The 104,070-nt window shown below is 41.6% G+C and carries 85 protein-coding genes (1 of these 85 only partly in view); 54 read left to right on the top strand and 31 right to left on the bottom strand.

What is annotated here, in order from left to right; translation table 11 throughout:
- From tuf to AN390_RS11655, 6 genes are all read left to right on the top strand, one after another.
- Positions 1-1,185: an elongation factor Tu gene (gene tuf, locus AN390_RS11680; RefSeq protein ID WP_004589660.1), complete on the top strand. Its 1,185-nt coding sequence runs from the start codon at positions 1-3 to the stop codon at positions 1,183-1,185.
- A gap of 337 nt (positions 1,186-1,522) precedes the next feature.
- Positions 1,523-2,320: a VOC family protein gene (locus tag AN390_RS11675; RefSeq protein WP_054982956.1), complete on the top strand. Its 798-nt coding sequence runs from the start codon at positions 1,523-1,525 to the stop codon at positions 2,318-2,320.
- 118 nt (positions 2,321-2,438) lie between these two features.
- Positions 2,439-2,804, top strand: coding sequence for a hypothetical protein (locus tag AN390_RS11670; RefSeq protein ID WP_029774302.1), 366 nt, complete (start codon positions 2,439-2,441; stop codon positions 2,802-2,804).
- Positions 2,801-5,134 carry a fatty acid cis/trans isomerase gene (locus AN390_RS11665; protein WP_029774303.1) on the top strand — a complete coding sequence of 778 codons (2,334 nt, stop codon included), beginning with the start codon at positions 2,801-2,803 and terminating at the stop codon, positions 5,132-5,134. Before AN390_RS11670 ends, AN390_RS11665 begins: the two co-directional genes overlap by 4 nt.
- Positions 5,135-5,292: 158 nt before the next feature.
- Positions 5,293-7,017, top strand: a complete 1,725-nt coding sequence (locus AN390_RS11660; protein WP_055254682.1) for a response regulator — start codon at positions 5,293-5,295, stop codon at positions 7,015-7,017.
- Positions 7,018-7,094: 77 nt separating this feature from the next.
- On the top strand, positions 7,095-8,507 hold the full coding sequence (locus AN390_RS11655) for an ATP-binding cassette domain-containing protein (protein WP_055254680.1): 1,413 nt from the start codon (positions 7,095-7,097) through the stop codon (positions 8,505-8,507).
- Positions 8,508-8,543: 36 nt separating this feature from the next.
- Here the strand turns inward: AN390_RS11655 and AN390_RS11650 are convergent, their stop codons facing one another.
- Positions 8,544-9,422: a TraB/GumN family protein gene (locus AN390_RS11650; RefSeq protein WP_055254678.1), complete on the bottom strand. Its 879-nt coding sequence runs from the start codon at positions 9,420-9,422 to the stop codon at positions 8,544-8,546.
- 843 nt (positions 9,423-10,265) lie between these two features.
- Here AN390_RS11650 and ilvG point away from each other — a divergent pair.
- The 8 genes from ilvG to AN390_RS11610 all read left to right on the top strand — a co-directional run bounded on the left by ilvG (position 10,266) and on the right by AN390_RS11610 (position 19,421).
- Entirely contained in the window at positions 10,266-11,915 is a 1,650-nt protein-coding gene (gene ilvG, locus AN390_RS11645; RefSeq protein WP_055254676.1) for an acetolactate synthase 2 catalytic subunit, read from the top strand.
- The gene (gene ilvM, locus AN390_RS11640; protein WP_004589295.1) at positions 11,912-12,154 is read left to right on the top strand and encodes an acetolactate synthase 2 small subunit; all 243 of its coding nucleotides are present in this window, start codon (positions 11,912-11,914) and stop codon (positions 12,152-12,154) included. Before ilvG ends, ilvM begins: the two co-directional genes overlap by 4 nt.
- Positions 12,155-12,259: 105 nt before the next feature.
- Complete coding sequence (gene ilvD, locus AN390_RS11635; protein ID WP_024032149.1) at positions 12,260-14,116, top strand: dihydroxy-acid dehydratase; 1,857 nt, start codon at positions 12,260-12,262, stop codon at positions 14,114-14,116.
- 2 nt (positions 14,117-14,118) lie between these two features.
- Entirely contained in the window at positions 14,119-15,672 is a 1,554-nt protein-coding gene (gene ilvA / locus AN390_RS11630) for a threonine ammonia-lyase, biosynthetic (RefSeq protein ID WP_004589297.1), read from the top strand.
- Between the two features lie 144 nt (positions 15,673-15,816).
- Complete coding sequence (locus AN390_RS11625) at positions 15,817-16,803, top strand: ABC transporter substrate-binding protein (RefSeq protein WP_039972499.1); 987 nt, start codon at positions 15,817-15,819, stop codon at positions 16,801-16,803.
- Between the two features lie 62 nt (positions 16,804-16,865).
- Entirely contained in the window at positions 16,866-18,041 is a 1,176-nt protein-coding gene (locus tag AN390_RS11620; RefSeq protein WP_055254674.1) for a methyltransferase, read from the top strand.
- A 64-nt stretch (positions 18,042-18,105) separates the two neighbouring features.
- A complete protein-coding gene (gene can, locus AN390_RS11615; protein WP_024032154.1) occupies positions 18,106-18,765 on the top strand; it encodes a carbonate dehydratase in 660 nt (219 codons plus the stop codon).
- 8 nt (positions 18,766-18,773) lie between these two features.
- Complete coding sequence (locus AN390_RS11610; RefSeq protein ID WP_055254672.1) at positions 18,774-19,421, top strand: NAD(P)H-binding protein; 648 nt, start codon at positions 18,774-18,776, stop codon at positions 19,419-19,421.
- A 79-nt stretch (positions 19,422-19,500) separates the two neighbouring features.
- Here the strand turns inward: AN390_RS11610 and ubiK are convergent, their stop codons facing one another.
- Positions 19,501-19,764: a ubiquinone biosynthesis accessory factor UbiK gene (gene ubiK / locus AN390_RS11605; protein WP_004589302.1), complete on the bottom strand. Its 264-nt coding sequence runs from the start codon at positions 19,762-19,764 to the stop codon at positions 19,501-19,503.
- A 161-nt stretch (positions 19,765-19,925) separates the two neighbouring features.
- Here ubiK and rep point away from each other — a divergent pair, with 161 nt between their 5' ends.
- Entirely contained in the window at positions 19,926-21,944 is a 2,019-nt protein-coding gene (rep, locus tag AN390_RS11600) for a DNA helicase Rep (protein WP_004589303.1), read from the top strand.
- Here the strand turns inward: rep and AN390_RS11595 are convergent.
- The 3 genes from AN390_RS11595 to elbB form a co-directional block, all read right to left on the bottom strand.
- Positions 21,937-24,510, bottom strand: a complete 2,574-nt coding sequence (locus tag AN390_RS11595) for a diguanylate cyclase domain-containing protein (RefSeq protein WP_055254670.1) — start codon at positions 24,508-24,510, stop codon at positions 21,937-21,939. The two genes, rep and AN390_RS11595, sit on opposite strands and share 8 nt — an antisense overlap.
- Before the next feature lie 182 nt (positions 24,511-24,692).
- Positions 24,693-25,088, bottom strand: a complete 396-nt coding sequence (locus tag AN390_RS11590) for a cytochrome c5 family protein (protein WP_004589305.1) — start codon at positions 25,086-25,088, stop codon at positions 24,693-24,695.
- 203 nt (positions 25,089-25,291) lie between these two features.
- Positions 25,292-25,939, bottom strand: a complete 648-nt coding sequence (gene elbB / locus AN390_RS11585) for an isoprenoid biosynthesis glyoxalase ElbB (protein WP_055254667.1) — start codon at positions 25,937-25,939, stop codon at positions 25,292-25,294.
- Positions 25,940-26,463: 524 nt separating this feature from the next.
- Between elbB and polA the strand changes: the two genes are divergently transcribed.
- The 3 genes from polA to AN390_RS11570 all read left to right on the top strand — a co-directional run bounded on the left by polA (position 26,464) and on the right by AN390_RS11570 (position 31,005).
- Positions 26,464-29,193, top strand: a complete 2,730-nt coding sequence (gene polA, locus AN390_RS11580) for a DNA polymerase I (RefSeq protein ID WP_029773397.1) — start codon at positions 26,464-26,466, stop codon at positions 29,191-29,193.
- 709 nt (positions 29,194-29,902) lie between these two features.
- Positions 29,903-30,490: a YceI family protein gene (locus AN390_RS11575; protein WP_024032161.1), complete on the top strand. Its 588-nt coding sequence runs from the start codon at positions 29,903-29,905 to the stop codon at positions 30,488-30,490.
- Positions 30,487-31,005, top strand: coding sequence for a DUF1285 domain-containing protein (locus AN390_RS11570; protein WP_055254664.1), 519 nt, complete (start codon positions 30,487-30,489; stop codon positions 31,003-31,005). Before AN390_RS11575 ends, AN390_RS11570 begins: the two co-directional genes overlap by 4 nt.
- A 10-nt stretch (positions 31,006-31,015) precedes the next feature.
- Here the strand turns inward: AN390_RS11570 and yihA are convergent, their stop codons facing one another.
- A complete protein-coding gene (gene yihA, locus AN390_RS11565) occupies positions 31,016-31,672 on the bottom strand; it encodes a ribosome biogenesis GTP-binding protein YihA/YsxC (RefSeq protein WP_054982948.1) in 657 nt (218 codons plus the stop codon).
- 280 nt (positions 31,673-31,952) lie between these two features.
- Here yihA and AN390_RS11560 point away from each other — a divergent pair, with 280 nt between their 5' ends.
- The 3 genes from AN390_RS11560 (at position 31,953) to AN390_RS11550 (ending at position 34,454) form a co-directional block, all read left to right on the top strand.
- A complete protein-coding gene (locus AN390_RS11560) occupies positions 31,953-32,585 on the top strand; it encodes a cytochrome c (protein ID WP_004589311.1) in 633 nt (210 codons plus the stop codon).
- A gap of 741 nt (positions 32,586-33,326) precedes the next feature.
- On the top strand, positions 33,327-33,926 hold the full coding sequence (yihI, locus tag AN390_RS11555) for a Der GTPase-activating protein YihI (RefSeq protein ID WP_004589312.1): 600 nt from the start codon (positions 33,327-33,329) through the stop codon (positions 33,924-33,926).
- Between the two features lie 12 nt (positions 33,927-33,938).
- The gene (locus AN390_RS11550; RefSeq protein ID WP_004589313.1) at positions 33,939-34,454 is read left to right on the top strand and encodes a DUF2489 domain-containing protein; all 516 of its coding nucleotides are present in this window, start codon (positions 33,939-33,941) and stop codon (positions 34,452-34,454) included.
- Positions 34,455-34,561: 107 nt separating this feature from the next.
- On the opposite strand, the gene hemN is transcribed toward AN390_RS11550, so the two are convergent.
- Together hemN and yjgA are read right to left on the bottom strand one after the other, a co-directional pair.
- Positions 34,562-35,935, bottom strand: coding sequence for an oxygen-independent coproporphyrinogen III oxidase (gene hemN, locus AN390_RS11545; protein WP_055254662.1), 1,374 nt, complete (start codon positions 35,933-35,935; stop codon positions 34,562-34,564).
- Positions 35,936-36,047: 112 nt separating this feature from the next.
- The gene (yjgA, locus tag AN390_RS11540) at positions 36,048-36,581 is read right to left on the bottom strand and encodes a ribosome biogenesis factor YjgA (RefSeq protein WP_004589315.1); all 534 of its coding nucleotides are present in this window, start codon (positions 36,579-36,581) and stop codon (positions 36,048-36,050) included.
- A 144-nt stretch (positions 36,582-36,725) separates the two neighbouring features.
- Between yjgA and pmbA the strand changes: the two genes are divergently transcribed.
- From pmbA to AN390_RS11525, 3 genes are all read left to right on the top strand, one after another.
- Positions 36,726-38,075: a metalloprotease PmbA gene (pmbA, locus tag AN390_RS11535; RefSeq protein ID WP_055254660.1), complete on the top strand. Its 1,350-nt coding sequence runs from the start codon at positions 36,726-36,728 to the stop codon at positions 38,073-38,075.
- A 117-nt stretch (positions 38,076-38,192) separates the two neighbouring features.
- Positions 38,193-38,675 (top strand): DUF721 domain-containing protein, encoded by a 483-nt coding sequence (locus AN390_RS11530; protein ID WP_004589317.1) that lies wholly within the window; start codon positions 38,193-38,195, stop codon positions 38,673-38,675.
- 250 nt (positions 38,676-38,925) lie between these two features.
- The gene (locus AN390_RS11525) at positions 38,926-41,001 is read left to right on the top strand and encodes a M13 family metallopeptidase (protein ID WP_055254657.1); all 2,076 of its coding nucleotides are present in this window, start codon (positions 38,926-38,928) and stop codon (positions 40,999-41,001) included.
- 154 nt (positions 41,002-41,155) lie between these two features.
- Here the strand turns inward: AN390_RS11525 and AN390_RS11520 are convergent, their stop codons facing one another.
- From AN390_RS11520 to AN390_RS11505, 4 genes are all read right to left on the bottom strand, one after another.
- Complete coding sequence (locus AN390_RS11520) at positions 41,156-42,223, bottom strand: phosphotransferase enzyme family protein (protein WP_055254655.1); 1,068 nt, start codon at positions 42,221-42,223, stop codon at positions 41,156-41,158.
- 5 nt (positions 42,224-42,228) lie between these two features.
- Complete coding sequence (gene mutT / locus AN390_RS11515) at positions 42,229-42,627, bottom strand: 8-oxo-dGTP diphosphatase MutT (protein WP_029773387.1); 399 nt, start codon at positions 42,625-42,627, stop codon at positions 42,229-42,231.
- A gap of 61 nt (positions 42,628-42,688) precedes the next feature.
- A complete protein-coding gene (gene secA, locus AN390_RS11510) occupies positions 42,689-45,397 on the bottom strand; it encodes a preprotein translocase subunit SecA (protein WP_055254653.1) in 2,709 nt (902 codons plus the stop codon).
- Between the two features lie 431 nt (positions 45,398-45,828).
- Positions 45,829-47,856: a methyl-accepting chemotaxis protein gene (locus tag AN390_RS11505; protein WP_029773386.1), complete on the bottom strand. Its 2,028-nt coding sequence runs from the start codon at positions 47,854-47,856 to the stop codon at positions 45,829-45,831.
- Positions 47,857-47,972: 116 nt separating this feature from the next.
- Between AN390_RS11505 and AN390_RS11500 the strand changes: the two genes are divergently transcribed.
- Positions 47,973-48,743, top strand: a complete 771-nt coding sequence (locus AN390_RS11500; RefSeq protein WP_055254697.1) for an NADP-binding protein — start codon at positions 47,973-47,975, stop codon at positions 48,741-48,743.
- Here the strand turns inward: AN390_RS11500 and hutH are convergent.
- The 3 genes from hutH to hutC form a co-directional block, all read right to left on the bottom strand.
- Entirely contained in the window at positions 48,721-50,274 is a 1,554-nt protein-coding gene (hutH, locus tag AN390_RS11495) for a histidine ammonia-lyase (protein ID WP_055254651.1), read from the bottom strand. The genes AN390_RS11500 and hutH overlap by 23 nt on opposite strands.
- 2 nt (positions 50,275-50,276) lie before the next feature.
- The gene (gene hutU / locus AN390_RS11490) at positions 50,277-51,950 is read right to left on the bottom strand and encodes a urocanate hydratase (RefSeq protein ID WP_055254649.1); all 1,674 of its coding nucleotides are present in this window, start codon (positions 51,948-51,950) and stop codon (positions 50,277-50,279) included.
- Positions 51,951-52,017: 67 nt separating this feature from the next.
- Positions 52,018-52,725, bottom strand: coding sequence for a histidine utilization repressor (hutC, locus tag AN390_RS11485; RefSeq protein ID WP_054982938.1), 708 nt, complete (start codon positions 52,723-52,725; stop codon positions 52,018-52,020).
- 111 nt (positions 52,726-52,836) lie between these two features.
- Between hutC and hutI the strand changes: the two genes are divergently transcribed.
- Together hutI and AN390_RS11475 are read left to right on the top strand one after the other, a co-directional pair.
- Complete coding sequence (gene hutI / locus AN390_RS11480) at positions 52,837-54,084, top strand: imidazolonepropionase (RefSeq protein WP_055254647.1); 1,248 nt, start codon at positions 52,837-52,839, stop codon at positions 54,082-54,084.
- A 122-nt stretch (positions 54,085-54,206) separates the two neighbouring features.
- The gene (locus tag AN390_RS11475; protein ID WP_029771746.1) at positions 54,207-55,871 is read left to right on the top strand and encodes a GGDEF domain-containing phosphodiesterase; all 1,665 of its coding nucleotides are present in this window, start codon (positions 54,207-54,209) and stop codon (positions 55,869-55,871) included.
- A 138-nt stretch (positions 55,872-56,009) separates the two neighbouring features.
- Here the strand turns inward: AN390_RS11475 and AN390_RS11470 are convergent, their stop codons facing one another.
- The gene (locus AN390_RS11470) at positions 56,010-57,056 is read right to left on the bottom strand and encodes a formimidoylglutamase (RefSeq protein ID WP_055254645.1); all 1,047 of its coding nucleotides are present in this window, start codon (positions 57,054-57,056) and stop codon (positions 56,010-56,012) included.
- Positions 57,057-57,133: 77 nt separating this feature from the next.
- On the bottom strand, positions 57,134-57,631 hold the full coding sequence (gene rraA / locus AN390_RS11465; RefSeq protein WP_004589330.1) for a ribonuclease E activity regulator RraA: 498 nt from the start codon (positions 57,629-57,631) through the stop codon (positions 57,134-57,136).
- Between the two features lie 202 nt (positions 57,632-57,833).
- On the opposite strand from rraA, the gene AN390_RS11460 reads away from it, so the two are divergent.
- From AN390_RS11460 to AN390_RS11450, 3 genes are all read left to right on the top strand, one after another.
- Positions 57,834-58,373 (top strand): phosphatase PAP2 family protein, encoded by a 540-nt coding sequence (locus AN390_RS11460; RefSeq protein ID WP_029771744.1) that lies wholly within the window; start codon positions 57,834-57,836, stop codon positions 58,371-58,373.
- Entirely contained in the window at positions 58,370-59,407 is a 1,038-nt protein-coding gene (locus AN390_RS11455) for an MJ1255/VC2487 family glycosyltransferase (protein ID WP_024031313.1), read from the top strand. Before AN390_RS11460 ends, AN390_RS11455 begins: the two co-directional genes overlap by 4 nt.
- 89 nt (positions 59,408-59,496) lie before the next feature.
- Complete coding sequence (locus tag AN390_RS11450) at positions 59,497-61,377, top strand: methyl-accepting chemotaxis protein (RefSeq protein ID WP_004589333.1); 1,881 nt, start codon at positions 59,497-59,499, stop codon at positions 61,375-61,377.
- Positions 61,378-61,408: 31 nt separating this feature from the next.
- Here the strand turns inward: AN390_RS11450 and AN390_RS11445 are convergent, their stop codons facing one another.
- The 5 genes from AN390_RS11445 to priA all read right to left on the bottom strand — a co-directional run bounded on the left by AN390_RS11445 (position 61,409) and on the right by priA (position 66,509).
- Positions 61,409-61,783, bottom strand: a complete 375-nt coding sequence (locus tag AN390_RS11445) for a gamma-butyrobetaine hydroxylase-like domain-containing protein (RefSeq protein WP_055254643.1) — start codon at positions 61,781-61,783, stop codon at positions 61,409-61,411.
- A 62-nt stretch (positions 61,784-61,845) separates the two neighbouring features.
- Positions 61,846-63,174 (bottom strand): HslU--HslV peptidase ATPase subunit, encoded by a 1,329-nt coding sequence (gene hslU, locus AN390_RS11440; protein ID WP_004589335.1) that lies wholly within the window; start codon positions 63,172-63,174, stop codon positions 61,846-61,848.
- Positions 63,175-63,185: 11 nt separating this feature from the next.
- Positions 63,186-63,704 (bottom strand): ATP-dependent protease subunit HslV, encoded by a 519-nt coding sequence (hslV, locus tag AN390_RS11435; RefSeq protein ID WP_004589336.1) that lies wholly within the window; start codon positions 63,702-63,704, stop codon positions 63,186-63,188.
- Between the two features lie 79 nt (positions 63,705-63,783).
- Positions 63,784-64,311, bottom strand: a complete 528-nt coding sequence (locus tag AN390_RS11430) for an SPOR domain-containing protein (RefSeq protein WP_004589337.1) — start codon at positions 64,309-64,311, stop codon at positions 63,784-63,786.
- Between the two features lie 11 nt (positions 64,312-64,322).
- The gene (priA, locus tag AN390_RS11425; RefSeq protein ID WP_055254641.1) at positions 64,323-66,509 is read right to left on the bottom strand and encodes a primosomal protein N'; all 2,187 of its coding nucleotides are present in this window, start codon (positions 66,507-66,509) and stop codon (positions 64,323-64,325) included.
- Between the two features lie 232 nt (positions 66,510-66,741).
- On the opposite strand from priA, the gene rpmE reads away from it, so the two are divergent.
- Positions 66,742-66,957 carry a 50S ribosomal protein L31 gene (rpmE, locus tag AN390_RS19650; RefSeq protein WP_004589339.1) on the top strand — a complete coding sequence of 72 codons (216 nt, stop codon included), beginning with the start codon at positions 66,742-66,744 and terminating at the stop codon, positions 66,955-66,957.
- Between the two features lie 520 nt (positions 66,958-67,477).
- On the top strand, positions 67,478-68,719 hold the full coding sequence (locus tag AN390_RS11420; RefSeq protein ID WP_029771819.1) for a malic enzyme-like NAD(P)-binding protein: 1,242 nt from the start codon (positions 67,478-67,480) through the stop codon (positions 68,717-68,719).
- A 61-nt stretch (positions 68,720-68,780) separates the two neighbouring features.
- Here AN390_RS11420 and metJ read toward each other — a convergent pair whose 3' ends face one another.
- Positions 68,781-69,101 (bottom strand): met regulon transcriptional regulator MetJ, encoded by a 321-nt coding sequence (metJ, locus tag AN390_RS11415; RefSeq protein WP_004589341.1) that lies wholly within the window; start codon positions 69,099-69,101, stop codon positions 68,781-68,783.
- A 268-nt stretch (positions 69,102-69,369) separates the two neighbouring features.
- On the opposite strand from metJ, the gene metB reads away from it, so the two are divergent.
- Both metB and metL read left to right on the top strand, forming a co-directional pair.
- Positions 69,370-70,617, top strand: a complete 1,248-nt coding sequence (gene metB / locus AN390_RS11410; protein ID WP_055254639.1) for a cystathionine gamma-synthase — start codon at positions 69,370-69,372, stop codon at positions 70,615-70,617.
- A 6-nt stretch (positions 70,618-70,623) separates the two neighbouring features.
- Positions 70,624-72,969 (top strand): bifunctional aspartate kinase/homoserine dehydrogenase II, encoded by a 2,346-nt coding sequence (gene metL / locus AN390_RS11405; RefSeq protein WP_055254638.1) that lies wholly within the window; start codon positions 70,624-70,626, stop codon positions 72,967-72,969.
- A 54-nt stretch (positions 72,970-73,023) separates the two neighbouring features.
- Here the strand turns inward: metL and AN390_RS11400 are convergent, their stop codons facing one another.
- Positions 73,024-75,540, bottom strand: coding sequence for a penicillin-binding protein 1A (locus AN390_RS11400; protein WP_055254635.1), 2,517 nt, complete (start codon positions 75,538-75,540; stop codon positions 73,024-73,026).
- Positions 75,541-75,671: 131 nt separating this feature from the next.
- Between AN390_RS11400 and AN390_RS11395 the strand changes: the two genes are divergently transcribed.
- The 9 genes from AN390_RS11395 to AN390_RS11355 all read left to right on the top strand — a co-directional run bounded on the left by AN390_RS11395 (position 75,672) and on the right by AN390_RS11355 (position 84,617).
- Entirely contained in the window at positions 75,672-76,751 is a 1,080-nt protein-coding gene (locus tag AN390_RS11395) for a pilus assembly protein PilM (protein WP_004589345.1), read from the top strand.
- Positions 76,739-77,311: a PilN domain-containing protein gene (locus tag AN390_RS11390; protein ID WP_055254633.1), complete on the top strand. Its 573-nt coding sequence runs from the start codon at positions 76,739-76,741 to the stop codon at positions 77,309-77,311. Before AN390_RS11395 ends, AN390_RS11390 begins: the two co-directional genes overlap by 13 nt.
- On the top strand, positions 77,301-77,906 hold the full coding sequence (locus tag AN390_RS11385) for a type 4a pilus biogenesis protein PilO (RefSeq protein WP_004589347.1): 606 nt from the start codon (positions 77,301-77,303) through the stop codon (positions 77,904-77,906). Before AN390_RS11390 ends, AN390_RS11385 begins: the two co-directional genes overlap by 11 nt.
- Positions 77,903-78,439 carry a pilus assembly protein PilP gene (locus AN390_RS11380; protein WP_024032530.1) on the top strand — a complete coding sequence of 179 codons (537 nt, stop codon included), beginning with the start codon at positions 77,903-77,905 and terminating at the stop codon, positions 78,437-78,439. The genes AN390_RS11385 and AN390_RS11380 overlap by 4 nt, the downstream gene beginning before the upstream one ends.
- Positions 78,426-80,516 (top strand): type IV pilus secretin PilQ, encoded by a 2,091-nt coding sequence (locus tag AN390_RS11375; protein WP_024032529.1) that lies wholly within the window; start codon positions 78,426-78,428, stop codon positions 80,514-80,516. Before AN390_RS11380 ends, AN390_RS11375 begins: the two co-directional genes overlap by 14 nt.
- A 184-nt stretch (positions 80,517-80,700) precedes the next feature.
- Positions 80,701-81,219, top strand: coding sequence for a shikimate kinase AroK (aroK, locus tag AN390_RS11370; RefSeq protein WP_004589350.1), 519 nt, complete (start codon positions 80,701-80,703; stop codon positions 81,217-81,219).
- 28 nt (positions 81,220-81,247) lie between these two features.
- The gene (aroB, locus tag AN390_RS11365; RefSeq protein WP_024032528.1) at positions 81,248-82,318 is read left to right on the top strand and encodes a 3-dehydroquinate synthase; all 1,071 of its coding nucleotides are present in this window, start codon (positions 81,248-81,250) and stop codon (positions 82,316-82,318) included.
- Entirely contained in the window at positions 82,318-83,697 is a 1,380-nt protein-coding gene (locus AN390_RS11360; protein ID WP_055254631.1) for an AAA family ATPase, read from the top strand. Before aroB ends, AN390_RS11360 begins: the two co-directional genes overlap by 1 nt.
- 53 nt (positions 83,698-83,750) lie before the next feature.
- The gene (locus AN390_RS11355; protein WP_024032526.1) at positions 83,751-84,617 is read left to right on the top strand and encodes a Dam family site-specific DNA-(adenine-N6)-methyltransferase; all 867 of its coding nucleotides are present in this window, start codon (positions 83,751-83,753) and stop codon (positions 84,615-84,617) included.
- Here the strand turns inward: AN390_RS11355 and AN390_RS11350 are convergent.
- Positions 84,565-84,750, bottom strand: a complete 186-nt coding sequence (locus AN390_RS11350) for a DUF2970 domain-containing protein (RefSeq protein WP_024032525.1) — start codon at positions 84,748-84,750, stop codon at positions 84,565-84,567. The genes AN390_RS11355 and AN390_RS11350 overlap by 53 nt on opposite strands.
- Before the next feature lie 3 nt (positions 84,751-84,753).
- The gene (locus AN390_RS11345) at positions 84,754-85,050 is read right to left on the bottom strand and encodes a hypothetical protein (protein WP_029771857.1); all 297 of its coding nucleotides are present in this window, start codon (positions 85,048-85,050) and stop codon (positions 84,754-84,756) included.
- A gap of 426 nt (positions 85,051-85,476) precedes the next feature.
- Between AN390_RS11345 and rpe the strand changes: the two genes are divergently transcribed.
- Genes rpe through trpS form a run of 3 tightly spaced genes read left to right on the top strand, consistent with a single transcriptional unit; the run spans position 85,477 to position 87,863 of the window.
- On the top strand, positions 85,477-86,160 hold the full coding sequence (gene rpe, locus AN390_RS11340; RefSeq protein WP_029771856.1) for a ribulose-phosphate 3-epimerase: 684 nt from the start codon (positions 85,477-85,479) through the stop codon (positions 86,158-86,160).
- The gene (locus AN390_RS11335; RefSeq protein ID WP_055254629.1) at positions 86,160-86,825 is read left to right on the top strand and encodes a phosphoglycolate phosphatase; all 666 of its coding nucleotides are present in this window, start codon (positions 86,160-86,162) and stop codon (positions 86,823-86,825) included. Before rpe ends, AN390_RS11335 begins: the two co-directional genes overlap by 1 nt.
- 33 nt (positions 86,826-86,858) lie before the next feature.
- Positions 86,859-87,863, top strand: coding sequence for a tryptophan--tRNA ligase (trpS, locus tag AN390_RS11330; protein WP_029771853.1), 1,005 nt, complete (start codon positions 86,859-86,861; stop codon positions 87,861-87,863).
- Between the two features lie 79 nt (positions 87,864-87,942).
- Here the strand turns inward: trpS and uvrA are convergent, their stop codons facing one another.
- Positions 87,943-90,762: an excinuclease ABC subunit UvrA gene (uvrA, locus tag AN390_RS11325; RefSeq protein ID WP_055254695.1), complete on the bottom strand. Its 2,820-nt coding sequence runs from the start codon at positions 90,760-90,762 to the stop codon at positions 87,943-87,945.
- A gap of 163 nt (positions 90,763-90,925) precedes the next feature.
- Between uvrA and AN390_RS11320 the strand changes: the two genes are divergently transcribed.
- On the top strand, positions 90,926-92,293 hold the full coding sequence (locus AN390_RS11320) for an MFS transporter (protein ID WP_024032520.1): 1,368 nt from the start codon (positions 90,926-90,928) through the stop codon (positions 92,291-92,293).
- Between the two features lie 20 nt (positions 92,294-92,313).
- Positions 92,314-93,018, top strand: a complete 705-nt coding sequence (gene ssb, locus AN390_RS11315; RefSeq protein WP_024032519.1) for a single-stranded DNA-binding protein — start codon at positions 92,314-92,316, stop codon at positions 93,016-93,018.
- 120 nt (positions 93,019-93,138) lie between these two features.
- Here ssb and AN390_RS11310 read toward each other — a convergent pair whose 3' ends face one another.
- The 4 genes from AN390_RS11310 to AN390_RS11295 all read right to left on the bottom strand — a co-directional run bounded on the left by AN390_RS11310 (position 93,139) and on the right by AN390_RS11295 (position 96,539).
- Entirely contained in the window at positions 93,139-93,549 is a 411-nt protein-coding gene (locus AN390_RS11310) for a hypothetical protein (protein ID WP_055254627.1), read from the bottom strand.
- 63 nt (positions 93,550-93,612) lie between these two features.
- Positions 93,613-94,146 (bottom strand): redoxin domain-containing protein, encoded by a 534-nt coding sequence (locus AN390_RS11305; RefSeq protein WP_055254625.1) that lies wholly within the window; start codon positions 94,144-94,146, stop codon positions 93,613-93,615.
- Between the two features lie 11 nt (positions 94,147-94,157).
- Entirely contained in the window at positions 94,158-95,297 is a 1,140-nt protein-coding gene (locus AN390_RS11300) for an MFS transporter (RefSeq protein ID WP_055254624.1), read from the bottom strand.
- 69 nt (positions 95,298-95,366) lie between these two features.
- Positions 95,367-96,539 (bottom strand): MFS transporter, encoded by a 1,173-nt coding sequence (locus tag AN390_RS11295; RefSeq protein ID WP_055254622.1) that lies wholly within the window; start codon positions 96,537-96,539, stop codon positions 95,367-95,369.
- 138 nt (positions 96,540-96,677) lie between these two features.
- Here AN390_RS11295 and AN390_RS11290 point away from each other — a divergent pair, with 138 nt between their 5' ends.
- The 6 genes from AN390_RS11290 to AN390_RS11265 form a co-directional block, all read left to right on the top strand.
- Positions 96,678-97,589 (top strand): LysR family transcriptional regulator, encoded by a 912-nt coding sequence (locus AN390_RS11290; protein WP_055254619.1) that lies wholly within the window; start codon positions 96,678-96,680, stop codon positions 97,587-97,589.
- A gap of 170 nt (positions 97,590-97,759) precedes the next feature.
- Positions 97,760-100,486, top strand: coding sequence for a response regulator (locus tag AN390_RS11285; protein WP_055254617.1), 2,727 nt, complete (start codon positions 97,760-97,762; stop codon positions 100,484-100,486).
- 171 nt (positions 100,487-100,657) lie between these two features.
- Entirely contained in the window at positions 100,658-101,380 is a 723-nt protein-coding gene (gene arsH, locus AN390_RS11280) for an arsenical resistance protein ArsH (protein ID WP_024032512.1), read from the top strand.
- 9 nt (positions 101,381-101,389) lie between these two features.
- Entirely contained in the window at positions 101,390-102,406 is a 1,017-nt protein-coding gene (gene arsB, locus AN390_RS11275; protein WP_055254615.1) for an ACR3 family arsenite efflux transporter, read from the top strand.
- 9 nt (positions 102,407-102,415) lie between these two features.
- A complete protein-coding gene (gene arsC / locus AN390_RS11270; RefSeq protein WP_054982914.1) occupies positions 102,416-102,832 on the top strand; it encodes an arsenate reductase (glutaredoxin) in 417 nt (138 codons plus the stop codon).
- Between the two features lie 145 nt (positions 102,833-102,977).
- Positions 102,978-104,070 carry the 5' portion of an EAL domain-containing protein gene (locus tag AN390_RS11265; protein ID WP_055254613.1) on the top strand. It continues 581 nt past the right edge of the window, so the window shows 1,093 of its 1,674 coding nt (coding positions 1-1,093); it begins with the start codon at positions 102,978-102,980; its stop codon lies beyond the right edge, outside the window.

Raw genomic sequence — 104,070 nt, 5'->3', positions numbered from 1 at the left:
ATGGCAAAAGAAAAGTTTGAACGCGTAAAACCGCACGTAAACGTTGGTACAATCGGCCACGTTGACCACGGTAAAACTACACTAACTGCAGCAATCACTAACGTACTTGCAAAAGTATACGGCGGTGTTGCTAAAGATTTCGCATCAATCGATAACGCTCCAGAAGAGCGCGAGCGTGGTATCACAATCTCAACTTCTCACGTTGAGTACGATACACCAACTCGTCACTACGCACACGTAGATTGTCCTGGACACGCCGATTATGTTAAAAACATGATCACTGGTGCTGCTCAAATGGACGGCGCTATCTTAGTAGTAGCTGCGACTGACGGCCCTATGCCACAAACGCGTGAGCACATCCTACTTTCTCGTCAGGTTGGCGTACCTTACATCGTTGTATTCATGAACAAATGTGACATGGTTGACGACGAAGAGCTACTTGAACTAGTAGAAATGGAAGTTCGTGAACTTCTTTCTGAATACGACTTCCCAGGTGATGACTTACCACTAATTCAAGGTTCTGCTCTTAAAGCACTTGAAGGCGAAAAGCAGTGGGAAGACAAGATCGTTGAGCTTGCAGAAGCACTAGATTCTTACATCCCAGAGCCAGAGCGTGACATCGATAAGCCATTCATCATGCCTATCGAAGACGTTTTCTCAATCCAAGGCCGTGGTACAGTAGTAACTGGTCGTGTTGAAGCTGGTATCATCAACGTGAACGACGAAGTTGAAATCGTTGGTATCAAAGAGACTACTAAGTCTACTTGTACTGGTGTTGAAATGTTCCGTAAGCTTCTTGACGAAGGTCGTGCTGGTGAGAACATTGGTGCACTTCTACGTGGTACTAAGCGTGAAGACGTTGAACGTGGTCAAGTACTAGCTAAGCCTGGTTCAATCAACCCACACACTACATTCACTTCAGAAGTATACGTACTTTCTAAAGATGAAGGTGGCCGTCATACTCCTTTCTTCAAAGGTTACCGTCCACAGTTCTACTTCCGTACAACTGACGTAACAGGTGACGTACAGTTACCAGAAGGCGTAGAAATGGTAATGCCTGGTGATAACGTTAAGATGACAGTAACTCTAATCGCGCCAATCGCGATGGACGAAGGTCTTCGTTTCGCTATCCGTGAAGGTGGCCGTACTGTAGGTGCTGGTGTTGTAGCAACTATCGTAGAGTAATAATTNGTTTCGCTATCCGTGAAGGTGGCCGTACTGTAGGTGCTGGTGTTGTAGCAACTATCGTAGAGTAATAGTTAACTTTTAAGTTAATTAATACTATAAAAACCCGAGCTTAGCCTCGGGTTTTTTAATGCCTGAAGAAAAGTGATTAGTGTTTAGCTATCAGCTTTTAGCTGCTTTGCGTTAATGTAAATAATGCTGTTTGGGCTGGCTTTACAAAGCCCGAGTAGAAGTGGTCACTGATGTATAAGGAGGTTTATTGAGTGAATAACTATCGACACTTACAGGGTATTAGCCTAAGCTAAAAATGGCTTAAATTTACAACAGGAAATGGGCGATGAATAATAAAAATAATTATCCGCAAGGTATATTTTGCTGGGCTGAACTGTGTACTCATAATTGGCAAGACGGGAAAGCTTTTTATACCTCGTTGTTTGAGTGGGGAAATGACGATCAGCCCATTGGCGATGATGAGTATTACACTATGCTACAAAAGCAAGGTGACGATATTGCTGCCATGTATCAAATGCCTAAAGAGCAAGTGGCCTCTACGCCTAGCTACTGGCTTACCTATATTGCCGTAGATGATGTTGATGCATGTGCAATTAAGGCGCAAGAGCTCGGTGCGCAAATTATAGCAGGCCCTCACAATGTTATGGATGCAGGGCGTATGTTAATGCTTAAAGACCCCGCGGGTGCCACGGTGGCATTGTGGCAAGGTAAAGAGCATATAGGATGTAAGCGTCCTTGTGAGCTCAACACGCCTTATTGGCATGAAATGGCAACGCGCGATAGTGAAACAAGCCGTGATTTTTACTGTGAACTACTGGGGTGGAAAAGTGAAACAAAGCCTATGGAAGGTATGGATTACACCTTGTTTTTAGTTGCAGGTAAGCCGGTAGCAGGCATGCTACAAATGACTGATGAATGGCCACAAGACGTACCCCCCCATTGGATGATTTACTTCGCCGTGGATAACTGCGATAGCTATGTAAAAAAAGCGGCGACTCTTGGAGGGCAAGTGTGTGTACCTGCTACAGATATTCCTGATGTAGGGCGTTTTAGTGTTATTTGCGACCCTCAAGGGGCTGTATTTTCTATTATTGAATCGGCAATGGATGATATTAAAGCTTAGTCATTAACAGCGCTTAAGGCTAAATTTTAGACTTTAGTGTGGTTATTTAGGCGCAGTAATTATGTGCTTTTTTGCTATAATGGCGGGTAATTACACCCTCAGTCAGCAAGAGAGCACAATGGAATTTGAACAAGATAGTAAATTAACCTTACCGTTATTTATTTTAAATGAGTCGCTTAGTGAGCGAGATGTAGAAAAGCCCGATTTAGACATTTCATTTGCTCTTGATGATGAGCTACTGACGCAGATATGCCAAAACCCAGCACCTGATAGCAGTATCGCTATTAGTTTAAAAGAGTATGAGCTTGCGCCGCATAGCAGCGAATTTAATGCGTTGTTAAACCAAGAGCACGATGCACAAATAACGCTGACCCACGGCCCACTGTTAAGTGTGGTGTTAAATACCCACGACAACCAGACTTTTGTCTCTCCACAAATGGATATGATGCCAACCTTCGACCTGGGTGATGAGGATGAAGAATGAAAAAAATTCTGATCAGTACATTCGTCCTTATTATCCTCAGCGGGTGTGCTTATTTAGGCAATGCTCACTACAACGACTTATTTGGTGATGAACAAACGCAGCAGCGTATAGTGCCGCATGATACAGGTGCTGGTGCCGAGTTTTTGCAAGAAGTAAAACCTGTGCTAGATACACGCTGTGTAGTATGCCATGGCTGTTATGATGCGCCATGTCAGCTAAAGCTTTCTTCCCCTGAAGGGATAGATAGAGGGCTAAGCAAAGAGCTTGTTTATGATGGTACACGGCTATTAGCCACTACACCAAGCCGGTTATTATTTGATGCAACCAGCACTGAGCAATGGCGTAAAAAGGGCTTTACTCCGGTACTTAACGAACGTGACCAAAACCCAGAAGCAAACCTTGCCGGTGGGGTGTTATTTAATTCATTAGTGCTTAAGCAAAGTGCACCCTTACCAGAGAATGAAATTCTTGATGATGAATTTGACTTTTCACTTAGCCGCTCTCAAACATGCGCCACTATGGGAGAATTCGATCGTTTAGCTGCAGAGCAGCCTCATGGCGGTATGCCTTACGGTTTACCGGGCGTGTCTAGCCAGGAATTTTATCATTTACAAAAGTGGCTTAAAGACGGTGGAAAAATGGCGCATATTAAACCGCCCACCAAAGCCGAGCTAACAAACGTTAAAAACTGGGAAGCGTTTTTAAATCAAGACAGCTTAAAATACCAATTAGCCGCACGTTATATTTACGAGCATTGGTTTTTAGCCCATATTTATTTTGGTTCTGATAAACCACAGAGCTTTTTTAAACTGGTTCGTTCAAGTACGCCGCCAGGCGAAGAAATTAAGCTAATTAATACGCGCCGACCATACGATGACCCTAAAGTAAGCCGTGTGTATTACCGTTTACTACAGGACCGCTCAACTGTTTTATCAAAAACACATTTACCGCTAAAGCTTGATGATGCAAAGCTTGCACGTATTTATGAGCAATTTATAGCTCCCGATTATACGGTTACTAAAATGCCAAGTTATAAGAGCGAGGCGGCATCTAATCCTTTTAAAACGTTTGAAGTAATTCCTATTAATTCTAAGTATCAATTTATGCTTGATGAGGCTGAGCTAATTATTATGGGCTTTATTAAGGGCCCTGTATGCCGCGGCCAAATTGCACTTAATGTGATTAACGATCATTTTTGGGTTGCCTTTGCAGACCCTGAAAAAGTCGCGACTCCAGCAGTTGAAGACATGTTACTTCAGCACGAAGAAGCCCTTGAATTACCTGCAGCAGAAGAAAGCAATGCATTGCCTATCTCTAGCTGGGTTAAATACTCAGTGCGTGAGAAAAAGTACTTACAAGCCAAAGTTGAACTGGCTAACGAGATGTTTAAAAACGGAGAGCATTTAACAACCGACCTATTGTGGAAAGGTGAAGGGCATAACAAAAATGCAGCGCTTACAATATTTCGCCATTTTGATAGTGCCACGGTAGTGAAAGGCTTTATTGGTCAAGAGCCTAAAACTATGTGGGTATTAGATTATGCGCTATTTGAGCGTATTCATTACTTACTTGTTGCAGGCTTTGATGTATACGGAAATATCGGCCACCAATTAGTGACCCGCCTATACATGGACTTTTTACGTTTAGAGGGTGAGCAAAACTTTTTGGCTTTATTACCTGAAGCGAAGCGCCATCAAATTAAAAAAAGCTGGTATAGAAAGTCTCCGCCAAGCTTATCTAAGTTTTTTAAAAACAACCGAGAGTTTAGCCAACCTAGCGGTATTGAATATAAAACGGATGATCCACAACACGAGCTGTATGGGTTAGTTAAGCAAACTTTAGCGCCAGTACTGAGTGAGCACTACGACTACACAAAAGTACCCACGCCATTAAATGCACTAAACAATATGCCGGCTAAAGCTATAAATTTATTACCGCAGTTATCGTATATTTTGGTTAAGCAAGACGATGCTTCACATAAAGCTTATACGCTTATTCATCACAACGCGCATTACAATATTTCCAGCTTATTAAATGAAGATGGGCAGCGCGCTTATGATGAAGATACCGCCACCCTAGTGCCAGGCTTTATTGGTGATTACCCTGCGGCTATTTGGTATTTAAATGATCAAAATGAAGTGGGTGAGTTTGCACAGCTATTACCTATGATGCAAATTGAAGCAGATTATGCTGCAATAAAAGTAAAATTTGGTATTCGTCGCTCACATCCAGAGTTTTGGAAATACAGCGACATAATGCACCAAGTAGCTAAAGAGTATCGTGGCGTTGAATTTGGTATGTTTGACTACAACCGATTAGAAAATCGCTAACTGGTAATTACAAAAGTGTCGCAAGTATTGCCCTTTTTGCCTCACACTTAATACATTTAGCCCAGTCATGTTACTGGGCTTTTTATTTATATAATTACTAAAGCTGATGTTGAGTTTTCTATATATAGGCTACACTTAAAATAAAAAAGCGGCCTTGTATGTTTAAAATTATTGCCAATGTAAGACAGCGTTACCGATGGGCGCTTATTGCTATTGCTCTGTTAATAAGTGGCTCAGCATTGTTGCTGCAGTATGGCTTTTCTGTACAAAAGTACGATGCCAAAATTATTAATATGGCAGGTAAGCAGCGCATGCTCTCGCAAAAAATTGCTTGGCATAGCAATGAACTTCTTTCATCACGAATCGATGTTGCTACCCATACCAATTCCCTCGAACACTCTCTCGCACAATTTAAAACAGCTCATGAGGTATTACTTACTAAGCAAGGTAGTAGTTACCGTTATTTAACGCCAGAATTAGTAAAGTTATACTTTGCTGAGCCAGCTAATCTAGATAGCGAAGTGAATGAATTTATTGCCCAAGCTAGTTGGCTGCTGTACCAAAAAGGCGAGGTAGACACACAGGTGCTCAACGTAGCACATGTAGAAAACCTGCTAGCTAAGCTTGACCGCGCGGTTACTTTATTTGAGCAACATGCAGTGAAAAAAGTTAACCGCGTGTCTAATTTAGAATTGCTGTGCTGGTTAGTCGCCATGGTGTTATTGCTCGTTGAGCTAAGATTTGTGTTTATGCCGATGGAAAAAGAGGTGGAACGCACCTTAACAGCTCTTCAAAAACAAAAGGACTTTGTAGCGCAAATGAGCCAAAACAAAGAGCACTTTATTGCCAGAGCAAGCCACGAATTTAGAACACCGTTACAGGGATTAATTACGTCGATTGATGAGCTAACCATCAATGCCGAGCAGCAAAATATTAAAACGCAAGCAAGCTACTGCGCCCTTAGACTTCTATCTATGCTTGATGAGCTACAAGACCTACAAGCACTAAGCACAGGAAAGTGGGCGCCAATTCTTAAAAACGAAAACCTTTTAGAATCCATAAACAAAGTGGTATTGGCGTATGAGTATGCAGCGCAGCAAAAAGGGTTAACATTAATCACTCATTTTGATGAGTCTCTTAATTGTTTTTGTAAGTTAGATCATCAGCGCTTACAGCATGTATTAACCGAGCTAATTAGCAATGCAATAAAGTTTACCGACAAGGGCGAGGTTGAAGTTGCTGCAAACATGCAAAACTCGCAATTACAATTAACCGTTAATGATAGTGGGTGTGGTTTTTCTAACGAAATAACAGAACTAGAGTTTGACTCATTTAAACAAACTAACCACTTTCAAGGCCTAAGAACGGGATTAACACGGGCGCAGTATGTTGTTAAAGCGCTGCATGGTTCGCTTTCATTTAAAAACAACACAGCGTGTGGCGCTCATGTTACGCTTAACTTGCCGGTTGAAATTACTAACCAGCAAACAGAAAGAGAAGTTGAAAAAAAGCTTTTTTGCCTTGTGGTTGAAGACAACGAATTAAACACCTTGTTACTCACACGTATTTTGGCAACGTTAGGTGTGGACTATGAATGCGTTGTAAATGGCCTAGAAGCCTGCGAAAAGGTAGGTAAGGCTGACTATGACGTGGTGTTTATGGATTTAAACATGCCGGTCATGGATGGCTTTGAAGCGACTAAAAAAATACGCAAAGAGCTAAATAAAACCATGCCGATAATCGTTGTTACAGCAAATACCTCAGCCGAAGACATGGACTTGATTTATGAATATGGCGCGAGTGAGCATATTCATAAACCCATAAGTAAGCAGGCAGTGGCTGATGCATTAGTAAATGTGTGCATAGCTAATGAAATAAATTAATACGCAATTAAATACGCTTGCTAAAGCAATTTACTATACGTTAAATTGTTTATTTAGCTTATGGTGAAGGCAGTATTGTGCAAAGTGTTGTATTTGAACAATTTAGTGGTTATTTAAAAGGGCAAGGTAAAAGCCGTTTCACAATTAATGACTTAAGTTGGCAAGTGAATGCTGGTGAGCACTGGCTATTATTAGGCGCTAATGGCGCAGGTAAATCGGCATTGAGCGCCGCATTAACGGGTGAAGCTAAGCAGCAAAGTGGTACTTTTAAAAGTACCTTTAATAGCACGCAGCTTGTGTCATCTGATGTGCAAAAGCAGTTAATCAAAAATGAAATTGAGCATGAACATCACAGCTTAGTAAAAGATTTTATCTTCCCTCAAAATAGTAGCTACAACCATGAGTTACGTACAAAACTAATAGATGCCTTTAATTACAGCGCCCTTTTAGAGAGGCATTTTAGAGATCTCTCTACCGGCGAAACCCGTAAACTCCTACTTATAAATGCGCTAAGTAGTCATGCTGATTTAGTGGTACTAGATGAGCCATATGATGGCTTAGATAAACATTCGTGTGAGGTGCTAAACACTTTATTAGAAACACTTAGCTCAACAATTAACTTTGTGTTTGTGTTAAATAGGCTTGATGAAATCCCACCGTTTATTACTCATTACGCTTATGTAAATCAGGGGCAGTTGCAGCATGTACTTAATAATCCAAACGCAGAGCAGCGTGCTGACTTGCTTAAACTACTGCATTTAACCCATACCGCTTTAGAAATACCTCAACCGGATGACTCCCAAGGCCGTGCAGAGTATACCGCCGTTACATTGGTTAAGCTTAGTAATACAAAGGTTAGCTACGCTGGGGTTGATGTATTTAAAAATCTCAATTGGCAAATTAATAAACATCAACATTGGCAATTGAGTGGTAAAAATGGCTCAGGTAAAACCTGCTTATTAAATTTAATAACTGGGGATAACCCTCAATGCTACAGCAATGATATTCGGGTATTTGGTTTTAAACGCGGAAGTGGTGAAAGTATTTGGGATATAAAACAGCATATTGGCTATATATCAAATGCACTGCATATGGATTATCGAGTAAGTATATCGGCATTGAATACGGTTATTTCTGGGTTTTACGACAGCATTGGCTTATATCAAAAGCCAACAGAGTCACAGGTAAATACAGCTAAGCAATGGTTAGCGTTGATTGGGTTAGGCGATAAACAAAATAGCTCATTTACGCAACTTTCATACGGCGATCAGCGCATGCTATTAATAGTACGTGCTATGGTAAAACACCCCACGTTACTTATTTTAGATGAACCTTGTTTGGGGCTTGATGAAGCAAATAGACAGCGAGTACTAATATTAATAGAGAAAATTTGTGCCGCAAATACCAGCACTGTAATTTATGTAAATCACCATGCGGCAGACAAAATTAAAGGGATTGAGCATTACTTAAAAATGGAAGATTTTAATTAAAGGCTGGGCTGATTATGCCCAACCTTTAACGCCACGTTATAGGCGAGTAATGGTAAAGCCTGCATCAGTTAACTGTTTAATTAAACCGTGTTGCTCTGGTAAGTGCAGCGCGCCTACAGCAATAAATAGCTTTTCGTTAGTTAAGCGAGGCACTAATTGCTCCACCCATTTATTATTACGATTAACTAGCATAACTTGCTCGCTTATTTCACCGTAGTTACTCTCGTCAAAACTCATGTTGTAGTATTCAGTCAGCGTATCCATATCACCATTTTTCCAGGCGTTTACTAACTTAATAAAATAAGTATTAATATCGGCAAGCTGTTCAAACGTTTCTTCAATCATTTCATTACTGAGCAAAGCCATGCCATCAAACATTTGTAGTTGCTGCTCTAGCGTTTCTAACTCTCCAATCGTGATATTTTGCTTTTTAGCGTAAGCAAGTACTTGCTTGTCTATGCCTGTTTGGTCAGAAAAACCTGCATTTTGAAATTCAATTTGCATCATGGTTACCATTACAGCCCAAGGTTTGAGGCCATTAAACATAGCTATATCAATCGATTTTTTAGCAAAGTAGTCTTTAAGCTTATTGTAGTTTTGTTTTGAGAGTTCTGTTTGTAATGTTTTGCCATCTTTAAGCATCATAAAGGGCATTGAACGCTGCTGCATTTGCAAAGGCGTGAGTTTACTAATATCTACTTCAACAACAACTTGCTCGCTTTGATCTATAGCCTTAGTTACTTTTTCTGGTAAGCCTTCCATGCTGGCGTCGCCTACGTGAACCGTGCCAAACAAGTAAGAGCTAGTACCGTTTTTTTCTACTTTAAATAATGCCGGTGCTGCGACACTATTAAAACTAGTTGCTATAAAAAGTGCCAGTATAAAAAACTGACTAATTCGAGTGAGGGCTTGCATGGTTTGTCCTTAAATCTAATTGAGTTGCCTAAATACTAGCTTAAATTAAAGCGCTTTAATAAACCTATTTGGTTATATTAAACACTTTTAAATGCGCTTATGAGTTTAGTTGCACTAGGGCACCTTGTTTAAATTGGGTGAATGTAATTGAGTGGTGCGTAATAGGGCTCGCGGAGTAAACCTGCCTAATTAGCAAAGTTTTAAGTTATTTACCGTGCTGCGCTGTTATTTGTACTACAATGTATCAAAAATTAATCAAGCCCTATATGGCTATTATGGGGCTAGTGAATTTACTTGATGCAAATTAAGGTATAAATTTTTCATTTAAGCCTTTTGTTGTGAATTTAAAATCCGTTTAAAGTCGCTTTTTGCTCTTTTGTTGAATTAAGTTTGGTGTTGACTTACTCGCCTTAGCGCGGTACAAATACATATACAGAGCGAAGAGTATTACTTCGTAACAAATGAACACATTTTGGTATTAATTACATGTTTACAAATGCACTTAACCTAGTCCTGATTATTATCGTGGTGATTATTCCCGCGAGGGCTTCGTAGTGCTATAAACTTAAGCATTAAAAAGCCCTCCGCACCTAACCGTTCGGAGGGCTTTTTAGTTTTAAGCACAAAGTTTTAAAAATTTTATACCAATTCGCTTAATTAAGTGATGTTGATAGCAAGGCAAAAAATTCGCTATTTAGTTGTTCTAAATGAGAATTTTTTAACGCAGATAGCGACACTTTTAGCCCCCTAAAAATAATTAAGTATTATTGCGGATTGGTATTAGCTATAAGTTTTTTAAGTAAGTATGTAATTGGGTTGTCACTGAGGAATGAGGATTAATTAATGACAGGCGCAGAACTAACAATCGATTTATTAGCCAAGCACGGCGTAAATGAAGTATTTGGCTACCCTGGCGGAGCTATTATGCCCATTTACGATGCGCTGTATGGCGCGCCTGTAAAGCATTACCTTACTCGCCACGAGCAAGGTGCTGGCTTTGCCGCAGTGGGTTATGCTCGCAGCACAGGCAAATTAGGCGTTTGTTTTGCTACCTCAGGCCCTGGCGCTACTAACTTAATAACAGCACTTGCCGATGCAATGATGGACTCAGTGCCATTATTAGCAATTACAGGCCAAGTACCGACTGCCGCTATTGGCTCAGATGCATTTCAAGAAGTCGATGTACTAGGTATGTCACTGTCGTGTACTAAACATAGCTACATGGTAGAGCGCCCAGAAGACTTAGCTGAAATATTACAAGAAGCCATGCATTTAGCTCAAAGTGGTCGCCCAGGCCCAGTGCTTGTAGATATTCCAAAAGATATTCAAATGGCGCAAGTGCCTTTTAAACCTTGGTTAGCTGCTGATGAATATTTACCACAGCTTGATTTAAACCAAGTGGCCATTGCAAACCAGTTATTAACTGAAGCAAAGCAGCCAGTAGCGTATGTAGGTGGTGGCGTACAAGCCGCCGATGCGCAAAATGAGTTAATGCAGTTTTTAAACAAAACACAAATGCCAGCGGTATCAACATTAAAAGCGCTAGGCAGTGTGTTACCAGATTACGAGCACTACTTAGGAATGCTAGGCATGCACGGCACACAAGCGGCTAACATAGCAGTACAAGAGTGTGATGTACTTGTATGTATAGGCGCGCGCTTTGATGACCGCGTAACGGGCAACTTAGCCAAATTTGCAGCCAAAGCAAAAGTAATTCACTTAGACATTGATTCGGCCGAAGTAGGTAAACGCAAACCTGCTAAAGCGTCCTTAATTGCTGATCTAAAAACCTCATTACCCGCACTTGAGTGTGTTGTAACACCTAAAGCATGGTGCGATACAAATAAGCTCATGAGCGAAAAACACGCATGGCGTTACGACTACCCAGGCGAAAAAGTATTTGCCCCGTATTTATTGAACCAGTTAAGCCAGCGTATGCCAAAAACAGGCGTAGTGTGCTGCGATGTAGGCCAGCACCAAATGTGGGTGGCGCAACATATGAAATTTAACCACCCAAGTAATCACTTAAGTAGTGGTGGCGCAGGCACTATGGGCTTTGGTTTACCGGCGGCTATTGGCGCACAAGTAGCACGCCCAGACGATTTTGTAATAACGGTGTCGGGTGATGGCTCAATCATGATGAACATTCAAGAGCTTGCCACTATACGTCGTAACAATTTACCAGTAAAAATACTAATATTAGATAACCAACGCTTAGGTATGGTTCGTCAATGGCAGGAACTGTTTTTTGAAGGGCGTTACTCTGAAACCAATCTTTCAGATAACCCTGACTTTGTTCAGTTAGCGGCGGTATTTGGTATTCCTGGGCAAACTATTACTAAAGCCAACGAAGTAGACGATGCAATCACTGCACTGGTAAACAGCGAAGGGCCGTATATTTTACATGCCTGTATAGATGATAAAGAAAACGTATGGCCGCTTGTACCACCAGGGGCTGCAAATGACGAAATGATTACGGAGAAAGCACAATGAAACACAGCTTAACTATTGCATTGAAAAACCAAAGTATTGCGGTGGAGCGCTTTTTACGTGTTGTGCGTCACCGTGGTTTTGACCTTACGCATTTTCAGCTTAATACCGATGAAGCTCAATATACGATAGCAATGACGGTCGATAGCGATAAGCCTATTCATCTATTAACCAGCCAGCTAAATAAGTTGGTAGACGTGAAAGAAATCAGCTTAGAAAATTTACAGCAACAAGCAGTGTAACTGCTAACGAAACACATTTACGCGTTACTGAATATAACCATCAGTAACTCAACAATTTTTAGAATGAGGAATGCCCGCTTACACAGCGGCAAAACAGAGGTAACTATGGCTAAATTAAGAAGTGCAACAACAACTGAAGGACGTAAACGCGCAGGCGCACGTGCATTATGGCGCGCAACAGGCATGACCGACACCGACTTTGGTAAACCTATTATTGCTGTAGTTAACTCGTTTACGCAATTTGTACCAGGGCATGTACACCTTAATCAGCTTAGTGAGCTAATGGCTGAAACAATCACGCAAGCGGGCGGCGTTCCAAAAGAATTTAACACCATCGCAATTGATGACGGCATCGCAATGGGCCACGGTGGTATGCTTTACTCACTGCCTTCTCGCGACTTAATTGCAGACTCTGTTGAGTACATGGTTAACGGCCACTGCGCCGATGCGATGATCTGTATTTCTAACTGTGACAAAATCACCCCAGGGATGATGCTTGCAGCGCTACGTTTAAATATACCGGTTATTTTTGTATCGGGCGGGCCAATGGAAGCGGGTAAAACCAAACTTGCTAACATCGATATTAAACTAGATTTAGTTGATGCCATGGTAAAAGGCGCTGATGAAACAGTAAGTGATGCTGATTCAGAGCAAGTAGAGCGCTCTGCGTGTCCTACCTGTGGTTCGTGTTCGGGTATGTTTACTGCCAACTCAATGAACTGTTTATTAGAGGCTATTGGCCTTGCACTACCGGGTAACGGAACAACACTTGCAACTCATAAAGATCGTAAGCAACTGTATGTAGAAGCCGGCGCTCGCATTGTTGACTTGTGCCGCGAGTACTACCAAAAAGACAACCACGACGTGTTACCGCGTGCAATTGCAAATAAAACAGCCTTTATGAACTCTATGGTGGTTGATATTGCCATGGGTGGTTCATCTAATACCGTATTGCATTTATTAGCAGCAGCACAAGAAGCCGGTGTAGATTTTGATATGTCGCACATTGACGAGCTTTCTCGTAAAACCCCATTTTTATGTAAGGTGGCCCCAGCTACACCTGAGTACCACATAGAAGATGTGCATCGCGCTGGTGGCATGATGGCAATTGTACGTGAGCTAGGTAAAGCGGGTTTAGTTGATTTATCGGTAAACCACGTAGCGGGTATGACGATGGGAGAGCTTGTTAAAAAGTGGGATGCGACTGATCCTACAAACGAAGCAGCACAAAAGTTTTACCGTGCGGGCCCTGCAGGTATTCGTACTACAAAAGCAATGAGCCAAGAGTGCCGTTGGGATGAAGGCGATAACGACCGAGAGCATGGTTGTATCCGTAGTGTTGAGCATGCCTTTAGACAAGATGGTGGCTTAGCTGTGCTTTCAGGTAACTTAGCGGTTGATGGCTGTATTGTTAAAAGTGCAGGTGTAGTTGACGAAATGCTGCATTTTGAAGGCACTGCCGTGGTGTACGAATCACAAGATGATTCAGTAGAAGGCATTTTAAACGACGAAGTAAAAGCCGGTGATGTTGTGGTTATTCGCTACGAAGGCCCTAAAGGCGGCCCAGGTATGCAAGAAATGCTTTACCCAACGAGCTACTTAAAATCAAAAGGCCTTGCTGAAAAATGTGCCTTGATCACCGATGGTCGTTTCTCGGGCGGCACTTCTGGTTTATCAATTGGCCACGTATCGCCAGAGGCGGCAAGTGGCGGTGCCATTGCGTATGTTGAAAATGGTGACAAAATTATCATTGATATTGCAACACGTGAAATCACCCTTGCATTAAGTGATGAAGAGCTAGAAGCACGTAAACAAAAGCAATTAGCGCGTGGTAAGCAAGCGTATAAGCCGCTTGATCGTGACCGCTATGTATCGTCGGCATTAAAAGCGTATGCATTACTTGCAACCAGTGCCGATAAAGGCGCAGTACGTGATTTAGCCAAACTGGAGGAGCTTAGCTAATTATGGTTTCTCAAGAGCTCGATTATTTTCGCGCTATTATTCAGGCCAATATGGAACCGCTAGCTAAAGTGACTGAGGTCAGCGAAATGCGCGACCTCAGTGATAAATTAGGCAACCATGTTTGGTTAAAGCGTGAAGATCAACAGCCCGTGTATTCGTTTAAGTTACGCGGTGCTTATAATAAATTAAACAAGTTACCAAAAGGGTCTGTTGTTATTACGGCATCTGCGGGTAACCATGCACAAGGTGTGGCGCTTAGTGCTTCACATCTTGGCCATAAAGCCACTATTGTTATGCCAGTTACCACGCCTGAAATAAAAGTAAGTGCGGTACGTGCGCTGGGCGGTGAAGTGGTTCTACATGGCCATCATTTTGATGCTGCAAAAGCACATGCACTTGAACTAACAGAGCAACGCAATGGCGTATTTGTACCGCCTTTTGATGACCCTGACGTAATAGTGGGGCAAGGCACAGTGGCTCGCGAGCTTATGCAGCAACTCAACGAGCTTGATGCGGTATTTATCCCTGTTGGCGGTGGTGGCTTACTTGCTGGTATGGCGGTTTATATCAAATCATTACGCCCCGATATAAAAGTCATTGGCGTAGAAGCTGACGAAAGTGCATGTTTACAAGCTGCGCTTAAAGCGGGCGAGCCTGTTGAACTTGACCGTGTTGGCAGTTTTGCCGATGGCGTAGCGGTTAAAATTATTGGCAGTGAAACATTTCGCTTAGCGCAAAAATTTTGCGATGAAGTTGTAACTGTCAGTGGCGATGAAATTTGTGCCGCCATGCAAGATATTTTTGTCTCTACTCGCGCAATTTCAGAGCCCTCAGGTGCACTTGCAACCGCAGGGCTTAAAAAGTGGAGCCAGCAATCGGGCTTAAAAGGGCTGCATTTAGCAGCGGTGCTTTCGGGTGCTAACTTAAACTTTGATCGCTTACGTTATGTGGCTGAGCGTACTGCGCTAGGTGAAAAAAACGAAGCGCTACTTGCGGTGACCATTAAAGAAGAAAAAGGCAGCTTTAAGCAGTTTTGCACCTCTTTAGGTGGCCGGGCTATTACTGAGTTTAACTACCGTTATGCAGGCCCAGGTGAAGCGCAAATATTTGTAGGTATTGCCCTGCGCCAGGGTGAGCAAGAACTCAACGAGCTAAAACAAGACCTAACTAACAACGACTACCAATTTTGCGATTTATCAGATAACGAACTCGCTAAATTACACGTACGTTATATGGTAGGGGGTAAAGCACCGGAGCAGTTACACGAAAGGTTATTACGGTTTGAATTTCCGGAATACCCAGGAGCCCTTGCGCGCTTTTTAGATACCCTAGGTAGCAATTGGAATATTACTTTATTTCATTATCGCAATCATGGGGGGTCTATCGGAAATGTACTGGCGGGCTTTGCTATTGAGCCAAGCCAATTTGATATGTTTAACGAGCACTTAAACCGCTTAGGTTACAGTGTACAAGATGAAACACATAACCCGTGTTTTACGCAGTTTTTAACCTCTCAGCCACAAAGCCCAAACGTTGACAATTTAGCCTCAGCTTAGGGTTTTTATAAGCAAGTATGCACGTTTGCATGCTTGCTTTATCGTGTGTTTTAAATATAGTTACAGCAAATGACTACTATTTGGAACACCCAGTTGCTTATTAAAGGATTAATATTTGTAATTTTGCTTTTTTGCAGCCAACTAATGGCTCAAGAATCAGTCACTTTACAACTAAAATGGACCCACCAGTTTCAGTTCGCCGGCTATTATATGGCTCAGCAAAAAGGCTATTACAAAGACGCCGGACTTGATGTAACCATACGCGAAGCCAATCCTAAAATGCCTGACACTTTCACGCCTGTAGCAAGTGGAGAAGCCCAATTTGGCGTAGCGCATTCGGGTATTTTACAACAAAGAGTAAACGGCCAACCGTTTGTAGCAATGGCGGCTATTTTACAGTTTTCCCCGTACTGTTGGATGGTAAAAGACAGCTCTGATATTTTTCACCCTCGCGATTTTACCGCTAAACGTATTACCGAAGTGAGTAAAAAAGACAGTACCGAGCTGCTGGTTATGCTAAAACGCAGCGGTATTGATATTGCTACCTTAGAGGTATACGAAGGCGATGAGCCCGCGCTACAAGCGTGGCAAGAAAACAAACTTGATGCAATGCAAGTGTATGTCACCACTCAGCCCTACTTTATGACTCAGCAAGGGGTATCGCACCGCCTTATATGCCCACAGCGCTATGGTATGGATGTGTATGGTGATGTGTTATTTACCAGCGAATCAATGCTTAAAAAGCACCCGCAAACGGTCGAAAAGTTTTACCAGGCGAGCTTAAAGGGTTGGCGCTATGCGATGATGAATATGGATGAAGCCATTGCAATTACGCAGCAAGTGTATGCGCCAAACAAAAGTTTTCATCAGCTAGCTTATGAAGCCGAAGTATTGAAAGACTACATAATGCCGCCTACGACCCATTTAGGGAATATGTCGATGGCTAAGTGGCGCTTAATTGCAGATTATTATGGCATTAAGCAAACGCAATTTGACGAGCACAAAGCTGGGTTTGTTTATAAATACCAAGAGCCAGAGCGATTACAACTGTCGTGGATGCTAATAGCCGCCTTTATTGTGAGTATTATTTCGATCCCCCTTTATTTGCGTTTAATACTTGGAAAAAAATAACCGCTTAATGCTGCTCTGCGCAACTGGTATAATTAAACGTCTTTTTACTATTTTAAGTTGTTATGAACCTAGCTGAGCAGTTTGCAGCACTCGATGCAGTGCTAATGAATACCCGCGAATATTGGCAATGTACAGCATTTGATTTTGATGAATTACCGTGGCCTGATCTACAAGCGGCGTTAAATAACTTATCAGATGAAGATGTCGCAAGGCTTGATAACGATCAACAACAGCTTTATCAATTTTTTAGCCCGTTTATTGCCGGGGTAGAGCAGCTACCTGAGCTGTGCAGTTTACCAAAAAGCCAGCAGCAACGCGGTGAATACCCGTTTTGGATAAGTAACGGTATTAAAGGGCGTAAGTTTGAGCAACTGCAAGACTTTGTTTCAGCATTAACGAGTAATACACAGCCTGTACTTGAATGGTGCGCAGGTAAAGGGCATTTAGGCCGAATGCTTGCTTATAACGGCGCGCAAAGCGTACACAGTGTTGAGCTACAAGGGCATCTTTGCGAGCAAGGAGAGCACAGTGCACGCAAGCAAGGTTTAGCGATGAAATTTAGCCAAGCTAATGTGCTTGAAGATGAAACACGCCATTTTTTTAATACCGACACACATGCGGTGGCACTGCATGCATGTGGCGCACTGCACCAAACATTTATGCAACAGGCCAGCGCCGCTAGGGTAAAACGTATTAGTTTTTCGCCGTGCTGTTATCACTTATTTACCGATAGTCGTTATCAGGCAATGAGTGAGCTTGCCCTTGCTAGTAAGCTTAATTTAACGCACCGCGATCTAAAACTGGCGCTGCAAGAAACAGTTACAGCCCCTTCACGTGTAGCTAAAATACGAAAAACTGAGGTGGAATGGCGTTTAGGATTTGACGCACTTCGAAAGTCACTCACTCATGAACAATATTACGTGAGTGTGCCTTCCGTTAACAAAGCCGTGTTTTCTGATACGTTTGCACAGTTTTGCGCTTGGGCGGGGGATAAAAAGTCTATAATTATCCCTCAAGATACTGATTACGATAAGTTTTTATTAATTGGTAAGGCGCGTAAAAAAGTAACAGAGCGAATCGAACTGGTTCGACATGTGTTTAGAAGAGCAATAGAAGTTTGGCTTGTGCTCGATCGTGCTTTATATTTGCAACAGCAAGGTTATCACGTTTCAGTTACCACCTTTTGTGAGAAACAATTAACTCCTCGCAATATTTTAATTCTTGCAAACACCAACTAAAAAGGCGCTCATTATTTGTCTTTTCTGGGGTGTAATTTCTATCCCGTCCTAAATAAGAGATGCAATGAGAAAGCTAAAAAATTTATTCGAAAACAACAAACGTTGGGCTGCACGTACAACCGAAGCCAACCCTGAGTTTTTTAAAATATTATCAATGCAACAAAACCCAGAGTACTTGTGGATTGGCTGTTCAGACTCGCGTGTTCCTGCCAACCAAATTGTTGATTTACTGCCGGGTGAATTATTTGTACACCGTAATGTAGCTAATGTGGTGGTACATACTGACCATAACTGTTTATCGGTAATGCAATACGCGGTAGAGGTGCTTAAAGTAAAACATATTATGGTGGTTGGCCACTACGGCTGTGGCGGTGTACAAGCGGTATTAAATAACGCCAAATTTGGTTTTATTGATAATTGGTTACGCCATGTTGGCGATGTAAAAGAAAAACACTTAGAGCAGCTTAATGCAATGGATGAGCAACAGCGTTTAAGTCGCTTAATTGAGCTAAATGTTATTGAGCAAGTACGCAACGTGTGTAGAACAAACATAGTTCAAGATGCATGGGATAAAGGCCAAGAGCTCACGATTCATGGTTGGGTATATGGATTAGAGAACGGCCACTTGCACGACTTATCATCGGTTGTAACCTGCGCCGATGAAGAAGGCGATGTGTATAAAAAAGCCGTTGCACATGTACTCGCTAAAGCCGGTTGCGAGTAATTTAAACAATGACTAAAACGGCAATAATCATAGGGGCAACAGGGGTTGTGGGGAGTGAGCTATTAACGCTTTTACTGCAAAACCCTGCGTTTGGCCATGTGATTGCTATAACTCGCCGTAAGCTGGACGTTGAACATACTAAGCTCACTAATCAGGTTATTGATTTTGATTGTTTAACTAACTACTGCGCGTTATTTAAAGGGGATGTGTTTTTTTCATGTTTGGGCACTACTAAAAAGCAGGCTGGCTCAACCGCGGCGCAGCGTAAAGTTGATTTTGATTATCAGTTTATTGCGGCGCAAATGGCGGCAAACAATGCAGTGAGCCATTATTGCTTAGTGTCATCAAGCGGCGCTAATGCGCACAGCATCAGCCCTTACTTAAAAATGAAAGGCGAGCTTGAGCAGCACATAAAAACGCTGGGCTTTGCAAAAGTAAGTATATTCCAGCCGTCTTTATTAATGGGTGAGCGAAACGATATACGAATAGCTGAGCAAATAGGCGCATTTGTGTTACCTGTTATTACTCAACTTCCTTTTTTAAAACGTTATAAACCCATTACGGGTAAGCAAGTGGCGCTAAAAATGTGCGCTGTAAGTTTGGCGCAGCAACAACCACTGCAATACTATGTTTTAGATGCACTTTTTAATACATAGTGGGTAAATGTTAAAACTAAAAGCAAAAAAGCAGCCTTAGCTGCTTTTTTTGTGGCTGAGTATACAGACGTAATACGTGCTACTCGGCGTTATTTTTAGCATTTAGTTGTTGCTCTAGTAACACAACTTTTGCTTCAAGCTCTGTGAGTTTTTCACGAGTACGAATAAGTACTTGGCTTTGCACATCAAATTCTTCGCGGCTAACAAAGTCCATTTCAGCCAGCTTATTTTGTAAAACTTGTTTGGTTTTACCTTCCAGTGTATCTGCTAGGTTTTTTACACCTTGCGGCATGTTGTTGGTGATTTGCTTAGCAATTTCTTCAAGTTTTGCTGGATTGATCATAATCGTCCCTTGCTGTTGCCCTAAAATGATAATGACTAATATTACCTTATACCTAAGGTATTTAATACATGATCACCACAATGGAATTAATTAATCTAATGGCTATGCCTGTATCTGTGGTTACGGTAAAATTAGCTGCCTTTTAAAACTCCATGGTCGTTATGAAACTCAATCCAAAACAAGATGAAGCAGTAAAATATATTAGTGGTCCGTGTTTAGTACTCGCGGGTGCAGGCTCAGGTAAAACGCGCGTAATCACTAACAAAATTGCTTATTTGGTGCAAAAGTGCGAGTACAAAGCACGTAATATTGCTGCGGTAACGTTTACGAATAAAGCGGCCAAAGAGATGCGCGAGCGTGTATTACAAACGCTTAATAAGCAAGAGGCGAAAGGGCTGTGGGTATCAACTTTTCATACCCTAGGGCTTGAAATAATTAAAAAAGAGCTCAAAACGCTTGGCTTTAAAGAAGGTTTTTCACTGTTTGATGACCAAGATACTAACCAGCTGCTAGGTGATTTAACCGAAGACGAGCTTAAAAAAGACAAAGACCTACTTAATCTATTAAAAATGCAAATAGGCAGCTGGAAAAACGAATTAATCTTGCCAGAGCAAGCCATACGCGAAGCACGTGATGCGCAAAAGGCGTTATTTGCGCAGCTTTACGCGCGTTATCAAAATCAGCTGCGAGCATATAACGCACTGGATTTTGACGATTTAATAATGATCCCCACCTTATTACTGAGTAGTAATGCCACCTCACGAGAGCGTTGGCAGCAACGATTTAGGTATTTGCTGGTGGATGAATATCAAGATACCAATACCAGCCAGTACCAGCTTGTTAAGTTATTAGTAGGCGAGCGAGCGCGTTTTACTGTGGTAGGGGATGATGACCAATCTATTTATTCATGGCGCGGAGCCCGCCCCCAAAACTTGGTACTGTTAAGTAAAGATTACCCCGGCCTTAGGCTCATAAAGCTTGAGCAAAACTACCGTAGTGCCCAGCGCATTCTAAAAGCTGCAAATATTTTAATTGCCAATAACCCGCACGATATCGAAAAAAAGCTATTTAGTGAGCTTGGTTACGGTGAGCCGATTAAAGTGATTGGCTGTAGGGATGAAGAGCATGAGTGCGAGCGAGTTGTTGCTGAAATAATTTCTCATAAATTTATGAAGCGCACCAGCTATAAAGATTACGCTATTTTGTATCGCGGTAATCACCAGGCGCGCGGTTTTGAAAAATCGTTAATGAGTAACCGCATTCCCTATAAAATTAGTGGCGGAATGTCGTTTTTTTCGCGTTCAGAAATTAAAGATATTATGGCGTATTTACGCTTGTTGGTTAACCAAGACGACGATAACGCCTTTTTACGCATAGTTAATACGCCGCGCCGTGAAATAGGCACCGTTACACTTGAAAAGCTAGGCACACTTGCAAACGAAAAACACCAAAGCTTATTTGCCACCTGTTTTGATAACGACCTAGGCTACCGCCTTAAAGGGCGTGGCTTAAATGCGCTTTCGGGGTTTGCACGTTGGGTTGTTGAGCTTTCAGATAATGCAGTGCGAAGCGATACACTCGAAGCGGTAAAAGACTTGGTACGTAATATTAACTACGAAGCGTATTTATATGAGTCATCGCCAAGTGCCAAAGCGGCAGAAATGCGCATGAAAAACGTCTCTGAGCTGTATCGTTGGATCACCGATATGCTCACCGGAGATGCCGATAACGAACCGATGACCTTACCTGAAGTGGTCAGTAAATTAACGCTTCGCGATATGCTAGAGCGTAACGAGGAAGAAGATGAGTCTGATGCGGTACAGTTACTTACTTTGCATGCATCTAAAGGCTTAGAATACCCATACGTGTTTATGGTTGGTATGGAAGAGGGGTTATTGCCACACCAAGTAAGTATTGATGAAGAAAACGTAGATGAAGAGCGCCGTTTAGCATACGTAGGGATCACCCGGGCCCAGCAAGAGCTGACACTAACGTATGCAAAAATACGTCGTCAGTTTGGCGAAACCTCACAAACAGAGCTAAGCCGCTTTGTGCAAGAGTTACCACAAGATGATCTAGCGTTTGAAAACAAAAAAGCCCCAAGCTCGCAAGCTGAGCGCATGGAAAAAGGCCAAGCACGGGTTGCTAACTTAAGGGCAATGCTTAAAAAACCTAGTTAATAGACTGCGCGGCGTTGTTATTAGCCGCTACTGACTCCGATAAGCCTTGCTGCTTAGCAACAAATAAGTTTAGTCCGTATTTATCTAGCAAGGCTCTAAAGTTGAGTATAGAAGGGCCTTTGGCAATGACTTTTATGCCTTTTAGCTGAGTGATTGCCAGTACACCTTGTAATTGTAAGTTAAAGCTTTCTTGTTGCAGTACACGTTTACTAAAGGTTGAGCTAAGTAGTACGTAATCGAAGGTAATGTCGGTCAGTGCATTTAGCTCACAGCGGTCTTTTGCAAAGTTATTTAAGCCAATGCTGTAGCCAAGCTGCGAGAGCTTTTTAAGGTTTTCTAGCTGAGTTGCACAGGCGTAACGTATTTCTTGGTCGTCAAACAATAAACACAGTTGGCTTTGCCCTTGCAGCTTACTTAATACCTCAGTAAATAAATTAAATTCAAGCGCTTCTAAAAGTAGCCCTGAGCATGGCAATAATACCATGGCTACATTTGCCGCTAAGGCGTGGGCGTAGGCGTGCTGCAATAGTTCTAATTCAACTTGGAGGTGCTGCTCTTTATCGGTTGCAAACTTTTTCAGCACTTCAAAACTGGTATAGCCTAATACAGGGTGTTCACCAAAGGCTTCAAACAGTGATTCTGATTGCTGTTGTTCATCAAGGTTTATAATATCTGCACTTCTAAAACTCATCGGGAGTGAATCAAGATGGTGCTGTGCTGGAGATTCTGCACTTGTTAGTGTTTGCGTTAATAACGGGTGGAACAGCTCATAGCGGTCGCGCCCTGCATTTTTAGCGTAATACATAGCAGCATCGGCATCGCGAATAATTTCATCGGTATGCTGATAACTTGAATTTGAGTACGTTATACCAATACTTGCACCACTTTGAATGCAGGTACCTTTACTGCAAAATGGCTTTTTCATTATATTAATAATGCGATCAGCTACATCTTCTGCTTGTTGTAGCTCTGTTAAGTGGGTAAGCAAAATTACAAATTCATCACCACCAAGGCGAGCGAGTAAATCGTGTTCGCGAATACAATGTGAAAATAAATCAGCCACACTTATTAAAAATTGATCGCCGGCATGGTGACCTAGTTGATCGTTTATATCTTTAAACTTATCTAAATCAATAAATAACACAGCAAAGTGATGATCAGGAAAACGATGGTAATGCTGCAGTGTTTTTTCTAGCTGGGTTAAAAACAAGCTGCGATTAGGGAGGCCTGTTAATGAGTCGTGATGCGCATCATGATAAAGCTGTTGCTCTACTTTTTTACGCTCATCAATTTGCATTTGTAAATGTAGGTTAGCTTGCTGCAGCGCTTTTGTTTTTTCGTTAACTCGATACTCTAACTCTTGGTGGCTAGATTTAAGTGCTTGAGTGGCTAACTTTGTTTGTAAAACCGTGGCAATTTGGTGTGATACAAAAGTAATAAGCTCGCAGTCGTCTTTGCTAAAAATATGATTATTATTATACGCTTGGCATGCAATTAAGCCAATAACCCCTTGCGATGTTTTAAGCGGCGCACCTAGCCAGCTGGTGGCCATTTGCTCCTCTGGTACTGGCTTATTTCGTTGTACATCACCACTTTCTAATAGCTCTTTGGCTCTACTAGGGTGAATAAGTTGGGTCTGCTCGCTGCTAATAACCAGTTCGCTATAACCTTTTGCAAACGGCCTCGGCTCGGTGTTGTCTTTAAATTCATCCACACAGTACGGGAAGCTAATCCAACCAGTCTCTTTGTTATAAAGTGCAATGTATAAGTTTTCTGCGTATGTAATGGTTTTTATTATTTGATGAATTTTTACATAGGCATCATCTAAGTTTTGCGCTTGCGTTGCCAGCTCCGATATTTTAAACAAAATTTGTTGGCGTTGTAGTGCGCGTTTTCGTTGTTCAATTTCTAGGTTTAACGCATCATTACTTTGCGTGAGCGCACGGGTACGAATTTTTACTTCAGATTCGAGCAGCTCTCTTTTTTTAACTCGCTCTATGGCTGTGGCTAAGTATAAAGACATTACTTCGAGTAAATGCACTTGCTGGCTGCTGTAATCTTGGTGTTTATCGTAACTTTGCGCAGCAAGTACGCCAATAATGTTTTGCTCTTGATAAATAGGAACACCAACCCAGTACTCAGCAGGTGAGCCTAGTGCTTTAAATAAGCCGTTTTGTGCAGCGCTTTGCATCTCTTGTTTGGTAAAGCAGGTGGTTTTGCCAAGCTTATAAACGTAGCCTGTAGCGCCTTCTTCAAAACTATTATCTTGATTGAGGGCGACTGATATACCATCTTTTTCATCGCAAAAATAAGAAAGCTCCAGGGCATGAGTATATTGATTAGCAAGCACCACGTAAAAGCTTTTACTAGGTAGGTATGCTTGTAAAATGTCATGGATAGCGGGGTAAAGTAAGGTTAATTCGGCAACAGAGCTTGCTTGCTCTGATAGCTGGATCAGGGCATTTTGTAAGTGGTGAGATTGCTTATACTTTTCTAATAGCGCTTTAAGACGTTTATTTTGGTGCGCTAGTTTACTCGGTGCCGCGGGCTTATCTTCCGATGACATGAATCATATTATTTTATTATTGTATGTTTATTAAACGTATAATTTCACTTTTAGTTGCGATCGTCAAGTAACTAATGCCCTAAAACAGCAACTAAAAAGATTATTTTAGGAATAAAAAAAGGCCTATTATAAAAATAGGCCTTTTTAAATTAATCACCCTAGTTATCAGGGGCTTAATTAAATTATTTAGATGTCATGAAATCAATAGCTGCGCTAATCTCATCATCAGAACAATCCATACATGTTCCTTTTGGCGGCATCGCATTAAAACCGTTGATAGCGTGATCAAGCAGTACATCTTTACCTTTAGCGATACGCGGTGCCCAGTCATCAGCTGATTTAGGTGCACCTAGTGCGCCAGTACCGTGACAGGCAAAACATGCGCCTTGGTACACTTGCTCACCAGAGCGAGGGCCAGTAGGAGCTGCGGCTGCAGCAGCTTTCTCGCCTTCAAGATAAACAGCGCCAACTGGTGCTAAACGTTTTTTAATCGCATCTTCAGTCATAGAGTTATCATATGGCTGTGCGTATGCGGTGGTTGCTAGCACTAATAATGCTGCAGCTGATAGTTTTTTCATTTTGCCTTGCTCACTTCGATTTGAACGTGATCAATCACGATTATAGATGACGGAAATTAAACCGATTATACCTTTGTGTAACAATTTATAAAACGCCCACTGGTGTTTTTATCAATAAAACTGACTAATTTTTGCGTTAACGCAATAAAATTGCATGTTTCAGTTAACAAACATTTATAATCGGTGGCTTAGTAAATCACTATTTAAGCTAATGCTAGTACGTTTTTAACCAGTTTTTCGATCCCCGCATCGGCATCTAAAATAGACTGCGCCAGCATATAAGCAGGGGTGGTAACGAGTTTATTGTCCTCATCAATCACAATATCATCAACCGCACAGGCTGCGTGTGTAGAGCCTAGCTGGGTTAAAGCGCTTGCGGTCTGTTCATCATTACCTATGGTTAAAGTAGCATTGGGATATATAAACGGAATTAAAGCCGGCGCAATACACATGTAGCCAGCGGCTTTTTGTGCATTAGCAAATTGTTTACAGGCCTCTAAGACTAGGTCGTTTATCTGCGCATCAGCGCCTTTAACGGCAAAATCACATAAGTTTTTAGCGGCGCCAAATCCCCCTGGTACTATTAACGCATCAAATTCAGATGCCTTTAATTCGCTTAATGATTTTATATCACCACGGGCAATGCGTGCTGCCTCAGTGAGTACATTACGGTTGCTTGGCATTTCTTCACCGGTGAGGTGATTAATAGTGTGAAGTTGTTCTATATCAGGAGCAAAACATTGATATGCAGCATCGTTTTTAGCTATGTGTAGCAGTGTTAATACTGCTTCGTTTATTTCACTGCCATCGTACACACCACAGCCGGCTAATATTACAGCTATCTTTTTCATGCTTTTGTGCTCCTTAAGTATTTTAAATAAGTCGTTTGGGTGAAGTTTAACACGGGCCAAAACACACACTAAAATAATTTTTTAGTTTAAAAAGTATTCGCAGTGCAAGTTGTATTGCGGTTTATGCCATTTTTGCCAGTGCGCTCGTAAAAAAAATTATAAAGGATCGCTATGATCTTTGATCCATTATGCTAGAATACTCCTCCGGTTATTTAAATGGATACAAATAACTAAAGTGACTAACAGCGGATGTATCAGTTAGAAAACCTTTTTCCACATTGGTTTTAAAATAATAAAAAAAGAACCTCGTATTATCTTTTTTAAACAAAACAAGCAGTTATTTATTTTTCTAAGCATTTTATTATGCATTGGAGGAATAGCTCGTGGCTGTTATCTACAAAGTTATCCACAGGTTGCTCCGCAATAATTATGGCTACTAAGCGTAATTCACTGTCGTTTTATTCACAACCTTATGGCATGCTTGTAATAATATTACTTTTTTGTATTTAGGATCCAAATTCACCATGGCTCAGATCCCCGAAAACCCGCTAATTTTAGTTGATGGCTCTTCATATTTATTTCGTGCTTATCATTCTCCACCGCATTTAACCAACTCTAAAGGTGAAGCAACTGGCGCTATTTATGGCGTGGTAAACATGCTTAAAAGTTTGATCAAACAATATGATCCGAGCCACATGGTGGTGGTGTTTGATGCCAAAGGCAAAACGTTCAGAAACGATATGTATAGCGAGTATAAAGCTAACCGTCCGCCTATGCCTGACGATTTACGAACGCAAATAGCGCCACTGCACAGTATTATTAAAGCGATGGGCTTTCCGCTAATTAGTATTGAAGGGGTTGAAGCAGATGATGTTATTGGTACGTTTTCGCGAATAGCAACTGAGCAAAAGCGCCATGTATTGGTTTCTACCGGCGATAAAGACATGGCTCAGCTAGTTAACGAGCATGTTACGCTAATCAATACCATGACCGACAGCATTTCAGATCCTCAAACCGTTGTTGAAAAATTTGGTGTGGGTCCTGAGCTAATCATCGACTATTTAGCGCTAATGGGTGATAAGGTTGACAACATCCCAGGTGTTGAAGGCTGTGGACCTAAAACAGCTGTTAAATGGCTACAAAAATATGGATCGCTTCAAGGTGTAATTGATAATGCCGGCGATATTAAAGGCAAGATTGGTGAGAAGCTTGCAAACGCCCTTGATCATTTACCACTTAGTTATGAGCTTGCCACCATTAAATGTGATGTTGAGGTAGAGTCAGACCTAGATACCTTTAAAGTACAAGAGCCAAATAAAGATGAGCTTATTGCACTGTATGGTGAGTGTGAGTTCCGCCGCTGGTTAGCTGAGCTGCTTGATAATCCAAAAGATGCAGAAAAAGCGCTCCCTACTGAGGCAAATGAACTGCCAAAAGTAGAAGATGCACATTACGAAACTATCTTAACCGAATCACAATTTGATACGCTTATTGAGCAGCTAAATAGCGCTGAGTTATTTGCCTTTGATACCGAAACAACCAGCCTTGATTACATGCAAGCGCAGTTAGTAGGTATGAGCTTTGCTGTAAAAGCAGGCGAAGCTGCTTACTTACCAATTGCACACGACTACCCGGGTGCACCAGAGCAATTAAGCCTTGAATATGTAATGCAAAAGCTTGGGCCAATCCTCGCCGATGCTAACAAAGCTAAAGTAGGGCAAAACCTAAAATACGACAAGAGCGTACTGGCTAATGCAGGCTATGAGCTCAATGGCATTAAGTTTGATACTATGCTTGAGTCGTACGTATTTAATAGCGTGGGCACTCGCCATGACATGGATTCATTAGCGCTTAAATACTTAGGCCATAAAAACATTAGCTTTGAAGATATAGCCGGCAAAGGGAAAAAGCAGCTTACCTTTAATCAAATTGAGCTTGAGCAAGCTGCGCCTTACGCAGCAGAAGATGCCGATATTACACTGCGTTTACACCAAGTACTTTGGCCAAAATTAGAAGCTGATGAGAAGTTAAAGTCAGTATTTGAAACAATAGAAATGCCATTAGTGAATGTTATTTCTGATATTGAACGCACCGGCGTAGCAATTGATAGCAACATGCTGGCGGCGCACAGCCAGCGTTTAGGCGAGCGTTTACTTGAACTTGAAAAAGAAGCGTTCGAGATAGCTGGCGAACCATTTAACCTAAGCTCGCCAAAGCAGCTGCAAGTACTTTTATTTGAAAAACTTGAGCTGCCAGTCATTAAAAAAACACCTAAAGGTGCACCTTCAACGGCTGAAGAAGTGCTACAAGAACTTGCCCATGACTACCCATTACCTAAGGTGATTATTGAGCACCGTGGTTTATCTAAGCTTAAATCAACCTATACCGATAAATTACCGCTGATGGTTAATGAGAAAACACAGCGCGTGCATACTTCTTATCATCAAGCTGTTACGGCCACCGGGCGTTTGAGTTCTACCGATCCTAACTTACAAAATATCCCAATTCGTTCTGAAGAAGGACGCCGTATACGTGAGGCATTTGTAGCGGCACAAGGCTATAAAATTGTGGCTGCCGATTACAGTCAAATTGAGCTGCGTATTATGGCGCATTTATCGCAAGACAAAGGGCTACTAAATGCCTTTGCTAATGGGTTAGATGTACACAGTGCAACCGCTGCTGAGGTATTTGGGGTTGAGCTAGAGGATGTAACCACAGATATGCGTCGTAAAGCTAAAGCAGTAAACTTTGGGTTAATTTACGGCATGTCAGCCTTTGGTTTAGCGCGTCAGCTTGATGTACCACGCCACGAAGCGCAGCACTACATAGATAAATACTTTGAGCGTTTCCCTGGGGTACTTGAGTACATGGAAACAACTCGCGAAAAAGCGGCCGAGAACGGGTACGTAGAAACTATTTTTGGGCGTCGATTACACTTACCAGAAATTAATGCACGTAATGGAGCTCGTCGTAAAGGCGCCGAACGTGCAGCAATCAATGCACCAATGCAAGGCACAGCCGCTGATATTATTAAAAAAGCAATGCTGAGCGTGCATAGCTGGGTTAATCAACAAGCTCCCAATACCATTAAGTTACTAATGCAAGTACACGATGAATTGGTGTTTGAGATTAAAACCGATTGTGCGCAAGCATACACAAAGCAGATTTGTGAGCTAATGTCGCAAGCGGCTAGCTTAGATGTCCCTTTAATTGTAGAAGCTGACGAAGGTGAAAACTGGGAACAAGCCCACTAACCTAAAACATGCTTATATTTAAAAGCGCCGCAAGGCGCTTTTTTATTGCCTCTAAATAACTCACTCAATTAAGCGAATCGATATACGTATTTCTACGCGTAAACAAAGTTTAGTTAAAAGTAGGTTAATTTAAGCAACTATTTGTATTAAATAGTTATATGTTCGTCAATTCGAACTATTTTGGCGGAATATCATTGTATTTTTATGCGCGCTTTTGCTAAAGTGCGCGCGTCCTCATCCTGTAGGACATCCTGTTGATGATGCATCTGAAAAGGTGCAACAAATTGATAGCTTCTCCCCAGTTTGCTATATCGGCCTGCTTGTTTTAAGCAGGCTGCTTTTTCTTCCTCATTAGATTGCCCTTTAAAGCTAAATGGCTCCTCTAAGCGCTTTTTTACTATTCACACTTTATGCTCATTTATGTTTATTATTTTTTGTGCCATACCTTGCGCGCCTTCAAACGGGTATATGTATAAAGCAGTTATAATGCAAACGTAGGCAAGTAAAGCTATCTCACGCAATGATTAGCGTGGATGTTGCGCTACGCCCCTAAAAAGCATCAGTTATAGGCTGCTATATTGTTATTAATTTTTTAATAACAGTACGGGCTAAGTAATTTAGCGCTGTCTTTAATTTGAGGTGGTTTGCCCCTATCTCAGGTGATAGTATCGAAAGCGCTATTATTCTCATTTTATTTTAGGAGTGCGTTATGTTTAAAACGTTAGCCATTATCGGTTTATCGTTATCAAGTGTTGCTTTGTCTAATGCCGCTCATGCAGATTGGCAGCTAGTCAATGACAAGAGCCAATTAAGTTTTGTTTCTATCAAAAAAGACTCGATTGCTGAGGCACATCATTTTACTAACCTAGAAGGAACACTTTCAGACAGTGGTGCTTTTAGTGTAAATATAGACTTAACCTCTGCAGAAACACTGATCCCTATTCGCAATGAACGTTTAACTCAATTTGTATTTGAAGCGGCTAAATTTCCTCATGCAGTTTTAACCGCGGATTTAAAAAAGCAATTAAGTAATATTAAAAAACCGGGCCAGCATGTATTAAAAGAGGTTGATGCGCAGCTTGATTTTCATGGTAATAAAAAGCCATTAAAAATAAATGTACTTGTTAGCAGTGCCGAAAATGGCGATTTAAGCGTGTCGTCGTTTACGCCTGTGATTGTAAATAGCCAAGATTTTGGTGTGACTGAAGGCGTTAAAAAGCTACAGCAATTAGCTGGTTTACCTGCAGTTGCTACAGCCGTACCAGTTACTTTTGCGCTAACACTTAAAAAACAGTGATCTCGTTAACGGCGCTTAGTAAGCAATTAAGCGAGCCTAGCAAACCGTTTGATAGTTGGCAGCCTACCCAGTGTGGTGAACTGCCGATTATGATTAACGAGCAAGGGCTGTGGTTTTACGATGGCAGCGAAATTACTCGCCCCGCGATGGTAAAACTGTTTGCCAGTGTTTTATGCAAAGAAGGTGAGCAGTTTTATTTAAAAACACCCATCGAAAAAATAGCGATAGAGGTGCAAGATGCGCCTTTCGTTATCGTAAGCTGGCATATTGAGAGCACAGCGCAAGGGCAGGTTATGTGTTGTGTAGATAATTTAGCACGGCAATGGTTAATCAGTGCTGAGCAGCCTCTTTATATAAAAAACTATAAAAATGCAGCGGTGCCTTATTTGCAATTACCTTATGGGTGTAGCGCGCGGGTATCACGAAGTGTGTTTTATCAGTGGGCTGAAATAGCCGACGCTGATGAGCGCGGCTATTTTATAAAATCAGCAGGGGGAAAGTTTTATCTTTCGTAGGTGCTTATTTTTAAGCGTCTGAGCTGTCTTCATCACTTTGCGGTGCTACAGCCACAATTGGTCCTAAATACCACTCATCTAGCTTTTTAGCGACTTCTGGTAAACCTGTTCCCTTAAGTGATGAAAAAGCGTGTACAGTGATGTCACCGTCTAGTTCACTTAATTCGCGGCGTACTTGCAGTACTTGTGCTTTACGCGCACCTTGCTTGAGCTTATCGGCTTTAGTTAAAAGCGCCAATACCGGGATTTCGCTGCCAATAGCCCAGTTAATTAAATCTTTGTCTAAATCTTTTAATGGGTGGCGAATATCCATTAATATAACAATACCTTTTAAACTTTGACGTTTTTGTAGGTACTCACCCAGTGACTTTTGCCACTTCTTTTTCATTTCAATAGGTACTTTAGCAAAACCATAACCGGGTAAGTCGATTAAGCGCATATCGTCTACTTCACCTAATTCAAAGGTGTTGATTAACTGCGTACGACCTGGCGTTTTACTGGTACGAGCAAGTTTTTGATCTGTCAGTGCATTAAGAGCACTTGATTTACCTGCATTAGAGCGACCTGCAAACGCGACTTCAATTCCCGTATCAGCAGGTAATTTAGTGATGTCTGGCGCGCTTGTTACAAAAGACGCAGTATTATATTTGATACGAGATTTGAGCACAGGCTCTCCTAAAAACGTAAAAGTTAATCTTATTGAGCTAAATTCACTCAGGGCGCGTATTTTATACTATAAAGGATGTATTAAAAAGCGTATTTAAACACCTAAAAACTCTATAAATGGCACTATTAAAGCTGCTTAAAGGTTAATCTAGGTCAAAACCCTATAAATTATAAGCTTAATATGAGTAGAAAACGTGCCAGAGAATTTTTTATCGTGTAGAATACATGAATTACAACATCCATATTGTAGATGATACAGGGTCGGAAACAGAGAATTCACCATGAAAAAAATAGCACTATCTTTAACAATATTGCTTGGTGCGTTGTCAGCAAGCAACGCAACAGCATTTGATGGCGATGTAAACGCAGGTAAAGAAAAATCAGCAACGTGTGCGGCTTGTCACGGCCCAGACGGTAATGCACCGGTTAATATTTACCCTAAACTTGCAGGCCAGCACCCAGATTACATCCTTAAACAACTTAAGGATTTAAAATTAGGTATGACTTCAGGCGGTAAAGAAGGCCGTATGGATCCTGTAATGAGCGCGATGGCTATGCCACTTAGCGAACAAGACATGAAAGACCTATCTGCTTATTTTTCTTCATTGAACATGACTGAAGGCGCCACCCCTAAAGACGTGGTTGAAGTTGGTCAAATGCTTTACAAAGCAGGCGATGCTGAACGTGGTATTCCGGCTTGTGCGGCGTGTCATGGTCCGCGAGGCAATGGTTCGTCTCTTGCTAAGTTTCCTAAAATTTCTTTTCAGCACCCAGAGTACATTAAAGCTCAGCTAGAGAAGTTTCGTGATGGAACCCGTAAAAACGACCATAACGGTATGATGCAAGATATAGCGAAAAAGCTAACTGATAAAGATATTGAAGTACTATCTCAATACTTAGGTGGCTTACACTAAAGTCGTATTTATCTAGTATTAGCTAGTGTAATACTATGTAATATGATTAAAAAGCAGCTTACGCTGCTTTTTTTGTGTCCACATTTTAACGATATCACCCTTTAGTTTGTGAGACATTTGCCATGCTGTTTTGTAAGAAATAGCTTATTTTAAAAATACTTTTGCAGTTAAATGTATGTTTATTATGGGTTTTTTGTTTTTCATATGTGCTCTATGTAAGAAAAATTATATAAACCAGTTGTAACAAAAATATTAACGGGTAAATTAACCACTGTCGCAAAACAACAATAACAACATGGATTATGCTAAAGGAAAATGGCGCGACACGACTGAATAGCACATTGAAGGTGCTACAAAAGGAAATAACAAGAAAGCGTCAGGATGACCGTAAATAATAAAATCTCAAGGAAGTTTAATAATAAAAACAAAATGGAATGTAACAAGGAAGGTTAAAATAATAACAATACGGACTGATAATAATAAAAATAATAAAGACTAAAAAAAGTCGAAGGGAGAAGTGTCCAGATAATGGCGCTCAGATTAGTAGGCGGTAGAGATGTTTTCTCTACCGCCTTTTTATTTGTCCTGTTACAATACCCACCGTTTAGCAATAAGCTAATGCGCTAATTCAACGAGCAACCCAAGCTTTAATGCGCAAATCGAATTCTTCTGGCTAGGCCAGCACTGCGATGCTCATGTTATGTGCCTCGCTCAAAACCTCTTAAGTGAGATGATCAAGATATGAGTAGAAAGAAAAAATCACGCAAAATTCCTTCAAACGGCCCTGTTCGTTTAAGCCAAGATAAGCTTAAAGAAATGCGTGCGTTAAAAGAGCAACGAGTTAAAAAGCCAAAGGGCGCTAAGCCTGGTTCTCGTAATGCACCTGAGCTATTAGATAGCGATACTAAAAAAGCAAACTCAGCGCCAAAAGATAAGCGCGTCGGCAGTAAAAAAGCCGTGCCTTTAGTGGCTAGTGCACCACAGCCGCAAGTAGAAATGAAGCGTAACTTAAAGCCAACAGTTGAGCTTAAAAAGGTTACAGAGCCAGAGCTTACGCCGGAGCAAGAGCTAGAAGCGCTTGAAAACGATGAGCGTTTACTTAAGCTCGTTGAGCGCCATGAGCAAGGTGAAATGCTGACAGGTAAAGATGCGAAGTACTTTAATAGCCGTATTGCTCGCCACCAAGTACTTTGTAAGTTACTAGGTATCGAAGATGAAGACGAAGACGAGTTTGAAGATGATTTTGAAGATAACTTCGAAAGCGACGGTAACTCAGATTTCGATAAGTACCTTTCAGATGATTTAGCCAATGAGTGGCTAGATGATGATGACGACAAATAGTAAGGGCGCTTAATGAGTACCGCAGTGATTGTAGCCTTGTTTGTAGGTGCTGTTATTATTGCTGGCTTAGCATTTTATGCAGGTCAGTTGCTCTATAAGCTTAACGCGCAAAAAAAGTTAATTGCGCAAAAGCAAGCAGAGCAACAGCAAAAGCTTAAGCAGTCGCGCTTAAAGCGTAACGCTAAACTTGCAGATAGCATTCATCTAATTGCTCGTGCAATGGCTGAAGAGCAATGTGAGTACTCTGAAGGCTGTTTACGGATTTGGGTTTTAATGTCTCAGTACGCTTTTGAAGATGAGCGAGATTTAACGCTAGCGTACCCAGGCATTTATAAAATGTATAACGTTGTGAAAGAAATGCCGACCCACGATGCACGCAAAAAATACTCTAAAAAAGAGATTTTTAAGCAAGATACAGCACGTTGGCGAGCTGAAGAAAACTTTAGTGATGAGATTAAAGCCGATTGCGACAAAATCATTGTTGAGTTTAAAGCTGCGCCGGGCAGCGAAAACATCGTGTTTAATTAAACCCTCTAGAAAATACAAAAAGCAGACTCAGGTCTGCTTTTTTTATGCCTGCTTATCGACACGTTTTTACCACCTCAAACGTGATAAGCGAATTGGAATAGCACTAATTAAATCACTCGTGAGAAACGGGTTTTACTTATTTGCTTTTGTAAGTGAGCATCAAAGCACATACATATAATACGAATAAATAGATTTCCGCGAGGCGTGACGCGTATTACCTTATCGTTTATATGCACCATGTCATCGTCTATTAAAGGCTTTAGCGCCAACAGCGCATCCGCAAAATACTCATTAAAATGTATAGAATGCTTTTTCGCAAATGCGTGTGTGTCTAATTCAAACTGGCAAATAAGTGATTTAATAGCCTCTGCGCGTATTACATCATCGTGCGTTAAATGCATTCCTTTATGTATAGCACTGCCGGCTTGCGTTTCTATTTCGTGATAATAATGCTTAAGCACTTTTTGGTTTTGTAAAATGTCTGTGCCAATTTGCGAAATAGACGAGACCCCTAAACCTAATAAGTCGCAATTACCGTGGGTGGTATAGCCCTGAAAGTTGCGATGTAACTGCCCTTTATTTTGCGCGACTGCAAGTTCGTTGTCGGCTTTTGCAAAATGATCCATACCAATAAACTGATAGCCTGCAAAGGTCATTTGCGCCAAGGTGTTTTTAAACATGGTTAGCTTGTCGTGGGCACTGGGTAAGTCAGCCTCTTTTATTTTACGTTGCGCTGCAAAGCGCTCTGGTAAATGCGCGTAATTAAATACAGAGACTCTGTCTGGGCTTAAGGCAATTAATTGCGCTATTGTTTTTTCAAAGCTTTGGGGTGTTTGTTTAGGCAGGCCATAGATCATATCTGCATTTATAGACTTAAAGCCAAGCTCGCGGGCTTGGGTTATCAGTGTTTTAACGGTATCTACTTGCTGTGTGCGGTTAACCGCTTGTTGTACTTCATCGTTAAAATCTTGAATACCAAAGGATACGCGGTTAAAGCCTAAAACCCGTAAGTGTATAAGCATATCTTTAGCAAGGGAGCGTGGGTCTATTTCAATGCCTCGCTCAGTGTTGCGGGTAAAGTGAAAGTGCTGCTCTAATAAGTTAATTAAGCGCGTCATTTGCTTTACAGTTAAAAAGGTTGGCGTACCACCCCCTAAATGCAATTGCTCCACTGTGTAGTGTTTAAATAAAGGGGCATGCGCTGCTATTTCTTTTGTTAAATAATCTAAATATACATCGGCTTTAGACTGATAGCGTGTGATCACCTTGTTACATCCGCAGTAATAGCAAAGCTCACTGCAAAATGGGATATGAATATACAAAGAAAGTGAGCGACTAGATGATGATTTTATAGCGCTAACAAGGTCTTGTTGCTGATACCCCTCGCTTAAAGATAAAGCGGTAGGGTAGGAGGTATAGCGCGGCCCTGACACGTTATACTTATTTATAAGAGTTGGATCCCATTTTGGAAGCTTTATCATCACGCGCACCTTATGTATTAATGAGGTGTTGAGTATAAAAAGCTTTTAAGGGAGGGGTTTTGATCTACAACAAAAAAGGTGCCTAAGCACCTTTTTAAAATAGTATTTTTTGTTAATACGTTATGTTGTGGGCATCTTTTAAGTATTGAAACAATTCTTTATAGCCCTTGCCTGGCTTTTCAGCTTTAACTTCTTTAGCGGCGTTGCGTACCAATTGGCGCATTTTTTGGCGCTCTAGGGTCGGGTATTGCTCAATAGTTTCGTTAATTAAATCATCGCCTTGCTCAATTAAGTCGGTACGTAATTGCTCAATTTTTTTAATTAAAACCTCAGCTTGGTTATTTTTATTAAGCATTACGTCAATAATGGCTTTAATTTCTTCAACATTTTCTACTGTGCGAAGCGTTTTAGCAATGTAATTTAAGTGGCGGCGGTACGCATCGCTTTTATTACTGATTTTATCAGCAACTACCATGGCTGCTTTCAAATCGTCATTGAGTGGTAAGCGTTCGCGTTGCTTTTTCCCCATTTTAGCAATTTCAGAACCTAACTGATGAAACTCTTGCGCGTCGCGCTTTAGTTCACTTTTTGATACGTAAATAATTTCTTCTTCAATTTCAGCAGGCTTGCCTTTTTTCTTCGCCATGGGGTGCTCTTAAGTAAAAATAACTTTTGCCATTATACGCGATTCTTTTAGTGATTAATATTAGCTGATGTGGTGCAGTGAGTGTGTTAGCATTTAAAGATAAGAAATGCGTGCAATATTGCCTTAAGGCTCAGGACTTAATTTATGAAAAGCCAACAACACGATCCAATTTATTCTCAAATCTCTCAAGTAAAAGATGCCGTAGCTGAAGTGCTCGAGCATGCTAAAAAATTGGGTGCCACTGCCGCAGAAGCTGCTATGTCTAGTACATCGGGTTTATCGGTAAGCACACGCATGGGTGAAGTAGAAACCATAGAGTTTAACCAAGATGGTGGTTTAGGTATCAGTGTTTATGTAGGGAATAATAAAGGCTCGGCGTCTACTGCTGATCTAAACCCAAAAACACTGCGCACGGTAGTAGAAAAAGCCATTGATATTGCCAAATTTACCTCAGACGACCCTTTTAATGGTATTGCCGATAAAGAACTGCTCGAGTTTGCCCCTAAGGACCTTGATTTATATCACCCGTGGGATGTAAGCCCTGAGCAAGGTATTGAGCTATGTCATGCTGCAGAGCAAGCCGCTTTAAATGCTGATGAGCGTATTGTTAATTCAGATGGTGCAAGTTTTTCATCGCACCAAGGCTTACGTGTGTATGGTAATAGCCATGGTTTAATTGCTGGTTTTCCACGTACGCGCCACAGCATTAGCACTATGGTAATAGGCAAAGAAGGCGAGCACATGCAGCGCGACTCTGCTTATACTGTTGCTCGCGATCAGGGCGGACTTAACGACGCTGCTGCGGTAGGCCTAGAAGCCGCCACCGAAACTCTGGCTAAACTAAATAGCCAAAAGCTGGGTACTATGAAAGTCCCTGTTATTTTTAGAGCCGATATTGCCAACTCATTGTTTGGCCATTTAGTGTCGGCAATTGGCGGCGGGGCGCTTTATCGTAAATCGAGCTTTTTACTCGACAGCCTAGGCACCCAGGTATTTAGTAAGAACGTTAATATTGCTGAGCGTCCTCATATATTAAAAGGATTAGCGTCGTCGCCTTTTGATAGCGAAGGGGTAAAAACGATTGACCGTGAAATTATTCAAGGCGGTGAGCTGCAAACGTACTTATTAGCAAGTTATGCAGCGCGTAAACTAAATATGGCTCCAACAGGCCATGCAGGCGGTATTCATAACTGGTTAGTTGAGCAAACGCACAGCGATTTAACCGCGCTACTAAAAACCATGGGAACAGGCTTATTAGTTACCGAGCTGATGGGGCAAGGCGTAAACACCGTTACGGGTGACTACTCGCGTGGAGCAGCTGGTTTTTGGGTAGAAAACGGTGAAATTCAGTACCCTGTTAGTGAAATTACCATTGCCGGAAATTTAAAAGACATGTTTAAAGGTATTTCGGCCATAGGGGGTGATATTGAGCGCAGAGGCGGCATTCAAACCGGCTCAGTACTTATAGAGCAAATGCAAATAGCAGGCGCTTAATAGCAATTAGCAATAATACGTAATTAAGCGAATTGGTATAATATAAAAGCACATATTTAAGCCGAGTATTTAAACGCTTGGCTTAAACGTGCTTTATTTAAATTTTTGAGGTGTTGAATGGCTAAAGATAGGTACGCACCAAAACCCCTGACTGACATTATGGCAGGCCTTAATAATCGCTTATCGGCCTATGCAGGTAAAAGCCAAGCGCTTGATAAGCAACAGGTGTTGCTTAAAGAGTTTTTAGGCCCAAAGCTTGCTGAAAAATGCCGTGTGAGTAATTACCGCGATGGCACGTTGATGATTGAAGCTGTATCGGCGGCAATTGCCCTTAAACTTAATTATTTAAAAATGGATATGCAGTCGCATTTTAGAGCGGCAGGCATGGCAGAGCTCGGACAAATTAAAATTGTTGCAAACCCTCAAGCAACAGCGCGCTTAAGCCCAACTGCAGATAAACCCGGCCCCGCAGGTAAAGCACCTGGCAATTCAAGAAAAATGAGCCAGCAAACTTCAGATTACCTTAATGCCATTGCCGCATCAGCGCCCCCTTCGCTGAAAGAAAAGCTAGAGCGCCTTGCTCGCCATGGTAAAAAATAACTCCCTAAAGCGCGATTATGGTTGTTGGTAGGGCTATTTTGTTACCTCGTCTCATAGAAAATACTTTGTTACATATTCTATTTTATTGTTTCTTTAATGGGGTTTATCATACAAATTCGGCGTGTTGTTTTAACCGCCTAAATATTAATTTCATTAAGTGAAAGCATCGCAGGGCGCTTTTATTTTTTCTCTGGCATGCAATAGTTTAATGAAATAGATATTTTATTCTTTACTAACAAACGGAATAATTATGAAAAAAGTAACTATTACCGCTGCAAGTATCGCACTTGCACTGGGCCTAGTAGGTTGCGGTGAAAAACAACAAGAAACGCAAGTGGCCGACACCGCTGCCGTTACAGCACCGGCAGAAAAAACGCTTGAGCTAGGTGTAAACCTTGCCAATATGGATGAGTCGGTTCGTGCACAAGATGACTTTTATTACCATGTGAATGGACAGTGGCTTGCTAAAACAGAGATCCCTGGCGATAAGTCGAACTACGGCTCGTTTACACAGTTATACGACGAGTCGCAAAAAGCGATGAAAACAGCGCTTGAAAGTGCCGCTAATAATAGCAGTGCTAAAAAAGGCAGCGATGAGTACAAAATTGGTGCTTTTTACAAAAGCTACATGGATAAAGATACACGTGATGAGTTAGGTATTACCCCTTTACAACCTTCACTTAATACCATTGATAGCCTAGATTCAAAAGCTGATCTTGCTCCTTTAATGGCTAAGATTCAGCAGCAAGGCGCTAGCTTACCATTTGGCTGGTTTGTAAATAACGACGCTAAAAATTCAAGTAAATACGCGCTGTACTTATCGCAATCTGGACTTGGCTTACCTGATCGTGACTATTACTTAAAAGATGATGAAAAATTTACTAAAATTCGCGCATCTTACGAGCAATACATAACAGATATTTTAGCTAAATCAGGCGTTGAAAATGCCGCTGATGCCGCGAAAAACGTTATCGCATTTGAAAGCGCTTTAGCTGAGGCGCAATGGAGTAGAGTACAAAGCCGTGATGCAACTAAGTCATACAATAAAATGACCGTAGCTGAGGCAAATAAGCTAACAGGCGACTTTGATTTAGCTGCATTTTTCAAAAGTGCAGGAGTAGATACCTCAGACATTATTGTACGTCAGCCAAGCTACTTAGAAGGGTTTGCTGATGTGTACAAAGAAACAGATTTAGCAACGTGGAAAAACTACTTAAAGTTTCATTTTGTAAGTGGTTACGCGCAGTTACTGAGCACTGACTTAGTTGATCTTAAATTTGATTTTTACAGCACCACATTACGCGGCGTAAAAGAGCAAGCGCCACTTTGGAAAAAAGCGGTTGATGCATCTAACAGCGTACTTGGCGAAATTTTAGGTAAAGTATACGTAAAAGATAACTTCCCGCCTGAAGCAAAAGCACGTATGGAAGAGCTGGTAGATAACGTTATTAAAGGTTACGGCGTTGCTATTGAAAACCTGGAGTGGATGAGCCCTGAAACCAAGCTTGCAGCCCAAGAAAAGCTAAACAAATTTACCCCAAAAATTGGCTACCCAGATAAGTGGAAAGACTACTCACAGCTGAGCATTAACCCTGATGAATTAGTGGGTAACTACATACGTTACAGCCAGTGGGCTTATAGCGACATGATTGCTAAATTAGGCAAGCCAGTGGACCGCTCTGAGTGGCACATGACGCCACAAACAGTGAATGCTTACTACAATCCAGTAAATAACGAAATTGTATTCCCAGCTGCTATTTTACAGCCACCGTTCTTTAATTTAGAAGCCGATGACGCTGTAAACTACGGTGCAATTGGCGCAGTAATTGGCCACGAGTTAGGTCACGGTTTTGACGACCAAGGTGCTAAATACGATGGTGACGGTAACTTACGTAACTGGTGGAGTGAGTCTGACCTTAAACAGTTTGAAGAGCGTACCGGTGCGTTAGTAGCGCAATACAACGAATATAAACCGTTTGAAGATGCGGGTGTTAACGGCGAGCTTACCCTTGGCGAAAACATTGGCGACCTAGGTGGTTTAACGGTGGCTTATAAGGCGTATCAATTATCGTTAGGTGAGAACAAAGCGCCTGTTATTGATGGCTACACCGGCGATCAGCGTTTCTTTATGGGTTGGTCACAAATTTGGCGTCGTAAGTACCGCGATGAAGAGCTACGTAACCGCTTAATGACAGACCCGCATTCACCAAGTCACTACCGTGTTATCGGTATCTTGTCGAACATGCCTGAGTTTTACCAAGCGTTTGACGTAAAAGAAGGCGACAAAATGTATATCAAACCAGAAGACCGCGTAAAAATTTGGTAATTGATAGCCTGTTAGTTAACTTGAATCTGGTTAAGAGATAAATTACCCAGCTTTTAGGTTAGTAAATAAAAGCCAGTAAGTGTTTAGCTTGCTGGCTTTTTTATATTTAAATACTGAGTACTAATACCAATGCGCAATAATACTTAATTTAGGGCTACTGCATGAGTGTTTTATGCATCCAGCTTTGATTGCTTAAAATATTTTTATACAAAGCCAGCTGGTTTTGCGCACGTTCTAAATTATGTTCTGCATGGGTGGTTTTAAAGTACACGTCGTTATTTAAGTAATCAGTTAAAAACCGCACACTGAGCATTAGCGGCATAACTTTAGCGCCAAGTAGCAAACTTGCTTGCTCTTTGTTGCTAATAGCCGATTTAAGGGGGGCAAGGTAGCCTTTAACAAGCGCTGTAAATACCTCTTTGCGAATAACCACTTTATCAATATTAATCGAATCTTCTGCCTCAGCGCAGCAAAATGTGCGCACCATGTCTCCAAAGTCATATAATAAAAAGCCTGCCATACATGTATCTAAATCGATAACTGCTTTTGCTTTATATGTATTGCTGCAATACAGCATATTATTTATTTTAGTGTCGTTGTGGCACACCCGGGTGGGCAAATCGACTGTTACGTCAGCGAGTTCTTTTACCAAATGCTGTTGTGCAATGCAGTAGTCAATGTCGTTTTTACACTGCTGCAGCCGCTCTTTAGTGGCGCTGCTAATGGCTGTATTAAGCTGCTCAAAGCGCATAGCTAAGTTATGAAAGTCAGTAATAACAGGGTAGAGGCTTGATGCGTCAAAATCGAGCAAGGCACGTGTAAAGGTGCCAAATGCAAATGCGGCTTGCTGTGCGTGATGGGGCTCTGTAACCACATCTTCGCTAACACTTTGGCTAATAAAATTAAGCACGCGATAGTACGCGTTGTTAATTGTAATAAGGTATTCACCTTGGCAGGTACTTATATGCTTAACAATGTCGAGCGGGTAAGTATTTGCTTGTTGTTTAGCGCTTAGGTGCTGCTCAATTAACTGTGCGTTATTAACCAGTTGTGCTGGATTTTTAAATACATGAGTATTAAGCTTTTGAACAACAAATTGCTGCGCAGCATTAGTTAACAGCCACGTGGTGTTTATATGTCCGCTGCCTAAAGAGCTCACCTGAGTAAGCTCAGGGTTTAGCGCTAATAGCTCACTTAATTTATTTTGTATTGCTGTATTCATGTGCTTTAGGCGTATCGCGCTTGTATTTTTTCGATAATCTCAGCGTTAGCAGCAGGGAACTCATAGTTACTAAGCTGATTAATAGCGACCCATTCACTTGGTTGCCCTTCGGCGCCATGTGCTTCACCGCTAAAGTTACTCACAACGTGAATATCAAGTTTTACACATTTATCGCCATAGTCATGTTCAATTACCATAAGTTGGCTAGAGCTATGAATGGTAATGCCAACTTCTTCACTTAGCTCACGCTTAAGTGCAGCAAATACGCTCTCGCCAGCTTCTACTTTCCCGCCTGGAAATTCCCATAAGCCACCTTGATGTTGCTCATCAGCGCGCTTGCAGATAAAGATGGCGTTATTTTTTTTTATTACGCCTACCGCTACATTTACAATTTTTGTTGTCATGTTTTTTTCTCCATAAAAAAAGCGACGCTAGCGTCGCTTTTTAATTACATACAATGCGTCGTTACTTTAATTTACCACAACATTGCTTAAACTTTTGTCCTGAGCCACACGGACACGGATCGTTACGGCCAACTTTAGGCGCTGTTCTTGCCATTACAGTTGCGCTTTGAGGTGCTTCACCGCCTACATGTTCAGCTTCTTCGTGTTGGTACTCGCGAGGGGCATTTTCACTTTTACGGTGTTGCTCTTCTACTTTTTCAACATCTTCTTCGGCACGAACTTGTACTTTACTTAAAATGCCCACTACATCAACTTTTAAGTTTTCAAGCATTTCGGTGAATAGCTCAAACGACTCGCGCTTGTATTCTTGCTTAGGATTCTTTTGTGCATAGCCACGTAAGTGAATACCTTGGCGTAAATGATCCATTGCAGCAAGGTGATCTTTCCAGTGCTGATCAAGACTTTGAAGCATAATCGCTTTTTCAAACTGACGTAGTACAGAGTCGCCAACTTGCTCTTCTTTTTGCTTGTAAGCTTGCTCAACCGCTTGCTCAATACGCTCACGAAGTTTTTCTTCGTATAGTTTATTGTCATCAGCTAACCACTGCGTGATAGGCAGCTCAATCAGGAAGTCTTGTTTTAAGCGCTCTTCAAGGCCTGGGATATCCCACATTTCAGCAAGGCTTTGTGGTGCAATGTATTGATCAATAACACCGGCAAGTACATCACCACGGATTGCTGTAATGGTTTCTGAAATATCGCCTTCTTCAAGCAGTTCGTTACGTTGAGAGTAAACAACACGACGTTGATCGTTTGCTACATCATCGTACTCAAGTAATTGTTTACGTACATCAAAGTTACGTGCTTCTACTTTACGCTGAGCGTTTTCAATTGCACGGTTAACCCAAGGGTGCTCAATGGCTTCGCCGCGTTGCATGCCTAGTTTACGCATCATGTTAGTCATGCGCTCGCCGGCAAATATACGCATTAGCGCATCATCCATCGATAAGTAAAAACGGCTAGAGCCGGCATCACCCTGACGACCAGCACGGCCACGTAATTGGTTATCTATACGGCGCGATTCATGACGCTCAGTACCAATAATGTGTAAACCGCCAGCGTCAATTACTGCATCGTGGCGAATTTTCCACGCCGCTTTAATTTCAGCAATTTGCTCATCTGTTGGGTTTTCTAGTTTTTCAACTTCGCTGTTCCAGTTACCACCAAGCACAATATCGGTACCACGACCGGCCATGTTGGTTGCAATTGTTACAGTACCTGGTAAACCAGCATCCGACACGATGTCAGCTTCTTGCGCGTGGAATTTAGCATTAAGTACGTTGTGCTTAATTTTTTCTTTGCGTAAAAACTGCGATAAATACTCAGAGCTTTCAATCGAAATAGTACCTACAAGCACAGGCTGTCCGCGCTCTTGGCAATCTTTAATATCGGCTAAAATAGCTTCGTATTTTTCTTCTTGTGTTAGGTAAACTAAATCGGCGCGATCATCACGGATCATCGGCTTATTAGTTGGCATAACAACCGTGTCTAGGCCGTAAATAGATTGAAACTCAAATGCCTCAGTATCGGCTGTACCTGTCATACCGGCTAAGGTTTCGTATAAACGGAAGTAGTTTTGGAAGGTGATTGAAGCCAGCGTTTGGTTTTCGTTTTGAATTCTTACGCCTTCTTTAGCTTCAACAGCTTGGTGTAAACCTTCAGACCAACGACGACCTTCCATTGAGCGCCCTGTGTGCTCATCGATAATGATAACTTCGTTTTCTTTAACAACGTAATCAACATCTTTTTGATAAAGCTTGTGGGCACGAAGTGCGGCATACACATGGCTCAGTAAGGTAATGCTACCGGCTGAGTATAGCGAGTCGCCTTCTTCAATTAAGCCTCGCTCCGTTAATAAGTCTTCAACTTTAATTTGACCGCGCTCAGTTAAATGAACTTGCTTAGACTTTTCGTCAATTGTGTAATCGCCATCGCCTTCAATGCCTTCTTCGTCTTCTTTTTCTTGAAGTTCTAAAAGCGGCACTATTTTATTGATTTCGATGTATAGCTCAGAGCTATCTTCAGCTGGGCCTGAGATAATAAGTGGTGTACGCGCTTCATCAATTAAGATTGAATCCACTTCATCCACTACCGCATAAAACAGTGGGCGTTGTACACGCTCATCAATGCTAAATGCCATGTTGTCACGTAGGTAGTCAAAACCAAACTCGTTATTAGTACCGTATGTAATATCGGCACTGTAAGCTTGTTTTTTCTGTTGTGGCATCATGCCTGGTACGTTACAGCCCACAGTAAGGCCTAAGAACTCAAATAACTCGCGGTTTGTTTCAGCATCACGTTTAGCAAGGTAGTCGTTCACGGTAATTACGTGCACGCCTTTGCCTGTTAAGCCATTTAAGTAGGCTGGAAGTGTGGCTGTGAGGGTTTTACCTTCACCGGTGCGCATTTCTGCAATACGACCTTGATGTAAAACCATGCCGCCTAATAGCTGTACGTCAAAGTGACGCATGCCATTTACACGCTTTGACGCTTCGCGTACCACAGCAAATGCTTCTGGTAGAATGTCGTCAAGGCTTTGTCCGTTATCGTAACGTTCTCTAAACTCAGCTGTCTTAGCTCTTAAATCTTCATCAGAAAGCGCTTCTAATTGCGTTTCTAGCGCATTAATTAGCGCGACCGTCTTTCTTAGGTTTTTAATAGTGCGGTCATTGCGACTACCAAAAATCTTGGTAAATAAATTAGATATCATGATAAAACCGTTACAATGTATTCTTTGTTAACCGAGTGTCGGCTAACCCATTTTTTACAATTGGTAATTAATATGTACTTTTACATAACCTGCAGAACATATTAATTAGCAATTTTGTATTAAAGAGCCTCAAAGCACTGTTTAATACGTGTGCTACTATACCAGACTCTGCCAAACAACAAACTATCTCAACTAAAAGATGTGTATTAAAAACAGAAAAATTTGATCTGATGCGTAAAAACCACTTTAACTGATTTAATTACGCTAAAAAATAGCAGCAAGTTGTGAAGATATGGTGTTAAAAAATTTAAAAACAAGAGTGCTAGGGCATGCAGGCCTTGGGTGATTGAAATTCATTCAATCCACAAAGCTCAACACGCCCTAGGTGGGTTAATTTTATACTTAGTTACCCACCTTATTACGCTGTGTATTTAAAGCTTAAACTGATTAACCGTTTTGTTTAAGGCAACAGCAAGGTCGCTTAAATCGCGCGCTTCATCTGCTAAAATGTGTGCGTGATCAGCTGTGCTGTTTACTAAGCCATTAATTGCTGCAAGGCTGGTATTAATGTCCTCTGCGACAACGGTTTGTTGCTCGGTTGAAGTGGCAATTTGGTGGCTTTGATCTTGCACTTTAGTTACCGACTGAGCAATGTTTTGTAATGAACTTAGCACTTCTTTTGTTTGCGATACTGAGCCTTCAGTTTGCTCTTGTCCTTGTAGCATCATTACCGACGCTTGTTGGGCAATTTGCTGTAAGCGAGAAATCATATTACGAATATCGTCTGTTGATTCTTGCGTACGGCTTGCCAGTGAACGTACTTCATCGGCAACTACCGCAAAACCACGGCCATGCTCACCTGCTCGCGCAGCTTCAATGGCGGCATTTAGAGCAAGTAAGTTGGTTTGATCGGCAATGGAGTTAATGACATCCACCAATGCACCAATGTTATTACTTTCTTGCTCAAGCCCTGCTACCACTTTAGACGCTTCACCTATGTGTAGCGCAAGTTCGGTCATCACACGTTGTGCTTGAGTTGAGCGGTCAGCCCCTTCGGCAGTAATAGCTTGTACTTCTTCGGCGGCGCTGTTGGTATGCTGTGCGTTACGCGATATTTCAAGTACAGTGCTGGCCATTTCGGTCACGGCGGCACTAACGCTGTCTACTTGTTGTTTTTCTTGCTGTATTTCAGTATTGGTTTGAGCAGACACGTTTTTAAGTTGCGCTGCGGCATTGGTCAACTGCTCAGCTTGTGCGGCTGTTTCTAACATCATGGCGCGCAGCTTATCAATGAATGTATTCATGTGATTGGCAAGCTGGCCGACCTCATCCTGGCTGGTAATATTAATCTTTTGAGTTAAATCGCCTTCGCCCGATGCAATATCACGCATTATATTAGTTAAAGTGGTAATAGGCTGCGAGATCATGTGGGTTGCCCATAATATCATCGCTAGAATGATCACTAAAATAATCACCACTGCGGTGGTTGTGGTGGTAACCGCCTCATTAACGGGGGCTTCAATCATGCTGGTTGGGATCAGTATACCTACATACCAATCTAGGTAAGGTTGCTCTAGTTGTAAGCGATGATACACCACATAATACTCTTCTCCCTTTAAGGTCACCAATTGGCTGCCTTCGAGGTTATTACGCATTTGTGCATTAAGCTCTGTAAAGCCTGAAGTATTATTAAACTGGCTTTCAAGGCCATCTAGCCCTTCTTTACCTTTAGGGCCTTCGTCGGTGTTAGACAGCTTATGGCCGGTAGCATTTGAAAAGTGCACAACCTTTTGATTGCCATCGAGTAAAAAGCCATAACCTTGGCCGTTAAAGCGAATACCTTCAACCATATCGTTGATTTTATTAAGCTGTAAATCAACGCCGCCCATACCAATAAGTTTACGCTGTGCGTTGTATACCGGCTGTTGTACAACTGCTGAGGCAACCCCAGTGGTTAAATCGACCGATATAGGGCCTACGTAAAGTTTATTAATTTGCAGGGCTTCTTGCCACCAACCACGTTTATAGGCGTAGTAAGGTTGGCCATTGTAATGGCTGGTACGCTCGTTTTCTTTAAAGTATTCACCGGTGGTTGCTGATGCGAAAAACGCCGACAGTACATTTTCGTCATTTGAGCTAATGCGTACAAAGTCTTGATTAACTTCGTTGTAGCCGGGGGCATTTTTAATCGGCTGGTCGCGAGTATCCCAATTTTCAAAAAAATTAACTAAATGCGGGTTATTAACAAACGTAGAAACCAGCTTGCCATACTTTGCAAAGTAGCTTTGCATTGAAAGTTGTTCGCTTTGTAGGTAGCTTTGAGCTTCGCGCTCAATGTTTACTCTGGAAAGGTTAGCGATGTGATTTACAAAAAATGTTGAAGCAATAATTAGCAAAATGGTGATGGTGCCACCAATCAATAATAATATTTTCTTCCGTAATGATAAATTATTTAGCATAAGTGCACGTATTATTGTTTTTTAGTAGGTTGTATCTAATCATATCTTACTTTAAATCTCTATGAAGTTAGATAAAAAGCACTAATTATGCGTTTAAAATGAAGGGTTATGCAAAAATGGAAACAAAAGCTAATAAATTAGTAGTATTAGGCGCAGGCTGGTTGGGTCATACTTTGTGCCTAAAAGCTAAACAGGCGGGTTGGCAGGTACAAGGTACGCACAGAAGTGATGAGCACACAGACGATTTTCAGCGTCAATTTGTCTTGATTGATGGGCAGCTAATACACCAAATAGATTTACACGATGCTTACTGGGTGTGTGCAATCCCCCCACGAAGCAGACACAGTGAAAGTAACTACCCAGAAACACTAAGCGCTGCACTTTCACTTTCTAAACAATTAAATGCAAAGGGCTTTATTTTGTGCTCATCTACCGGTGTGTACGACCAAGAGCCAGGTGTTTACACTGAAAGCAGTGAAATAAGTTGTACCAATGAGCGACAAATAAAACTATACGATAGCGAAGAAATGGTGCTTGAGCAAGATGGTAAAGTACTGCGTTTAGCAGGTTTATTAGGGCCTAACCGCGAGCCGGGGCGTTTTGTTGCTGGTAAAGAATTAAATTCATCGAGCCAGCAGGTGGTTAATATGGTGCATCAACAAGATGTGATAAACGCCATTTTTGCGGTAATAGAAAACTATAATTCGGGGCAAAATATTTATAATGTGGTAAATCCATCGCACCCAACTAAAGCGAATTATTATGCACAAAAGTGTGCAGAGCATGGCGGCGAAATGCCAACCTTTACCAGTAATGAAAGTGCTGAGCGCAAAGTACTTGGCTCAGCAATTGAGGCGTTAGGTTTTAGCTATCAGCATGGAATTTAAAATGCGATGGTAGTGGGTTGTGGTGAATAAAGTCGCACAATGCCCCTTGTGCTAAAAGCGTATTGGTTGCCTCTATATCGGGGGCAAAGTAGCGGTCTTTATCGTAGTAACTTACATGCTCGCGCAGCAGAGCTTTTGCTTTTTCTACTTGCGGTGAAGGTTTAAGTGGGGCTCTAAACTCAAGCCCTTGAGCAGCCCCAAGCCATTCAATTGCTAATACCCCGCGGGTGTTATTGGCCATTTCCTTTAAGCGCCTTGCTGCAAAGGTTGCCATAGAGACATGATCTTCTTGATTTGCTGATGTTGGCAAGCTGTCTACCGAGGCGGGGTGCGCAAGCGATTTGTTCTCGGAGGCAAGCGCAGCTGCGGTTACTTGGGCAATCATAAAACCTGAGTTAACCCCGCCGTTTTCAACTAAAAAAGGTGGCAGTGTAGAGAGGTTTGAATCAATAAGTAGCGCGATTCTTCGCTCTGCCAGCGCGCCTATTTCGGCAATCGCAATAGCTAAGTTATCAGCTGCCATAGCAACGGGCTCTGCATGAAAGTTACCACCGGATATAATATCGCCCACATCGGCAAATACTAGTGGGTTGTCGGTAACGCCGTTTGATTCACATAACAACACATCTGCGGCGTGGCGTATTTGTGTTAAACATGCGCCGAGTACCTGAGGTTGGCAGCGAAGGCAGTAAGGGTCTTGCACTTTTTCGCAGTTTACGTGAGATTGGCTAATTTGTGATTCAGTACTAAGTAGCTCTCTAAATACACTGGCCGTATCAATTTGGCCACGTTGGCCCCGTATTTCGTGAATGCGTGCATCAAAGGGCGCACGGCTACCCATTGCGGCTTCTATGCTAATAGAGCCTATAACACAGCTTTGCGCATATAAATCTTCTGCTTTGAAAAGCCCTTGTAACGCAAACGCGGTAGAGGCTTGTGTACCATTTAACAGTGCCAGTCCTTCTTTTGCGCCTAATGTAATAGGTGAAAGATTGGCAATTTTCAGCCCTTGCTCTGCACTTATAATTTCACCTTTGTGGCGCATGTTGCCTTCACCTAATAGTGGAAGGCACATATGAGCAAGAGGCGCTAAATCGCCCGAAGCACCCACAGACCCTTTTTGTGGTACACACGGGTACACTTCACTGCACAGTAGTTGCATAAAAAATGCGATCACCTCTAGGCGTATCCCTGAGTAGCCCCGAGACAAAGAGTTTACTTTTAAGGTCATCATTAGTCTTACAGTGCTGTCGTCCATGAGCTCCCCAATACCGGCAGCATGCGAAAGTACAATACTGCGCTGCAGTAGCTCAAGCTCGTCATCTGCTATTTTTGTATTGGCTAATAAGCCAAAGCCGGTGTTAATACCGTACACCGTTTGGCGTTTGTTTATTACGTTTTGAACAGTTTGTGCGCTGGCCGCTATTTGTGTACTGGCGCCATCGACTAAGTTAAGTGTGACAGCTGAGTCATTAATTTTTCTTAGGGTGCTTAAATCTAACTGCCCTGGTGTGAGAGTGTGTGAAATCATGACTATTCCTTGTTTAGCATAGGGAGATCTAGGTGGTGCTCTTGCGCGCAATTTTTTGCAATGTCGTAGCCTGCATCAGCATGGCGCATAACGCCGGTAGCAGGGTCGTTCCAAAGCACACGAGCTATGCGTTGCGCGGCTTGTTCACTACCATCAGCAACAATAACCACGCCTGCGTGCTGGCTAAAGCCCATGCCCACTCCGCCGCCATGGTGCAGCGACACCCACGTTGCGCCACCCGCAGTATTAAGCAAAGCATTAAGTAACGGCCAATCAGAAACGGCGTCTGAACCATCTTGCATACTTTCGGTTTCACGGTTGGGGCTTGCTACAGAGCCAGAGTCGAGATGATCGCGACCAATTACAACCGGCGCTTTAAGCTCGCCATTTTTAACCATGTCGTTAAAGGCCAGTGCAAGGCGGGCTCGGTTTTTTAAACCAACCCAGCATATGCGCGCTGGCAACCCCTGAAATTGAATGCGCTCACGTGCCATATCAAGCCAGTTATGTAAGTGGGTATCTTCTGCGATAAGCTCTTTCACTTTTGCATCGGTTTTATAAATGTCTTCGGGGTCGCCTGAAAGCGCAACCCATCTAAATGGGCCAATTCCTTCACAAAATAACGGACGGATATAAGCAGGCACAAAGCCCGGAAAATCAAATGCGTTGGTAACGCCTTCTTCAAATGCCATTTGGCGAATGTTATTGCCATAGTCGGTAGTGGCAGCACCGGCTTTTTGAAGTGCTAGCATGGCGTTTACTTGCACTGCCATAGATTGCTTAGCGGCTTTAACCACTGCCTGTGGGTTTTGTTCACGCATTTTTGCTGCGTGTTGCATGATCCAACCTTGCGGTAGGTAGCCGTTGAGTGGGTCGTGCGCTGAGGTTTGGTCGGTCACTATATCAGGGGTAATATTGCTGTTTGCCAGTGCAGTAAAAATATCGGCAGCATTACCTAATAAGCCTACCGATAACGCCTTGCCTTTAATGCAAGCATCGGTAACTAGCTCAAGCGCGTGCTCAAGTGTCGTGGCTTTTACATCAACGTAGCCGGTTTTAATTCGAAAATCGATACGGGTTTCGTCGCATTCCACAACTAATGCGCTAAAACCTGCCATCGTCGCGGCGAGTGGTTGGGCACCTCCCATACCGCCAAGGCCTGCTGTTAAAACCCATTTACCTTTTGCATTACCGCCAAAGTGTTGTTTTGCCATTGCTACAAAGGTTTCGTAAGTGCCTTGCACTATGCCTTGTGAGCCAATATAAATCCAAGAGCCCGCGGTCATTTGCCCATACATCATTAAGCCTTTTTTATCGAGCTCATTAAAGTGCTCCCAATTTGCCCAATGTGGCACCAGGTTAGAATTAGCAATGAGAACGCGCGGCGCGTTTTCGTGGGTTTTAAATACGCCCACGGGCTTACCCGATTGCACAAGCAGGGTTTCGTCGTTTTCGAGCCTATCAAGGGTTTCAATTATTTTATCAAAGCTTGGCCAGTCTCTTGCCGCACGGCCAATACCGCCATATACCACTAACGCGTGAGGGTGCTCTGCCACATCAGGGTCTAAATTGTTCATTAACATGCGTTTAGCGGCTTCGGTTTGCCAACTTTTAGCGCTAATTTTATCGCCATGAGGCGCGCGGATTTCTCGGTGTGTGTCGAGCCGGTTGTTCATGAATTTCTCCTGTTGTATATACAAGATGGTCAGCTACAAAAAAACGCCCTTGAGCGTTACGTTGTTATTATTTTTTAAATGTTAAGTGCCCGCCCAAACGGTATTTACTGCCCGGTGATACTAAGCGAGCAAAGCTTACTATGCCTTTTGTAGACCAAGTACGACGAATAACCTGTAAGCAGGGCTCTTCGTTATACAGGTTAAGCCATTGGCACATTTGCGAGTTGGGCATAACCGCTTCCACTGTGTGGCGCGCTTGTGTGAGCGGCGCTACGCTCGATAAGTATTCATGCGGGGTGAGGGCGCTAAAGTCTTGTTGTAAATAACCCGCGGCTAAAGCTGGGTTTACAAATCGCTCTTCAACTTGCAGTGGTTTGTCGTTCTCATTGTGTACAAGCACACTGCGATACACCAGGCTATCTACTTCAACGCCAAGCGCAATGGCTATGGGTGCTACCGCATTGATTGATTCAAGCACTTGCACACTACAGCTGTATTGCCCGTTACGTTCTTTTACTTCATCGGCTATGTTTTTAATTTCAAGTAGTGACGACTGCGATTTAAAACTTGCTACAAACGTACCTAACCCTTGGCTGCGCGTTAAAATACCGGCATCTGTTAATTCGCTCAGTGCACGTCTTGCGGTCATACGGCTTACAGAAAATTGGCTGCTAAGCTCGTTTTCTGAAGGGACACGTTGGTTTTCTTGCCATGCGCCATTTTTTATTTTATCGACAATAAATTGTTTTATTTGTGCAAATTTAGGTGTGGTCATTACTATTATTAGCTGTACTTAAAATAAACTATTTAATAAAGATGGCATAATTATCTTGTATATACAAGGTGTATTGTTAGACTGTATTTTAAGCACGTTAGGGAGCTAAGTATGCAAAATAAAACAACGGGTTACACCTTAGAAGATCTCGACTTATTATTAACTGATGCCAACATAGCAACCATGGATGGCACAATAGATGCACCTTATGGGGCTATAGAAAATGCGGCACTGGCGATTAAAAACGGCGAAATTGTATGGTTAGGTGAGCAATCAAACTTACCCAGTTTTGATGCCTTTGCTACCCCTACATTAAGTATTAAAGGGCAATGGTTAACGCCTGGGCTTATTGATTGCCATACACATTTAATATTTGCAGGCTCCCGAGCTGAGGAATTTGAGCAGCGCTTACAAGGTGTAAGCTATGAACAAATAGCTGCACAAGGTGGCGGTATAGCCAGTACCGTTAAGGCCACTCGCGCGGCAGATCATGAGCAGTTATTTGTTGATGCAAAAGATCGCTTAAACACTTTACTTGCCGAGGGCGTAACGACTGCTGAGATAAAGTCGGGATACGGGCTTGATGTTGAAAACGAAATAAAAATTTTAGAAGTGGCGCGTTTGCTTAATGAGCATCATCCTATTGATATTAAAACCACGTTTTTAGGTGCACATGCGCTACCCCCTGAATACAAAGGCCGTGCAGATGAATACATAGATTTAGTATGTACGCAGATGCTTGAGCACGTAGTGGCTAATAACCTTGTCGATGCTGTGGATGTATTTTGTGAAAATGTAGGCTTTAGTCTTGCACAAACAAAACAAGTGTTTGATGCAGCTACAAAACATAACTTGCCGGTAAAATGCCATGCTGAGCAGCTTTCTAATCAGCAGGGCGCACAGCTGGTGGCTGAGTATAAAGGCCTTTCAGCTGATCATATTGAGTACCTTGATGAAAACGGCGTAAAAGCCATGGCAGAGGCTGGCACTGTGGCTGTTTTATTACCTGGGGCTTTTTATTTTTTACGAGAAACACAGCTCCCTCCCATCGATTTGCTGCAAAAATACAATGTGCCTATTGCTATTGCCAGTGACTTTAACCCAGGCACCTCGCCTTTATGTTCTGTGCAATTAATGATGAACATGGCGTGTACTATATTTAGGCTCACCCCTGAGCAGGCCCTTGCGGGAGTAACCCGCAATGCAGCGCAGGCACTAGGTTTGAAAGACAGAGGCGTGCTAAAGGTTGGTGCAAGGGCTGATATTGCGCACTGGCAAATAGGTCACCCTGCACAATTAAGTTACCAATTTGGCGTAAATAAACTGTTAAATCTATGGATTTTGGGTAGAATTAATTAGTTTGTATTATTTTTGTCCATATTTAACATGCTTTTATTAAATTTTATAGCTAGTGGAGTGGCGTAAGCTTGAGTATTTTGACTGACAGTAACTTTCCAATATTTTTTAGCGGCGCGCTGTTAATGGCGATGGTCGCTACGTTATTTGCGGTTAAAAATACCAGTATTAAATTTAGTTACTTATGTACAGGCGCTGTCGGTTTAGCCATTTTAAGTAGCGGGGCTGCTTGGTTAGCAATATTGCTCGCTTTTGGTTTTTGCTTTCATTTATGGCAAGCGTTTGAGCGTAATAGTTGGAGCATGATTATCACAAGCGCCGTTTCAGGGTTGCTATTTGTGGTGTTGTTTTCAGCGCATTTACTCATGGACGTGCCCCTATTTTGGGTGGTGGTGGCTATTATTCTGCTAGCGGTTGTAGGGCTAATGAGCGAGGAAGAAGAGCCTAAAGTTGAAGATTCGCATAACATTAATGAGCCTGAGCCGTACCAAGATGACTCTCCTCTTGCTGCATTTGCAGATAAACAGCAGTTACGCCAAGGCTATTACAGCTGGTGTAAAGAAAAACAGCTAGAAGCAGCACTGGTGATTGTTCGTCTAGAAGGGTTTGAGCAAGTTAATCAGCACATAGGCAGAGATTTTGGTGATTTGCTTTTGGCACAATCGGCCAACAGAATAAAAGACTTACTAAATAACGACAATGTGATTGATTTAGGTGGCCAAGAAAAATTGGCGCATTTAGGGGGTCTTAACTTTGCCTTTATTTGCAGCTTAGCTGTGCACAAACATAGCCATGAACACATCATTGAGCAAATTATTGGCGCAACACTTAAGCCGTTTAACGTTGCTAATTGTACCGTAGAGGTAAAAGCAAGGGCGAGTTACGTTAATTGCGATGAGCAAGATGCTAACTTTGATAACTTAGTATCGTGTGCATACTTAGCCCTTGATAGTCAGCCTAAAAAAGCTGTGGTTGTGTACCATCAACAAATGATGGTTGAGCAACTTGAGCAGCAAGCCCGTTTAAAAGAGCTGGCTAATATTGATTTTGTAAGCGAGCTTGAACTTTATTTTCAGCCTATTATTCGCAATGACGACGGCCAAATTGAGTTTTTAGAACTTCTGTTGCGTTGGCAGCACCCTCAACAAGGTATTTTATCTGCCCACCGATTTATTGATGATATTCATATTGCGGGTTTAGCTTACCCACTGGCTAAATTTGTTATAGAGCGAGCTGCAGAGCTTGCCATGGCGTTGCGTATAGAGGGAATTGCTATACCGCTGAGCATTAACTTATTTGGCCCCGAAATGCTGAACGAAGAGTTTGTTGAGTTTGTAGATAGTGTGGTGAGTGAGCACAACTTACAGCACGGAGATTTAATTGTTGAATGCCCGCTGCATATATTCACAGATTTAGATAATAAGGGTCGTGCGATGATTGCCCGATTAAATAATATAGGTTTAAAAATATGCGTTGATGGGCTAGGCGATAACCCCATTGTTCTTTCTAAGCTGCCAAATCTAGCTGTTGAATACATTAAGGTGGCGCCATCGCTTACTGCAGATTTTAGCAATCAAAATAATATTCGCAGCCTAGTAGGCGGTATGGTTGAAATGCATAACCAACAAAATACCAAGGTTATTTTTGAGGGCGTTGAAACCTTAGACCAATTAAAGTTTGTAAAAAGTTTAAAAGCGCACGCAGCACAAGGTTATTATTTTGGCCACCCGTTAAGCAGCATTGGCTTAATGAGTTGGCTAAAGCAGTGGCAGGCCCACCAAACACAATAAGTTATGCCCAGCTGCAATAATTATTTTGTAAGGGGAACTCAGCAATTCGCTGCGATAGAATTACTCACCATTTTTAGCTAAGCCAGTAACGTAATTCAGCTGCCTTATAAATGCAGCGGTTAATTAAGCTAATTGAAATTAACGCGTTTTTGCATGTAAGTAGGCATTAACTAATGCACTAATAATTTGCCCACAGCTTTGCATACCTGCTGTTAACCCAGCTGGGTGATTTAGCGGTGCAGCTTCACACAAATGTAGGTAGCGGGCAGTGCTGTGTTTTGCTGTTAAATACACATAATGCTCAGCATCACTAACGCTAAAGCCGCAGCATGTATACGCGCTGGCCGGTAAAAATGAAATACTGTCTAAGTCGAGTTCAATACCAAGTGGCGCATTATTAAACGCTGCTAAGGCGTGCTGTACGGCATTGGTTAGTGATATTTCTCGGCGTATATTAATAGCTTGATAGCTGTGAAAACTACATTGATTTTGCGCGATTAAGTCAAAAATGGCTTGGTTATTTTTTTGCTCATGCAGGCCAATAATATGATATTGCTGCAATGCATTGTTCCTCAAAGCATAGCTAAAACCATTGCCGCTGTGGCGACCTTCGCAAGGCCGTAAATCTGCATGGGGATCAAAATTTATAGCGTTAACTGAAGCCCCACTATGTTTGCTTAAAGCACTGAGTATGCCAAAGCTATTATTGTGCCCACCGCCGATAATAATAGGCTCAAGGCCCGCATTAAATATAAGCGTTAATACCGCCTCTACTCGCTCATCTATTGTTGCGCATAGTTTGCGTAGTTGGGCCAGCTCTTCAGCATGCTGGTTATTTAAGCCTTGCGCTTGCGCCATTACATCATCAACGTCAATTTCGCCTAACAGCAATACCTGCTGGGTCGCGTTAAACTGGTTAACTGGTTGGTTCAAAAAGTATTGTAAAAAAGCGGGCCAAGCTTGATGTGAGCCGCCATTGCCTAAATTAGCGCGAGGGCCTATATCTTCACATATACCAAGTAATACGTAGCGAATACCAAATTGCGCTGCATCGTTAAGGGCTTGTTGTACATTTACATGGGTGTCTAATAGGGCAACAGACTGCCAAGTTTTTGTTTCGTTAACGCGTGTGGAGCAATAGGGTTTAACGGCGTTTTCATCATACACTTTTAAGGTAGGGTGCACTGTGTTGAATCCGTGTTGAGCAGCAAAAATTATTCGTGGTGGCGTAAGCAGTGCTCTATTGAGCACTGCTTGTTACTTTATTCTTCGATAACTTCTAGTTCAAGTTCTTCTGCTGATAATACAATGCCAGTACTATCTGCATAGATAAAATCGTCATCAAAAAACGACACACCAGCAAAATTAACGCCAATGCCATCTTCACCAGCGCCTTCGCTGTCGGCGGCCACAGGAATTGATGCAATCGCTTGAATACCTAAATCAATTTCTTCTAACTCATCTACATGACGCACAGCACCAAATACAATAATGCCGTTCCAGTTGTTATCAAGCGCAAGCTCTGCAAGTTCAATGTCGATAAGGGCGCGTCGTGTTGAGCCACCACCATCGATAAGTAGTACTTGATCAGTACCGTCTTGTGAGAGTATTTCACGGATCAGTTCATTATTTTCAAAACATTTAACCGTTTTAATTCGGCCGCCAAACGTGTGTCGACCACCAAAGTTGATGAACATCGGTTCAAGCACGTCAACCACATCGGCAAAAAAGTCACATAAGTCAGAAGTGCTGTAATCCATTATTTTATCCTCAAAGGGTACATAAGTTACCCTCAGTATACCCTCCTTATATGCAATAACAACGACTTAATAGCAGTAAATTTATTCAAAAAATGCCGAAATTAGAAATGGCAACAATAGTGTCTTAAAAGCGTCACTCAATTGTTATTTTCTGCCACTAAGCTTTAACTATGGTTAGATATTGTGCAGCTAAGGGTAAATAATGAACGACAATAACGTGCTTAAAAAAATGGCTCAAATGGATGAACAACTCTTTTTAACTCTGTTTAATTATAATTCACCCAAATGGCTGAAAACGGCTGCGCTTGGTTTATCTAAAAGTGGTAATGGTGGTTTATATTTACTTATGTGTGGCGCTGTTTGGTGGCTAAGTACCAATGAGCAGCATCAGTTATTGCCAATATCGGTGTTACTGGGGTTTGCAATTGAAAGGCCTATTTATTTTTTAGCAAAACGTAGCTTTGGCCGAATCCGCCCCTGTGATTGCTTAGTCAGTAATGCGTATATTGTGCCTAGTGACAAATTTAGTTTGCCTTCGGGACACAGTGCAGCAGCATTTTTAGTTGCGGTAATATTGAGTCACTTTTTTGCAGAGTATGCGTGGCTTTGGTTTAGTTGGGCATCGGGGGTGGCGGTTTCTCGCGTAGTATTAGGCGTACATTTTCCGGCAGATATAATAATTGGCGCTGTTATTGGCAGTTCATGTGGTCTATTTGCGCTTGCTTTGGTGGTGCCTGTATGAAGATATTATACGGCATACAAGGCACAGGTAATGGCCACATTACGCGCGCCCGTGTTATGGCAAGTTGTTTTAAAGAGTTAGGTATAGATGTAGATTACGTTTTTTCAGGGCGCCCTGAAAAAGACTACTTTGATATGCAGGACTTTGCTGATTACAAAACGTTTCGAGGGTTATCGTTTAGCACTAAAAATGGCCAAGTAAAAAGCTATCAAACATTAAAAAATGCCCGTGTGTGTAAGTTAGTTAACGATATAAAATCATTTAATGTAAAAAAATACGATTTTGTCTTAAATGACTTTGAGCCTATTTCAGCTTGGGCTGCAAAGCGTGCAGGCGTGCCTGTAGTTGGTATTAGTCACCAGGCGGCCTTTTTATCTAATAGCGTGCCTATGTTTGGCCGCGGTTTATTTAGAAAATCTCTCATTAAGCACTACGCGCCAGCAAGCACCTATTTAGGCGTACATTGGCAGCCCTTTGCAGATAATATTATACCGCCCTTTATTGCAAACCATGACCATGGCAATCCTGTCGCCGTTATGAATAAAGTGCTGGTGTATTTACCCTTTGAGAACCTCGACAACATTATTGATTATTTAAAGGACTTCCCAGAAAAAGAGTTTTACTGTTACCACCCGCATGCGCAGGATAAATCCCTTGGGCATATTCATTTGCGCACTCCTTCACGAGCGGGGTTTTTAAACGACTTAGCAAATACCAGTGGCGTAATTGGTAATGCAGGCTTTGAGCTGGCAAGTGAGGCCTTAAAGCTTGGGAAAAAATTATTACTTAAACCTCTTGATGGTCAGTTTGAACAAGATGCAAATGCACAAACATTGCGGGCGATGAAAATGGCCCATGTAATGAATTATTTAAACCCGCAAGCGCTGGATGATTGGAATAGTGCCCCGCAAAACAAACAAATTAATTTTCCCAGTGATCCTGCCCCTTTGGTTAAATGGCTACTTAATAAACAGTGGCATGACACTCACTCATTGCATAAAGATTTATGGGGGAGTGTTAATCTAAAAGCATGAGTTATATGTATAAAAAGTTAATAAAAAGTTCAATATAAAGCGCCAGAACGTACTACACTATTAGTGCATATTAAATATAGGTGTTTTCAATGAATTTTTTACAAAACTTAACCATTAAAAGGCGTTTGCAACTTAATGCAGTGGTAGTCGGTCTGGCAATGGTCATTTTGTTGTGTGTGATAATTTATGAGTCGCGCGTAACACTCAATCTGAATAAAACAATTCAGCTTGCAGAAGAGCTCAACGTACATGCACTAGAGCTTAGAAAGCATGAAAAAAACTTTCTTTTTTACAAGCAGCAGGAAGCACTTACATCATTTGATAAGGATTTTAAACAGCTAAGCACTAAAATCAAAAAGCTGCAGGAGGTAATGCAACAGCAGGGCATTACCACAGCGCAAATTGAGCATTTTCATACGCTTATTACTAACTACAACAACAATTTTTCAGAGGTTGTTAGGTTACAGCAACAGATAGGTTTAAACCCTAAAGATGGGTTGTATGGCAAGCTCAGAACTGCAGTGCACGAAGTTGAGGTGCTATTAAAAGAGCAAGATAACTTTGAGCTTTTATCGGCAATGCTACAGCTGCGACGCGCTGAGAAAGATTTTATGCTGCGCTTTGATGCAAAATACTTAACTCGCTTTAACGAACTTATTAGTACGTTTAAACAAAAAATTACCCAAGCTGATTTGCAAAGTAGTTATAAGTCGCAAATAAGCCCTTTAATAGATACGTATCAAAGTGCTTTTCAAAATCTTGTAAAGGCACAAACGCAGTTAGGGCTCGATTTAGACTCTGGTGCACTAGGCGTTATGCGTATTAACGTAGAAAAAAGCGATCAGGTTGTTGGTCAAATTGTTGAGTCAACCAAGCTGGAAGTTGAGAAAAGCGTTGACCAAGCGCAGTTTATTGCCATCGTTGTATTTGTTATTTCGGGCATTATAGTGTTGGCGCTGGTGTACTTTACTAGCCACTCGATTATTGTGCCTATTGAGCGGGTATATCACACCATAAACGACATACGCCGTAATAACGATTTAAGCGTAATGATAGAGCAAACAGGTAATGATGAAGTTACCATTATGACCTCGGACTTTAATAGTTTAATAGGCGATTTTAAAAACCTCATAAACGAAGTGAATACCGCGCTTAATACGTTAAATGTGGCAACAGAGCACTTATCTGAAAGTACCTCTGCAACAAGTTCAGGCATGCAAGAGCAGTTACACGAAGCGGATATGGTTGCCACTGCGGCTACGCAAATGCAGGCAACGATTCAAGATATTTCTCATAATACCGAAGCTGCCGCTAAAAAAGCAGAGTCAACCAATTTAAGCGCGCAGCAAGGGCGTAATGAAGTAGACTCTACGGTTAAGCACATACGCGATTTGTCTTCGTCGTTAGGTAACGCATCAAGTGTGGTATCGCAACTTGAAAAAGACGGTGAAACCATAGGCTCAGTGCTCGATGTGATCAGAGGCATTGCAGAGCAAACCAATTTACTTGCATTGAATGCCGCGATAGAAGCCGCTCGTGCTGGTGAGCAAGGGCGAGGCTTTGCTGTTGTAGCGGATGAAGTACGCTCGCTTGCGCAACGTACACAAGAGTCTACCAGTGAAATTGAAGGCATTATTAATACGCTTCAGCAACGCACGCAAGAGGTAGTAAGTATTATGCATCAATGTCGCTCGCAAGGTGATGAAAGTGCTTCACAAGCTATTAAAGCGGGTGATTTACTCGGCGCTATTACCGAAGATGTGCAAACCATAATGGAAATGAGCACTCAAATTGCCGTTGCTATTGATGAGCAAAGTCAGGTGGCATCAGAGGTGAACAAAAATGTAGTACGCATTAGAGACATTGCCCAAGATGCCTCTGAGCATGCAGTTAATAATGCGCAAACCAGTGAAGAAGTCTCTGAACAAGCCCGCGTATTATTTGCGGCTATTGATAAGTTTAAAGTGTAATACAGTGTAGCGTTTAAAAAGCCAATAAGGTTTAGGGAACAAACTTTATTGGTACGCTGTCTTTGTTTTGTTCGTGCTCGGCAAGACGCGCTTGGTATTTATCCCACAAGGTTTCGTGCTGCGCTTGTAGTGTTTCAAAGTAGCTCCAGCTAAATAGCCCGCTGTTATGACCATCATCAAAGTCTAATCTAAGTGCGTAATGCCCCACCGGTACAATCTTTTTTATACCAACATGTTGTTTATTAAGTACCAACTTCATTGGCTCTGCACCATGCCCTTGCACTTCGGCCGAGGGAGAGTGAACGCGTAAAAACTCGCAGCTAAATACAGTCATACTGTCATCATCAAAGTAAACATCTAGGTTTTTACTCACGCTATGATAATGCACTTTTGTTACGTGTTTCATTTTATATGTCCCATTAAAAAGCCCCCAATATGGAGGCTTTTAGTATAGTATTTTTGCCTACCTTATAAAATAAAGCGGCTTAAATCTTCATCTTCAACTAATGCGCCTAAATGTTTTTCTACATAAGCGGCGTCAATAGTAAGGGTAGAGCCTGCTTGTTCAGATGCATCGTATGAAATTTCTTCCATTAGCTTTTCCATTACCGTATGTAAGCGACGAGCACCAATGTTTTCGGTTTTCTCGTTAACCTGCCAAGCGGCTTTAGCAATGCGCTCTATTGCATCATCGTTAAACTCAACATTTACTTGCTCAGTTTTAAGCAATTCACGTTGCTGCTCAGTAAGGGAAGCATGTGGCTCGGTAAGAATTCGTTTAAAGTCATTAGCACTTAGTGCTTCAAGCTCTACACGAATAGGTAAACGACCTTGTAGCTCAGGGATCATGTCTGATGGTTTAGCCATTTGGAACGCACCCGATGCAATAAATAGCATGTGGTCGGTTTTCACCATACCGTGCTTAGTATTAACGGTTGAGCCTTCAATTAAAGGAAGTAGGTCGCGTTGTACACCTTCACGGCTAACATCTGGGCCTGACGAATCGCCACGCTTACAAATTTTGTCTATTTCATCAATAAACACAATGCCGTTTTGCTCTACTGCAAAAATAGCCTGCTCTTTTAGCTCTTCAGGGTTAACTAATTTAGCGGCTTCTTCTTCGGTTAATAACTTAAAGGCTTCTTTAATTTTTAACTTACGCTTAGTACGTTTGTCGCCACCCATGTTTTGGAACATGCTTTGCAGCTGGTTGGTCATATCTTCCATACCAGGAGGCGCCATAATCTCTACATTTGGCTGTGCTTGCGCTAGATCTATTTCTATTTCTTTATCATCAAGCTGGCCTTCGCGTAATTTTTTACGGAATGTTTGACGAGTAGATGAGTTGTCATCGCGCTGTGTTTCACCGTATTGATCTTTAGCTGGTGGTAAAAGTGCATCTAAAATACGCTCTTCTGCTGCTTCTTCTGCGCGGTGTTTAAACTTTTTAGTTTGTTGTTCGCGGGTCATTTTAATTGATACATCAACTAAATCGCGAATGATAGTCTCTACTTCTTTACCAACATAACCCACTTCAGTAAATTTAGTCGCCTCTACTTTAATAAAAGGCGCATTAGCGAGCTTAGCTAAACGGCGGGCAATTTCAGTTTTACCGACACCGGTTGGGCCAATCATTAAAATGTTTTTAGGGGTTACTTCGCTGCGTAAGTCATCGTTTAGTTGCATACGGCGCCAGCGATTACGCAGGGCAATAGCCACGGCTTTTTTAGCATTAGCTTGACCAATAATGTGCTGATCTAACTCGTGTACAATTTCTCTTGGGGTCATAGCAGACATAATGGGTCCTATTATAATTCTTCGATTGTTTGGAAGTTGTTGGTAAATACACAGATGTTGCCAGCAATGGTCAGGCTTTTTTCTACGATATCGCGAGCACTTAAATCGGTGTTTTCTAATAGGGCAGTGGCTGCTGATTGAGCAAAGTTACCACCGCTACCAATGGCAATTAAATCGTTTTCTGGCTGCACTACATCACCATTACCGGTGATAATTAGTGAGGCAGTTTCATCTGCAACCGCTAGGAGTGCTTCAAGCTTGCGTAAAGCTCTGTCGCTACGCCAGTCTTTGGCCATTTCTACAGCGGCTTTAGTGAGGTTACCTTGGTGCATTTCTAGTTTGCTTTCAAAGCGTTCGAAAAGGGTAAAGGCATCAGCAGTACCGCCGGCAAAACCAGCAATTACTTTGCCATTATAAAGGCGTCGAACTTTACGGGCATTGCCCTTCATTACGGTATTACCAAGTGAAACTTGGCCGTCGCCACCAATTACTACTTTATTGTCGCGGCGTACACTTACGATAGTGGTCATGTTATTCCTCATCATCAAGCTGCGGGGGCAGCTTGTAAAAAACGATTATGATGAGGTTATATGGGTGAATGGACTAATTTCAAGTCCAGCCCCAAATTCCGCAGCTAACAACATGCACTCGCTTGAGTTTGTTTTTGTCGCTTTCGGCTTGGCGCTTTGTTTTATAAGGGCCTAAACGCACTTTATACCAAACACCATTAGTACCTGTGGTCTTTTTAATTTCAGAAATTAAGCCCGCAAAGGCAATTTTAGCTTTGAGGGTTTCGGCTTGTGCGTGTGTTCTAAACGACCCACACTGCATAACATAGGGGCCTTTTTGCTCAATTTCTCTTACTTCAACTTGGATCTCGTGCTCTTTAATTTCTTCAATGAACTTAGGGGCGCGAGGTTTAGCTATTTCTACTTTTTCAGCTGTTTTAGGGTGCGCCTGCTGCTCAACAAGCTCAGGGTCGGCGTTATTTTTAATAAACCATAAGCCGTAAGCAAAGCCGCCTACAAGCAAAACAGTAATAACAACTAAAAGTATAGGAAATGGTTTTTTAGCAGGGGCTTGCTTGGTGTTTTTTCTACCCGCTGGTTTTTTATTAATATAATCGTGCTGTGCCATTTGGCTTTAACCTAAATCATGTCTATAGGGTCAACATCAAGGCTCCAGCGCACTTTTTGTGCAAGTTTGCTGGTGCTTAAATAGTCGACCATTTGCGCAAGATACTGATGCAATACTTTGCGGTCTTGCGCTTGAATATGCAATTGAAACCGGTACATACCCGCCACTCTTTCTAGTGGGGCAGGAATTGGACCGAGCAATTGTATACCAGATACACCGTTAACAGGAACCAAATCCGTCAAAAAATCGACAACGAGCTTAATACTGTGCCCTTGTGCTCTAACTATAGCCATATTAGTAATGGGTGGAAGGTCGGCATCATCACGCTCACTTAAAGCAAAGCGGGCAAAATCTTGGTAGCCATTATTTACTAAGTCTTGCAATAAAGGGTGTTCAGGAAAGTGGGTTTGCAGTAATACTTGGCCTGGCTCACCAGAGCGACCCGCGCGCCCAGCAACTTGAGTTACCAGCTGGGCTAAATGCTCTGTGGCTCTAAAATCGCACGAGTACAAGCCGCTATCTACATCTAATATAAGCACTAAGCTAACATCGGCAAAATGATGACCTTTAGCCAACATTTGTGTGCCCACTAAAATACGCGCCCCGCCTTGGTTTATCTCCTCTAAGGCTTTTTCTAAGCTCCCTTTACGGCGGGTTGAATCGCGGTCGATGCGGGTTACGGGTGTATCGGGGAATTCACTCGATAAAAATTCTTCAATTTGTTCGGTGCCTTTACCGTTAGGAAAAATTTGTGTGCTACCGCAATCAGGACACTGGTGAGGTACTGGGTGTTGCTCCCCACAGTGGTGGCAAATCATTTGGCCAATGGCTTTATGAAAGGTTGCGCTGGTGCTGCAGCGATTACACTCACTCAGCCAGCCGCATTCGTGACAAATTAGCGTAGGAGAAAAGCCACGACGATTTAAAAACACCATAACTTGTTTACCACGGTTTAAATGTTGGCGCATAGTGGCAAGGCTTGCGTGTGCAATACCCGCTTGGTCGGGCTGGCCTTTCATATCGAGCAACATAAACTGATTATCGGTCGCAGTTTGTGCGCGCTCTGTAAGGCTTAAAAGTTGGTATTTGTTGTTTATAGCTTTGTGCAGTGTTTCGAGCGCAGGGGTGGCACTGCCTAAAATAAGCGGTATTTTGTGCTGAAATGCCCGATAAGCGGCTAAATCGCGTGCGTGGTAGCGTAAAGTATCCTGCTGTTTAAATGAAGAGTCATGCTCTTCATCAACCACTATCATTCCTAACTTTAAAAAAGGTAGAAAAATACTCGAACGGGTACCTATTACAATTGCGCAGCTGCCTTTTTCGCAAAAACGCCATGTTTGCAAGCGTTCGTTATCGGTTAGGGCAGAGTGCCATAGCATAATTGGCGTATCGGGAAAGCGACGACGAAATCGGTTAACAGTTTGTGGTGTTAAGCCTATTTCAGGCACCAGCACTAAGGCTTGCTCGCCACGTTTAAGGACTTCTTCTAGGCATTGTAAATACACTTCGGTTTTACCACTGCCTGTTACACCTTCTAATAAAAAGCTCTTAAAGCCAACACTTTGATTTATTGTAGTGCACGCTACGGCTTGCTCTTTATTTAGTACTGGCTTGGTGCCGACTGTGGGTGCAACGCTTTGCCATTGATTATCATGCTCAATGCTTTGGGTTATAAGCTCTTTATCTATTAGGGCATCTATTGTTTTTTTACTAAAGCCGAGCGCTTTTAGCTCGGTTACCGACGACTTACCCGATTGCGCGAGTTGCTTTAGTAAATTTAACTGAGTTTTCGCTTTTAACGATGGAACCTTTGCGCCTTTTTCGGTAAGGCTAATCATGTTAATACTGGTTTTATCTGGGTTTTCACCTTGGCGAAGCGCACCGGGCAGTGCAATGTGTATGGTTTCGCCGAGCGGGTAGCAATAATAGCGTGCAGTAAAGCTAAGCAGTTCTAAATGCTGTGATGATAAAATAGGGGTTTGGTCAATAACCTCAGTAACCGCTTTAATTTTGTTCTCTGGCACGTCGGTATGCGTTTTAAGAGCAAGAACAACCGCTACTTTCTTTTGATTGCCAAAGGGTACTAAAACACGCATCCCTGGCATAATAGGCGCCGAGGGCGAGATGAGTTGTTCATCTATTTTATAATCAAAGGTGCGTGGTAACGGAACTTTAATAGCAACTTCAACAAAACGCATAACAACTCATGTGATAAAGGGTAATAGCTTAATGTACTAAAAATAAGGCTAAAAACCTACATACAAATGGATGCGGTAGCGCTGGTTGGTTACTTTTTTGGCAAAAAGCGTAATTAAAGCTTGTGCGGGGCAAGCTAGTTGGATAAAATCCGCGGCCTATAAATTTGTTTTAACGACGTATGGTGCCAGACTTCGGGTTTGGAGAGCGATGCGGCCTTAACTAGAGGTTCCTATGAAAGAAGGTATTCACCCTAAGTACGAAGCAATTTCTGCAACATGTTCATGCGGAAACAAATTCGAAACTCGTTCTACTCTTTGTAAAGACATTCACCTAGACGTATGTTCTGCGTGTCACCCGTTTTACACTGGTAAGCAAAAGATTTTAGACACTGGCGGCCGTGTTGATCGCTTCAACAAGCGCTTCGGTGCACTTAGCAGCAAGAAGTAATTATTGCTGTTTAGTAAAAAAAGCACCTTCGGGTGCTTTTTTTGTGCCTAAAATTCATCATTTTTACTAAAAAAGCACCGATTGTTGCCGTACTACGTATGCATAACTATTTCCTGTTCTTATTCTGAATATGCATAAACCTTTGCAGACAAACTCACAATTCTTCTCTATATTTTTTATACGTTAATTTTTAACCAAGCTGCTAAAAGTGCTTATCGTGGCGATATTTGTTTTTAACGGTGATAAACGCGCCATATTGGTGCATTTTACTATTTTAATATTCTGCTATTTTACAAAAATATTGGCAGGGCAAAATGAACCTCAAAAAGCACTTTTTGAATGAATTTTTATTTGTTTAATATTGATAACTTTTAGCGAAGTTGCTGATAAATCACTTAAAATTAACGGATATAGCATATAACAGGATAGACCTGATATTGCTTGGAATTTAAAAATAATAAGAGTATCTTAGCCCCATACTCCCTCTCACTTAACTTAAATTGCAGGATACCATCGCGTTATGTCAGATTTTCGTGAACAAGCATTACACTACCACTCTCACCCCGTTCCAGGCAAAATCAGCATTGAGCTAACAAAACCAGCCGAGACGGTGCAAGATTTAGCATTAGCATACAGCCCTGGTGTTGCAGAGCCTGTGCGCGAAATTGCAGCAGACCCAGCCAATGCATATAAATATACCGGTAAAGGTAATATGGTTGCGGTGATCAGTAATGGTACGGCAATTTTAGGCTTGGGTAATTTGGGGCCATTAGCCTCTAAACCTGTTATGGAAGGTAAGGCGCTTTTATTTAAACGTTTTGCTGGCCTAGATTCTATTGATATTGAAGTTAAGCATCGCACCACCGAAGACTTTATAAATACAGTGGCTAATATTGCCGATACGTTTGGTGGCATTAACTTAGAAGATATTAAAGCGCCAGAGTGTTTTGAAATTGAAAAAGCACTTATTGAGCGTTGCAGTATTCCGGTTTTTCATGATGACCAACACGGTACCGCTATTGTAACTGCGGCAGGTATGCTTAACGCCTTAGAAGTGCAGGGCAAATCAATAGAAGATGCCATTATTGTATGTTTAGGTGCAGGCGCTGCAGCGGTTGCTTGTATGGAGCTGTTAATTAAGTGTGGTGCACTGCGCGAACATATTTATATGCTAGACCGCAAAGGGGTTATTCATACTCGCCGCGATGACTTAAACGAATACAAACAGCTTTTTGCTAACAATACCGATAAGCGTACTCTACAAGATGTAATTGCTGATGCTGATGTGTTTGTAGGTGTATCGGGTCCTAACTTACTTGCACCTGAAGATCTAAAACTTATGGCTGATAAGCCAGTGGTGTTTGCATGTTCAAATCCAGATCCTGAAATTGCACCTGAGCTTGCGCACAGTGCACGTAAAGACTTAATTATGGCAACGGGGCGTTCTGATTTCCCTAACCAAGTTAATAATGTTTTATGTTTCCCGTTTATTTTCCGTGGTGCACTTGATGTACGTGCAAGCGCAATTAACGATGAAATGAAAATAGCCGCTGTCGAAGCTATTCGTAGTATTGCTAAAGAGCCAGTGCCTGAGCAAGTATTAAAAGCAGCGGGTGTAGAAAAGCTCGAATTTGGTGCTGATTACATTATTCCTAAACCTATGGACCCGCGTTTATTACCACGTATAGCCAAGGCGGTTGCTATTGCTGCTGTTGAATCGGGCGTGGCACAAATTGACTTACCGGAAAATTATATGGCGTAATATATAGCGCTGAAACAAAAAAACCTCAGCATGCTGAGGTTTTTTTGTTTAAAAAGACGTTTTATTCTTCGTCTAAAATAGGCACTTCTAAACCCATTTCTTGCATTATTTTTTTAACTTCTTCAGGTACTTTTTCTGCGTTATCTTTACGTAGGTCATCATCATTAGGTAATGGCTGGCCTGTAAAAGCATGCAAAAACGCTTCGCATAGTAACTCGCTGTTTGTTGCATGACGCAGGTTGTTTATTTGACGACGTGTACGCTCATCAGTTAATACTTTTAATACATTTAGCGGGATCGAAACGGTGATCTTTTTAACTTGCTCTGATTTTTTCCCGTGTTCTGCGTATGGGTGAATATACTCACCATTCCATTTAGCCATAAGATGTATCGTTGCCTCAGATTATTAATTTCTCACACGGCGTAAAAAGCGTGTAAATATGCGTGAAATTCTATCGTTTTAAAAAAGATAGTCAAATAATAGATAGCAATCTATCTTAATAAGCTGGCTGTAATAGTAAATACAGCTTTCTTGAAGTTTTACGCGTCTGTTATTTTTAGCCATCTAGAGCTTTAAAAGCTTTGACTTATTATAATGGATAACTTACTCTTTTAGACGTCTAAACATCCAAATTAATCAGGTGACGAATATGAGCGAAAAAAACAAAGCAACCATTGCTGTACGAAATGGGGTTGATGCCGATAAACATCATGGCGCCGTTGTACCGCCAATTTATTTATCGACGACTTATTCGTTTGCCGATTTTGATACTAAGCGCGCATACGACTATGGACGCAGTGGTAATCCTAATCGCGATATTTTAGCTAACACTCTAGCAGAGCTTGAAGGTGGCGCACGCGGAGTTATTACTGCTACGGGCATGGCAGCAGTGCACTTAGCCACACAGTTATTAAATAACGATGATACATTGGTTATTCCTCACGATTGTTATGGCGGCAGCTACCGTTTATTTACGTCGTTAGAAAAGCGCGGCTTGCTTAAACTTAAAGTGCTTGATTTAACTAAACCAGAAAGCCTAAAGCAAATTTTAACCATTAAACCTAAATTAATTTGGATAGAAACACCAAGTAACCCTGTGCTGCGCCTAACGGATATTAAAGCCGTGACGGATATAGCAAAACAGTGCGGTGCATTAGTGGCCGCCGATAACACCTTTTTATCACCGGCATTACAAAACCCAATTAAGTTTGGCGTAGATATTGTTGTGCACTCAACCACTAAATATATAAACGGCCATTCTGATGTTGTAGGCGGTGCAGTTGTTGCTGCTACACAAGAGCTTGGTGATGAGCTTGCTTGGTGGGCCAATAACATTGGTATTACCGGCGCACCATTTGATAGCTATTTAACGTTACGTGGTTTACGTACTTTAAATGTGCGTTTAAAACAGCACCAAGAAAATGCCCTGGCAATTGCTAAATACCTAGAAAGCTCTGAGTATGTTAGCCAAGTTTACTACCCAGGCCTTGAATCGCATCCTCAACATGCGCTTGCTAAAGCTCAACAGCTTGGGTTTGGCGGTATGGTTAGTTTTGATATTAAAGGCGATGTGAATGATGCCGCGGCGTTTTTAACAAGCCTTAAAGAATTTAGCTTAGCAGAATCGTTAGGTGGGGTTGAGAGTTTAATTTGTCATCCTGCGACCATGACTCACGCAGGTATGGACGCTCAAGCACGTTTAGAGGCGGGTGTGGGCGATACGCTAATTCGTATTTCGGTCGGTATTGAAGATGTAGAAGACCTACTTGCTGATTTTGAGCGTGTATTTAACTTAGTTAAACCTGGGCAAAATAAAAATGTAGGACGTGTTGGTAAAGCTGCAGGCAATGCCAATGGTGATGTAAAGCAGCAGGCTGCTCATCCAGCTTTGTGGTGATTGAGTATGGTAAAAAGTGTACATAAATTTGGCGGCTCAAGCTTAAGCTCGGGCGAGCGCTATCAAAGTGTGGCAAAAATAATTATTGGCCACACACAGCCTGGCGATTGCGTGGTTGTATCTGCTGCGGGTAAAACCACCGATACATTGGTTTCGCTGTGGCAAAGTTATCAACAACAAGATAAGCAAGCTGTGGCTGATATTTTGCTGCAATTGAGTAATCACCAAACAGCATTAATTGAAGAGTTATTAAAAGCTGATATTAAACACACGGCTTTAGCTGTGTTAGCGCAAGAGCTAAGTGATGTAGCGGAGCAAGCCAGCAAGCAGCAGTTGCAAGAGGCGGCCTTACTGGCGCATGGTGAGCTGTGGTCTGCGCGATTATTAGCAGCCTATTTAACGCAATTAAACATTCAAGCGTGTGCTCATGATGCTAGAGCGCTGTTTAGTGTAACAAGCGGGGAGCTTTTGCATGCGCAAAACAAGCAGCAATGTAGCCAAGTTATTGATGCAAATAAAATTAACGTAGTAACAGGGTTTATCGCAGCAAGTGCTGATGGTAAAACAGTTACGCTTGGGCGCAATGGCAGTGATTACAGCGCCACCTTATTGGCCAATTATTGCGACGCACAAAATGTATGTATTTGGACTGATACGCCAGGGGTATTTAGTGCTGACCCACGTAAAGTTGAAAAGGCGATTAAGTACAACAAGGTGTGCCGTGAACAAGCTAACTTATTAGCTCGATTGGGTAACCCTGTGTTACATGCTAAAACGCTTTCGCCTTTAAAAAACAGTAATATTAAACTGGCTGTACGTAGTAGTTTTGATGTGCAAACTGCCCCTACGGATATTGTAAAACAAGGTAAAGCTAAGCAAAAACGTTTTATTACTACATTACAAAATGTTGATTTACTGCTCGTTGAAGGCCTTAACGCGGGTGAAGTGGCGCATGTTAGCCAACTTATTCAACACAGCCTTCATCACTTTATACATAACGGCGATACATACTTAGTTGTGCCCGCGGGTGCAACGCATCAAGTAGTGAGTTATTTTGCTGGGCGAGCAAATATCAGCGAGTCTAATTTAAATGGCTGCGCGGTGGTTGCACCTACGCAAGATGTTTACACACTAAGTACATTAGCGGCTGAGGTTTTAAATCAGCAAAGTATTCACCCTCGTTTTATTCATCAAGATACAGGCTATACATTGCTGTTAACTGATCAGTTAATAGAAAGCGATGTACTTAGTTTATTGCACGAAAAATTAATTAATAAAGGCCAAGAAGTTGCCCTGGTTGTGGCTGGCTTAGGTAATGTAGGCGATGAATTTTTAAGCCAGCTAGATGCTCAATTTAAGCGTTTGTCGGGCGATTATAGTATTAAGCTAGTTGGCTTAATTCGCTCGCAACATATGCTATTTAATGCCTCGGGTATTACACTCGGACAGTGGAAAAAACAATGGCAGCATAATGCCGTTGCTTATGAGCAGGCGGATTTATTAAGTGCATTAAACGAACTTGATTACGAGCACAAAGTTGTTGTTGATATAACGGCAAGCGAGCAATTTAGCCAATTATACACCGACTTTGTAGAGCGAGACTGCCATTTAATAAGTGCTAACAAGTACGCGGGCACTGCTGCATCTAGTTGGTATAACGCGCTGCGCCAAAGTATTAGCGAGCGTAATTTGCATTGGCGCTACAACACCAGTGTAGGGGCAGGGTTGCCGATTAACTTTGCGTTGGCCGATTTACAAAATAGTGGCGATAAAATTACGCGTATTGAAGGTGTTTTCTCGGGGACACTCTCGTGGCTATGCAGTAAGTACGATGGCAGTGTGGCATTTTCTGACCTTGTTCTTGAAGCGCAAAAAATGGGCTTTACAGAGCCTGATCCTCGCGAGGATTTATCGGGCCGGGATATGCAACGTAAATTGCTGATACTTGCGCGCGAGCTTGGCATTGAATTAGATTTAGATGATATAAGCTTACAAGCATTAATGCCTGATGAGTTAGCCCAAGGTTCATGGGGTGACTTTTTAGCGGATAAAGATAAGCTAAATGCGTTTATTAAACACCATGCCGATGCGGCAAATGCTCAAGATGCTGTACTTAGGTATACCGGTTTATTGGCATTAGAGCAGGGTAAAGTATCGGCGAAGGTAGGTATTACTTACGCGCCTAAAGGGGACGCCTTAGCTAACTTAACACCTGGCGATAATATCTTTGTTATTAATAGCCAGTGGTACAACGAAAACGCCTTAGTAATACAAGGCCCAGGGGCGGGCAAAGAAGTGACCGCCGCGGGCGTGCACTCTGATTTATATTGGTTAGTTAAAAACTTAAAATAGCGCAGCAAATATTAATAGTAAAACGGCAGCTTGTGTAAGCTGCCGTTTTTGTTTTTAGAATAACTCTTCTTCTGTTTTTGTATCTTCTTCAAAAATATCAGTTGGCTGAGACAGCACATATTTTGTAGGCGCAGTGCCTTTTTCAAAATATTCAAAGCGACTGGTGTAGTCGTTTTTATGACTTAACAAACCTGTTTTTAAATCGATACGAATTGAAACTAGCCCTTCAGGAGGCTCTATTGGCGCCTCTGGTGTGCCCTCAAGCGCCACTTTCATAAAATCAACCCAAGCAGGTTGTGCCGTTTTGGCGCCCGATTCAGCGCCAGAGATTTGGCTGCTATCTAGGTTGTTATTATAGGTGGAGCGCCCTAACGAGTTACCAGGGTTGTCAAAACCAACCCATACAGACGTTACTACATTGCGGTTAAAGCCGCTAAACCAAGTATCAACAGAGTCATTGGTTGTGCCTGTTTTACCCGATAGATCGCGTCTATCTAATGCTTGCGCACGCCAACCTGTCCCGCTCCAGCCTGTTTTATGGGTCCAGCTACCGCCACCCCATACTGCGCTGTGCATTGCTTCAGCAATTAAAAAAGCATTTTGCTTTGAAATAACACGTGGTGCACAACGTGCTTGCGTGGCTGTATCATCTGTTATGTCGGTATCTAGGTTATTGTTGGCAAAGCTATCCATTGCTTGAGAGACGGGTAATAGCTCGTCTTCATCGCAAGCAAGAGCCGGGTTTGCTTTAAATAGTACATTGCCATAGGCATCTTGAATTTCAGATATAAAGTAAGGTTCAATTAAGTGACCGCCATTAGCAAATGCGCTCATGCCCCGAGCAAGCTCTAATGGCGTGATTGATGCACTGCCTAATGCTAACGATTCACTGCGGTTAATATCAGCATCTTTAAAACCAAACTTAAGCAAGTGATCGGCGGTGCGTTGTAACCCTACACCGCGAAGTAAGCGCACAGAAATAACGTTTTTAGATTGTGCAAGTGCACGGCGAATACGTATAGGGCCATTATAAACTGCTGGGCTGTTTTTTGGTCGCCACGCTACACCTAAACTTTTATCCCACTGGTTTATTGGCGCGTCGTTTAAAATAGAGGCTAATGTATAGCCATTTTCGAGCGCAGCAGAATAAATAAAGGGTTTAATATTAGAGCCAACTTGGCGTTTAGCTTGTACCGCTCGGTTGTATTGGCTTTGCTCAAAACTGTAACCGCCTACTATAGCTTTAATACGACCATCTTGTGGGTCGAGTGAAACAAGTGCACTGGCAGCTTCTGGTATTTGGCTTAGTAGGTAACTGTCGTCGTTATTTTTACGCAGCCATATTTGCATGCCAGGGGTAAGAATGTCAGTAGCGGCTTTAGGGGCAAAACTTTGGCGGTAGCGAGTAATGTATTTGCGCGCCCATTTTAAATTATCCCAATCAAGTGTGGTGCGCTGGCCATTTTTTAAAATAACGTCAGCGGTTTTCTCTGCCACATTTAACACCACGCCAGCATGCAAATCAGCTATTTCTTTAACAGGTTTTAGCTTTTCTATAATTTGCTGCTCACTTAAGGCAGGCTGTGTTTCTGGATCCCATAACACGTCTACTGGCCCACGAAAGCCATGACGCATATCGTAGTTATGTAAATTATTAACTAAAGCTGTTTGCGCAGCCTTTTGAACTTTAGACTCCACAGAGGTAAATATCTTAAAGCCAGAGTTATATGCTTTTTCTACACCGTAGCGCTCAACCATCTCAGCACGAACCATCTCAGAGATATAAGGGGCGTAAAGGTCTATTTCAGCACCGTGAAAATAAGCAGTGATAGGCTGGTTAGCCGCATCGTTGTATTGTTTTTGCGTAATATAGTTTTCAGTAAGCAAGCGACCAAGCACTACATTACGGCGTGCTTTAGCTCTAATTGGGTTACGAATTGGGTTAAGCGCCGAAGGGGCTTTAGGTAAGCCGGCAATCATTGCCATTTGTGCAAGAGTGAGGTTTTTTAGCTCTTTGCCATAGTAAACTTGAGCAGCAGCCCCAATACCAAATGCACGATTACCTAGTTCTATTTTATTAAGATACAGCTCAAGAATTTCGTCTTTTGTTAATACACTTTCAATATGTAGAGCTATAAAAATCTCTTTAACTTTACGAATATACGCTTTTTCTCGTGTTAAAAAGAAGTTACGAGCAAGCTGCATAGTAATGGTACTCGCGCCCTGTTTTTTCTCACCTGTTGAAATTAACACAATAGCAGAGCGGACAATACCAATAGGGTCTATACCAATATGGTCATAAAAACGGTTGTCTTCTGTTGCTAAAAAAGCATCAATTAAAGGCTGGGGGATTTCGTCTATAGTGACGGGGATGCGGCGTTTTTCACCAAATTGATTAATTAAGAGTCCATCTTTTGTAAAGACTTGCATAGGGGTTTGTAATTGCACGTCTTTTAAAACTTGCACACTGGGGATATCAGGTTTAACGTAATAATAAAGGCTGATTAAAGTGATCAGACCAAATAACGTGCAAATGATAAAAAATTGTAATGTTCGTTTTAATAAAATCACTTATATTTCCCTAAATGGACTCCCAATTGCGAGTTTAGACTGCTAGTATATATTGATTAAAAAATGAATAATATTTTTTACTAAAAAAATTATAACTTGTTTATTATTAAAACAAAGGTCAAGTTGCAAACATGCTAAGTCAACTATTTCAAAAGCCATCCACTGCGATGGTCGGAATTGATATCGGATCGCACTCTATCAAAGCAGTGCTTTTAAGTGAAATTGAAACGGGATTTCGACTAGAAGCACTTGCAATTGAACCTATGCCAAAAGGCGCAATGAGCGAGCGCTCTATTCAGGATATTGAAGCAATTGGTAACATAATTACAAAATTAAAAAGAAAACTACCAAAATCTTTAAAATCAGCGGCAGTGGCTGTATCAGGGCAAACCGTTATCACTAAAGTTATTTTTATGGATGTTTCATTAAGTGACGCTGAATTAGAGTCGCAAATTGAAATAGAAGCTGACAGCTTAATACCTTACCCCCTTGATGAAGTGAGTTTAGATTTTGAAAAGCTCTCTACCAACGAAGCCGACCCGAGTAAAATGAATGTGTTGTTATCTGCTGCACGTACAGAAAGTGTTGAAGCCCGTGTGGGCGCACTTGAGGCGGCAAACTTAACCGCTAAAGTGGTTGATGTTGAAAGCTATGCGTTAAGTAGAGCAATGGATGTGTATTATCAGCAATTACCAAGTGACGCCTTTAATAAGTGTGTTGCTGTGGTAGATATTGGCGCTGTTTTAATGTTGGTCAGTGTTGTTCAAGCAGGTGAAACAATTTATACCCGTGACCAAGTGTTTGGTGGCGACCAATACACTAACAGCATTGTGTCTTACTATAACAAAGGCTTTGATGAGGCTGAAATAGGCAAAACAACGGGTGACTTACCCCCTAATTATACTTTTGAAGTGCTGGCACCGTTTCAAACATCATTATTGCAACAAGTGCGCCGTGCGGTACAAATGTTTTTAACAACTACAGGTAAAGATCAAGTAGATTATATTGTGCTAACCGGCGGTACATCGATGATTGACGGTTTAGATAGGTTGTTAATTGAAGAGCTCGGTATTCATGCTGTGGTTGCTGAACCATTTGCAAATATGGAAGTTTCGCCAAAAGTAGACAGAAATGTAATGCAGCGAAATAGAACGCAGTTTGCAATTGCTACTGGTTTGGCATTAAGGAGCTTTTCATCATGCCACATATAAATCTATTGCCGTGGCGAGAGCTACAGCGTGAAGAATCAAAAAAGAAATTTATAACAATTTTAGTTGCGGTTGTTATTGGCTGTTTTGCAAGTATGTACTTACTTAGCTCTTTTTACACGGGGTTAAAAGATGGCCAAAATTTAAAAAATAATTATTTAAGCTCAGAAATAAGCATGCTTGATAAAAAAATCAGTGAAATAAGAGGTTTAGATAGAAAAAAAGAAAACTTACAACAACGTATGCATTTGATTGAAGAGCTACAAAGCAGCCGTAATTTAGGTACTCAAATTATGGATGAAGTAGCTAAAATTGTTCCTCAAGGCGTGTATTTAACTAAGCTTGAGCGCCGCGGCAGTCAAATACATGTGCTAGGGCGCAGCGAATCAAACAATCGTTTATCTACTATGCTGCGTCAGGTGCAAGGCTCATATTTATTAGAAAGACCTACCATGCAAGGCATTGTGGCAGGCGATCAAACATCACGGTTACTCAGTGATTTTAATATGGAGTTTTACGTAAAACCATTTGATGAAATTGGTGAGGTAAGTGATGAACCTTGATTTAAAAGCCTTAAATGAAATAGATTGGAATGAAATTGAGCTCGACAACATTGGCGAGTGGCCCGTTGCAGTAAAAGCAATTTGTTGCTTATTTATAGCCGGTTTAGTGTTGTTTTTTAGTTACAGCCTATTGGTATCTGATGAAATAGACAGCTATCACAGCGCGGTAGCTAAAGAAGTAGAGCTGCGCAGTACCTACAGAACAAAGTATGCCGTAGCCAGTAAGCTTGATATATACCGCCAGCAAATGGTTGAAATGGAAGATAAGTTTTCACAACTACTAAAGCGATTACCTACCTCAAATGAAACCCCAGGCCTGTTAGACGATTTATCTTATGTAGGTACTACTAGCGGTTTAACATTTTTGAAAATTGGCTGGTTACCTGAAGTCGAAAAAGAGTTTTATACTGAGCTGCCAATTAAAATTGAAGTAATAGGCACTTACCATGAATTTGGTGAATTTGTAGGAAAAGTAGCCCAATTACCACGAATTGTAAGTTTACACGACTTTTCGATTGTATCATCTGGCGAAAAGCAACTAACATTCAGTGTGGTAGCAAAAACATATCGTTATGAAGAAGGGGTTAAAAAGTGAGATTAGTCCCTTTATTATCGTTGTCTGTTTTATTGTTGGCAGGTTGTAACGACGATACGTCGGAGCAAAAAGAATTTATTGACCAAGTTAAGGCCAGCACTACGCCTAAAGTTGAGGAAATACCTGAATTAACGCAGTTTGAACATTTTGAATATAATGCATCGCAGTTACGTAGTCCTTTTGTGGCTCCACAGCCTGAAATTATTCAAAATAAGCTAACGCAAATTAAAAATTGTTTACACCCTGACCCTGATAGAGTGAGAGAGCCACTAGAAAAGTACCCGCTCGATAACCTATCAATGAAAGGTACATTAGGCTCTAACGGGCAAATGTGGGCACTGATCACCGCAGCGGATGAAACGCTGCATAGGGTAACGGTAAATAATTACTTAGGGACGTATGACGGTAAAGTTAAGTCTGTAAGTAGTGATTATGTAGAACTAGTTGAATTAATCCCTGATGGGTCGGGTTGTTGGAAAGAGCGGCTGACTAAATTGGAAATGTTAGAGGCGGCAAATAATGGCGCAAATTAATAATAAAAAAGGTAAAACACACATGCATAAGGATGTACTTTGGCATCATCGTTTTCAAACGGTGTTATTTGTCATATTGGCTCTTTTTGTTGCAAAAACAGCCAGTGCAGCGCCGCTACTTTATGATGTACGTTATAACCCCTTGCTAAAAGGCGAGACAGAGTTACAACTTGTATTTGACGAAGAGCTAACACAACAACCTAAAATTCAAGTACACAACACACCAGCGCGCATAGAAATGCTATTTGATGGTGCAGAACTAGAACAGGGTCTTGAAAATGTGCCGGTCGATCACGCAGGTATTAACAGTGTAAGCAGCGTACTAACAGAGCAGGGCTTAAAAGTTACGGTAAATTTAGAGCGTTTAAAAATATACGAAACACAAGTTAATAATAACTTAGTGTCGTTGCGCGTATCTGATAACCCGCTTACTGAGCAAGCTTCTGATGAAAGCAGCAATAGTTATGATGCCTCAAGCGCTTATATTAATCGGATTCAATCTATTGATTTTCGCCGTGGTGAAAAAGGCGAAGCAAAAGTTTTAGTATTTTTACAAGACACGCAAGCTGCAATAGAAGTACATGAAAGTGGTGGAAAAATAATTGCAGAGTTTCATCACACAGATATTTTAGATGACTTACTGTATGAATTAGATGTGCTAGATTTTGGTACTGTAGTAAGTACCATTGAGACCTTTAAAGAAGATAGCTTAAGCCGTGTAGTTATTGAGCCTAATGCTGCTTTTACCTTTACCTACCAGCAAATAGATAACATTTTAACGTTAACCATTGAAAAAGATGAAACGCAAAATGCCTATTTAGATGGCGGCAAGGAATATCAAGGTCGTCCAATGACCTTAAACTTCCAAGATATTTCGGTTAGAGCTGTACTGCAAATCATAGCGGGTTATAACGAGTTTAACTTAGTAACGAGTGACTCAGTAACTGGCAATATTACACTTCGTTTAGATGGCGTTCCATGGGATCAGGCTTTAGATGTTGTACTGCGTATTAAAGGCCTTGATAAGCGTATGGATGGCTCTATATTGATGGTTGCGCCAGCTGAAGAGCTCGCAGCACGTGAAGCTAAAGATTTACTAGCAAAACAAAAGGTGGAGGATTTAGAGCCGCTTTACAGTGAGTATATTCGTTTAAACTACGCTAAGGCTGAAGATTTTGCGGATTTACTGAAAACCGATACTAACAGCATCATTTCTGCCCGAGGCAGTGTATCGGTTGACCAGCGTACCAATACATTACTTATTAAAGATACAGCGAAGAGCATTGAGAGTATTCGTCGTATGATTGAAACACTCGATATTCCAGTGCAACAGGTTGTTATTGAATCACGTATGGTAACAGTGCGCGATAACGTCACAGAAGATTTAGGCGTGCGTTGGGGATTTAGTGATCAACAAGATAGTGATGGTATATCTGGCTCGCTTGAAGGAGCTGAGTCTATCTCAAATGGCACTATTCCTGATTTATCAGACCGTCTTAATGTAAACCTACCTATTACTAACCCTGCGGCAAGTATTGGTTTACACATAGCTAAGTTGGCTAATGGCACTTTAATTGATTTAGAGCTAAGTGCTTTAGAAGAAGAAAATAAAGGTGAGATTATCGCAAGTCCGCGCATTACTGCAGCTAATCAGCAAAAAGCACGTATTGAGCAAGGTACTGAAATCCCCTATACCGAATCAGCCTCAAGTGGTGCTACTACTGTAAGCTTTAAAAAAGCGGTATTGAGCCTTGAGGTTACACCGCATATAACGCCTGATAACAAAGTTATTTTAGACTTAGTTATTACACAAGATACTCGTGGCGAAACGGTTCAAACCGGAACAGGTGAAGCGGTTTCGATAGACACTCAACAAATTGAAACACAAGTGCTGGTTGATAACGGCCAAACCGTTGTGCTGGGTGGTATTTTTCAGCAGCAAATAATTAATACCACAAATAAAGTACCTGTACTTGGTGATATTCCGTATGTTGGACGCTTATTTAAGAGCACCAGCGAGTTTAATGAGAAACGTGAATTACTTATTTTCGTGACACCGAAAATACAAATAGACTAAAATTTAGTGGTTTTATGTTCGTCAACGAGTGTTTATTGATAATAATTGCTCGTTATATGGCTTTTTATTGTAATAGACTTGAAATACCCGGCCAATTACTGAGATAATCCCCTCCTTAATTTTGGGGCCAGGTCGTTAGGCGGGGTTTTATTTCAAATTTTAGAGTTCGTTTGTACTAAAAGATATGGCTGAGAAACGTAATATATTTCTAGTTGGCCCCATGGGGGCTGGCAAAAGCACGATTGGTCGTCACATCGCTGACCAATTACACCTTGAATTTGTCGATTCTGATCAAGAAATCGAACGCCGTACCGGTGCAGATATTGCCTGGGTGTTTGATCTTGAGGGTGAAGAAGGCTTTAGACTTCGTGAAGAATCTGTTATTGGCGACTTAACCGAAATGCAAGGTATTGTACTTGCAACCGGTGGTGGTTCAGTAATGAGTAAAGAAGTTCGAAACAAGCTTTCGGCTCGTGGTATCGTTGTATACCTAGAGACACCTATAGAAAAGCAAGTTGCACGCACGCAACGCGACAAGCGTCGCCCATTACTGCAAACTGAAGAAGCACCTCGTAATGTACTAGAGCGCTTAGCAGAAGAACGCGAGCCACTATACAAAGAAGTTGCCGATTTTGTTGTACGCACCGATGAGCAAAGCGCTAAAGTTGTTGCTAACCAAATCATCGAGAAATTAGATTTTTAAAAACCAATAATAAAGGAAATAACAAAGCATGCTTGAATTAACTGTTAATTTGGACGAGCGAAGTTATCCTATTTTTATTGGTCAATCTGCACTTCAAGATAATGGCCGCCTTGTTCACCACATTGGTGATTGTCGGCCTATCATTATCACTAACGACACAGTTGCGCCTTTATATTTACAAGGACTGCTTGATTCGTTAGCTGATCTAGACCCTCTTTCTTTTGTCATTCCCGATGGTGAGCAATACAAGTCACTTGAATGGTTTGAGAAAATATCTGCTTTTTTATTGCAAAATAATTGCGGCCGAGACACATGCTTAATTGCACTAGGTGGCGGCGTTATTGGCGATTTAACAGGCTTTGTTGCTGCATGTTATCAGCGCGGTGTACCGTTTATTCAAATTCCGACCACGGTACTATCACAAGTTGACTCCTCTGTAGGGGGCAAAACAGCGGTAAATCACCCACTGGGTAAAAACATGATTGGGGCGTTTTATCAGCCGCAAGCGGTTTTTATTGATACTAATTCACTTCACACTTTACCGGCGCGCGAATTTGCAGCGGGTATGGCCGAAGTTATTAAGTATGGTTTAATTTACGATACCGAGCTATTTGCTTTTATTGAGCAAAATGTAGAAAAGCTACAGCAACTAGATGAAGCAAGTTTGCAGCATATTATTTATAGATGTTGTGAAATTAAAGCGCTTATCGTGGCGCAAGATGAAAAAGAAAATGGCCTTCGTGCATTACTCAACTTAGGGCATACCTTTGCGCATGCAATTGAAGCGCAAATGGGATACGGTGTATGGCTACATGGCGAGGCTGTTGCTACCGGAATGGTACTTGCTGCTAAATTAGCGCATACACGCGGTGACTTATCGCAAACTGAGGTAGATAGAATTGTAACGCTACTCAAGCTTTATAATTTACCGACTGAGATCCCAAGTGAAATGACTGCTGAGCAGTTTTTAATGCATATGCGTAAAGACAAAAAAAATAAAAAAGGCACTATCCGCTTTATTTTACCTACTCAATTTGGTCAATGCGCATTGGTAGATGACGTATCAGACGACCAAGTTAGAGCGTTAATCGAGCAATAATGCAGGCGCAAATTTTACCAAGCCGTGCGGCGTTGGTGGATAGAATCGCTCTGCAATTTGAATACGGGCAAAACTTAATTGTATTACTAGGCACCTCTGGCTTAGGCAAAAGTTATATGCTCGAAACCTTCATCACCGACAAATACAACAGTTTTAATAAAGCATTTGTACAAGTAAGTGCCAGTGTAAATGATGTATCACTGATGAGTGATATATTAGAGCAAAGCTTTAACTCTCCGCTGATTGATCACGATTTATCGTTAAGTGAAAACTTTTACCAATTGTTGCAGCAGCAGCCGTGTGAGGCTTGTTTGTGGGTGCTCGATAATGCAAGGCACTTATCTGAAGAGTTATTACAGGAATTAGAGTTACTTGCCAAAAACAGCCCTGTAACGCTTTATATCATGCTAGCTTCGCAATCAAAGCTAGCTATTAATAATGCGGTTGAAATTTACTTAGAGCCTTTATCTGCACATGAATCTAAACAGCTAATGAGCTGGTATTTTCCTAATTTACCGTATGATGAAGACCCCGTATTTAGCGCATTTTTAAATGAAGCGAATGGCAACCCCAGCTTATTATTAGCATGGCAACCAACGGAGCATGTGGCTGATATTGTAAAAAAAGATAAAGTGTCGTGGCGAGTACACTTAATCTCGTTGTTAATTATAATTATGCTACTTATCATTGGGTTGCTGTATAAAAATGACATGACCCAGTGGTGGCAAACGTACTATCAAAATCAACAAAGCCAGGACATAGATACCGCTATTCCTGCTTCTAAAATTGTCGCTATCCCAAGCGCGGATAAAGAAGTCAGTAATGACAATTCTGATATATCAAAAGCGGATTTGCCTTTAGAGCCGGTCAGCGATAAATCACAAGGTAATGTAGCGCCCCATAAAAACGATGTGCCGGCGATAATGCAAAGTTTAACGCGTCAGGCTCAACAAAGCGCTCAAAGCGCTCAAAGTGAGCAAAGCGAGGCGTTACCACAAAGCTTAAACACTCCTGAGACTATTGAGCCAATTGAAAGTGACGATAAAGAAAGCCCGCAGCCTAAAATCTCAAATAACGTATCCGATAACGCTTGGTATTTAGCTCAGCCAGATAATAATACAACTGTGCAGCTGCTAGCCGTTACACAGGAAAAAATCACCCGTGAGTTTATTATTGAACATAATTTAAGCCAGCGCGCTAAGGTATATCAAACTAAGCGAAATAATAAAGTGTGGTGGGTGGTTACTATTGGCAGTTATGCATCACTCGCTGATGCTAAAAGTGCGTTGTCTGCCTTGTCGAGTGCGCTTAGAAAGAACAAGCCTTTTTATAAAAAAATCAGCAAAATAAAACAAGAAATTGCACGACTTGATCAGTAAACTGACTCACTTTAGTGTAAAATCGCGCTACAGCAGATTGAAGTTAAGAACCAATGCAACAAAAGAGTAGAGCCTTCCTTAAATGGGCTGGCGGTAAATACAGCCTAGTTGAAGATATTAATGCACGTTTATCTCAAGCCAGCAAACACGCTGAAACCTTGGTAGAACCTTTTGTAGGTGCAGGCTCGGTATTTTTAAATAGTAATTTTAAACACTATTTACTCAACGACATCAATGCTGATTTAATTAACTTATACAAAGAGCTCAAGCGCTCGCCTGATGAGTTTATAAGTGACTCTAAAAAACTATTTGTTGATTTAAATAACCACCCAGACGCTTACTACGAATACCGTGTACAGTTTAATAAAAGCAGTGATGTGTATGAGCGCGCAATGCTCTTTTTATACATGAATCGCCATGGTTACAATGGGCTGTGTAGGTATAACCTCAAAGGCATTTTTAACGTGCCATTTGGTAAATATAAAAAGCCTTATTTTCCTGAAAAAGAAATGTACTTTTTTGCCGAAAAAGCACAAAAAGCCACATTTACCTGCCTAAGCTACGATGATGTGTTTAAGCTTGTGCCAAACAATGCGGTTATTTATTGCGATCCGCCTTATGTGCCGTTAAGTAAAACAGCGTCGTTTACCTCTTATGCTAAAGGCGGGTTTAATTTAGACGATCAAGCAAACTTGGCAAACTTAGCCGAGCAAGCCGCGTTCGAAAACAATACCCCAGTGCTTATATCTAACCACGATACCGTGTGGACGCGAAAAATTTATAGCCAAGCTACGCTTGGTAAAATTCAGGTAAAACGTACTATCAGCCCTAAAGGTGGATCACGCAACAAGGTCGACGAGTTAATGGCTATGTATTTAGCACCCAAGCAACCACTGCGTAAATTGTCACTACAAAAATAACAAAAAACAGCACAGCTAAAGCAATAATAAAAAGAGGGGAGTGTTGTTGGAAGTCGGCTTGGCGTTTGTGCTCTGATTGCACACCAAAAAATGCTGCTAGCACACTTTGCAACGCGCTAATAAAGTGCAGCATTATTTAAAATAGAGGTTTTATTGAAGGCGTATTCTTAGCGTCTTCTGAGCTAGTTAATAGCTCTAATAAATCTAAATAATGAAACTGCGCACTGCGGCTATCGCCTGTTAGCCACGAAAACCACGATGAGTCTTCTTCTACTTTCGCACACGTTAAGGTGTTTGAAGCGTTTTTACTACTTGCCTGATGCTGACAATTGCTAACTAAGCTTAAATCTTGCTCAGAACTTGGCGCAAAACTAAATGCTCCAATAAATAACAATGCCGACGCAATTAAGATCCCTGTTTTAAATGCACGCATAATATTAGCCTAAAATTAAGTTACTCCTTTAATAATAACAAAAGCTGTATAAATAACAAACTAATATTTATCTGTAATAGCTAAGGCCTGTTGAAACTTGCGAGTTAAAGTGTGCTCTCAAGCTAAGAGTTTTTAAATCGCGACCCGAGGGTTGTAATCGAGTGGGCACAATAACTGCTCTTGCGTAAACTAATAACTTGTATCATGTAAGCATGGCTTGTGTATCCTACTCACGGCCTTACCAAAAATTAAACATGCTGCCTAAAACTCAACCACTAAAGCTCAACACGCCCTAAAGCTTTTTATAAATAAATACTTATGTATTTAAATCGATATTTTTAGTTATGCCTAATTTACAGTGTATTACTTGGGAAACCTTAGCATTTACGGTACATTAAGGCATACTTTACTGATTGACGGATTACTATGTTAAACCCTGAACAAAAATACTTAATTGCGCCTTCTATTTTGTCAGCCGATTTTGCAAAATTAGGCGAAGATGTGGATAAAGTACTCGCTGCAGGCGCTGATGTAGTACATTTTGATGTCATGGATAATCACTACGTGCCTAATCTCACTATTGGGCCTATGGTGTGTAAAGCGCTTAGAGATTACGGTGTAACAGCCCCTATAGATGTGCACCTAATGGTAAAACCAGTCGACAGTATAATTCCTTTGTTTGCAGAGGCCGGCGCATCAATAATTACTTTTCACCCTGAGGCCAGCGAGCATATAGACCGCACCATACAGCTCATTAAAGACCATGGTTGTAAAGCAGGCTTAGTATTTAACCCTGCCACCAGCCTTAGCTACCTCGATCACGTTATTGATAAGCTAGATACTATTTTATTAATGTCGGTAAACCCAGGCTTTGGCGGCCAAAGCTTTATTCCCCACACCCTTGAAAAACTAGCTCAAGCTAAGCAGCGTATAGTTGCGTCGGGTCGTGATATTCGCCTAGAAGTAGATGGTGGTATTAAGGTTGATAACATAGCCGCAGCAGCGCAAGCAGGTGCCGATATGTTTGTAGCAGGGTCTGCTATTTTTAATGAGCCTGATTACAAGGTTGTTATTGATCAAATGCGTGAGCAGTTAGGAAACGTAAAGTAATGAAATATGATGTAGCTTTGTTCGACCTTGACGGTACACTTGTTGATAGCGTTTACGATTTATACCTAGCAGTAAACTTAACACTGAGTGATTTAGCGTTTCCTATTGTTAGCCAAAGCTTGGTTGAAAGCTGGATAGGCAACGGTATTGAAACCCTAGTCAAACGTGCACTCAGCGGCGATATGCAAATTAGCGAACATTTAGATGAAGCGCTTAGTGCAAAAGCCATTGCCTTATTTTACCAACATTATGAGCAGCTAGTGGGCAAGTATAGTGTGTTGTATCAGCATGTAGAAACAGGGCTCAGTGCTTTGCGGGGCATGCCAAAAGCACTTGTTACTAATAAGGCGCGCCTATTTACCGAGCTACTACTTGATAAGCTTTCCCTTACCAGTCACTTTGAAGTGATAGTGTGTGGAGACGATATGGCTAAAAAGCCTTCACCAGCGCCTTTATTGTATGCATGTAACAAGCTGAATGTTGAGCCGAGTAAGGCTATTATGATTGGCGATTCAAAAAGCGATATATTGGCAGCACATGCCGCTAAAATTGATGTAATAGCGGTGGATTATGGTTATAACCAAGGCGAAAATCTTGAGGATTATAATCCACAGTACCTATGCGATAACTTCTTAGATATAATACCAACACTAACACAGCGTTAAAATTTTTAATTAACTAAACACTAAAGGAAAATCATGAGTAAACCAGTAGTTTTAAGTGGCATTCAGCCAACCGGTGGTATGACAATAGGCAACTATGTTGGCGCTATTAACCAGTGGCTAAAGCTACAGGAAGACCACGAAAGTTTCTTTATGCTAGTTGATTTACACGCGATTACTGTTCGCCAAGAGCCTGAACTTCTTCGCTCTCGTGTATTAGATGGTATAGCGTTATATGCGGCATGTGGCATAGACCCTGAAAAATCGGCCTTATTTGTACAGTCGCAAGTGCCAGAACATGCGCAGTTAGCATGGGTGCTAAATTGTTACGCACAAATGGGCGAGCTTAACCGCATGACCCAGTTTAAAGACAAGTCATCTAAACATGCTAACAATGTAAACGTCGGTTTATTTTCGTACCCAGTATTGCAAGCAGCGGATATTTTATTATACCAAGCAGACCAAGTACCGGTAGGGGATGACCAAAAGCAGCACTTAGAGTTAACGCGTGATATAGCGACACGCTTTAATAATTTATACGGTGACGTATTTAAGTTACCAGAGCCATATATTCCTGAATTTGGCGCACGCGTAATGAGCCTTCAAGATCCGCTCAAAAAAATGTCTAAGTCTGATGAAAACCCTAATGGCTACATCATGCTATTAGATGAGCCTAAAAAGATTGAGAAAAAGCTTAAAAAAGCAGTAACCGATTCAGACGAGCAAGCGCGTATTTACTTTGACCGTACTGAAAAGCCAGGCGTTTCTAATTTACTTACTTTATTAAGCGTAGCCACTAAGCGCTCAATTGAAGACTTAGTGCCAGAGTATGAAGATAAAATGTATGGTCACCTGAAAAAAGACACAGCCGATGCAGTTGTTAGCATGATTGAGCCAATCCAAGCCCGTTTTAAAGAGATCAGAGAAGATCAAAACTTACTTGATAGCATCATGAAATCAGGCGCAGAAAAAGCCAGTGTACGTGCAGAAAAAACACTTAAATCGGTTTACGATGCACTAGGGTTTATTCCTCGTACATAAATTAGTATAAGCAAATAAAAATGCCGCTAAATTTAGCGGCATTTTTGTAACTTTTAATGAATACTTTTTATTATCTATCTTAAAGCAATGGTTTTAGGTAATGCCCAGTATGCGAGCGTTCACATTCGGCTACTTCTTCAGGCGTGCCTGCAATGAGTATTTCACCGCCCCCAGCGCCCCCTTCAGGGCCTAAATCAACCACCCAGTCTGCGGTTTTAACCACATCTAAGTTATGCTCAATTACCACAATGGTATTACCATGATCGCGCAGGCGATGTAATACCACAAGTAGTTGTTCAATATCGGCAAAGTGAAGGCCGGTTGTTGGCTCATCAAGTATATACAATGTTTTACCTGTATCGCGTTTAGAAAGCTCACGAGCCAGTTTTACACGTTGTGCTTCACCACCAGAGAGCGTGGTAGCAGCTTGCCCTAGGCGAATATACGATAAACCTACGTCCATTAGCGTTTTAAGTTTACGCGCTATTGCAGGTATTTTATCAAAGTAGTCGTGCGCGTCTTCAACGGTCATTTCGAGCACTTGGTGAATGTTTTTACCTTTGTATTGTACTTCTAAGGTTTCGCGGTTATAGCGCGCGCCCTTACATACATCGCACGGTACATATACATCAGGTAAAAAGTGCATTTCTACTTTAATTACGCCATCGCCCTGGCAAGCTTCACAGCGCCCGCCTTTTACGTTAAAGCTAAAGCGACCTACTTTATAGCCGCGAGAGCGGGCTTCTTGTGTCCCTGCAAATAACTCACGAATACCGGTAAAAATACCTGTGTAGGTTGCAGGGTTTGAGCGCGGTGTGCGACCAATTGGGCTTTGGTCAATATCAATCACTTTGTCAAAATGATCAAGGCCACTAATTGATTTGTAAGGCGCGGCTTCTGCTGTAGTCGCGCCGTTAAGCTCGGTATGCGCAAGCTTAAAGAGTGTATCGTTAATGAGCGTTGATTTACCTGAGCCCGATACCCCTGTAATACAGGTTAATAAGCCAAATGGAATTTTTAAGTCTACATTTTTTAGGTTATTACCTGTGGCACCAAATAGCTCAAGCCATTTGTCGCTGGTTGGGTTACGCTCTTTTGGTACTTCTATTTTGCGCACGCCTGATAAAAACTGGCCCGTTACTGAGTCTTTAGTGGCTAAAATATCGTCACGTGTACCTTGTGCAATAATATGTCCGCCGTGCACTCCCGCGCCTGGGCCAATATCAATAATGTGATCGGCTGCGCGAATGGCATCTTCATCATGCTCAACTACAATCACGGTGTTACCTAAGTCGCGTAAATGCACCAATGTTTGTAATAAACGGTCGTTATCGCGCTGGTGTAAACCAATTGATGGCTCATCCAGTACGTACATTACGCCTACAAGGCCCGCACCTATTTGGCTGGCTAAACGAATACGCTGGGCTTCACCACCGGAGAGGGTATCGGCACTGCGCTCAAGCGATAAGTAATTAAGTCCTACATTAATTAAAAACGATAAGCGGTCGCGAATTTCTTTCAGGATTTTTTCAGCTATTTGGGCTTTTTGGCCTGTTAGTGATAGCCCTTCAAAAAAGTCCATCGCTTCGCCAATACTCATAGTCGTAATAGCAGGTAGGTTTGTTTGACCTATAAATACGTGGCGTGCTTCTTGGCGTAAACGCGAGCCATGACAACTAGGACACGCTTGGCTAGTCTGATATTTAGCGAGCTCTTCACGCACCGAGTTTGACTCAGTTTCGCGATAGCGACGGTTCATGTTGTTTAACACGCCTTCAAACTCGTGGTTGCGTGTTATTAAATCGCCCCTATCGTTACGGTAGTTAAAGGCTATTTTTGTTTGCCCTGAGCCTTCTAAAATAATTTTTTGCGATTCTTTAGCCAGCTTTTCAAATGGCACATCTAAATCAAAGTTATAGTGCTCGGCGACCGCCTGTAGCATTTGAAAATAATAAAAGCTGCGTTTATCCCATCCTTTAATAGCACCACCTGCAAGGCTGAGCTCTGGGTTATGTACCACACGGTTAGGATCAAAGTATTGGCGTACGCCTAAACCATCACAGCTTTGACACGCACCTGCAGGGTTATTAAACGAAAATAAGCGCGGTTCTAATTCGGTCATTGCGTAGCCACAGGTGGGGCAGGCAAAATTTGCCGAGAACAGCATTTCTTCTATCGTGCTGTCGTCCATGAAGGCTACATTTGCCACACCGCCAGACATCTCTAGTGCGGTTTCGAACGACTCTGCTAAACGCTGCTGTTGGCCATCTTTTACTTTAAAGCGGTCAACCACCACTTCAATAGTGTGTTTTTTATGAAGCTCAAGTGTTGGCGGATCTGATAAGTCGCATACTTCGCCGTCTATACGAGCGCGAATGTAGCCTTGGCTTGCAAGTTGCTCAAGTAATTTAATGTGCTCACCTTTACGATCTTTAACCACTGGCGCTAAAAGCATCAGCTTAGTGCCCTCTGGCAGTGCTAAAACGGTATCAACCATTTGGCTAATTGTTTGAGCTGCAAGCGGTAAGTCGTGGGTTGGGCATCGTGGTTCGCCCACGCGGGCAAACATTAAACGCAAGTAATCGTATATTTCGGTAATGGTACCCACTGTTGAGCGAGGATTGTGCGATGTAGATTTTTGCTCAATAGAAATGGCGGGAGAGAGGCCTTCAATATGATCAACGTCGGGCTTTTCCATTAACGATAAAAATTGCCTTGCGTAGGCAGAAAGTGACTCAACATAACGACGCTGTCCTTCTGCATATAAAGTATCAAATGCCAGTGATGACTTTCCCGAACCAGATAGGCCTGTGATAACAATTAATTTATCACGTGGGATGGTTAGGCTGATGTCTTTTAAATTGTGCGTACGGGCGCCTCGGACTTCAATGTTTTCCATGCTATCTCGTTTATTACCAAAATTATTTGTCCAGTATCGCATAATACGAAACATTATTAATCAATGATCAACGAAAAAATCCTTACTTATAGGCGATTAATTATTGCCAAGCTTGTGGTAGAATCCCAGCCTAAATTTTTCATATCGTAAGAATACGCAGATAATGACCGCATCTTCACTTAATTCACGAGAAAAGCGCGCCGCTGTATCGCTGGCGAGTGTGTTTGCATTTAGAATGCTTGGCTTGTTTATGCTGATGCCTGTATTGGCTATTTATGGCCAATCGCTTGATGGTTTTTCGCCTATGTGGATAGGATTTGCTATTGGCGCGTATGGCTTAACGCAAGCGGTACTGCAAATTCCTATGGGGCGTTTGTCAGATAAAATAGGCCGTAAAAAAGTCATTGTTGGTGGCTTAGTTGTGTTTGCGTTGGGCTCTGTTATTGCAGCCCTTGCTGAATCTATTCAAATGGTTACAGTGGGCCGTGCACTACAAGGTATGGGCGCTATAGCCAGTGCGCTGCTTGCTTTTGCCAGCGACCTAAGCCGCGACGAACAGCGCCCTAAAGTAATGGCGGTGATTGGTATGAGCATAGGCATGAGCTTTGCTTTTGCTATGTTACTTGGGCCTATTGTTGCCGCGTCGTGGGGTGTAGCAGGGGTGTTTTGGTTAACAGCAATCCTTGCCGTGTTTGGTATTGGTATTATTTTATTTCTAGTGCCAAACGCAGTAAACAAAGCGCCCAAAGGCGATACCTTGGCAAGCTTTAGTGATATTAAAAAGCTTATTAAGCATCCGCAATTATCGCGCTTAAATGCAGGTGTATTACTGCTACATTTAACGCTAACCACTATTTTTGTGGTACTGCCAAGCCAACTAATAAAAGATGGCTTAGTGGCAAACCATCATTGGTATTTATATATTCCAGTATTGCTGTTAGCGTTTATTTTAATGGTCCCTATTATGATTATTGCCATTAAAAAAGAAAAAGAAAAACAGGCGTTTATTGGCTCAGTAGCACTGCTTTCTATTAGTATGTTTGCTATGTCTATTTGGGTGAATAGCGTGGTTGGCATTGCCATTTGTATGTTGCTTTATTTTGTAGCATTTAATTTTTTAGAAGCCACTATGCCTGCTCTTGTATCGCGTATTGCGCCCGCTAGCCAAAAAGGTTCGGCTATGGGTGGGTATTCGTCTAGCCAGTTTTTAGGGGCTTTTTTAGGTGGTATTTTAGGGGGTTATGTTGCTCAAACTACAAGTACGCAAGCTGTGTTTGCGGCAGCGGCACTTGTTGGGTTAATATGGCTTATTATTGCGTGGAAAATGCAAGTCCCACCGAAAAGTAAAGTTATTAGTTTAATGACCAATTTAAGTTCTGAAGAGCAAGCTCAAGCACTTGCTTCTCAGCTAGTTGCTTTACCTGGCGTAATAGAAGCAACAGTAGTACGCGACGAAAGCCGCAGCTATTTAAAGATTAATGATAAAGAATTTGACCTAGACCAAGCACGTAAAGTAGCTGGTTTAATCTAACGTTTATAGGAGAAGGTTCCATGGCACGCGGTGTGAACAAAGTAATTTTGGTTGGTAATTTAGGACAAGATCCTGAAGTTCGTTACATGCCTAATGGCAATGGTGTAGCAAATATTACCTTAGCAACGTCAGACAGCTATAAAGACAAAAACACTGGCCAAATGGTTGATAAAACTGAATGGCACCGTGTAGTATTTTTTGGCAAGCTAGCTGAAATTGTTGGTGAGTACTGCCGTAAAGGCTCGCAGATTTACGTTGAAGGTAAACTTCAAACACGTAAATGGACCGACCAACAAGGCCAAGAAAAATACACAACAGAAATCGTTGTTGATGGCTTTACGGGTCAAATGCAAATGCTAGGCGCTCGCGGTGGCGATCAGCAAGGTGGTGGTTATCAAGGTAATCAAGGTGGCCAACAAGGTGGCGGTTACCAAAATAATCAACAAGGCGGTGGCTATGGTCAAAACAACCAAGCTCAAAACAGCCAGCAAGGTGGTTATGCACCACAGCAACAAGCTGCACCAGCACAACGCCCAGCTGCAGCACCTGCTCCACAGCAAAATAACCAATACCAACAATCAAACAACAGTGGCTTTGCTCCTGGGCAAAGTAATGCGCCACAGCAGCAAGGTGGTTTTGCACCTAAGCCGCAAAACGCCCCTCAGGGCGGTGCATCAAATCCTATGGAACCAACAATAGATTTTGATGACGACATTCCGTTTTAACCAAAGATAAAATGTAAAATGTTGAAAAAAACATCTAAAGCCGCTATTTAGCGGCTTTTTTGTAACTACACGTTTTAGCACAAAAGGCACTGTTTCTATCTACCATTTAACGCCTTAAAGTCACTCAAAACGCGCTATTAGCGCCTTTTTATAGGCTAAAAATTGAATGGCACATATAACTAAAAAGCAGCCTGAGTAAGTCACTAACTGAGCAACTGGCTCGGGGCGAACAAAATATTCATGTAACAGCGCCCCAATTAACGTACCCGCCAATAAAACATACGCAACATAGGTAAACAGTGCTTTTTGCTTTTCATTTTTAATAAACAAAAGAGCAAGCATCATTAAACCCACTACCAACTCCAGTAAACCAACGCTATACATATAAATTTTAGCGTTAACGGGCAGTACCTGCGCAAAGTAGCTAAAGGTTTTAACGCTTACCTGCGCTGCTAATAATTTTGGCAGGGCAAACTTAAACATAAAAAGCGCGCTGGCTAAATTTAAAAGGTTACTAAATAAATTCTTCATGAAAGCTTATGCCTTAATAAAGCAGCCGTAAGGTAATAAACGCCACGGCTGCAATTTAAATGGTTACACAACAGTGCCGCGAATAGGGTAGTTATTTTGCTCTTTAATAAACTTTAGGCCTCTTACAACCACGTCTAACTCAGGGCGTAAATACGGGGCATTAGAAATATTTACAGCTTGCAATACCCCTTGCTCATTTACGACAAATATCGCGGGCTCTGCAAAGTTGTGGTCGGTTTCTTGCTCAGAGCGAGGTGAGGAAATATACAGCCCAAGTTGTTTCATTTGCTGCGGTGTTAAACCATACGCAATAGGAAAGCTAATCGCGAGTGTGTCCATGCTTTGTGTTAGCTGTGCGCGGCTATCTGCAGAAACGGCACAAACGCTCACCCCAAGTGCCTTTAATGCGGGTAATTGCGCTTCTAGTAAATTTAAGTAACGCATACAAAGCGGGCAATGCTTGCCTCTGTATACCACGAGCATTTGCCACTCGGCGCCACCGTGCGGCTTACTTAGATCTGCGGTTGTACCATCGAGCAAGTGTGCAGTAACTGTTGGAAATGAATTACCGGCTATTAATTTAAATGACTCTGACATAAAAACCTCTTTTATACTGATTGTGAATGATTTTTTTTAACAAATAAGTACAGCGCGGTGAGTGCACATAAGCTGATACAGCTAATAAAAATATTGCGAGTGCCTCCTGGGATATATTCAACAAACGATGTTAAAAATTGCCCAGAAAAAACAGCCATTGTGAAATAAGAGAGGTTACGACCGCGAACAGAGGCTGCGCTGCGCTCTACGGTCATATGGTTTAATAGTGGGATGCTAAAACCAAAGCCAATACCGCTAAACACAGCGCCTATTACCAATAACGCTGTACCCGTTTGTAAAAAGAAAGCAAATGATGCCCCATAGCCTATAAATGCCAGCGCAAGTACTTTTTGCTCGCCCATTTTTTTAGTTAACTGAGGCATAAAGTGTGCCCCAACAACAGCCACTAACGAGATGAAAGAGAGTAAAAACCCTACTTGTTCTTCATTATAATTTTGCGCATGCATTGTGCTGGGTAGTAAAACAATTGCGCTAAAAAACGTGATCATTGCAAGCACAGCCAGCGAATACACATGCTTAAGAGATAAGCCTTTATTTGATATTACGTGCTCTTGTGTTGCTTGTGCCTCTTGTGCTTGAGGGTGATTACGCGGCACAAAAAGTAGCAACATGGCTAAAAATACCCAAGAAATAAGGTACAACGATAATGGTAAAGCCCAATGCTGCACAGCAAGTAGGCCACCTATAAATAGAAATATAACGCCACCGAGCTCTATTGCCATACCTTGCTTAGCAAGCATGCCTAGGCGCGCTTTACCAAAGTACCACTGTGATATTAAAACGGTACAACCGGCCATAACAATTGAGGTAACACCGCCAAGCAAAATACGGTTAGCAAAAACCAACAACGGCCCTTGTAACCAATACACGCTTGCACCTAAAAAGCCGTATAAAAATAAGCCAATAATTAATGAACGGTAAGCGCCATATTTATCAATTAATTTACCTGCAATAGGCGCAAATATAACAGCCCCTAAAGCCGGTAAGGTCACTAAAAATACCGCACTGTCAGCAACATTTAGGGCTGTTGATATACTGATTAAACCAGGTGCAACCAATGCACCCACCATGATTGTTAAGCAAGCTATACACAGCAAAGTGTAGCTTCCTGCGTTATTGAGTTTATTCATAAGTATTCTCTGTTTTTAAATGGGGCAACTAAGGGGGACTTACGCTTAGTTGCAAGGAGTTAATGGCGGTTATTTTTTTGCGAGAGAGTTAAAAGCAGCGCTGATGGTAATTAACACTACACTAAGGACGACTACGCCAGGCCACTGGTACAAAGCAAAGGCTTTCACACCAATAATTGAGCCAAAGGCGCCGCCTAAGTAGTAGCCGAGCATGTAAACACCATTAATACGGCTTTGTGCGCTTGGGTCTATGCTAAATACGCGGACTTGATTGGCTACTTGTGCGCTAAAAATAGCGAAGTCGATTAAAATAATACCGATAATTAGGGCTATTAGGTTTCCTAAAAAAACGCCTGTAATAGCAAAACCAATTGCGGCAAGTGTGAGTACTATCATGACTAATTTTTTAGAGCCCAACGCATTGACCCACTTACCCGAAGACTTAGCCCCTATTACGCCAGCTAATGCGATGATGCCAAATAATCCGGCCTCTTGGGCACTGTAGTTAAAAGGTGCATCACTGACATAAATAGCTAAAGTAGCCCACAGTACATTAAAAGCAGCAAACCAAAGCGCGCCAGTTAAAGTAAACACTTGTAGTGGTTTGTGCTGTTTAAATAACGCCACTGTACTTTTAAGTAGCGGCCAGTAACGTAAGCTAGTTTGTGGTTTATTTAGGGGTAAAAAGAGCCTAAGTAGTACACCAAATAGCGCAGCTAATATTGCAGACATAACAAATACGCCACGCCAACCAAAGTGCTCTCCTACAAAGCCGCTTAACGTGCGTGAAAGTAAAATACCAATGGTTAGACCCATCATTAAGGTGCCCAATGTCGCCCCTTTATTTTCAGCAGATACAAGTGATGCCGCAAAAGGGATTAATTGCTGGGTAATGTTGGCACTTATCCCTATTAAAAATACCGACATTAATAACAGCGGTAAGTTAGGTGTAAATACGGCAAAGCTACATGCAATAACCAGTAAGCCCGATAAAATGCTTATTAAGCGCCGACGCGCAATAGAATCCCCCAGCGGCGAAATAAACAATAGGGCAAAAGCGTAACCAAACTGAGTAAATGCGGGAATGCTACCAAGTTGTGAATCCGTTAAATTAAACTCGTTACCAATCAGAGGTAAAATTGGCTGGCTGTAATATAGGTTTGCAGCGGTTGCTGCAATGGCGGTTGTCATCAACAATAAAATAAAGCGACTTAACGAGGCGCTTTGCATTACCTGGGTCATTTTGCTCTCCAACATTAAAAGGTAGGCGAATGATAGAGGGAGAAGCTTGATGTTAGAAATGTTTAAATTTGATGGAATCTATACAAATAACGTATAGTTGTTGCTATACCTCTCACACAGAGCAAATTTGAGTCGCACATGGATATAAAAATATTAAAAAGTTTTATTGCAGTGGCTAAGCACCTGAGCTTTTCAGATGCGGCTCAAGAGCTACATACTGTTCAACCCGCTATAAGTCGCCATATTTCTTCGTTAGAAGAGCAGCTAGGTGTTAGCTTGTTTATCCGTAACTCTCGGGAGGTGTCGATCACGCAAGCGGGAGAGCAGTTAGTTAAAGATGCCACGGCAATTTTAGCGCTTACAGAGCGGGCTAAAAATAAGGTTAAACTGGTCGATAGCGGGCAGTTAGGCTCGCTAAGTATTGCGTATTTAAGCTCTGCGTGTTTAACATTTTTGGCCAAATTAATCCGAACGTATAAGTCGCAGTTTCCTAATGTTCACGTTACCTTGCTAGAAATGACCGCGACCGAGCAAATAGAGGCCCTTAAAAACGAACGGGTAGATGCTGCGTTTTCTCGGCCGTTACCAAGCACCATAGCCGATGAGTTTATAAGTGAAACTATGTACGTTGACCGCCTCGTAGCGGTGGTCAACAAAAATCATCCCTTTGCATCAACGCAAACTATTGATTTGAAAACCCTTAAAAATGAGCCGTTTATTCTTTTTAATCGCGACGAAGCCTTAGGGTTGTTTGATGAAATTATTACTCGTTGCAAGCGCGCTGGCTTTTCACCTAACATTATTAGTCAGCCAAGGCATATGCAAACCTTAGTAACAGAGGTTGCCGCCGGTTTAGGGTTAGCTATAGCGCCTTATTGTGTAAGTAAATTATATAGCGAGGGTTGCCATTTTATAGAGTTAGAAAAGGTCGACACACAAATTTATTTGCAGCTGCAATACAAGCAAATTAACAGCAGCGCTACCACGCAAGCGTTTGTAGAAATGGCACTTGATGCCCAAGCAGAGATTCAGCTTAGCATGCGTAATTGAGTTGGCTTTATAAAAGCGCTTTTAGCTAACTTATGCACTGCAATAATTAGCGAGGCGTAAATGCGCAAAAACGCAAAAACACCTTTGTAATTTACATCTCATTTAATTGATTTGTAACTAATTAATATCTACTCTAGTGGTACTAATTACTTCAAGCAACTATGAGAAACATGAAAGCCATTATTTTATTTTTATTTCTTGTTTTTCAATTTGCCAGTTTGCCGGTAAGCGCTCAACCGGATTCTAAAATTACCAATGTCTTATTTATAAATTCTACAAACCAACATATGCCTTGGCATAAAAGTGTTGAAGAGGGCTTAAATAGCGAGCTATCAACACGGACTTTTGACTATGAGCTTTTTGTTGAAAACATTGATGTAGGGCGCTTTGATGAGGCCACTCAAACGCAATTAATGAGCGACTACCTTAAGCAAAAATATAAAAATAAGCACATTGATATAATTGTCACGCAATCCCCCTCAGCTGCCACGTTAATATCGCAATTGAATGATTTTTTTACTAGCACGCCAAAAATTTATTTAGAACCTGGCGAACAGTTTAGGCTACCGGCCAACACAAATAATGCCTCAATGCAGGCTAAGTTAGACTACAAGCAAGCAACCGCCAGCGCGGTTAATTTAATGAAACCTAAAAAGCTCATAGTCATCTTAGATACTAAAAATGAAATAGGTAGAAACTTTTATACAGGGCTGTTTAATTTTATCAGCCAAGATTTTTCGTATTTAGAAGTTGAGCAATGGTTTGATCTTCCGGCTGCTGAACTGATGACAAAAGTAAAAAATGCACCTTCAGACGCCGTTATTTTATTTACCCCTATATTTAGAAATTACGAAAATAAGTCGATTAGCCCGTATCAGCTCGTCAGCTTACTCGCTCAGCACAGTAACGCCCCCATTTTTAGCTACTGGGAAGTTTTATTGGGCTCAGGTGTAGTGGGTGGTTATGTTTTATCAGGTGAGAAAATAGGTAAACGCGTGGGTGAAGCTATTATTTCTTACAGTGAAAATAACGTGTTACCTACTATAAGCGATGAAAATTTAAGTGTTCATAAATACGATTGGCGACAGCTAAAAAAATATAATGTTGCCCCGCAAAGCCTGCCAGAAAAATCGATTATTGCTTATTACAAGCCGAGTTACTTTGAACAAAATAAAGTGTTAATTTACAGCGCCGCCATTACTATTTTTGTATTGAGCGCTTTTTTAGTGTTTGTATTACGGTTAAACCGCCGCCGCATTCAGCTTGTAAACGCGCTTGATGAAGAAAAGCTACGACTTGAATCGCGTGTAGAGCAACGCACTAAAGAGCTACTACAAGCTAAAGAAGAAGCAGAGCAACTTACCTCGTCAAAATCTGAATTTTTAGCCAATATGAGTCACGAGATCAGAACCCCAATGAGTGGCATTATAGGGCTGACAAATATTTTATTGGGCAAAAACTTACCTGAAGAAGATAAACAGTATTTAGAAAAAATAAAGTACTCGTCAGATCAATTGCTTGTGGTTATTAATGACATTTTAGATTTTTCAAAAATCGAGTCAGGAAATATCAAACTCGAGGCCTTTGCATTTTCGTTAAACGCGGTTGTCGATTATATAACGACCACATTTGAAAATAGGGCGCGGAGTAAAGGAATTGCGTTTGAGATTAATATTAGCGATAACGTGAAACATAACTTAGTTGGCGATGTGGTGCGTATAAACCAAGTATTAATTAACTTGTGCTCTAACGCGATTAAGTTTACCTCTAAAGGGGCTGTTTCGGTGCAAATAGACGCAGAAGAAGCCCCCAATGACGCCAAAAGTACTGTTTTACGCTTTAGTGTTAAAGACACCGGCATTGGTATTGATGCAAAAAGCTTACCTAACTTGTTTGAGTCATTTACTCAGGCCGACAGCTCTACAACCCGAAAATACGGGGGAACTGGGTTAGGCTTAGCCATTAGTAAACGTTTATGCCAAGCAATGGGTGGCGATATTTCTGTAAGCAGTACGCAAGGTGAAGGCAGTGAGTTTATTGCTACCATAAACGTTGAGGTAAACACCCAAGCATTAATAGAAGACAGCCCACAGTTATCATTTGCTGAACCATTTGATGTATTGCTAATAGATGATAACGAAGATGATTTAAGCTTAATTAAAAGTCAGCTTAGTGCAATGGGACTGCGTTGTACGCCTTGCACGCAGGCAAGTGATGCAATAGAGATAATTAAAGAAAATATAAACACTTATAAAATTATTATTGTTGATTGTGAAATGCCGACCATGAGCAGTGAAACGTTTTTTACCCGCATTTACAAAGTAAACCCACAACTTTGCAACAATATTATTGTACTTACAGCAAGCAAAAACGACGCAATTTACGACATAGCTAAAAAGATAAACATTAAAACTATTTTGCATAAGCCTGTGCTTACCAGCGTGTTATTTGAAGCGATGAAAAGCAAAGTGGTTAGCCCTTCTACAAGTAATACCCATAAACCTGCCACCGAAAAGCCACTGCAAGGTGTAAAAATACTCGTTGTGGAAGATAACGCCATAAACAGATTAATTGTATCCGATATATTAGCCGCCAGTGGGGCGCAAGTGCACGTAGTAGAAAATGGTTTACAATGCATACAAACCGTAAAATTAGAAACGTTTGATATTATTTTAATGGATATTCATATGCCCATTATGGACGGTGTAGAAGCGACTAAAGTAATACGCAGTGATAGCAATACTGCGCTTGCCTCTATGCCTATCATTGCGTTAACTGCAAACGTAATGAAAGATGATATTACTCACTACCTATCTATTGGTATGAATGCACATGTTGCTAAACCAATAAAAGCTAAAACATTACGCGATACAATACTTAATTGCTTAAATAAATAAACTTATCAATTACCTACCTTTAATAGCAGGCTTTAACGCCTGCAACGTTAAAAAACCAAACGCAAAATTTATATAAATAGGGTTTGACTCACACCTTTTAATATGTGAAATTTCATATATTCGTTTTTTCATATATATTTAGTTCGCTATAGAACTACAAGGTTAAGGATTATGAGTAAATCAATTGAACACGAGCTACCTAATTTAGAACTTTCACAAAGCACTCCTCCTACCGTTAAGGATTTCACGCTAACGTTTTCATCTCATAAACCTAAAATCTTATTGTTATACGGATCGCTAAGAGCTCGCTCATATAGCAAGTTAGTTATAGAAGAAAGTGCACGCTTGCTAACCCACTTTGGTGCTGAGGTTAAAATATTTAACCCTGAAGGTTTACCCATAACAGATAGTGAAGATGAGACGCACCCTAAGGTGCAAGAGCTACGTGATTTAATGCTCTGGTCTGAAGGGCAAGTATGGTGCTCGCCGGAGCGACACGGTGCTATGACGAGTGTATTTAAAAACCAGATTGATTGGGTTCCATTAAACCTGGGTGGCGTAAGACCTACACAAGGAAAAACGCTGGCTGTGCTGCAGGTTTGTGGTGGTTCGCAGTCATTTAATGTGGTTAATCAGTTACGCGTATTAGGGCGCTGGATGCGCATGGTAACAATACCTAATCAGTCATCGGTGCCTAAAGCGTTTTTAGAATTTGAAGAGAATGGCCGAATGAAGCCTTCCGCTTTTTACAATCGAATTGTGGATGTAATGGAAGAGCTCGTAAAATTTACCTTATTAATGCGCGACCAAAAAGATTACTTTGTTGATAGATACTCTGAGCGAGTAGAAACAGCAGAGCAGCTCAGTAAACGCGTAAATCAAAAAGACATTTAGGAGGTCACTGTGGGGTTATTTGAACGCTTTTTATCGGTGTGGGTTGCGCTGGCAATCGCGGTAGGGATTGTCGCCGGTTACACCGTACCCGATGTATTTAGTGTTGTTGCAAGCTTAGAATATGCACATGTAAATATTGTTATCGCTGTACTCATTTGGTTTATGATTTACCCAATGATGGTGCAAATTGACTTCTCTTCTATTAAAGATGTAGGCAAAAAGCCTAAAGGCTTAGTACTGACAGTCGTTATCAACTGGCTCATAAAGCCCTTTACCATGGCCTTACTAGGGTGGTTATTTTTTAAAGGCATTTTTGCAGACTTTGTTGACCCACAAACGGCAACAGAATACATAGCCGGTATGATTTTATTAGGAGTAGCACCATGTACTGCAATGGTGTTTGTGTGGAGTCAATTAACAAAAGGTGATGCTAATTACACGTTAGTGCAGGTATCTATCAACGATATTATTATGATATTTGCCTTTGCGCCCATAGCAGGTTTATTACTAGGGGTAACAGACATAACGGTACCGTGGGACACGTTATTACTCTCGGTGGTTTTGTATGTACTTATTCCATTAATAGCAGGCGCTATTACCCGCAAAAAGTTAGATAAAGGTGAAGATCACACACGGTTAAATCACTTTTTAAAGATAATGAAACCGTATTCTATAATTGGCTTACTGGCAACGGTGGCACTTTTATTTGGTTTTCAGTCTCAAACATTAATAGATAACCCAGAAGCCATTGTATTGATTGCTATTCCGCTGCTTATTCAAACGTACGGTATTTTTGCAATAGCCTATATAGCCGCAAAAAAAATGGGCCTAGCTCATAATATTGCAGCTCCAGCTTGCATGATTGCAACTTCTAACTTTTTTGAACTCGCTGTTGCCGTAGCCATTTCATTATTTGGTTTACACTCAGGTGCTGCGCTTGCCACCGTTGTGGGCGTTCTTGTTGAAGTACCTGTTATGCTTAGCTTAGTTTATTTTGCTAATAAAACGCGTCATTGGTTTAACTAGGAGAGTGTCATGGTCGTTATTCATCATAACCCTGATTGTGGTACTTCGCGCAATGTATTGCAGATTATTAAAGCCGCTGGCTATAACCCCACGGTTATTGAATACCTTAAAGAGGGCTGGACAAAACCTCAATTGTTAGCGTTATTTGCCGCAGCAAACTTAACACCAAAAACAGCGTTGAGAGTGAGTAAATCGCCTGCTGAAGAACTAGGCTTGTTAAATGAAAATGTAACAGACGAAGCTATTTTAGAGGCCATGCTTGAGCACCCTATACTGGTTAATAGACCTATAGTGTGCACCGAAAAAGGGGTTAAGCTATGTCGCCCTAGTGAGCAAGTTTTAACGTTGTTAGCGCAATGGCCTAAAGGCGAGCTATACAAAGAAGACGGCGAAATGATATTAAACGCGCAGGGCGAGCAACCCTAAAAGTAATAAACTATTTGCCAAAACCCCGTTTACATGGGTTTTTTTTGTTTAGCAAAATTATAAACATTTAAACTTGCTTTGCCTGCTTGTGCTAATGACTATTTTGAACAACACTTTAAATAGTCGCGTTGCCACAGAGAGCACTATGCATAAAGCCTTAATAAAAATTGCTGAGCAAAAAAAAATAATTTACTTAACCAGTTTCACGCTGATGGTAATTATTTTTAATGTGCTTTTAAATGATACGCTCCATAAAAAAATTCATAAAAATGGTCAGCAGTTAACGCAGCAAATTTTTGAGCTGCAAATTAATGCCAATGCCGATAAAGAAATAGTGCAGGCATTGGTGCAAAGTAAGGGCTTTATGCTGGCTGCACACTCAAATGCCGAACACTTCAAATACTTAGTTGATATACAGCACGATGTATTTAGCTATAAAACGCTCAGCATAAGTTTATACCACTGGCCTGCCTGGGTGGAGCAAGCTTACTTATTTTTACTATTAAATATCATTATATTAGGTGCCACTAGCTGGTGGGTTAGATGGTGGAAAGTATTAGTAACAAAACCGGCAGCGAACCTGCCATTGCCTTCCAGCAAAACTAAAGCTGCAAAAAAACTTTCTACGCAAATCACCACATTAAACTGCGAAGTAAAGTCTATGTACGGTGTTAGTGCAGCGCGACATAGCTTATTTGCCATAGTGAAATGTGATTGTGTGTTTGATGAAAATACCGATACCCAAGCAAGCTTTAAGGTATTGATAGCAAAATATTTTAAAGAGCTTCCTGCAGTATCAGTTAATGTATTTGATGCTAACAACCTTGCTATTACTTTAAATAATATCCCCGTAGCAAAGCTAGATACATACAGTGAAAGCCTACACGAATGCGTTTATCAAATTTGTAAGCGTTATCGAAGCACAGTAACGCGTAAAAACATAAAGGTTGGACTGTGCGATTATCGATATGCGACTGAGCAACCCGTTATTTTTAAACTCGCTAAGTCGGCCTTAGTATTTTCAGAAAAAAGCTTAATTCAGCACTGGCATAGGCTCGCGTTACAGCACGAGCAAGGGAACTTAATTTCAAGTAAGCAGGTTATTGAAAATATTAAAAAGAATAAATTTATCTTATTCTTTCAACCGTTATTTATGATCACCAGCGGCGATATTGTACAACATGAAGTGCTAATAAGAATTAGGCAGCAACCGCACGGTTTATTAGCTGCGCGTTACT

It is taken from the genome of Pseudoalteromonas sp. P1-11 (assembly GCF_001399995.1).
Lineage (GTDB): Bacteria > Pseudomonadota > Gammaproteobacteria > Enterobacterales > Alteromonadaceae > Pseudoalteromonas > Pseudoalteromonas atlantica.
This window is presented reverse-complemented; position numbering and strand designations above follow the sequence as displayed.

Bases quoted from the DNA above. Each gene is read 5' to 3' on its own strand.
- hutI (WP_055254647.1), top strand. From the start codon at position 52,837: ATGCAAAATAAAACAACGGGTTACACCTTAGAAGATCTCGACTTATTA.
- AN390_RS11335 (WP_055254629.1), top strand. From the start codon at position 86,160: ATGAAATATGATGTAGCTTTGTTCGACCTTGACGGTACACTTGTTGAT.
- AN390_RS11300 (WP_055254624.1), bottom strand. From the start codon at position 95,297: ATGAATAAACTCAATAACGCAGGAAGCTACACTTTGCTGTGTATAGCT.
- AN390_RS11390 (WP_055254633.1), top strand. From the start codon at position 76,739: ATGCCACATATAAATCTATTGCCGTGGCGAGAGCTACAGCGTGAAGAA.
- AN390_RS11505 (WP_029773386.1), bottom strand. From the start codon at position 47,856: ATGCTAAATAATTTATCATTACGGAAGAAAATATTATTATTGATTGGT.
- aroK (WP_004589350.1), top strand. From the start codon at position 80,701: ATGGCTGAGAAACGTAATATATTTCTAGTTGGCCCCATGGGGGCTGGC.
- AN390_RS11395 (WP_004589345.1), top strand. From the start codon at position 75,672: ATGCTAAGTCAACTATTTCAAAAGCCATCCACTGCGATGGTCGGAATT.
- AN390_RS11460 (WP_029771744.1), top strand. From the start codon at position 57,834: ATGAACGACAATAACGTGCTTAAAAAAATGGCTCAAATGGATGAACAA.
- arsC (WP_054982914.1), top strand. From the start codon at position 102,416: ATGGTCGTTATTCATCATAACCCTGATTGTGGTACTTCGCGCAATGTA.
- ubiK (WP_004589302.1), bottom strand. From the start codon at position 19,764: ATGATCAATCCAGCAAAACTTGAAGAAATTGCTAAGCAAATCACCAAC.
- AN390_RS11385 (WP_004589347.1), top strand. From the start codon at position 77,301: ATGAACCTTGATTTAAAAGCCTTAAATGAAATAGATTGGAATGAAATT.
- ssb (WP_024032519.1), top strand. From the start codon at position 92,314: ATGGCACGCGGTGTGAACAAAGTAATTTTGGTTGGTAATTTAGGACAA.
- rpe (WP_029771856.1), top strand. From the start codon at position 85,477: ATGTTAAACCCTGAACAAAAATACTTAATTGCGCCTTCTATTTTGTCA.
- AN390_RS11295 (WP_055254622.1), bottom strand. From the start codon at position 96,539: ATGACCCAGGTAATGCAAAGCGCCTCGTTAAGTCGCTTTATTTTATTG.
- AN390_RS11290 (WP_055254619.1), top strand. From the start codon at position 96,678: ATGGATATAAAAATATTAAAAAGTTTTATTGCAGTGGCTAAGCACCTG.
- AN390_RS11320 (WP_024032520.1), top strand. From the start codon at position 90,926: ATGACCGCATCTTCACTTAATTCACGAGAAAAGCGCGCCGCTGTATCG.
- elbB (WP_055254667.1), bottom strand. From the start codon at position 25,939: ATGAAAAAGATAGCTGTAATATTAGCCGGCTGTGGTGTGTACGATGGC.
- trpS (WP_029771853.1), top strand. From the start codon at position 86,859: ATGAGTAAACCAGTAGTTTTAAGTGGCATTCAGCCAACCGGTGGTATG.
- AN390_RS11445 (WP_055254643.1), bottom strand. From the start codon at position 61,783: ATGAAACACGTAACAAAAGTGCATTATCATAGCGTGAGTAAAAACCTA.
- AN390_RS11530 (WP_004589317.1), top strand. From the start codon at position 38,193: ATGGCTAAAGATAGGTACGCACCAAAACCCCTGACTGACATTATGGCA.
- AN390_RS11475 (WP_029771746.1), top strand. From the start codon at position 54,207: ATGGCGATGGTCGCTACGTTATTTGCGGTTAAAAATACCAGTATTAAA.
- AN390_RS11455 (WP_024031313.1), top strand. From the start codon at position 58,370: ATGAAGATATTATACGGCATACAAGGCACAGGTAATGGCCACATTACG.
- AN390_RS11675 (WP_054982956.1), top strand. From the start codon at position 1,523: ATGAATAATAAAAATAATTATCCGCAAGGTATATTTTGCTGGGCTGAA.
- yihI (WP_004589312.1), top strand. From the start codon at position 33,327: ATGAGTAGAAAGAAAAAATCACGCAAAATTCCTTCAAACGGCCCTGTT.
- AN390_RS11305 (WP_055254625.1), bottom strand. From the start codon at position 94,146: ATGTCAGAGTCATTTAAATTAATAGCCGGTAATTCATTTCCAACAGTT.
- AN390_RS11520 (WP_055254655.1), bottom strand. From the start codon at position 42,223: ATGAATACAGCAATACAAAATAAATTAAGTGAGCTATTAGCGCTAAAC.
- ilvD (WP_024032149.1), top strand. From the start codon at position 12,260: ATGGCTAAATTAAGAAGTGCAACAACAACTGAAGGACGTAAACGCGCA.
- secA (WP_055254653.1), bottom strand. From the start codon at position 45,397: ATGATATCTAATTTATTTACCAAGATTTTTGGTAGTCGCAATGACCGC.
- hslV (WP_004589336.1), bottom strand. From the start codon at position 63,704: ATGACCACTATCGTAAGTGTACGCCGCGACAATAAAGTAGTAATTGGT.
- AN390_RS11375 (WP_024032529.1), top strand. From the start codon at position 78,426: ATGGCGCAAATTAATAATAAAAAAGGTAAAACACACATGCATAAGGAT.
- polA (WP_029773397.1), top strand. From the start codon at position 26,464: ATGGCTCAGATCCCCGAAAACCCGCTAATTTTAGTTGATGGCTCTTCA.
- ilvA (WP_004589297.1), top strand. From the start codon at position 14,119: ATGGTTTCTCAAGAGCTCGATTATTTTCGCGCTATTATTCAGGCCAAT.
- AN390_RS11285 (WP_055254617.1), top strand. From the start codon at position 97,760: ATGAAAGCCATTATTTTATTTTTATTTCTTGTTTTTCAATTTGCCAGT.
- AN390_RS11350 (WP_024032525.1), bottom strand. From the start codon at position 84,750: ATGCTGCACTTTATTAGCGCGTTGCAAAGTGTGCTAGCAGCATTTTTT.
- aroB (WP_024032528.1), top strand. From the start codon at position 81,248: ATGCTTGAATTAACTGTTAATTTGGACGAGCGAAGTTATCCTATTTTT.
- AN390_RS11620 (WP_055254674.1), top strand. From the start codon at position 16,866: ATGAACCTAGCTGAGCAGTTTGCAGCACTCGATGCAGTGCTAATGAAT.
- metL (WP_055254638.1), top strand. From the start codon at position 70,624: ATGGTAAAAAGTGTACATAAATTTGGCGGCTCAAGCTTAAGCTCGGGC.
- hslU (WP_004589335.1), bottom strand. From the start codon at position 63,174: ATGTCTGCTATGACCCCAAGAGAAATTGTACACGAGTTAGATCAGCAC.
- metB (WP_055254639.1), top strand. From the start codon at position 69,370: ATGAGCGAAAAAAACAAAGCAACCATTGCTGTACGAAATGGGGTTGAT.
- ilvG (WP_055254676.1), top strand. From the start codon at position 10,266: ATGACAGGCGCAGAACTAACAATCGATTTATTAGCCAAGCACGGCGTA.
- AN390_RS11500 (WP_055254697.1), top strand. From the start codon at position 47,973: ATGGAAACAAAAGCTAATAAATTAGTAGTATTAGGCGCAGGCTGGTTG.
- AN390_RS11430 (WP_004589337.1), bottom strand. From the start codon at position 64,311: ATGGCACAGCACGATTATATTAATAAAAAACCAGCGGGTAGAAAAAAC.
- AN390_RS11355 (WP_024032526.1), top strand. From the start codon at position 83,751: ATGCAACAAAAGAGTAGAGCCTTCCTTAAATGGGCTGGCGGTAAATAC.
- AN390_RS11550 (WP_004589313.1), top strand. From the start codon at position 33,939: ATGAGTACCGCAGTGATTGTAGCCTTGTTTGTAGGTGCTGTTATTATT.
- arsH (WP_024032512.1), top strand. From the start codon at position 100,658: ATGAGTAAATCAATTGAACACGAGCTACCTAATTTAGAACTTTCACAA.
- hutH (WP_055254651.1), bottom strand. From the start codon at position 50,274: ATGATTTCACACACTCTCACACCAGGGCAGTTAGATTTAAGCACCCTA.
- AN390_RS11345 (WP_029771857.1), bottom strand. From the start codon at position 85,050: ATGCGTGCATTTAAAACAGGGATCTTAATTGCGTCGGCATTGTTATTT.
- AN390_RS11450 (WP_004589333.1), top strand. From the start codon at position 59,497: ATGAATTTTTTACAAAACTTAACCATTAAAAGGCGTTTGCAACTTAAT.
- AN390_RS11590 (WP_004589305.1), bottom strand. From the start codon at position 25,088: ATGAAAAAACTATCAGCTGCAGCATTATTAGTGCTAGCAACCACCGCA.
- rraA (WP_004589330.1), bottom strand. From the start codon at position 57,631: ATGGATTACAGCACTTCTGACTTATGTGACTTTTTTGCCGATGTGGTT.
- AN390_RS11625 (WP_039972499.1), top strand. From the start codon at position 15,817: ATGGCTCAAGAATCAGTCACTTTACAACTAAAATGGACCCACCAGTTT.
- AN390_RS11525 (WP_055254657.1), top strand. From the start codon at position 38,926: ATGAAAAAAGTAACTATTACCGCTGCAAGTATCGCACTTGCACTGGGC.
- rep (WP_004589303.1), top strand. From the start codon at position 19,926: ATGAAACTCAATCCAAAACAAGATGAAGCAGTAAAATATATTAGTGGT.
- hutC (WP_054982938.1), bottom strand. From the start codon at position 52,725: ATGACCACACCTAAATTTGCACAAATAAAACAATTTATTGTCGATAAA.
- pmbA (WP_055254660.1), top strand. From the start codon at position 36,726: ATGAAAAGCCAACAACACGATCCAATTTATTCTCAAATCTCTCAAGTA.
- AN390_RS11670 (WP_029774302.1), top strand. From the start codon at position 2,439: ATGGAATTTGAACAAGATAGTAAATTAACCTTACCGTTATTTATTTTA.
- mutT (WP_029773387.1), bottom strand. From the start codon at position 42,627: ATGACAACAAAAATTGTAAATGTAGCGGTAGGCGTAATAAAAAAAAAT.
- AN390_RS11665 (WP_029774303.1), top strand. From the start codon at position 2,801: ATGAAAAAAATTCTGATCAGTACATTCGTCCTTATTATCCTCAGCGGG.
- AN390_RS11310 (WP_055254627.1), bottom strand. From the start codon at position 93,549: ATGAAGAATTTATTTAGTAACCTTTTAAATTTAGCCAGCGCGCTTTTT.
- hutU (WP_055254649.1), bottom strand. From the start codon at position 51,950: ATGAACAACCGGCTCGACACACACCGAGAAATCCGCGCGCCTCATGGC.
- yjgA (WP_004589315.1), bottom strand. From the start codon at position 36,581: ATGGCGAAGAAAAAAGGCAAGCCTGCTGAAATTGAAGAAGAAATTATT.
- AN390_RS11610 (WP_055254672.1), top strand. From the start codon at position 18,774: ATGACTAAAACGGCAATAATCATAGGGGCAACAGGGGTTGTGGGGAGT.
- can (WP_024032154.1), top strand. From the start codon at position 18,106: ATGAGAAAGCTAAAAAATTTATTCGAAAACAACAAACGTTGGGCTGCA.
- AN390_RS11560 (WP_004589311.1), top strand. From the start codon at position 31,953: ATGAAAAAAATAGCACTATCTTTAACAATATTGCTTGGTGCGTTGTCA.
- AN390_RS11420 (WP_029771819.1), top strand. From the start codon at position 67,478: ATGTCAGATTTTCGTGAACAAGCATTACACTACCACTCTCACCCCGTT.
- AN390_RS11575 (WP_024032161.1), top strand. From the start codon at position 29,903: ATGTTTAAAACGTTAGCCATTATCGGTTTATCGTTATCAAGTGTTGCT.
- uvrA (WP_055254695.1), bottom strand. From the start codon at position 90,762: ATGGAAAACATTGAAGTCCGAGGCGCCCGTACGCACAATTTAAAAGAC.
- tuf (WP_004589660.1), top strand. From the start codon at position 1: ATGGCAAAAGAAAAGTTTGAACGCGTAAAACCGCACGTAAACGTTGGT.
- priA (WP_055254641.1), bottom strand. From the start codon at position 66,509: ATGCGTTTTGTTGAAGTTGCTATTAAAGTTCCGTTACCACGCACCTTT.
- hemN (WP_055254662.1), bottom strand. From the start codon at position 35,935: ATGATAAAGCTTCCAAAATGGGATCCAACTCTTATAAATAAGTATAAC.
- AN390_RS11650 (WP_055254678.1), bottom strand. From the start codon at position 9,422: ATGCAAGCCCTCACTCGAATTAGTCAGTTTTTTATACTGGCACTTTTT.
- AN390_RS11360 (WP_055254631.1), top strand. From the start codon at position 82,318: ATGCAGGCGCAAATTTTACCAAGCCGTGCGGCGTTGGTGGATAGAATC.
- AN390_RS11595 (WP_055254670.1), bottom strand. From the start codon at position 24,510: ATGTCATCGGAAGATAAGCCCGCGGCACCGAGTAAACTAGCGCACCAA.
- ilvM (WP_004589295.1), top strand. From the start codon at position 11,912: ATGAAACACAGCTTAACTATTGCATTGAAAAACCAAAGTATTGCGGTG.
- rpmE (WP_004589339.1), top strand. From the start codon at position 66,742: ATGAAAGAAGGTATTCACCCTAAGTACGAAGCAATTTCTGCAACATGT.
- metJ (WP_004589341.1), bottom strand. From the start codon at position 69,101: ATGGCTAAATGGAATGGTGAGTATATTCACCCATACGCAGAACACGGG.
- AN390_RS11660 (WP_055254682.1), top strand. From the start codon at position 5,293: ATGTTTAAAATTATTGCCAATGTAAGACAGCGTTACCGATGGGCGCTT.